Source organism: Paenibacillus sp. 2TAF8, assembly GCF_052114825.1.
Classification (GTDB): Bacteria; Bacillota; Bacilli; order Paenibacillales; family Paenibacillaceae; genus Paenibacillus.
In genome coordinates, this window is record NZ_JBFRFN010000002.1 from 115,343 (window position 1) to 230,685 (window position 115,343).

The following is a 115,343-nucleotide window of genomic DNA, read 5'->3' on the forward strand; positions in this document are numbered from 1 at the left end:
TCTGCTGCCCGTTCACCTCCAGCCTCGTCGTTGCTAACGAGATGTACAACCTCGGGATCTTCGGTAGATCCGTTGACCATGAGATATGGAATATTGAATTTTTTCACGTAATCGATTACGTTCTTCTGTAGCCTGCTCACCAGAATAAGTCCATCCACACGTTGCTCCAGCATATAGTCGGTAGAGCGTAACGACATTTCCCGATCTGTCTTCAAAAAGATCGAGTAACCCAGCGCTTCGGCGGCCATTAGAATCTCATCAATGATTCGCCCATATAGTGTGTGGGATACAATCGGTAGCTTGTCCCGAAATACGATGACACCGATGTTATACGTGCGTTTGGAAACCATGGCTCTTGCAACCGCGCTAGGTTTGTAACGGAGCTGATCGACAGCCTGAAGTACACGCTCTCGTACATCCGGACTTGCGTACCCGTTTCCGGAGATTACACGCGATGCTGTCGATTTGGACACACCCGCCAGCTCTGCGAGTTCACGCAGACTATAATTCAGCTTTTGGTTCAATATGTTTCTCCTCCGCCCGCGTCATCTCTTCTCGCACAGCCGTCAGTTTCAACGGATTACGCGTTGTAATAGAATCGACACCCCAGCCTGCTAGCGTACGCATATCCTCTACGTCCATGACCGTCCATACATAGATATCAAGCCCGTTCGACTGAACGATATCGATTAATGGTTCTTGCACGACCTGAAAGGGCAGGTTCAGTCCAAAGCAGCCGGCATCTTTGGCCTCTTCGCACATCTGAATAATGGCATCCGCATAGTTGAGACGTTTCAGGTGTTGAAGGTTCACATTCAGCAACCGGCGAAGTTCAGGTGCATACTTGCCAGCTTTCAAAGCAATGTCGTAGGCACAACCACTTAGAAATACGTGTTCTTTCATGTTCATCTGCTCAATCAGAGCAGACACGGGCTCTAATGCACGATCCGTTTTGATATCCAGGTTCATTACTTTGCCTGCCTTGCGAATTTGCACCAGCATCTCCTGAAGGGTCGGGAATGGCGTTAGACTCATCGCATTTAACTCATTCAACGAGAGCTTTTCCAGACTGCCTGGTCTTCCATCGCCGAGTTCGATCTCATCATCATGTGCCAGTACAGGAATTCCATCCCAGGTTATCCGAATGTCATCTTCATAAATATCTATCCCAAGTGCTAAGGAGGCTTGCAGGGATTCGAACGAGTGATCCGGATACCCCATACTGCCGGTATGCGCTGTAATCAGCGGAAAGCTACTCATAACGGCTTCCCTCCTTCCTCCCAATAGATCGCGTTGGTAAACGCAATTCGTACATAGGCGCCTTGCATCGTTCCCCAGCATTCGGCTCGAATCCATCTTCGAGGTGTTACGGCATCATCGGCGGACAATGACATCTCCAACTCATGAAGAGCCTCATTGTGTAGCATGGTGACTTCTGCTTGCCCTTCCTCACCCAGATTGGAGAACAGCACTAACCTTAAAGGCTGCTCCGGCAAAGACCATTTCCCGGCACGTACAGAGAAGTCCAAAGCAATATGCATCAGCAACTGCTGTTTAGTATTTTGCGTCTCAGGAAGCGGTGCCGGAATCATAGAACCCAGTGGGTACAAGGTTTCTCCAACGCTCAGTGTCAGTGTGAGTAACGGTCCCATCGTTACAGACGCTCTTCCTTCACGCAAGGAACCTATCAAACTCTCGATTCCAATCTCCCCCTCATCCTCAATGCCAAGATATGTGACAGAGATGGGGTCATTGGTCTTATCCTGTGAATGCCAGTCTCGTCCTGATGTGGCCGCGATGCGACATCCTTCATTCAGTTTTTGTGTCCACAGATCAAAAGCTCGATGGTTATTCGTCCGAATGGAAGGAAACGTACCTGACCACACTTCGATATAATCCACACTGGACCAGTCGGTAATCTCATATTCCCAGAAGCAACCTGTACAGGCAGGACTTCCGATGCGGAATGGATGTGCGATTCCAGCAATGCCGCCGTGTTGATGAACGGAAGCTATCCCTTTTTCAATCTGTTCCCGACTCACATCACGCCAATCTGCAAATTCATGAAGTCCAATGGTCACCATATGACCGTAGAAGGTTGTCCATTCCATACCGGGGATGATGTATAACTCATATTTTTGCTCTATCTCACCTTTGCCGATCAGACCAGACATCGTGTTATGGTCGGTCAAAGCGATTGCATCGAACCCGAGATCAACAGCACCTTTAACGAGTTCCTCCAAGGTTTGACTGCCGTCACTATGCAACGTATGAGTATGCAGTTCACAAGCAAGCCATCTCATAGGTTATCCTCCTCAGATGTCCAGATTTGCATCTGGTACGTGCACGTTTCTGTGACAATGCAATGCACGCTCAACATGATCGTCCAGGTTCCAGCGGGCAGTTCACCCGGCATCAGTCCGGGGGAAGCATCCATTTTACTTATGTAAAGTTCCTGGATAGGATCGTGGCGATGACATGCTCCTCTATATCGATTGGTATCATCCAGCGAGAGTGTAATCAGGTTTTTTAACGGAAGATGATGAGTTGCATTGGCAATGGCGTATTCCCGGTGTTCGGGTAAAATGTACAGATCGTAACTTTTCTTAAGCAACTCTAAGGATTTATCCTGATCCTCGAGGGTTTTGGGTCCATATTGTAAACGCATGTGGAGCTTCGCACATCCGGCTTCAACGATAAATGGCATGCATATATGTGTCTTTGAGTCATGGGGAGTGAGGCTTCCTTGCAGATCCAGCACCTTCATTAGAATCACACCGCCCTTCAGCGTGTTATAAAAAATGAAATGATTGTTCAAGTGTGGGACCGTTCCCACATCCAATACTTATGTTAAGGTGAAACCATCAGCCCTGTTTCAGGCACATGTTAATATTCTGTAAAGCACAAAAAGACCTATCTTCTATTAAAAGAAGTCAGGCCTTTTTCGTGTCAATCTCCCTCAATTGTTTTCGCATTGGCAGAGAAGATTTCTGTATTTTTCCAAATAATCATTTGTTTTCATAAGGGTTCAGTAACATATCCCTACGCGTGCATTTATAAACTGGCGGTCGCCAAGTTGACGATAGGTGAACTCAGCGGTATCGCCAACGGTAGTTTCTGTGCCGCCCTCGGGTAAAACGTCACGCTCTATCCGGTAGTTGCCTCGGACCTCTCCATCGGGCAAATACGTAGGGCATACAATCGTCCACTCCAGGGTGGAGCCTTTAAGCAGTGTGTACACTTGTTCATGTTCCTCAGCGGCCCTAGTTGACTTACGTCTGGATTCATTCGACTGATATCGAAGTTTCTCTGGCTCGGTTCTGCTTTGAAGAATACCGGCTGTTCCTACAGTAATGATTCGCGTTATACCCTCGTGAAGCATGGTATTGATGAGTAACGGCATGCTTTTGGACAGTGTGGTTGTTCCATCCGTGTTCAACGCGCTGATTACCCCATCAACGCCTTGCATGGCATGGAGAAGATCCTTAGGTTCCAGCACGTTACCTTCGATAATGGTCAAGCGATCGTGTTGCGTGTCTATTTTATCTGGAGTGCGAACCAAAGCCGTTACTTGGTGACCGTCCTGAAGCGCATATTTAACGATATGGCTTCCGACACGTCCAGTAGCTCCGAGCACTAAAATATGCATATTGTATGTAACCTCCTGATTTTATTTGAGTGTTCATTGTGGGTTATACCGGCATGTTACCCGTAAAACAATAGAATAACAAAAAAAGCGTTATACGGGTACTTTAAGTACGCCGCATAACGCGGTTGCTTCAATGTGTAGTGATCTTTTCGCCGAACTCTTTGATCTTCTCGGCAATCTCCTTGGGATGGGAGCGATACAAGTAATGTCCCGCTTCCAGTAAAACCATTTCTCCCTGTTCAATGTTCGCTATCTGTTTCTCATGTTCTGTAACCCATTCTTTCACGACAGGGTGATTTTTCTGTACAAAGAAAAGAACCGGCAAATCCGAAGGCCATGTAAGCTGTTTCGCCTCCTGGAAGTTGGAATACATGCTTACGGCCTCGTTTAATTGGGTGTTATTATACATATTTTTTCGTATTAAAATGTTCAATTGCTCTCTGGTATCGTCGTCATAAGAAAGTCCTTCATACGGGTCATCACTCAGCTTCAACTGCACACGGGCAAAACCAAGGTTACGGAACCATTTAATTGGTTCGATGTCGGATGCTTCAACCTTTTGCTCACTAAGAGAGGGAACACTGTGATCTAGTCCAATGAATGCTTCTACCTCATTCTCGTATCGGTTCACATATTCCAGACTGTAGAGACCTGAGATGGAATGCGCCATCAGCGTATAACGTTTGATACCTAAACTTTGCAAGGCACTATGGATCTCATAAGTGATATTAGCCAAACTACGTTCCTTGTCAGTAGGATCGCTTAATCCGTAACCAAAAGGTTCAACAACTACGACCTTATAATGAGGACTGAGTTCGGAGATAAGTGGCTTAAAATCAAGTGCAGGCGAAGCTGTTCCGAACCCAGGTAAAATGACTATCGTTTCTTTCCCTTCACCCTGCATGAAGACATTCATTCGTTTTCCGTCGACAGATACCTGTTGCCCGTAGTGCTCCATTCGCTTTTGTTCAGAATGACTGCTGACTTGGTTCACCGTGAACACGGTCGCGATGAAAAGCAGGATGACGATAAGTATAGAGACTATGACTTTTAGCAAAAGTTTAAGCACTCGCTTGACTTTGGAATCCTGGCTTGCTTTTGTTTTTTTTGAATCTGAATGACTTGGTTGAATCAACACTTTCAGCTCCTTTATGTCATGTTTCCTTCTGGGGTGGGTCTTGTTTTACTGCAAATCAAGTGTACTTAACTTCGATGTCCCTGGAATGAATGCAATATGAACGGAACATGAACGAACACTATAAACCTTACTTCAAACCTTCTTCAATTTTCCTTCTACCTTATTTTAAATGTAAAAAAACACCTCCAGTCATGATATTCCTTAACGTAAAGGACTACCTGTTGCTGAAGGTGTGCGGTCTTATAATCGTTAAACTGTCGTTCGTCTCAYGTGAGTTTTTAAAATAATTTCTCCAGATAGTTAACCAGTTTCTGACGAAATTCAGTTTCCGAGCAACCCAAAATCCCTTTAAAATTCTGCGGCTCACGGATCAATTGATTCAAAGCCTCTATACCGTACTTCTCTAGGACAAACTCGACAAATAGATACGAGAATTGGAATCCTTTCTTGGTTTCAAAATCCCATGTATCATCGTCTAATTGAGCAAAAGTGGGAATCGAATTCCTGCGAATGGCCTCTTTCGTCGAATTTTCAAGAAAATCGGTCGTCATCAGTTTGGCTTCGTATCCGCCGATTCCTTGTCTAATCCATTTGGGGGCCTGCGGATTAATCTCCTCAATCAGCCACATCGAGAACAAGTGAATCGTACCTTTAATAATAGACTCGTAGGTATGATCGGGTCCGGGATTAAGTGGTGATACGATCTTAAGAATATTTCCTTCATACGTACCCGTGAACCAGTTAGGCGCATCCTCTTCCCCCACAGCCCGATGAAACGTTGGCAGATCTGGATACATTTCAATGATGACTTTACGTTTGGGCTGGTAATTGTATTTGGTCGCAAGTCGTTCGACATTTCCGCTTAGCTCCGTGAAGAGATCGTGATTTGCTTTTTTCAGACGGTTATCCGAATGTTCCGAACTTCCTTTGTTTTCTATAGAAATCAATTGTTCAATCGACATGATGGCCATGTTCCCCCATTCTTTTAATTCATGCTTCAGCTTTCCAAGAGCGCGGTATAACCGGTTCTTCACTGCGCTCTCACGCATGCCAACCATACTCGCAATCTCGGGTAGCGTACAATCTGCGAAAAAACGTAACGCAATAATCTCCTGATTTTTCTCATCCAGCGTCTGTAGTGCCGCTCCAATGTCAATTCGAAAGTCAACATACTTTGTAAATTCAAGAGTGATGGATTGGGATTCTAATTGTGTAAAATCAAGCGGTGTTTCCTTCTGACGTGACAATCTGCGATATTCATTTTTTAACGTATTCTGGGCAATCTTGAAAATCCATGTGAACATATGCGCGTTCCCTCTAAAACGATGCATGTTCTCCGATGCTTTCATAAATACCTGTTGGGTAAGGTCGTCTGCAACCGCGGCATTTAATTTCAGCAAAAAGTAACTACGGATGCGGTCACGATATAATCCATAGATGTGTTCAAATCGGGTATTGTTGTTCTGTTCATCCGGATAAACAGGTGTGAATTCTGTGTCATGAGCTCCTGACATGGTGCGAACCTCCTCTTGATTTACAATGAATTAGACACCGCAGCACAACGAATAGCCACAACTAAGTTGAAAAAATATGTATACTTCCGATAATCCTCACGATCTTCTTTTGGTTCGTGCAGGTCAAAAAAGTGCAACACAGTTCAAATAAGTGCAAGATCCATACACACTTTCCATTCCAATCGCCCTCACTATCTTCCTCTAAAGTAAAAAATCGTACAGATTCTGGTCAATAACGTTTATATCCTCTCTTCTTATTCTCCATTACAATATCTTCAAGTACAACATTCCTAAATATGACTTGAACTTGAGGGGGAACGTGAATGAACCAGAAGATGAAGCTTCTAATCATGTCAGTGAGTATGTCTGCTCTGCTGATCACAGCTTGTAGTGACACGGGAAAAGGTAAAACACAGACCGACGCGGACGATGATGGCACAGGTGCAGTCACCATTCATACGGTCACATCGGAGTACAGTTCAGCGAAATATCCAAAGGGCGATGATATCACCAATAATGTCTGGACTCGTCGGTATAAAGAGAAGTTAAACATTAACGTCAAGACGGACTGGGTTAGTGATGAATATGAAACAAAACTCAATCTCGCGATTTCTTCCAATGAATTACCTGACGTTTTCCGGGTGAACCCTTCTCAGCTGCGCCAGTTGGTTGAAGCCGATATGGTCATGGATTTGACAGAAGCCTTTGAACAGCATGCCTCGGAACGTCTAAAAGGTTATATGAAAGCGGATGCAGACAGCTACGAATCAGGCAAAAAAGACGGTAAGCTCTACGGTATACCGCAGATGCACTGGGGGTTAATTGAACAGCCCGACTTTATCTGGATCCGGAACGACTGGAAAGAAGAACTTAAACTGCAAGATCCGAAATCCGTTGAAGATATCAAAAACATGGCACTCAAATTTATGGAAAAACACGGCGGATACGGCATCGCTGTGGATCAATCCTTGGACTACCTCAACCTGCTAGCTATTGCTTGGGACGCACATCCCGACATGTGGATTGAAGATAATTCGGGAAAACTTACCTATGGCTCCATTCAACCCGAGATGAAAAACGCGCTTGCCGCATGGGCGGAATGGTATAAATTAGGCATTATTGATCCCGAATTCGCGATTAAAGACTTCAACGCGATGAATGCCGACATCGTTGCCGGTAAAGTAGGCATTCAGCCTTACTATCAGTGGTGGGGGTATAATCCGGGCGTAGATACGATTGCCAATCTGGGCAAAGATGCGATTTTTTATCCATATCTCATTCCAACCGTGGACGGTAAGGAAGCAAAACAGTCCATCTTTTTTGCCAACAACAATTACATTGTTATGAAAAAGGATGCCGCCAATCCGCAAGCAGTGATCGAAATCTTGAATGATTATGCCTACATCGTAGATGAAGGTAATGGCAAGGAAAAACCGGAGACACTGTCTGCCTTGCTCGACAATGATATTGCCCACGTTGTTGGTGCGTTCCGTGTACTTAATCCGAATTCGGACTACGAACAGTTTGAGGCTGTGTCCAAAGCTCTTGAAACGAAGGATACAAGTGGACTAACGACTTCAGGAATGTGGCAGAAATACAACAATAGCGTGGAGTTCATCAAAAATGCCACACCGGGAGCAACTGGAGATTATTTGCAGCAGGGAGCTCCGAAAAATGCCTATGGTTTGGCCAAAAAAGTGCTCGATAGCAACAACTATATCAAAACCGCGCTATGGGGTGTTACGCCCGAAGCTCTCTCCAGTTACGGTACAACGCTGGATGACATTCTGACCGAAGGATTTACGAAAATCATTATGGGCAGTGAAAGCATCGATTATTTTGACGTGGTCGTACAGAACTGGCGAGCAGCTGGCGGAGACAATGCGATTGAAGCAGTCAACGAAGCCTACGGGAAATAAAGCATTTTCGGTGTGAAGCTGGAGGGGGTTGAGCCCATTCTCATCCCCTCTTTTTGATAATTGAACGGAGGAAAAACCATGCTGAAAAAATGGAAGCAGCAAAGTCCTTACCACCTCATGTTGATCCCCAGCGTTGTGCTGGTATTTATTTTTAGCTACATCCCGTTCTATGGACTAATTATTGCGTTTCAAAAATATAACCCCGGTCTCGGCTTTAATTCACCGTGGGTCGGATGGGACAATTTCACGCATGTATTTAATCAGCCTAACTTCGTGAGAACGATCTGGAACACCCTCTACATGTCCATATTCAAAATGATTGGCGGCATTGTCGTGCCGGTTGTTTTCGCACTGCTACTGAACGAAGTCCTGCACAACGGGATCAAACGCACGTTCCAGACCCTGGTATATATACCGAATTTCTTGTCATGGGTCATTATGGCTGGGATTATGCTGGATATTCTTAGTGCGGATGGCATCGTGAATACGTTTCTGAGTTTGTTCGGCGTCAAACCGATCTCTTTTCTCGGCACCCCTTCAATCTTCCCATGGACGATGATCGTGAGTGACATATGGAAGGGCTTCGGCTTTGGAACAGTCGTTTATCTGGCGGCTTTAACCAGCATTGATCCCGGACTGTATGAAGCCGCAGTGATCGATGGAGCGAAGCGTTGGAAACAAACGCTTTATATCACCCTACCGCTATTGATGCCAACGATTGTTTTGATGTCTGTGCTTTCCCTTGGCAATGTGCTGAATGCCGGATTCGACCAGATTTACAATCTCTACTCTCCTGTCGTTTATCAGACTGGTGATATCATCGATACCTATGTCTACCGTCTGGGGATACAGCAGGCCCAATATTCGATTGCAACCGCCGTTGGATTATTCAAATCCGTGATCTCCTGCATTCTAGTAGCTGTCTCTTACATTCTAGCTTACCGCGTGGCGGGTTACCGTATCTTCTAAGGAGGGCATATTCGCATGATCTATGATAAAAGTATAAGCAGACGTGTCTTTCTTATTATAAATTACACCATCCTGCTGACCATCTCGCTACTCTGTGTGCTACCATTTGTGAATTTGCTCGCTGTGTCCTTCAGCAGCAGTTCGGCGGTATCGGCTGGTAGTGTTACCTTCTGGCCTGTCGAGTTCACAACCAAAGCGTATGAGTTTGCTCTTTCTGGTGGCGCGTTCTATTCCTCTCTGTGGGTTGCCATTCAGCGAACGTTTCTAGGTACACTTGTGAATCTGGTGTTAATTGTGCTCACAGCCTACCCTCTATCCAAAACCAAACAGAAAGTGATGGGGCGCAACGTTTATATGGGATTTTTTATCGTTACGATGCTGTTTAGCGGCGGTTTGATCCCGACCTATCTCGTTGTAGTGAAAATGGGACTGATTGATTCCATCTGGTCTCTGATTCTACCAGGAGCGCTCCCCGTGTTCAGCATGATTATTCTGATGAACTTTATTCGTGGACTTCCTGAAGAGATCGAAGAATCGGCCATCATTGACGGCGCAGGCCCTCTGCAGGTGTTGATCCGCATCATGTTGCCACTTCTCAAACCTGCGCTCGCGACGGTTGGTTTGTTCAGTATTGTGGGTCACTGGAACTCCTGGTTTGACGGCATTATCTATATGAACAATCCTGCCAACTATCCGTTACAGAGCTATTTGCAGACGCTGCTTCAAAGCTTTGAGCAGATGATGCTAAAATCCGGATCGGATTACACCCAGCTCTTATCCATGATGAATGCCAGAACAGGGCGTGCAGCGCAGATGTTCCTCGGTGCGATACCGATTCTGCTGATCTACCCGTTCTTGCAGAAGTATTTTACTAAAGGACTGGTACTCGGCAGTGTTAAAGGCTAAAGTGACATGAGGAGGCTTCTCATGAGGCTGTTTAACACACATTCACTTGTTCTCTGGTAAACAGGGTATCGCTGGAAGCAGAATTGCAAACGTTGTTCCTTTGCCGACCTCGCTTTTCACCTGTATCCCATACGGCTCGCCAAAGTGAAGTTGAATACGCCGTTGTACATTATAGAGGCCTATCCCCCGGCCTCCATTTCCTGTTTCATGCTTTTCCTCCATCAAGCTTCTTACCATACTCTGATCCATTCCGGTCCCATTATCACAAACTTCAATGCAGATATTTTCCTCCTGAGGCCCGATTCGAATCGTGATCACCCCATCCTCTTCAATCTCGGCCAGACCGTGAAAGAAGGCGTTCTCGACGATGGGTTGCAGGATCATTTTAGGCATTGCATAATGTAGCAGATTCTCATCTATCTCATATTTCATCTGAATACTGCCGTAATATCGGACATTTTGGATGGTCACGTAATGTGCAATGTGATTTAATTCTTCACGAACCATGACGAGACTTCCATCAGACTTGGTGGCATATCGGAGCATAGAGATCAGCGCATCGGTCATATCTACAATTTTGTCGGCCTGTTGCATGGAAGCGATCCATTTTACTGAACCTAAAGTATTATACAGAAAGTGTGGGTTAATCTGATCATGCAAGGCCCGCATCTCGGCGGCGGCCTTCTCGATCTCTTCCTGTTGCATGCGTTCTACCATTCGTTTTAATTCATGGGACATTCGGTTGAATCGGGTGGATAAATGACCAATTTCATCACGGGAGCGGATATCCTGCACCTGCTCAAACTGCCCCTTTTCGACAAGACGTATATTGTTTAACAGCTTTTTGATGGGACGTGTAATGACGTGGGACAGGAAAATGGAGATCACCGCAGCGAAAAGTGACATGACGATCGCTAGCGTTACGAGGTTTTTACCCAGTATTCTACCATCGGCGGTCAGCTCTTCCAGCGGCATATAAACATAGGTAGTCCATTTCTGCTGACTAAGCGGACTCTTTACCACGACATTGGTTGCCTCGGATGGACGAACGTTATCCCGAAACAAGGTGCCGATTAACTGGTCGTTGACGTTATATACAATCTTTTCGTCTTCGTCAATGATCATGAATCTGGATCGAAGTCCTTCCTGCAAGTTGCGATTGACGATTTCGATAAATTTAATATCGATGCTAACGACCATCACGCCCAGTAATTTGCCGTTTGTTACATCATGAATTTTTCGTGCGTGGGACACGGCCAGTACTTTATTTTCGAGTTGCTTGTCAACCCGGGTTGTTAACGTGATCGTACGCTCGTCCTCATGCATAAACTTCTTGAACCACAGCTCATTTCTCACATTGAAGGCCTTGTCAATCGGTTGATGTGGACTTACAAACAGGTCTTGCCCCCCGTTCATATTGTAGAGATAAATGGAAAATACACGATCCTTCATCATGATGTAATTCATTAATATGTTATATGCCGCGATTTCGGTTTCTTCATTACTTACACGCAGAAAATCCTGGATCGGAAAACTGCCTTCATGGGTAGCAGATAAGCTGTCACTGAGTCCGTTGCTGGCGAGCAGGGTGATCTTTTCGATTTCTTTCAAAAACTCGTCGATGCGAATGTTCGTCTGTTTGGTCAAATCACTGAGTAGTGTATTGTAATTCTGTGATAATAACCGCTCGGAAGAATAGTACGAATTAATGGTCATCACGAACACAGGAAAAATAATGACGATCATGCAGATCACCATAATCTTGTATTTAATCTGAAAAGGCCGCTTATATTTCATCCATCACACCTCTATTTCCGAATGGCATGCACATGCTGCTGTTCCCGATATTCCTCTGGCGTAAGCCCTGTGTTCTTTTTGAAAATCTTACTGAAATACGTGTAGTTGTGATACCCGACTTTATCGGCAATCTCATATATTTTCAGTTCTTTGCTGAGCAGATAAGCCTTCGCATGATCAATCCGAACCCGGGTCAGATACGAGATGAAATTTTCCTGCTTTTCCTGCTTGAACAAACGACTTAAATAGGACGGATTCACGTTGATCTGACTGGCTACACTTTGCAGTGAAAGATCCTCTGCATAATAACTGTTGATGATGTCTATAGCGAGGTCTGTGTATTTGAGTTCGTGTGTGACCTGGGAGCTGGCGCTAAATGTCGTCGTGATATAAGTCAGCACATTCTGATGGATATCCTCCCAATGCTCCCCGTTCAGGACAATCTCATAGGGGGATTTGTCAGTTACTGAGAGCTTGCTGCGTGATGTGCTGTTCAGCAAATGGGCGTGCATCGTTTCGAGCAGCGTAATGTACTGTTTGCGGATACTGTTCTCGTCCGCCCTTACGGTCTTCAGGCGAATGTAGATTTCTTCAAGAAATTGTCGGACTTTCTCCTTGTTTTTGCTCATACAAATTTTCATGAAATGTTGTTCTTGCTGAGGAATCAGCAGATGTTCAACGTCTTCCCTGCCCGGGGATTTACGTACCTCCTCAACATACAGGATCTGGCTTTCACCAGTAAAAAAACGTTCTTTAAGCGCAAATTCTGCCTCCTGACAAGCCTTCCGCAACGACACAAAACCGAAACAAATCGAAGATACTCCTGCCGTAAGTGAAAGATTCATAAAATCCTTAAGAGAAGTGAGCACTTTACGAATAAGCTTGTTCAGGTCAGCATATGCATCCTGGTCAGATCGTACGTTAACCACTACCCAGTATTCAGACGAGCTTTCCACAAAAATCTCCTTTGCCCACCGGGATGGAATGACCTCTTCCATAATGTTGAGTATCGAGAAGCGGAGCAACTTTTCCCCTTTTTCAATATACTTGCATTTGACCTTCTCATAATGATTAACGATGAATTTGATGACGACCAGCTGGTCTGACTGGATACGAAAATGGAGTTCTTCTGCTTTGGTAAGCAATTCATTTCCATGGGTGAATCCGCTTACAATATCTTCGAAAAAACTATCCTTCAAATAACGAATACTCTTGGAATAATTGGAGGATACATAGGGGAAGGTGTTTAATTGATGCTGTTCACTTTGCAACTTCTCTCGTATATTCTTCAAAAGCTGGATGAGCGACTGCTCATTAACTTCGCTTTTAATCAAGTAATCGGTGGCACCAAACTTTAAAGCATTTTTCACATAATCTAATTCATCAAAATTGCTCAGAATGACGAATTTACTGCTTTTTAACGAGGGGGATAGCTGCTTAATTAACGCTAATCCATCCATTACGGGCATTCTGATGTCTGTAATGATCAAGTCTGGCATCTTTTCTAGTGCAAGCTCCAATGCTTCTTTTCCATTACTGGCCTCAGCCGTCACACAGAAGCCATAATCTTCCCAATTCAGCATGGAACGGATGCCAACCCGCATGAGCAGTTCATCCTCAACAATCATCAGTTTATACATGGAAGTCCTCCAAAGTTGATTATTTATACACGATCTACCCCTAAAGATTAGAGGCAGGTGTATTCTATCTTGTACTTTATTCGGACTGTATGCATGAAATCCCCTTAAAAGGTTAGAAAATGATCAAAAACAATCAAAATAAACTTCAAATTAGATAACAGATAAAAGACCGCCAAAGTTGGCGGTCTGCATGGTACGCATTATTGCTCTCTAGGAATGTCGAGATCACATGAATACATGCTGAGGAAGGTGTTTGCATTTCTACAACCATTAGGTCATAGCCGAGCTTCTGCCCTTTAATCGTTCGATATTAATATGGATATAGCACATTTGGATTCCATGTATACAACAAGGCTCTCTTGAACTTGCATTTCAATCTTAACCTGTTTACCTTCTTCCTCATCGTTAAACAGTACTAATGCCGTGCTTCCGTCCATGTTGCGAAAAGCTACTGTGCATATAGAAGCGTCGCTGGACACCGATTGGATTTGAACCGCTTTAGGTCGGATCAAAGCACTGAAATGAGCTAGCGCGTAATAATCCAGCGTGTAGACAAGCTCTCCCGTCTGCTGGTTAATCTGCACAATTCCACGGCACGTGCTCTGCCCAAAACCCGGCACCGTAGGGCCATTATGTTCATCCAGTGCCATATTCCATAAAACGAGTGACTTACTATAGTTTCGCAGTATCTGAATGCCTGTTCGAATCACATTGGAGAATGCTTGTTCAAACGGTGGAATCCATTCCCCTCCGGAACCTTCGGTGAAATGCACTTCTTTTCCCGCAAGAGCTTCGTATACTTTGGTTTGGGCTGAAGCATCTCCCCCGTACCAATGCCATGCCACTCCATCCACGGCTTCTCCCGCTTGTTCCAGAACAGTCAACGGATAATCCGGACGATCCCAGTTATGGTCATAACAGAGGATTTTGGTGTCAAGGTTGTTGCGTACAAACGCTGGCTTGAGATGATTGACAATAAAATCTGCTTGCGCCTCAGCAGGCATCAGCATACCCGGATAATGTCCAGGCTCATATAAAGCCTCATTCTGCGGGGTGATTGCATAGATTGGCAGACCATGAGCTGCATATGACTGAATATATTTTACAAAATACTCGGCATATGCCGAATACCACTCAAGCTTCAACTGGCCAGTGATCATGGAACCACTTGTTTTCATCCAGCCGGGCGCGCTCCACGGCGAAGCAAACAGTTTCAACTCGGAGTTCAGTGCAAGCGCCTGCTGCGTTAACGGAATGATATCCGCTTCATCATGTGCAATGCTAAATCCGGTTAATTCCGGGTCTGTATGTTGGTCAGGCAGATCGTTATAGCTGTATACCGTGCGGGCATAATCCGAAGCACCCATCGGGTTGCGGATCACCGACAAGCCGATTCCTTCTGTTGGATCAAAGAGGCGCGTCATCACTTCCGTCCGCTGTTCCTCTGTTATCTTTTGATTCATCAGATATGCCGCAGCGTCCGTAAACGACGCTCCAAACCCATCCATCTCCTGGTACGTTTGACGCTCATCCAGTTGTACGGTTACGGCCGACGAATCAGCGTTCATAGACTTGATCGGATTGTATTCCTCGGGGCTAACGAGACGAAACAGATCACTTTCCCCCGTTGTTTTGAATATTTTAAATGTTGTCATCGGAAGCCTCCTCATTATTGCATGCCTAATTTCTCTTTATTCTGCTTCATCTTCTCGCTACGGATCTTCACAATGTCAGCCCAGCGGTTTTCTTCCAGGAAAGATTGATATGCCGCGAGAGCATTATCAAACGAGGCATCATCCTTTGAACGCAACATGCTTACCAGTGTTGAGTTCCATTTGGTGTTAATGGCGGACAAAGCGCGAGCTTCCGGTGTTCCCAGGTTTGGATTAATATTTTCCAGAATAAAATGAGGTGTCAGCTTGCCTTTGCCCCACGCTTGCATTTGTTTAATGGCCTCGGGAAAGGCATCGGCACTCAGCGCCTTATGACGGTCATGACCGAAGAACATAAATTCACCCAGGCGATAATCCTTCTTGAATTGATCCGCATTATGCAATTGCATGTCTTTCACTGCCGGAAGTAATTCAACTGTACCGTCAGCTTTTTTCTTAAACGTCTCTCCTTCAACGCCATAGTTCATCAGGATCTGACCTTCTTCACTCAGCAAATAGGTGAAAATCTGCATCGCTTTGGCCGGGTCTTTGGCATCCTTGGAAATGAAATTAATCATCCAACCTGTAATACCGGATTGATTCAGTGTCGGTGCGTTGCCCTTGGTACTTTGAGGCCCATCAATAGCAATGTACTCTTTGCCTTCGTTATCACTCATATAAATCTGAAGATTTCCACCTTGCTGAGGTGTACCGTCGAGCAGCATCGCCGCATATTTACCGGATTTCACTTTTTCTTCAAAGGCTGTACCGTCATCCGCAAAACTGTCATCACTAATATTGCCGTCTCTGTACACGGCATTTAATGCTTTCAGCCAAGTCAGATAATCTTCATCCAGATTGCGGTCATAGAACTCTCCGTTTGCCGTCTCCAGGGGTACGCCGATAAAATCCTGTAACGCATCGCCAAGTGAACCGGTACCTCCGCCGATGGCGTTAAAGCCAAACGGAATGAGCGATGGGAACTTTTCTTTGATCTGTTTCATCACACTCTGGAATTGCTCCGGCGTTCCCATGACTGGACTGCCTAATGCTTCATATACATCCTTGCGGATGATAAATGCAGTCTTTGCTGGAATGTTACCGCTATCATAATCCGCTTGTGTGTTGGAATAATTCGGATAACCGTAGGTMTTGCCATCCGCTTGCTGGAACCACTTCATCGTGTCCGCAGCCGCGACCTTGTTGAAATACGGATCATATTTCTCGGCCAAATCATTAAGAGGTATGGCCCAGGTCGATGCTTTGCTCACGACTTGCGAATTGGAATCAAACACCGTCAGCAGGTCAGGCATATCTCCGCCAGCAAAAAAGGTGTTTAATTTGGTATCATCGCCTGTAATAAATTTGATGTTAATGTTCAAGTCTTCCTTAATCTTTTTGGTGACGATATCTTTACCAAAATCGGTATTCCACCAGTCTGCATTGACGTACCAGGTCAGATCAGTCACTTCTTCTTTTTTATCGAGCTGCCATGCTGGTTTCTCCGGATCAACCGTATAACGATTCTCAATGGATACCCAGTTTGCTTCACTCGATCCATCGGAACCTCCGCTGCATCCCGTAACCATTAACACTGCTGTCAGTAATGCTGCACAACCTTTAACTCCTCTTTTGCCCAGAACCCGGTGAATATTAAACATGTGTTTTCCCCCTCGTAGTCGAATATAAATCGTTGATGTGAATCTATCGTTTTATTCCTTAACAGCTCCAAGCATCATGCCTGAGATGAAATATCGTTGCAACAAAGGATAGATCAGCACAATTGGCAACGTGGTAATGACGATGGTGGCAAGTTGCACTCCTTTGGTTGTTGTTTCGATCACGACAGACCCGCCAACGTTCTGCATGGACTGTGTCTGGGATTGCACAATAATTTCATATAACATCATCTGTAACGGGTACAGTGATTGGTCTGTGATATACAGTTTGGTCGTCATAAAGTCGTTCCACTGGCCTACCCCATTAAATAAAGCGATGGTTGCCATTGCCGGCATGGATAGCGGAATAAAGATTTTGAGGAAGATATGCCAGTCTCCAGCCCCATCCATCTTGGCGGACTCTTCCAGTGAATCCGGTACATTACGGAAGAAATTCATCAGGATGACTACATCGAAGAAACTGAATAATGCCGGAATAATATACACCCAGAAGCTGTTCAGGAGACCTAGTGCCTTGATGAGCAAAAAGGTTGGAATCATGCCGCCGGAGAAAAACATTGTAATTACACCCATGGCTACATACAATTTACGTCCTCTTAGGTATTTCTTACTCAGCCCGTATCCGACCATGGCACAAAAGAATACATGTGTCACGACACCGATCATGGTTTTGGACACAGAGATGAAGAATGCCTGCCAGATGTTTGAATCATTAAACACCGCTCGGTAGTTTTCCAGCGAGAACTCGGGTGACCAGAAGATGAATCCTCCTTCCGCGAGTGCTTTGCCTGAACTAAAGGACGAGATGATGACATTCCAGAGCGGAACGATAATGACGATGGTACAGATCATTAAAAAAATGATATTGAGCGTATCAAAAATCCGGCTGTCCAGATCTTCTTTTGCCGCTTTTCCATTCATGAGGGAACCTCCTTCTACAGCACAGACTGGTTGTTATTAAGCTTGCTTGTAATTTTGTTTGCAGTGACGAGAAGTATTACAGAAATGATGGAAACACCCAAACCTACTGCGGTAGCATACGAGAAGTCACCTTGCGACATCCCCATGCGATAGACATAGGAATTAATGACTTCGGCCTTTTCGCGGTTCTGTGAGTTCATGAGCACCAGCGTTTGATCTAGATTCGAACCGAGTAGTCCGCTGACCGTCAGGATCAGATTCAGACTGATAATGGATTTCATGTTAGGCAAGGTGATATTCCATATCTGACGCATCCGGCTGGCTCCATCAATTTTGGCGGCCTCGTAATACGTGGGATCGATCTTGGACATGATGGCGAGATACAGAATGGTTCCCCAACCAGCTTCCTTCCAGATATCCGATAACGTGGCGATCCACCAGTACTTGCCAGCATCCAGCAATATGTTTTGCGGCTGTGATATGATGCCAAGACCAAGCAATAGTTCATTGAACAAGCCGGTTGTGGAGAACCAGGTGATGAGCATACCACCCAGCACGATCCATGAGAGAAAGTGAGGCAGATATGAAACCGTTTGCACGAACTTCTTGAATCGTCCGCTGTTCAGCTCGTAAATCATAATGGCCAGAATAATCGGAATGACAAACCCAATCCCTAGCTTCAAAAAGCTGATGCCCAGCGTATTCACAACGGCATCCCAGAAGTATTTGTCTGACATGATGATTCTGAAGTTATCCAGCCCCACCCATGGAGCACTGGACAGTGTGTCAATGACGGTGTAATTTTTGAACGCAATCGTTAATCCGTAGATCGGTATGTAACAGAAGACAATCATGAACAGGATGCCGGGCAGAACCATGGATTGGATCTCCCATTGTCTGGCAAAATCAATCCAAAACGCTTTGAATCGTTGTTTCAACGGCAATTTGCCGCCAGGTTTTAGAGGTTGCTGTTGCCTGCTTACTGTAGTGGTCGTCAGATGACTCATCTTTCGTTGCTCCCCTCTGTATGTTTCATGTAATACATTTCATTTGTTCCATCTTCATAAAAACGTTTTTATTTTCACTCCGGAAGCTCCCTCCCCTGTAATATTAAATAAAAGAAGTAACCGAGGAGTGCTTCAACCTTTGTTAGCGTGCATCTCTCCGGTTTATTCTTACATGACTTGAACCTCGTACCACAAGTTCCCCTGCAAGCTTTTGCGCTGTCCCTTGTTCCTGTTCTTTAATCATATTGACCAATTGGGTGATAGCCAGAATCCCCTGTCTTGCAATCTGATTCCGAACCGTTGTTAGCGGTGGAGAATAATACGGAGCGATATCGATGTCATCAAATCCGACCACGCTGATGTCACTCGGAACTTCATAACCATGGGATTTCAACGCTTGAATGCATCCGATTGCACTCAAGTCATTACCTGCCAGAAATGCATCTGGTAACTTGCCCGGGTGCTTATGAATGAAGGACTTGATAGCACTGTAAGTGGCCTCTTCTTCAAAATACCCTTGAATAATGTAATCCTCATCGACCGGAAGTTCGTACTCTCGAAGGGCTGCCAGATACCCCTCCCGACGCTGTACACTGTCAAACATCTCATCTACACCAGAGATATAGGCAATTTTTTTATGACCCAGCCCAATCAAATATTTGGTGGCTTCGTAGCTTGCCTCGTAGGAATCAAAAATAACACTTCCCATTCGCTCGCTTTGATACACACGATCCAGGAAAACGGCTTTAATCTTGTCTTTTTCCATCGACAGAATATCCTGTTCATCAATCCGAAGCTCTTCGTAGATGATTACGCCATCCACCCGCCTGCCCAGAATATTGCTCATAATAACATGTTTATCTCTTGTCACAAACACATTGAGACCATAACCAAGACGGTCACACTCACGCGACATGGCTTCGACTAACTTGTAAAAATACGGTCCCGACACACTTGTCGTGAAGAAACCAAGCATTTTTGTCTGACCTGACTTCAACAGTTTCCCATTCAGATTGGGAATGTAGTTTAAACGTTCCGCCACTTTGAGCACATGGGACTTCGTTTCCGGATTCAGTACATCCACACCATTTAAGGCATTCGAAACCGTAGAGATCGAGACACCGGCTTCCCGTGCAACATCTTTAATTGTGATTTTTCCCATAAATTCAGGTTCCTTTGCTATTAAAACGTTTTTATACATTCAAAATAGCATAAAACCGTTTTCATTACAACAGTTAACTTTTCAATTTTGTTTAAAAGTAAACCGCTGATCTTCATTGATCAGCGGTTTCATCTCTTGAATTATACTGCTCCGAAGGCGAATAAGTTTATGAATATGAGTAATTCACACGAACGACATTAGAATTCAAGTTCATTCTATTCAAATGAAATGGTATAAGTGTGCCCTTTTTGCGTTGGCAGGCTAACTTGATCGTCTTTTTCAGAGGTCGTTTGTACAACACGATCTCCTTGATATACTTTCAAGCCAGGCTCAGCCTGCAAATAACATGTGTTGCCCGTATGCGAGAGGACTTCTGCTTCGATCAGCTTGCCATTCTCCCAGCGAAGGCTAACTTCAAATCCGCCTCTTGCTCTTAACCCCTTAACCGAACCTGTTGACCAGCGTTCAGGCAAAGCTGGCAGGAAATCGAGATATCCCTGGTGCGATTGCAGCAGCATCTCGGCAATACCTGCGGTTGCCGCAAAGTTTCCATCAATCTGGAATGGTGGATGAGCATCAAACAAGTTTGCGTACACTCCGCCCTGCTCATGTTTGCTTGGCTCATAAGCTTTAACGAGTGTTAGCAAATTGGAGATGAGCTGTTCAGCACGGTTCCCCTCTCCAAAGCGAGCCCATAAACCGATTTTCCAGCCAAGACTCCAGCCTGTACCACCGTCCCCCCGAATTTCCAGTGAAGTGCGGGCAGCTTTCATCAAGTCAGGTGATTTTTTCTGTGTAATCAGTCGTCCCGGGAATACACCAACCAAGTGGGATACGTGGCGGTGCTGCGGATCTTCTTCCGTGAAATCCTCGCTCCATTCCTGAAGGCGACCTTGAGCATCAATCTGCAAAGGCAGGAGCTGTTCTTTCTTCGCTCGTAGGATTTCCACGAATTCCGCATCTGTTTGCAGCACTTCTGCTGCTTGAATGCAGTTATCAAACAGCTCGGCAATGAGTGAAATGTCCATTGTGGTTGCTTCACTAACAGCAGCATGCTCTCCGTTAACTACAAATTTCATCTCTGGCGACGTTGATGGTGATGTGATCAGATGTCCTTCTTTATTCTCAATGAGCCAGTCCAGACAGAACAAAGCGGCATCCTTCATCAACGGGTAACCTGTTTCCTGCAAAAACTCTTTATCTTCTGAGAAGGCATAATGCTCCCACAGATGCTGTGTCAGCCATACGCCGCCCATCATCCACAGCGCCCAGACCGGATCTCCGACGCCATAATCGCCAACAGGAGCTGTTTGTCCCCAGATGTCCGCATTGTGATGAGCTACCCAGCCTCGAGCGCCATAGTTTACTTCAGCCGTTTTCCGTCCGTTCTCCGCAAGTTTTCCAATATAATCAAGCAACGGCTCATGCAGTTCAGCCATGTTACACGTTTCCGCAGGCCAGTAGTTCATTTCCGCATTAATATTCAACGTATAATTACTACTCCAAGGTGCGCGTGTTTCCTGGTTCCAGATGCCCTGCAAGTTGGCCGGCATTGTGCCTGGTCTGGAGCTGGCGATCATCAAATAGCGGCCATAATTGAACAACAACTCGACTAACCCTGGATCACTGCTTCCGTATTTCTCGATGCGCTCATCTGTAGGCATGTCCTGTGGAGCAACACTTTCACCCAAGTGCAATTGCACACGATTAAACAGCGCTTGATGATCCTGTACATGACGTTGAAGTAGATCATTGTAAGTACGTGTCGTAATCTCCCCAATGACGTCCGCCGTTTTAACATCCGGAGCAGTCACAGTACCCTTGGTTTGACCTGTAGGAACATAACTCGTAGCCCCGGAAAAATAAATCACAGCTTCTGTTGCACCGGTGATCTGCAGTCCACTATTGCTTGAATGAAGTGAACCTCCGGTATGAGATACAGCGAGTCTTCCATGGAAAGACATTGCTCGTGTTGCTTCCGTATCTCCGTAACGGACAGGTACTTCAACATCATGATAGTTAGGTGATACATACTCAGGAGCCGTTCCGGACAGTTCAAATTGAGCATTCGCAGCAGAAGTTTCGTGTCGCAGTGGGCTGCTCAGACGAGTACGGAAGTTTAATGCGCCCTCTTTGCTAGAGGTTAAACGAATGACGATACCCTGATCGGGATGGGAAGCAAACACCTCTCGGTCATAACGCACACCTCCTATTTCATAGGAAACGCTTACAATACCTGTAGATAAATCAAGCTTACGTTGATAGGTTCTCCGTTCACACAGTTGCCCGTGCTCCATTACAAGCTCCAGGTCACCAAATGGCAGGTACGATTGTGTAAAAGGCCCCATCATTTTTTTGCTAAGTTGATCTGCTTCTACATACTGTTTACGGGCGATTAAATCCCTGATCTGAGGCAATACTTCGCGTGCCTCCGGGTTATTCCAATCCTGTGCGTAGCCTGACCATAACGTGTCTTCATTCAATGCAATGCGTTCTTTTTCGATACCGCCAAAGACCATTCCGCCCAACTTACCGTTACCGATAGGTAGTGCTTCAACCCAATAAGTGGCTGGAGTGCCAAACTGAATATTCATGCTGATCGTTACCTCCGAATACACTTGATTTTGGACAAACTCTAATTTTACTTGCTCAGGAATTATTATATCTTTCAATGCGAAGGGAAGATATATATTTAATAAAAATGATATTGAAAAGCTTAAACCAATGACAAATAACCCTTAATATCCCATTTGAGCTAGAAGATTTTCCGTGACGTCTCAACTTATTCCCTCAAGATCAATTGAACAAAAATGTAAACTGTGTGATAACCAAAAAACGGCACCAGGTTTGGCACCGCTCTTTAAACAAAGTGTGGGAGTTATAGGTACTTCTTTTTCTTTGCTTTATTTGATTTACTTTATTTTAATTGAACACTCTTCATATAAGCTTTGAATTCTTCAGCAATTTCTTTGTACTTTGTATGATGCAAATAGTGTGAGCCTTCCATCGGGATCATTTTACCCTGATCGGATTGTTTGATCTGCTCCTCATGCAGCGGTATCCAATTTGGATTCGCTGTATTATTGGACTGAACGAAGAGCAACATCGGCAAGTGGCGAGGATAGGTCAGTTTCTCTGCATTTTTGAAGTTAGAACCCAGATTTTTTAACTCATTCATTAAGGTCGAATTGCTCGACACCTGATTCGAGATCAGGTTCATCTGCTCTATGGTATGCTCATCATAGTCCATAGATTTGTAAGGATCTGCACTCATATTTTTGATGAAACGCATCATCCCTGATTTTTGAAGAAATTGCATCAATTTCAGAGGTAGCTTCGCATCCATGCCGGGCTGATTAGGCACACTGCTGTCTATACCGATAAAGGCCATCACTTCGTCGGGATAGTTTTTCACATAAGACACGCCGTATAGTCCTGTAATGGAATGTCCCATGAGAATATAACGCTTCAGACCAAGCTGCTCGACAGCGTCATGAATTTCACTGACGATATTTTCAGAGGTACGCTCTTTGTCTGTACGATCACTTAATCCATAGCCAAATGGTTCAATCGTTACCACTTTATAATCTGAAGTTAACTCATCAATTAAAAGTTTGAAGTCTAACACAGGGGATGGCGTTCCTTGCCCCGGCAGAAGCACAATGGTCTTTTCTCCGCTGCCCTGGATCGAGACGTTCATGTTTTTGCCATCCACTTGTACATACTGTCCATAGGATTCTATCTTTTTCTTTTCCATCCCATTGCTAATGACATTTATCACAAATAAAATGCCCATAAATAACACGAGAGCCGCGATGATTCCCCCGAATATTTTTAAGAATAACTTGCGTTTCTTGCCGCGTTTCTTCTCTGTTGGTTTAATCTCTACGATTTCTTCCACTCTCATCTTCTCCCGTCCTTAGTCTGTGTAACTGTCTTGGTGACTTATCAACAGTATAATCTGGCAAGATGTCGCCATCGTGACGCCAATGTGAACGGAATATGAACTGGCATATATAAGTTGAATTGGTTTACACAAGCACTCCGATGACAGAATAACCTAGAGAGTAGCGGTTATCCCCAGATTTTCTTGATTACCTTTTCGAAAGGGAAAAATCTGGGGATAAAGGCTAAGCTTATGCTTCCGATGTAGCTTTCTTTCAGAAAGCTTTTAGCTCCGCTTTCCAGGTTTTTTCTATCCTCTCCGTTTCTGTGTAAATAATCATTCATTTTATATTGTTTCATTAACAGTATATAAGAAAGAGAACTACTTATATACAAGCAGCTCTCTTTGCCATGTTTAATACTATTTCCTAGTGGTCGAGGAAGACAAGTTGAATGAAGAACAGAATTGCAAAAATATAAAAAATCGGATGAACATCTTTGCCTTTACCCCGAAGCAGCTTGAGCACAGGATAGAAAATAAAGCCGATTCCAATCCCTGTTGCAATACTGTGCGTCAGCGGCATCAGAATTATGATCAGGAATGCCGGGAATGCCTCTTCAAGATCACTCCAGTTCATTTTGCTAATCACACTGATCATGAAGAAACCTACAATAATCAGCGCCGGAGATGTGATCGCCGGGATGCTGGAAATAACACTTACGATTGGGCTGAAAAATAAGGTTACGGCGAGTAATAAACTTACCGTTACCGCAGTCAGTCCTGTTCTCCCCCCTGCCGCTACACCCGTACTGGACTCAATATAAGCCGATGTTGGACTTGTTCCGAGCATTGCACCCGTGGTGGTACCCACAGCATCAGCGAGTAATGCGCCACGGGAACGTGGGAATTTACCGTCTTTCAGTAATCCCGCTTGCTCTGCCACACCAAGCATGGTACCTGTAGTATCAAATAACGTAATTAGCAAAAACGTGAAAATAATCGTGTACAGTCCATTGGAGAAGACACCCGCCAAATCCATTTGGAACGCAGTTTCACCGAGTCCTGACGGCATCGCTACAATGGATGCAGGCATTTGGAACAGTCCCATGAACCACGCAATAATCGCGGTGATGACCATTCCGATAAACAGATAACCTTTCACATTGTAGGCCATCAACGTAACGGTGATGATCAGCCCGATAAGCGTCAGATACGTCATAGGTTGTGCCAAGTTGCCAAGTGTAATCAGATTGGATTCTGAATTCGCAATGATGCCTGCATTTTGCAAACCTACTGTTGTAATAAACAATCCAATTCCTGCGGTAATCGCGTGTTTGAGACTTGCCGGAATCGCATCCAGCAGCATGTAACGAAATGAGGTAAGCGATAAAATAATAAATAAAATACCCGCAATGAACACAGCGCCAAGTGCTGTCTGCCAAGTTACGCCATACCCCTGTACAACACTAAAAGCAAAAAACGCATTTAACCCCATGCCCGGAGCGATAACAATTGGATAATTGGACCACAGTCCCATAATCAATGTTGCCACAATACTCGCCAGAATCGTAGCAATAAATACGCCGTTAAAGCTCATTCCCGTACCACTGAGAATTCCGGGATTCACAATCACTATGTATACCATCGTGAAAAATGTAGTAATACCAGCAATAATTTCGGTTGAAACGGTGGTGCCTCTTTCTTTCAGTTTGAACCAGTTGTCCATCGTAAAGCCAGCCTCCAACTTTCATTTTGTCTTTGTAAAATCTCACAGCTAAAAACAAAAATCCTAATTACCTATAGGATTGGAAATCTCAAGCTCCTATATTCGTCATTAGGGTCTGAAAAGCTCCGAATGTAAAGATAAAGAAACGAATTTTGTTTTCAATCTGAGGTGCATTTCGAATTCTATTAAAAATAACACAAGATGTCAATGGAATTCGAGCTTTGTTCACAGTATTTACGAACTATAAGGGATGGAAATGCGAATTTATTCGTTTTTTGGTCCTTTGAATTGTTTTTGTAACATTTTTGGTTTGTACATTTATTTTACGTTCCTCATACAATTGTGATGGTTTTTATTTACAAATGAATGATAATCTTCTTAAGGATGAACAAATGAACAAAGCTTCATGCATTCATATTAAAGATAAAATGAGGAGGAACTATTTTGAAATTTTCCAAAAAAGCTTTGCCTGCATTAGCACTAACCCTGGCTGTATCAGCCTCCACTCTTCTTTCCCCTGGACAAGCAAGCATTGCTCAAGCCGCAGGAACAGAGAAAAAACCAATCAAAAATATCATTTTCCTTATCGGAGATGGCATGGGAACGTCTTATACATCCGCTTATCGTTACATGAAAGATAATCCTAAAACGAAGGTTATGGAAAAAACGGTGTTTGATCCTTATCTGGTAGGCGCTCAAATGACCTATCCCGATGATGACAAACAAAACGTTACGGACTCCGCATCTGCAGCAACCGCAATGTCGTCAGGTGTAAAAACGTATAATGCGGCAATCGCGGTGGACACGAATCAAAAGTCAGTTAAAACGGTATTGGAACAAGCCAAACAAATCGGTAAATCAACAGGTTTGGTTGCCACTTCGGAAATCACCCATGCTACTCCAGCGGCATTTGGAGCCCATGATATCAGCCGTAAAAATATGGATGCTATTGCAAACGACTACTACGACGAATTGATTAACGGAAAACATAAAGTAGATGTACTGCTTGGCGGCGGCAAAACCAACTTCATACGTAAAGATCGTGATCTCACGAAAGAATTTCAAAAAGCAGGTTATAGTTATGTAACGGACCGTTCATCTCTGCTCGCTAACAAAAACAAACAAGTTCTCGGGCTGTTTGCGGACGGCGGACTGGACAAGTTCATTGATCGCACAAGCGCAACGCCTTCACTGGCTGAGATGACAAATTCGGCTATCGATCGCCTTAAAACGAACAAAAAAGGATTTTTCCTTATGGTCGAAGGAAGTCAGATTGACTGGGCAGGACACGATAATGATATCGTAGGTGCGATGAGTGAGATGGAAGATTTCGCTAAAGCCTTCAAGGCAGCGATTGATTTTGCTAAAAAAGACGGACAAACCCTAGTTGTCGCTACGGCTGACCACTCCACAGGTGGGCTTACACTTGGTAAAGATGGAGAATACAATTTCTTCGTAGACCCAATTAAAGCTGCGCTTCGTACTCCTGATTTCATGGCTGCACAAATTGCCAAAGGAACTTCTGTGGACGAAACATTGAAAAAATATCTTAAACTTGAGCTGACAGCTGAAGAACTTCAATCCGTGAAAGACGCTGCTCAAGGTACGGATGTTACCAAAATTGATAACGCCATTGAAGCCATTATTGATAACCGCTCGTTCACAGGTTGGACAACAGGTGGTCACACAGGTGAAGATGTACCCGTGTATGCCTACGGCCCGGGAAGTCAGCGTTTCTCCGGCTTAATAGATAACACTGATAATGCCAAAGTGATTTTCGATATTTTAAAAAAGGGTAAGTAAACGATTTTCATCGCGTCCTGATATTTATTGTATAGTGTTATAGCGATTTTCTAAAATGCCCCCTCTCTTCTTTCGAAAGGAATGAAGTAAGGGGGTTATTGTATTCACATTAAGTTTATTCCCTGTTATATGAGTATAAGAGGTGGAGTGCAGTTATACCTTGGTAAATTGTTGCATTATGGCCGCCGCTGCAAGGGTATAGCCCCCAGCTTCTCTTAAAGATTTACCGATGAGATGTGCCTGCTCTCTATAGATGGAATTGTGAAGTACTTCCATAATCGCATCCTGTAATTGAATTGCGCTCAGGTGATGTTGATCTAATACCACCCCAGCTCCAAGTTCTTTTACGCGACCCGCAACAAAGGGCTGATCTGAGGTCATGGGAATCATGACAAGTGGAACATCGAAATACAATGCCTCGCTTACACTATTCATGCCTCCATGGGTAACAAAAACGTCTGCATGCTGCAATATTTCAATCTGAGCAACATAAGGCTTCACAATAAAGTTATCGGGAATCATTTCTTCAATGGATGTAATATCGGTGTATTTCCCCGAAGATAAAACAACATTTACAGCCTGATCTTTTAATGCATCAAAGCACAGTTTGTAAAACTCCAGGTTTTTATTCAGTATGGTTCCCATTGAAATGTATACCGTCTTGGTGTGACGTTCACGAAGAAGATGAAATGGGAATTCGGGAGCATCTTCCCGCGGAATAATCGATGAACCCGTGAACAGAAAACGATCATGCAACTCTTCTGCCCGCGGCTGAAAAAAACGGCTGGTGTAAACAATATTTAATTGAGCTTTATGTGCCATCATTTCCTCCACAGCAGGCAGGCTGACCTTATAAGTTGCTGCTATTTCTTGTGCTGTATTTATAATCGCTTCATATAGTTCCTGTGTATCGATATCCTCCCCGTTTTCTATGCTTGCTGGCTCAACGGAAGCAAAAGAAGCTATCGTACATACGGCTGGAATTCCTAATTTCTCAGCGAGAATTTGGCCTCCCCACCCCATCAGTGAATCGTAGATCAAATAGTCAAACGTCTCATGCTCTATCAAACGAAGCACCTCCGGAATCATTTTGGGAATGATACCGCAAGTAACCATGTGTATGAATTGATAGGGATGCCGATACGCCAATGGCTTGAGTGTAGGTTCATGTGAGAAAGCATCCTCCGCAAAAGGAAAGGTCATGACCTTAGCCCCCGTTTGCTCAATCCGAGAACGATATTCCTCTACACAGACATAAACTACATCTTCCCCAAGTTTGACTAGCTCTGTAATTAACCCAAGGGATGGGTTTACATGGCCTTCAGCCGGAGTAATGACAACTAATACACGCGCCATTGTGCGCACCTCCTGAATGTAATATGCCTCCGATCTGTATCTGGTCTGACCGGTTGTTTGTTTACATCGGAAGTGTGTCTATTTTTTGCCCAGCGGGCTGATTTGATTGAGAAGTAACAGCGGCAATCCGTAATGATGAGAAAAAGCTCAGTATAACCAATAGAAGTTGAAGCGTCAGTACCATCAGAATCCCTGTTGATATGCCCCATCCCATCGTTTTGGCTAAAGCAACCAATGAACCGCTTACACCAATGCTTACAGCCACATAAAAAGAATCGACAAACTGAAGGTTGGCAGACATCTTTCCCTCCTGTCCAAGCTCCGCATACTGTAAAGCAAGGACCGCGGTAGTCGGGTTAGCCAGACCCACACCAAAACCAATAATAATCTGTGAGAGGAGAATGAGCGCGATTCCGATATCCGTCAAAAATAAAGCTAGCATCACGAGCATAAGTCCGACGATCATTATGACAATTCCATACATCACTCTCTGCTTTCGCCCATCACCATGGTCTTTTACATCCAATCTGGCTTGTAACCATGCTGCTCCAGACCAGCTTAATGAGCCTGCTGCGACAAGTAGTCCGGCAGTTTCTGCCGATAACCCCTTCATCTCAGTCAAACCCAGAATAACAAAACTCTCGGTTGCAAAGTAACAAGCCACATACAATCCTCTTGTTACTAAAGTTGCCGGTAAACCGGATTTGATTAGAAATGTTCCTTTAGGCAGTAATCTGTGCATGAACGGTATCATGATTATGAATCCAGCGATCGATAGAACTATGCCCTGCCAGTTTGGAATCATACCAAGACCTGCCAATAACAATCCCGTACCAATAGCTAATAAAATGGCCTGACCTGTTCTCGAGTCAACTGCTCGTGCTTTTTCTATAATGTGCTGATTGCGCTGCAGATCACGAAACGAGCGATATGTAAGCAGAAGAGCAAGTGCGATCAAAGGGATAACGATCCAGAAAACAAACCGCCAAGACAGATAAGAAGCAAGAACTCCTGCAAAATAAGGCCCGATTAATGAAGGCAGAACAAACGCCATCGAAAAAGCTGCCAAAATCTGAGTTCGGAGCGTTTCCGGATAGTATAATGTTACACACACATAGACACATGTAATTAAAGCTCCAGCTCCAAATCCTTGAAAGGCTCTTCCTCCAATAAGCATATACATGTTAATGGATGTCGCAGCAATGATTGTCCCCACCACAAAAATAGCAAAAGATATAAGAATGGAAGTGAATACACCTCGCCTGTCCACTTGCTGGCCCATAACCAGTGTTCCTACAAGCTGACATAACAAAAACGCGCTGAAAATCCAACCATACAAATGAATTCCCTGCATGTCTTGAGCTATTTTGGCAGCAATGGTTGTTATCGCGAGCCCTTCGAATGCCGAAGTGGTTAATACTAACATGATGCCAATGGTCATGGCGCTGTAACGTCGATGAAAAATGCCAATTGGTTTCTCGTTTGTCACGGACACCTCCATAAATATTGAAATATTAGTAAAATGCACCTGCAGATGTATCTTTAATATAGGATAAGTAAGTCACTTTGTAAACAAAAATGTTTATTAAGTCGTCCTTCATCGTTGATCTCGCTGATATCTAAAGACCCCTTCAGTGGCTCAACATGTTCATATGCTGCTCTCAATCGCAAGAATTGTCTTCTCTGCATTGACTTCCGGCAAAGTGCTTATACTACGTACCGAATATATCTAAGGAGAGATTCAACATGGATCTGCAGAGCGGTAAGTTATATTGGCCAACCACGGTAACAATCCCTCCTTCCTACCCGAAGCTTGAAGAGGATATTGTTTGTGATGTTCTAATCATCGGTGCTGGCAGTTCGGGTGCACAGTGTGCTCATTTTTTAGCTGATGAAGGATTATCGGTCGTTGTTGTGGACAAGCGGAAGGTTGGAGAAGGCAGCACAAGTACCAATACGGCATTGATTCAATATGCCGGGGAAAAGAGTTTTGTATCTTTGAAGAATACGTTCGGTGAAGACGTAGCCGCCCGTCATCTTAAATTGTGCGAACAGTCGATTAATCATATCGAGCAGATCAGCGGCGAGCTTCCGATCACGCCTGATTTTATAAGGCGCGATAGCTTGTATTACGCGAGCTACCAGGAAGATATTCCGGCATTACAAGAAGAATATGCACTTCTCAAAAAGCACGGTTTTAATGTGGATTTTTGGGATGAGCAACATATATCCGGCGTATATCCCTTCTCTAAGTCAGCTGCGCTTTATTATCATGATGATGCGGAGATGAACCCGTTAAAATTTGTCTATGGACTGCTCGAGAAAGCAAAATCAGAAGGTGTTCGAATCTATGAAGAAACCGAGATTTCGGGTAGACGTTTTGAGAATGATTCGGCTGTTTTTTATACCCAAGAGCGCCACGAGATTCGTGCGAAACATGTGATTATTGCGGCTGGATATGAAGACAAAGACTTTAAAGTAGAGAAAAATGCCACACTGTCCAGCTCTTATGCTGTTATCACCAAGCCGGTTTCCGAATTAGATCAATGGTACAAGCGTACATTGATTTGGGAAACGGCACGTCCGTATGTTTATATGCGCACGACCCCGGACAACCGGATTATTATCGGTGGCATGGATAAGGATACGGCCTACGCCGAGACGAGGGATTCCAAAATTTTGGCTAGTAAGGATAAACTGATTCACGAGTTTAACAAGCTTTTCCCAAATATTCAGGTAGAACCGGATTATTATTTAGGTGCTTTTTACGGCGGAACACATGATGGCTTGCCGGTAATCGGACAATATGAGTCCTATCCGCATTGTTATGTCATTATGGCATACGGCGATAACGGAACCGTGTATAACGGAGTTCTCGCGAAGATTGTTACTGATCAGATTGTGAATGGCTCCAGTCCGGATATGGAGATTTATTTGCAGAACAGACCCGTTTCTGAAAAAGTTACTCACTAATTCGTTTCATGGACATGCAAATCTTTCGTTTATGCTAATATTATTGGCACACTGAGCTATTTCTTCACTTTGCCTTCGTGTTTACCATTACATGTTTACCATAAAGTAAAAAGCCGACTCCTTAAGTGGAATCGGCTTTTATGCATAACTTCTCAAACCCATATAAAGCCCTATACCATTACAAAGTAATAATGATTGGACCCTTTTTGGATAGAATGATCGTATGTTCAATTTGTGCTACATAACTGTTTTTGGTAGCAAACGTCCATCCATCCCCTTTTTGATACACTTCTTCTTCGGAAGTAGAAATAAAGGGTTCAAATGCAATAACCATACCTTCTTTTAACAACTCATCATCGGATGTGTCATTGTAGTTATAGATATGATCCGGTGCCTCGTGTATTGCACGACCAACCCCATGTCCTGTGAGGTTACGAATAACAGTTAATCCATTCTGACGGGCTGTCAGGAATACCGCTTTTCCAATGCCGCTCTTTTTAGATCCAGGATTCGCTTTTTTCAAACCTGCTTCAAAAGCGAGTTTGGCTACCTCGCAGATTTTCGTTAAAACTTCATCTCCCTGGCCAACCACAAACGAGATGCCTGTATCTGCGAAATATTCGTTTTTGGAGCCGGAAACATCAATGTTGACGATATCGCCTTCTTTGATTACCCGATCCCCTGGAATCCCATGAGCCACTTCCTCATTGACACTAATACATGTAAAACCAGGAAAGTCATATTCACTTTTGGGTGCGGAAATGGCCCCTTCTTTCTCGAACAGCTCCCCAGCCAAGTCATCCAGTTCTTTGGTCGTAACACCCGGAACCGTCCGTTCCACCAACGTATCGCGGATGGCAGCAACGATCCTGCCAATTTCTTTTAAACTATTAAAATCCTCTTCCGTTTTTGCAATCATATGCGAGTACCTCACGTTCCTTCTTCTTTGTAAACAGAAAGTTTCATCTTATTGCAACATAAATTGCTACAGTTTGCAACATTTTGCGTCGAAAATACTACCTGCTATACGACTACGCTACTTGTATAATGAGAAAAGCACTGTTGTCCTTAAGGAACGAAACAGTGCTTATCATTAACATATGTTATTCAAGATTATATGTTTTCCCCGTGACTTGCAATACATTCCTTGTACCAGTAAAACGAATCCTTCCGCACCCTTTTCAGAGAACCTTTTCCCTCATCGTCTTTGTCCACGTAGATCAAGCCATATCTCTTCTTCATCTCACCTGTTCCCGCACTGACTAGATCAATGCATCCCCATGGTGTGTACCCGATCACTTCGACCCCGTCTTCCAAAATTGCTTTTTTCATCTCGCTAACATGTTGTCTCAAGTAATCAATTCGATACGGATCATGTATTGATCCATCCGCTTCCAACACATCGATGGCACCCAGTCCATTCTCCACTATAAACAAGGGGATCTGATACTTATCGTACAGCCAGTTTAATGTAATCCGAAGACCTATCGGATCAATCTGCCATCCCCATTCGCTGGCTGGCAAGAGAGGGTTTTTATAACCGCTGATTTCATTGCCCTCGCTCTTGTCCTGATCGGTTGGATTAGCCATCACGACCGAACTGGAGTAATAACTGAATCCGATATAATCTACGGTTCCTTCTTTCRGGATCAATTCATCCTCTGTAGCAGATTGAATTTTCAATTGATGTTGCTCCAAGAAACGAAAATATGACCGCGGATATTTTCCTCTGACATGTACATCAAGAAAATAATAAGCTTGCTGGAGTTTCTTGACATGGGCGAGTACATCATTAGGGTCGCAAGTTGCTGCATAGGACGTTGGATGAAGAAACATGCCACCAATGATAAAGTCCGGGTTGATTTTTTTACCGAGTTTGACTGCCTTGGCACTAGCGACCAACATGTGATGTGCAGCTTGATACATCGTCTGTAGTTTGTTTTCTCCTTCAACCCATTGAATTCCTCCTGGCTTCCATGGCTTGCGTACAATCATATTGATTTCGTTAAACGTCATCCAGTACTTGACCTTTGTTTGAAATCTCATATAGATTGTTTCGCAATAGTTTAAATAGAAGTCAATCAGCTTTCGATTACGCCATCCTCCATATTCCGTTACCAGATGATAGGGCATTTCAAAATGGGATATGGTGACTATCGGCTCAATTCCATATGCCAGACAGGTGTCAAACAAGTCATCATAGAACTGCAGGCCTTCTTCGTTCGGCTGCGTCTCATCCCCGTTTGGAAATATTCTTGTCCAAGCAATACTGGTTCGAAAGCATTTAAAACCCATCTCATGAAACAATTGAATGTCTTCCTTGTATCTCGTATAAAAATCACTAGCCTCATGACTAGGGTAATATACATTTTCCTCTATACCTTCTGTAATTCTCCGCTCAACTCCATGCGCTGCTGCTGACATTACGTCAGCGACACTTATGCCTTTGCCGCGTTTGTTCCAGCCGCCTTCAACTTGATTGGCAGCGACAGCGCCTCCCCATAGGAAGTGTTCTGATAATTTGTCCATGATCTCATCACCTCTAAGCATGAATGCGTAGCAATGCCTCATTTTGGGCAATTCGATCTGTAGCGACCTGCTCTACACTCTGATATTCAAACGTATTTGAAATAATAATCGGTACCACGGTATCAAATCCTTCTGCACGAATAGCTTTATGGTCATATTCAATTAACAAATCCCCTTGTTTAATGATCTGATCCTGCTGCACATGAGAAATAAAATGTTTGCCTTTCAACTTGACCGTATTAATGCCCACGTGAACAAGCATCTCTACACCTTCGTTCGACATCAGTCCAATGGCATGTTTGGTCGGGAACAACGAGACAACCTTTCCGTCAAATGGCGCATATACTTTACCGTCGATGGACTCGACTGCAGCGCCACTGCCTAAAGCAAAGATAGGGTCGTCAATTTCTTTTATGTTTTTAATTGTGCCGTTAATAGGAGATCCAATGATTAACATTCCTGAAGGTCGAATTACGCTCTCATTTCCTGTATTTGCAGATGGGGATGCGGAAGATTCAGAAATCGCCCCTGTGGGACTAACTGTTGCAACATTGGCTGTTCCATGGCTAACATCGACCGTAGCTGGAGCTGGAATGTCCTCTTCAATTCCCCAAATTAAAACGGCAACCAAGGCAAGCGTTATACTTATTACAACGCCAATGATAATGTGAATGTAGCTATCAGCAATATAAGTTGGCAACGCAAGAATTCCCGGTAAGATTAGGGCTGTAGCTCCTCCGCCCCAGAAATTGATATAAGCTGCTCCAATGCCTCCAGCAAGCATTGCACAAATAAACGGCCGCTTGTATTTCAGATTGAACCCGAAAATAGCCGGTTCCGTAATTCCAAACATGGCTGTTATACCACTGGACAAAGCACTGGATTTGCTCGCTTTATGTTTCAGTAAGAGGAATACGCCAAGACATGCTCCGGCTTGAGCTAGATTTCCTGTCAGATTAGCAGGAGAGATCACCGAGTAACCGTATTCTGCGATAAGCTGACTGTTTATGGGTGTAATCGCGTAATGCATGCCAAATATGATCAAAAGTGGCCTGAATGTTCCGAACAAAAAGGCACCGATAACACCATTTACGGTATAGAGATACGTTACAATTTGAGCAACACCACTGCCGAAATAGGTTCCGATCGGCCCGAAAACAATTAATCCAAGAGGAACCATGATAAACAACACAATCATCGGTACAAACAAGATTTTAAACATATCGGGTATGCGCTTATTGACAAAGCGGTGTACGTAGCTCATGACCCAAACGGAAATAATAATCGGAATAATCGTTGACTTATAGTTCACGAGCAGCAACGGGAGCCCGAAAAAACTCAAGCTGGTGATACCGGTCTCTGCTGCTTTTGCAGCACCTTCCATGATCGTCGGATACATGTAAGCGCCCGCAAGAGCAACAGCTAAATACTCGTTCGTTTTAAACTTCTTGGCTGCACTGACTGCTAGAAAGAAGGGGGAAAAATAGAAAATAAGATCGCTAATTAGATTAAAGGTTTGGTATGCACCGCTTGTTGTTTCTAGAAGATTCGTTGTCGTCAGGATTGCAAGCACGGACTTGACCATACCGCATCCAATTAACACGGGAATGACTGGCCCGAATATACCTGCCACCGTTTCCACGACTCGGGATAGCACATTCTTTTTTTGCTGCACTGCTTTCACTTCGATGTCCTGATTATCCAAGTCAAGCTTTTCACTTACTGCGTCAAAAACGCTTTTCACTTTTGCACCAATAATGATCTGCAACTGACCGCTGTTAAACTGCGCTCGCAGGACACCTTCCAGTCGGTCAAGCGCTTTCAAGTTGACCTGAGACTCATCTTTTACGTTGAATCTCAGTCTAGTTGCACAATGCGTGGCATACGTAATATTATCCTGTCCAATGTTAGCGATAATTTCCTTAGCCAATTCCTCAGTTTTCATATGATTCCCCCACCCTCTTAGCTGTCTTTACTTGCCTCCGGCAAAGTTATATAACATCTTCTCACGCAAGCCTGATGTATCTTTGCCGAAAATCTCTGCAATTTTGTATGCAAACGGATAAGGTGTTGCAGGCCCTTGGCTTGTAACGAGGTTTTGGTCTGCTACGACAACCTCATCCTTGAAGATGCCGCCAATCAATTTCTCAGCGTACCCTACATAACCTGTTACCTGTTTGCCCTCAATGACCTTGGCATCAGACAGTACCACCGTACCGGAACACATTGCGCCAATGTATTTGTTGTTCTGATTGAAGTACTGCACCATGTCAATTACATCGGGATTTTCCTTCAGGTTTTGGCCACCTGGGCGGCCTCCCGGCAGAACGATCATGTCATACTGCTTTACTTCTTCGCCAAAAGGTTTGTCTGCTTCTACAAAGATGCCGTGCATGCCCTTAACCAGCTTATCGCCAAAATAAAACGTGTCACATGTCAGGCTGGCTCTTCTCAAAATATCCACAATCGTCAGCGTTTCGCCCTCTTCGTAACCTTCCGCCATCAATACTGCTACTTTATTCGTCATTTCAGTTCCCTCCTATTCAGCATCAAATGCATTGAAATAAACCATACGATTCTTTACAGCCATACTATCCCCGCCTAAGGCATCCACCAATGCATAAGCAAAGGCATAAGACGTTGCTGGGCCACGACTTGTAATCAGATTTCCATCTTGAACCACAATGTCTTCTTTAAAAGTGCCTGTCGTTTGAATCTTCTGATCATAGCCTACATATGCAGTAAATTTTTTATTTTCCAAGACACCTGCTTTAGCAAGTGCAAGTGGCGCCGCACACATAGCTGCTACATATTTGCCAGATTGGTTCATCTCCTGAAGTAGTTCAATCACACGTTCATCATCACGAAGATTGGCAGCTCCTGGCATGCCTCCGGGAAGTACGATCATATCGTAATTTGTAACATCGTTACTGAATAGAGCATCGGCTTTCACTACGATATCATGACTGCCGCGCACCATTTCCCCCGCTGTACTGATCATATGACATTCGATATGGGCTCTTCTTAAAATATCCACAATCGTCAGCGTTTCACTTTCTTCAAATCCTTCTGCTAAAAGAACTGCAACTTTACTCACGCACATAACCTCCTGTTTATTTTATTTAGAGTAAGCAATTGTTTATTGCTCACGCTTACAACGCTGTAGGTGCCGTGATACATTCATAATTTAGCATACATGTACGCAACCCTAAAGCACATTTAGATTGCTTGTATGTAACTATTAGTTGCAGTATGATAATCCTAAGCTTGTTGGTATAAATCATCCGTTGATTAAAGTCATAGAGAGAAAACATAGGAGGTCAGTATGCTGAATAACTATAAATATTTTTTGGTTCTATCCGAGGAATTAAACATTTCAAATGCAGCCAAGCGGCTCTATATCTCCCATCAGTCCCTAAGCAAATACCTGAAAAGCTTAGAAGAAAAACACGGGGTTACGTTTTTTGAACGAAAACCTAAAATTGCTCTGACACCTGCGGGGAAAATTATGCAAAACACGTTTCTCCAAATTGAATTGCTGGATCAAAATATGGAGAATCAACTCACCGATCTAAAAGAGGATAAGTCAGGCACCATTCATTTTGGCATTACCGAAGGACGTTATCCGATTATCGTACCAAAGCTGTTAAAAGAATTTCGTAATTTGCATCCCAAGGTTCAGCTTGAAATTCATCGTACAACTTCACCGCAAATGCAGGAGATGGTGTTAAACAATTCACTGGATCTGTTTCTGTCGGGTGTAGACAATATTGTGACGCAAAATGTAAAATATGAAACGATTCTGCATGAACAAATGTACATGGTGATTTCAGACAATCTGCTTAAGCAGTATTTCCCGGAGCAATATCCCGAATGTATTGAAACCTTTAATCAAGGTGCTGATCTGAGTCTGTTTCAACATGTTCCATTTGTACTGAACAAGAAAAACTTCAATTCTCGTATTTTACTCGATAAACATCTAGCTGAACGTAATATATCCTTGTATTGCATTAATGAATTAACTCAACCAGATATTCATCACCTTCTGTGCGCGGAAGATTATGCTGCCAGCTTTTCGTTAACGATGTACCTTTCAGGAATACAGGCGTTGAATGAGTCCGGACATACGAACTCTCCGCTTCATGTATTTCCGATCGCTGATTTTGCCCATCTCCACCCGCTCGCATTGATTTATCACAAAAACAAAATTTTCCCTTCATACGTTGAGGATTTTAAAAAAATAATTAAGCATTATTGCAGCCCTGCATAGCATCAAATCGAGTAAAGGATTAAGAGACATTGCCCTTCTAGCTTCCTTGTGCATACAAAGGTTGAGTGATTGCAGTTAACTTGTGCTGGAGTTCAACATCTTTCCAACTATATATTTCTGTTATGTAACTTCCCGTACATTCGCGGATGGAAGTCAAAATAACGAGGTGAATTGTTGTGAACACGATGATTGTTGAACTGGCCGATTATGTAACTCGCCTTCAATATGAGGATCTCTCCGAGAGGGCGATCGAGGTCGGTAAACAAGTGATACTGGACTCTTATGGTAATATGATATTTGGTCGATACTCCGAGGCAAGTGAACGTATCCTGAAATATGCAGCCCTTGCAGACTCGGTTATCAAAAATGAAGAATTGGTTTCATTAATTGGTGAGCAGAATGTTCGAACAAGCACAGATCATGCAGTTTTCATCCATACGATGATGGCACGCTGTGCAGATTTGGATGACGGGTATCGCCACGCAATGGGTCATCCCGGTTCTGTGCTTGTTCCGCTACTGCTAAGTGTAGCCCAGTTGCACCGAAATGATGGGAAACAGATGATTGCAGCTATTGTTGCAGCATATGACGTATATGCCAGGTTAGGTGAAGCGATTAATCCATTTATGTACCGAGAAAGAGGATTTGATGCTACCGGAGTATGTGGAGCTGTTGCAGCCGCGGCCTTGGTAAGTAAATTAACAAATGCAGATGCCAAGCAGACCAAAGATGCCATGGGGATTGCTTCCCTGTTCACGGGAGGTTTGATCGAATACCAGAACGATGGAACTTCGGGAAAAATTTTGTGCAGTGGCTGGGCGGCGTTGACCGGATTAAGAGCCGTAAGACTGGCATCCTGTGGTTTTACGGGGCCTGATGCAGCATTAGAAGGAAGATATGGTTTTTTTCAAGCCTTTAAAGGAACAAGCGGGCATTGTGATACAAGTAATGTATTGAATGGGCTGGGAACGGATTTTAAAGTAACGAGTATTTATTTTAAACGCCATGCCTGTCAGCGCGGCTTACACGCAACGCTGGACGCGATGCTGGAACTTCGTGAAGATTATCATTTAACGCCTTCCAAGATTAAGTCTGTTGATGTGAGGACATCTTCCTTTGTTTACCGTCTAACGAACCCTAAACCCAAGACAGCCATTGGAGCACAGGCCAGCACACAATTTACTTCAGCCGTGGCACTTAAATACGGTCGTATGGATTCAGAGCATCTAATATTCGATAGCTTCACTGATCCGGAAGTGCATGAACTGGTTGATAAAATTACAGTAACCTTAGATGATGAAGTACAGCAATATCTGACTGATCATCCAACCCACTTTTGCGCTGCTCATGTCACTATAACAACGTATGATGACAGTGTATACGAACGTTGGATGCCAGTGCCTTTAGGAGATATTGAGACGCCGTTTGGCTGGAACATGCTTGAACAGAAATTTAATCGATTTCTTGCAGACACCCCTTTTGAACCTACCCATGAAGAACGATTTAAGATGATTCAGCATATGGAGAACCTGACGGATGTGGATAAATTGCTTTCTTTGTAAGCGATTTGATTAACGAATAGCTGAATATGGTTTGAAGCTGAACAAAATGACACAAGAAAAAGGGGCTGTCCCTAAGTCATAATTATGGCTGGGACAGCCCCTGCTTCTATTCTAGTTATAGCCCATTATTAGAAATTAGGCTCTGGTACCAGAAGAAACTCTCTTTCCGTCTTCGCTCCAGCGTGCCGTTTCCGTCATTATCCTGGTCGACGTGGATCAGACCGTAGCGTTTTTCCATTTCGGAAGAGGAATAGCTGATCAGGTCGATGATTCCCCAAACGGTATACCCCATAATGTCAACACCGTCCAGCAAAGCCTCATGCATCTGTTCGATATGAGAACGCAGGTATTCGATGCGATAAGGATCGCTGATTGTACCGTCATCTTCAACGGTATCGTAAGCACCAATGCCATTTTCTACGATAAACAAAGGTACCTGATAACGGCTGTACAGATTGTTAAGCGCGAGTCTCAGACCAATCGCATCGATCTGCCATCCCCAATCACTGACAGGCAGGTAAGGGTTCTTCACGCCGCCCATCGTATTGCCGCTAACCGTTTCCAGGCCCTCGCTATCAGCACTTGCAACAAAGGAGTTATAGTAACTGAATGATATGAAGTCAGCCGTATACTCTTTTAGCAACTCACTATCGCCTTCAACTTTTTCAATGATAATATTCTGTTCTCTAAAATATCTCTCGATGTAACCAGGGTAAGCGCCACGCACCTGCACATCGGTAAAGAACAGATTAAATTGATTGTCCTTGTGTGCTGCCAGTACATCGAGCGGATTACATGTGTGAGGATAGTGCAACAGGCTTGTAAGCATACAACCGATTTGAGCATCTGGAATAATCTCATGGCACAGCTTTACCGCATAAGCACTCGCTATGAATTGGTGATGCAACGATTGGTATACCGCATGCTCAACATTCTCGAAACGATCCGGAACAATGCCTCCGTTCGTGAACGGATGACGCACAATGCCATCAATTTCATTGAAAGTAATCCAATATTTTACCTTATCTTTATAACGGTTGAATACTGTTGTACTGAAGCGTACAAATAAATCAACAACCTCTCTGGATGTCCATCCACCATAATGATCGACCAGATACATCGGCATCTCATAGTGAGACAAGGTAACCAGAGGTTCAATTCCATTTTTAATCATCTCATCAAAAAGGCGATCATAGAAAAGCAAACCTTCTTCGTTGGCATTCGTTTCATTGCCATTCGGGAAAATCCGCGTCCACGCAATGGACGTGCGTAATGTTTTGATGCCCATCTCACCCATTAAAGCAAGATCCTCTGGATAGCGATGATAAAAATCAATTCCTCTGCGTTTCGGATAATTCAATGTAGATTGATCCTGAAGAGCCATTTCCAGCTGCTCCGAGCTTACAGCATTTTGTTTTTTGTAGTCACCTACGTTTTTCTTATTCATAGCCGTGTCAGCGGTGGAAATCCCTTTTCCTGCTACGTTCCAGGCACCTTCTGCCTGATTCGCTGCAATGGCTCCCCCCCATAAGAATCCTTCGGGAAATGTTCGATTTATAGTCATATCATAATCCTCCTGTTAATGCGCTCTGTCCATCACACGGCTAATGTGAATGATGAGATACAATCTCTCTTCGTTGGACATAAATCGTTCAAATTTCGCGCCAATATAATTGTTGATCTTGGAAACACAATTGCTTTCCTCTGGATATTTACTCGAAATTCGTTCGAGCAATTCATCATCCTTGGATTCAAGCATTGTGTTCTCTAATAATCGCTGTACAAAAAACTGCAAATGAGTCAAGAAGCGTGAATAATTAATGCTCGATGTATCCAGCTCAATTCCATAATGAATGCGAATAATGTTAAGAATATCTTTAACGGTATTCGTCATCATCATGACCTGACTCATGTTCTGTTCTGTTTGCTGAGCGTTGACCAGATGGAAGGCGATGTTAGCTGCCTCCTCTTCCGGCAGATCCAGTCCAAGTTTATCTTTAATAAACTTCAATGCCTGCTTCCCAATGAGGAATTCTTGCGGGTAAAACTTCTGCACTTCCCATAACATTCGATTTTGTATCGTAATATTCGATTTGAATCGTTTGGCAGCCATATGGAGGTGGTCTGTTAACGAAAAATACAGATTTTCACTGAGATCACGCGATAATACTTGTTTCGCATAGGATATGATTTCGTCTGCCAAAATTAAATACTCTTCCGGCGTCTCTCTCATCAGTGCAGTCATATCCGAGGACATTCCTTCATTCTCAACGACATATACTTTTTCAATTTCATTTTCGTTAATCATGTCCCCGGGCCTGCTTCTGAACCCGATTCCTTTGCCCATGGCAATAACCTCTTTATTGTCATTACGCTTGGCCAAAACAATACTTGTATTGAGAACCTTAACTACTCTCATATCCATGCTCCTCTATGTTCAGGGTGAACTTCACCCCATATTCATTACAAAATGGTTATAAGTGGCGTCTCAGGTCCTATTTTTTCAGATTGCTCATATCCAAGGATTTCAAGATAATCACCACTATTGGTTACAATTACGGGTGTTGTTGTGTCAAAGCCTGCTTTTTCAATGGCTTCCATATCAAACTCAATTAGAAGTTGACCGTGTTTCACGATATCTCCCTCCTGAACAACAACATTGAAATGCTGTCCTTTTAATTTGACGGTATCAATGCCGATGTGAATCAGAAGTTCTATGCCTTCTACTGATTTTAAACCGATGGAGTGTTTGGTGCGAAATACGGTTTGCACAGTTCCATCAAATGGAGCCACAACTTGTCCCTTGGCAGGTTTAATTGCCATGCCTTTCCCCATCGCTTCCTGGGAGAAGGCTTCATCATTTACCGCCTTTAACGGAATTGCCTCTCCTTCAATCGGGGAGAAAACAACCAAACGAGATTGCAATTTCTTTTTCTTCGGAGCTGCTGGCGTTGTTACTTCCTGAGGAGATTTTGCTGATGAAGCTGGTGCATCAGACTCTGCTCCAGGATCATTAAAGCCGATGAAATATACGGCAATTGGTGTAACAATAATCGAAATAGCTGCTGTAATCAGCGCGTAGGTAAAGTTATTTTCCGCCCCGATAAACATCGGTAAAGAAGCAAGACCCGGTCCTACTGCTGCATAAGCTTTCAAGTTGACAATACCAGCAAAGAGTCCCGCTGACCCTGCACCAATCATACAAGCTACCAAAGTGCGTTTCAGACGTAAATGTACCCCGTACAATGCCGGTTCAGTAATGCCGAACAATCCAGATATACCTGCTGGCAATGCAACCTGCTTCAATTTCTTGTCTTTTGCCAAGAACCAGACTGCCAGTGCACCAGCGCCTTGTGCCATGTTAGAAGAAAGCATCGCACTATGGATCAATGTTTCATAGCCGGGTGAAACCATGGCTGCGAAAATAACGGGATAAAACACTTTGTGCATTCCGAACATCACGATAAATGGAAGGAATACGGCCAAAATTACAACGGTTAGCCAACCAATTTTACCTTGAATCCAGAATAAACCGTCTGACAAACCTACACCCAGATAGTTACCGATTGGCCCCAGAATTGTGAGAGCCAGTGGTGCCATGACAAGAAGGACAATTAGAGGTTTAAGGAAGATCTTTACTGGTCCAGGAGAGACCTTATCTGCAAATTTCTCAACATATGACATGAGCCATACGGTCAGAATGATAGGTAAAACACTGGACGCATAACTGATATTAGGTACAGGAATACCCGCAATTTGTACAGGTACTTCTCCTCCAAGTAATGCAATCATTTTGGGATGCAGTAAAACCCCCGCCAGTGTGGCTGCAATATATGGATTTGTTTTGAATTTCTGTGCACTTGAGTATGCCAACAATACAGGCAGGAAATAAAACGCTGCATCAGCGATATTAAGCAATAATGCGTAAATCTGACTATCTTTAGATAGTATACCAAGCGATGTACACAACAGAAGCAAAGCTTTAAACATCCCTGCTGCTGCGATTGCTGGAATGATCGGCTGGAAAATGCCCGTAATCAATCCGGCAAAACTTTCAAACAAACCTTTGAAACTTAGATCTCTTTTCTTGTTTTGTTCCGGATTTTCTTCTGTGTTTATTGTGACCATTTGTTTAAGTTCATTATATACATAGCTTACATCATTACCAATGATAACCTGATATTGACCACCGCTGTATACGGCTCCCATGACGCCATCCATCGCTTTAATTTCTTCGGTTTTTGCTTGATTCGGATCTTTCAGATTCATTCTTAAGCGGGTGGAGCAATGGAGAAAATCATTGATATTTTCTTGTCCGCCTACTTTGTCAAGGATCTCCTTAGCGGTTTCTTTGTAATTCATAAAAACACCTCGCCCCTAAAATTGTGCATAAAAAAAGGCCTAAATAGGGCGGGTATATTAAATATACAAACCACCCAATTTAAGCCTTGCCTGCCGAACAGTAACACGCCAAATTGAATCATATATGATGTTGTTTAAAGCAAATATAAACGTTTACATGGCTAATGTAGCATGGATTTCGACAAAAAGCAACACTTTCTACGCAAAGAACCTTTTTATATTTTATGCATTACCTTAGGATTTAATGGGCATCTTAACCAGATGATATATGTCCGCGACGGGGGTTATAAACAATGCAGCACATTAATGATTGGTTGAAACAGATCGCACATAATTACATCTTGGTGGTCATCGCTGCAATGCTATTTTTTGCGGTCAAAGCTGTTATTGGCTGGTATACGTACAGGCACTATGATCAAAAATTAAATGCAATTACGGATAAACTGAACCGTCTCCTTGAACAGAAAAAGCCGGATTAAATGGTGAAATGTCAGATATAAACGATTTATAGAACTGAGACTGGAATCAAAAATTTCAGTTAAGTTTGGAGGGAAAATGATATGTTGGTTAACTGGGTTTTTGGTATGCTCATCCCCCTGCTGCTGGGTGCATGGATTTTACGGCGCCACTATAGATTATTCGTTTTCTATTACCCTCTTGGTGTTGCGATATCTGCTTGCATTAACAGTATTGGATTTAATTATTTCTGGAATATCATGCCGCATACTCGCAATGRGGCCTTTGCTGCCCTTCCGATGGATCTAGGTATATATCCCGTTACAGGCTGTATTATGATGTATCTGATTCTGGTGAAAAACGCCAAACCTTGGCCAAGTATCGTTGTTTCAGCACTTTTGTTAACATTGATCGAGTGGATTGCCAAGATGATGGGATATGTTGTTTATTTTAACGGATGGAATATCTTCTGGACGTACTGGTCCTACTTCCTGCCTTTTGTGCTTGCTTATGGCTACAGTAAACTTTTGAAAATGACATTTCCAGACCCAATAGCTAAGCGTACCAATCGTTAAAATGTCAAGGTTTTGGCATATCATGAAGCATATCAAACAACAGCGGGTTAACGTTGCTAGGCGTATGTGCATATCTTAACTCATCATTGTTAATGGAGGGATTGGCATGTACACCACGTATCCTTATTTTTATCGAAAACCCTTTACTCCCGTATGGGAAACATCAACAGCTGAAGCGCTCGGACTCATTCAATCGGCTGTTCAGGGTGAACGAAACGATGAACTGTTCTATGATGCTCTTATTCGTATGGCGCCGGATACTTACCAAGCAACGATTATTACAAGAATTCGCGATGATGAGCGCGGACACAATCAGATGTTCAGAGAAATGTATAAAGATCTCACCGGTCATGAGATCACAGGTGTAAGCAGTGAAGCACCCGAAAACGTCACATCGTACCTGGGTGGTTTGCAAAAAGCATTTCAAGGAGAACTATCTGCTGTGGAGAAGTACAGAAAAATATGGTTTGGTCTTCCGTACGGCATTTACAAAGACACGGTGTGGGGGATTATTTTGGATGAGCAAAAACATGCAGACAAGTACAATAATTTGATTATGTATAATATGCCAAAATGATTGCTGGATGAGGTCATTGGCGTTGACGCTGGCATGTTAAAATGTGAAAGAAGCTTAGTTAGGTAACAACACCAAAAAAACCAGTAAACATTATCGTTTACTGGTTTTTTTGCGTATTCTTGCCCTTTTTACATTTCGAACAATATTACATGTATTCGTTGAGCGTTTCCCGCTCCGGCTCAGGCTCGACGTGAACGTGTACCGTATACACATCATGCTCTTCCAGCAGTTCATTCTCTACATCTGTACAGATATCATGTGCTTGTTGCAGATCCAAATCACCTCGAACCGTGATCACCACGTCCACTACAGCATTGCTGCCATAATTACGTGCTCGTACATCCTTCACCGTCTCAACACCATCAATTCCGGCAATCGTATCACGATATTCCTCAATCAATTCAACATCAAATCCATCCGTAAGATGGTGTGTAGCTTCTCTGAAAATATCCCATGCCGTCTTGCAGATCAGCAAGCCGACGATAATCGCCGTTACCGGGTCAAGCCAAGGCAGGCCAAATTGTGAGCCTACAATCCCGATGACTGCACCGATACTTACCCAAGCATCCGAAATATTGTCCCGTGCGGCAGCCATAACAGCCTGACTTTTAATTCGTGCAGCCAGTCTCTTGTTGTAACGATAAACCAGGTACATAATCACCGCACAGAAAACTCCGGTATACGCCGCAAGAAGATCGGGGGATTCATGTTTGCCTTGAAAAACAGAACCGAATGCCTCGAACAAGACTTGAAGTCCGACAGCCATCATAATGAACGAAGCAACCAGAGACGCCACCGTTTCTGCTCTCCAATGCCCATATGTATGATCTTTGTCTGCTGGTCGCTGTGCAAGCTTCAAGCCAATCAACACCGCAATAGATGCCACGATGTCGGTTGCATTATTCAGTCCGTCTGCCTTGAGCGCTTCGGAACCCGCCGTAGTCCCAATAATCAGCTTCAGTGCAGTCAAACATATATAAGCGACGATACTGATGATCGCTCCACGTTCCCCGAGTTTTAAGTTATCGTATCTTACTTGATCCACATTCCGTTCCTCCCGCAATCTTCAACTCTCTTAACACTTGTATGATGGTATCATTGAACATTTGTGTGGGTCTAGAGAAACGTTTTGAGTGTAAGCAAACATAGTCTGAGTGCCGCAAGAGTTTAATGGGAATCCAAAAAAGTTGCGTAAGGAAAACTTGTATTTTGTATGTTCTCAAGCTTTTTTCTAATATATTATTGCCTTTAAATATGGAAAATAGTAGAATTCACTAAAGGAACATTCGTTCCCTACTAGACGCTAGAAGGAGATGCATCAGGTGTTTAAAAAGTTAGAGTGCGTGTGTATTCATACGAAAGATATTGAGAAATCACTTTTGTTCTACACCAAAATGGGGTTAACAGAAAATTGGAAAATAGAACGTACCTTGGAGAGCGGTTCTACCTGGACAGTAATAGGTTTGAAATTCCCCCAAAAGGACAGTTCTGAACTTGTATTAAGCAATCACCCTGAACTCAACTTTACAGAAGTTGAAATTCTTGTTGATGATGTGAGACAAGCACATGATGAACTAAGCAAAAACGAGGAAATCCAATGGATTAGAACTCCCTCTGCAACGGAGTCTGGACATATTGCTGTAATGAAAGCCCCTGATAAAAATGTGTTTGTATTAGTTGGAAAGTAATCTGGAAATATAGAGGTGTGTTCATTTCACTATGGTTCGTCTATTCTGACGAACGTAATCAACTCATAACGACATAAAAACCTGCCCAACTCTTGGGCAGGTCCGAAAAGTAAAACGTATGAAACGTTTCTACGAATCAAGAAGTGAATCGATTACACTTTTAGTCCAGCAGGCTGAAGATATGAATACTCTCGACCTGGGCATCCTTAATATGGAACGACATGACATCTACATAGTTCGATGGCTCGTAACGGAAGTCGTCTTCCTCGTCAGGTGCCCCATCCCCTACCAACTTCCCTTCAGGATACGCTTTTTTAAGTGTGTCCAGGCTATCCCCTGCTTTAATGTTTCGAACTGTCGTGTATTTGGAATCGGTAATTTCGATTTCAAAGATCGAGTCTTGTTTTCCTTCAGGAACACTGATGGTTTTAATCTCCATACCAGGATACGTATATACTTTTTCCGTAAATCCGATTAAATTATCCATATTGGTTCCATCGCCAGCAGTATACGTATGGGATTTGAAATTGTCTGGTTTGCCCAGCATCTGTTCCATCTGCTCTTCATTCGCTGTATCCGAAATCGCAATAGTGTGCTCATTATAGACAAAAGCTAGCTCCTTCAGCACAACATTGCCTTCCTTCTTCACTGAGCCTTCCTTCACTACTTCAGAGCTCTGTCCTTCAGCACCTTCGGAATCCGTTTTTTTGGAATCTGACGTTTCTTCACCTTTACTTTGTCCGTTCGACGTATTTTGTTCAGCCGAGTTCTGTCCGGTTGTTGGTGACTTCGCATCAGTGGACTGACAGCCCGCCAGAGCCATCGTTAGTAAAACACTTATCAAGATAAAGCTCGCAGATTTCTTAGTTAATTTCATCATAATCCCTCCATAAATGTGTGATTTGTTCTTATGAAGTTATTATAAAAAAAGCATTTGTTAGTCTCATAACAGAAATGTATCAGTCTTGTAACGGTACTTATTTGGGCTTCCATATAGGAGCGAGCTTAAGCACGAGGTAACACAATCGTAACTGTCGTGCCGTGTCCTAACTCACTTTCCACGTCTATATATCCGTTAAACCGCTCAACGATTTCTTTGCAAATGGACAGTCCGAGACCAGAGCCATTCGCTGTACTTGCATTTTTCGCCCGGTAAAAACGTTCCTGCACTCGCTCCAGCTCATCACCTGCGATGCCAATGCCTTGGTCACTTATCTTTACAACTACCTCGCTTGACGTATGTTCCATCTCCACGTCAATTTGCGAATGACTGCCTGAATATTTGATAGCGTTATCCATAAGGTTGGCGATTGCATGGGACATCAGCATCGGATTTACACTCGCGTAGACTTTGGTCGTACCTTCATCTGATGGGTTTTCCTCCGCTTGTTTAACCTTGATCACAATCTCTTTGTCCTTCGTCTTGGCTTCCATATTCGTGGCGACTTGCTGGATCAGTGCGTTCATTTCCGTCTTTTCGACCTCCAGCTCGCTTGAACCCGTCTTGTCGAATCTCGATAGCAACAACAGTTCATTGATCAAACGGGTTAGCCGATCCGATTCCTGCAATAGATGTGCATAGATTTTTTGTAGCTCTTCGTTCTCATTTTCCCCTTCATACAGGTATTGAGAGAAACCCCGAATCGCTGCCAGTGGTGTTTTTAACTCGTGAGATACGTTCGAGACAAATTGTTTTTGATACTGAATGTAATCGTGAAGCTGCCTTCCCATGGAATCGAGTCCATCCGCGAGCATACCCAGTTCATCCTTGCGATTCAGATGAACTCGCTTAAATTCCTGTCTGGAGAAACTTTGTGCGGCACCAAGCAGCGTCTTGATCGGTTTGGTTGTATTACGTGCAATCCACAAACTGGCTAACGTAATCAACACAATGAATCCACCCGCACCCGCAAATAAGACATAACGGATTTGATCCATGATCGCATAAAAGTACGAGATGTCCTCTACGAACTCATACACATAAGCATTTTCATAAAATTGATTCTGAATGGGGGTCGCAAAATAAAGCAGATGATCATCCGTTACAGTGTAGGCATAGCTTCCGCTCAGAGCTTTTTCAATATTTTTCTCGAAAATATGTGGTTTGCCATCATTAATAATGATGCCATCTACAGCCAAGCCCAATAGCCGCTTGGAGCTATCATAGATACGCACTTCCTTGCCTGAAGCTTTCAGCTTCTCCAGTGCAAGTCTGACGATTTCTTTCGTCTGCGGCTCCCCTGATGATGATCGATGTTGTGCCAGCACTTCACGGAAGGACAACTCAGACAGATCCGCCTTCTCCATCATCTGTTTTTCAATAGTAATGAAGCTGTAGTAATCAATGGCTTTATTGACGGCAAAAATGATGATGCCAAAGGAGAACACAGAGAAAAATAAATAATTCAGCAGTAACCGGGTCGCGTACTTCAGGCCTCGCCACCTCCAAGCTGATAACCAAATCCATAGATCGTTCGGACATATTTCGGTTCGTCCGCGTTGTCCTCCAGTTTCTTCCGTAATCGCATGATGGTCATATCCACACTGCGACTGTCCCCCATAAAATCATATCCCCATCCGATTTGCAGCAACTCGTCTCGAGTATAGATTTTGTCAGGTCTTTTAAGTAAAGTTTCCAGAATTTTGAATTCTTTGGCCGTTAAAGAGACGGGAACATCGTTTTTCAGCACTCTGCGGCTTTCCATGTCAAAAGTTAGCTCTTCATGAATGATACGTGTCGATGGTACTTCCACCCCTTCACTTGTCTCATACTTGCTCTCGTTTCTTCTCAAAACTACCTTGATGCGAGCAAGTAATTCGCGGTTGTCAAAGGGTTTGGTCATATAATCTTCTGCGCCAAGCTCAAGCCCCAGAACCTTGTCGATAATCTCATTTTTGGCAGAGAGCATAATTGCAGGAACGGCACGTTTCCCAGTAATCTCCTTACACAAGTCATATCCGGAGCAATCTGGCAACATCAAATCAAGTACCACCAGGTCGGGTTGAAAAGAATCCAGCAATTGCAGTCCGGTTTGGCCATTTTCTGCGGTTTTCACATCATAGTTTTCTCGCCGTAGTACTAGCTCAATTAAATCTCGAATTGCAGCTTCATCATCAATGACAAGTATTTTCTTCAATGTCTGTACACCCCTTCTATCCGCGTTCCCCAACTTGAATCCTTAGTTACCCCCATCTTAGCACAGACGCTTTAGAACCCTCCAGCAATAGGAAGATGAGGTATAATCCCGAGAGCCCCACATACCTTTTAATAACCCCGAAGAAAGGAGAACAATCCATGGAACTGCTCTGGGTACTCATCGTTGGTGGACTTATTGGCTGGTTAAGTGGCAACCTGATTGGGCGGGATGTGCCGGGTGGTGTACTTGGAAACATTGTTGCGGGTTTTATCGGTTCCTGGCTAGGAACGGAATTGCTTGGGCCAAGGGGACCGGTGATTGGCGGATTTCATATCATTCCGGCGATCGTTGGCTCGATCATTGCCTTGCTCATCTTTTTTGCTCTGGCACGCGGCGGAGCCTTCCGTAGACGTTAACGAAGAGTAGCGGAAATCGATCCCGTTGTTCAATAGAAAATCATAAAAAGACCGACAGCATTCATCTTTTGGAGATGAAAACTTCGGTCTTTTTTTATTTTTGTCATGGATTCATTGATTTCATCCATTCTTCCAGTGCCTGAACAATCTGCTTAAGTTGCTCCTGTTCTGTGATCTTAGGTTCGTTGTCTCCCTTCTGCATTCCGTAGGAGCCAAATTGACCATGGTTGCCGCCTTCAATGCTAACAAATGTTGTGTCATTCGGAAGATTGGATTTGGCTTTTTCCCACGATTCCCAGTTCAGAACACCATCATTGCTTCCCGTGATTTGCAGTGCGGACAAGTTCGTTCCGTCCAGTCTCCCTCCATCATCTGCATAGGAAGCTAGGTAAAAGACACCTTTGATCTGATTGGTATGGCCTGCAGCATATCTTGAAGCAAATACACCGCCTAGTGAGTGTCCACCAATAACAAAGCTTTCACCCGCATGTTCCGCGAGAAACGAATCCGCCCGGTTTCCCCCGAACATCGCCAAGTTCAGCGGCATCTTCGTAATATATACACGATGTTCTTGCTCCGCTAATGCTCGTGCCATAGGCGCGTAACTTGCCGGCTCAACCAGACCTCCGGGATAAAACACAACATTCGGCTGCGTGATATCCTGCCCTTTAGGTTCAAATTGATAACCGTTCTTCACTTCACTAACAACGACCCGATCATCACTTTTCATTGCCGCTTCCGCTTGTTCCGACGGGCTGTATGTCACAGATGCCAGGTAGGCAAACAAGCCTGCTACCAGTGCAATAATAACTACGATAGTCCATATCGCCATTTTCTTCCATCTGATTTTACGTGCTGTTGTCTTTGCCATAACTTCGTTGCCCACCTTTAAACGTATCATTTTTAATTACAAAATTAATTATATTTACTGGTAAGTAAAATTACAAGCCTCTTTGCTTATATTTATGATTTGACATAAAATATTGTGGAAGGAGTGTGTACGAATCTATGCCAGAGCAGGTACCTAAACGTTTGCGTGGAAGACCCAAGCAGACGGACAATGACATTTCCATGCAGCAAACCATTATCTATACGGCATCTACCCTATTTAAAGAATTTGGCTACGAGATGGTTACCCTTCAGCAGATTGGCAAGAAATGCGGCGTATCCAAACCAACCATATATTATCATTTCGCGGGCAAAGCGGATCTATTCGTGGCAGCCATGACAACGATGTTGCAGAACGTTAGAAAAATTACGGCGCATATGCTGGATGAGGCGGAACATCTGCAGGAAGGATTAATCCAATTAGCCGAAGCGCGTCTGGCGAATCCTCATGGCGAGATCGAAATGATGATGCGTGAAGCGGAGTCTTTACTCGAGCAAGAACAGATTCATGCGATACGTGAAGCGGAGCATCAGATTCATGAAGTGTTAGCCGCTCATTTTAAAAAAGCGATGGATCAGAATATTTTTCGTGAAGAAGACCCGCTTTTCTTGGCTGAGGCTTTTTCGACTCTGATGTTAATGGGTAACCGTGAGCATGAGCGGCAGAAAAATGAGTCTCATCGCGTCCTGGCGGAGAAAATTGTACTTGTTTTTCTTAAAGGAGTAACGACATCTTAGTCCATTAATTGATTAATTGATTAATTGATTGATTTGATCTGATGATCAATTCTATAATTCTCCCCTGTGTATTCATGCTTTGTTCATGCCAAAAAAACTCGGTTGTTCGTTCTAAAGCGAACAACCGAGCTTTTTGACGAGGTTAATTTTCCCCGCGTAAACCATCTGTAATCTGAATTCGTTCAAGACGTCTGAGCGGCCAGTATGAGGCTAAGAGTGTGGCAGCGATAGCACCCAAGCTGCTAATGAGAATACTGCTCCAAGGCATAACCCATTCGATCTGCACAGCATTCCTCATTAGATAAGACACACCATAGCTCAAGGCTGTACTGAGAAGACTTCCGTACACAGCGGCAAATACACCATAGAACACACCCTCAAGCAAAACCATCTTACGAATTTCCTTTTGCGTCATACCAATCGCTTTTAATACGGCGAACTCCTTCGTCCGCAGAATAAGATTCGTACTTACCGTATTCAAAATATTCAGAAACGCAATGGCTGCAATAACTCCTATAAAGCCGTACAGAAATATATTTAGCGTCAGCGCATCGTTACGGGCTTGTTTCATCTCCTCTACCCGATCGCGATAGTTATACCCTGCATCCTGCTGAACAAGGCTTTTGAAATAACCCACAATTGCTCCGTTATCTGTCTCAGGATTGGCTTGAATGAATATTCTGTCATAAGCATTATCGCCCGTGATGTTTTCAATCACCTTCGGTGTCGTTATCATTTGAATAACAGCACTTTCGGTGTATTTACCAGAGAGAGGAGCTTGATCTGCGGTTCCGACAACAGTAACGGTTTTGTATGACTGCTTGTCACCCATTGACCGGACCTTAATTTTATCCCCAACCTTGAAACGGGTTTGATCAATGATCATGTTAGTCCCTTTGTCGGTGATCATTCTGATTTTCTGGATAACAATGACACCATTTTCATCGTTCATTTGGCTTGCATCAATGCTTCCGGAGGTGAGTTTGGGACGAAGCTCCTGAAGTCCGTTTATACCGTAAGACGTCAGAAAATTGTTATCCGTCCGATATCCGTTTTCCTGTTCAACAGTGTACATTTCTTTCTGCTGCTTGTAGTAATCCGGATTCAACTTTTCTTTCGGAATGATCGCTTGGAGCTGATGATTGTAAAATGAATAGGCCTGTTTAACCCCGTCAAGTGTAGCCAGCTTGTTATATACCGAATTAGGGATACGTTTATTCATACCCTGATAATCCAAGGAGTAAGAGTAATTGATGCCTGATTCAGAAGTTGTTCCTAAAACGTTCACCAAGCCGCCAAACACAATATACATAACAATGCTGATAATCATTGAAAAAGCAGTAATGCGAAATCTCTTTCGGTTCCGCCGAATATTTCGGCTGGCAAAGCGCCCTTCAAACCCTAGCCATTTGCTGCCCGCAAATGATAAGCGCTTGAAATCCCCCTGCTCTACCACCGTGCTTCCTGAAGTTTTCAGAGCTTCAAGTGGTGAGACGCTTGACGCCAGCTTGGCTGGACCCAGTGCCGACAAATAGACAACAATCAGTCCTAAACCTGCTGCCGCAAGTAAAATAGGCACTGAAATAATCATGTGCATGTCGTTCAAGAAACCTAATGTCAGCAAACTGATGTTATAGAATAGAACTTTCATCAAAATGGTTCCTGTAAATAAACCGATCGGAATGGCAATCAGACTAAGCACAGTCGCTTCCTTGAATACAATTTTGCGGATCTGAGCGGGTGTCGCACCTATGCAGCGCAGCATGCCAAACTGAGAAATGCGTTCAAGCACTGATATATGAAACGTATTGTAAATTACTGCGCTTGTGCATCCCATGATAATTAGAACAATAGCTGCAAATGCATACATTGAACTTTGGTTAACGTCGGCATAGGTGCTTTTGCCAAACAGTTTGAGCAATTCATTGTTATATTCTATGCGTACATCCTTTATCACCGTTTCCCGGTTCAGCTCCTGAGCGGAACCTTGATCCACACTCCCTAAACCCAATGAAGACAGAATGGCCTCGCTCTTCTCCTTTATATTGTCCATCGATTTCATGGTCGCATAGATAAAAAAAGTCTGAGACGGATCGATTTGTTGATGATCATCATACGTAATCCCTGAATAGATGAAAGTGGATGACCACGTTACATTTTTGGCCGTTTTCATCACCCCGACAACGGTATATTGCTGTTTCACGCGCGGTTTGAATTTCTCATCCAGATTCCACCCATAATCACCGATGGCTTTCGCACTTTTTACCTTTCCTGTAGAAGCTTCGATCCGATCTCCAAGGTTCAGCGTGATCTTGTCACCAACCGCTGGTTTCGAAGTGAAATTATTCAGACTCCAGGATGACAGGATGATTTCATTAGGCTTTTCTGGCAAACGTCCACTCTCCAATTGAACTTGAAGCTTGGACATGGCTTGCGAATCGTATCCTTTCACATTCAAATAACGATAAGGCGCAGCAAACGGGTTTTCGTTTTTCTCCTTTTCGCTAGTGGGACTTATGATTGCATAACCGATACGATGAATGACTCCCGCACTGCCTATGGCGGCCTGATTCACGATGCGAGGTACGTCTTTGCCTGAAACTCCATTGAAGGACACCTCATAATCCCCGTAATCTTGAATCGTCTGACGTACCAGTTTGTCCTGATAACTCATCGCAAGTGTGCCAACAGCCGTAAGTAGCGTTACGGACAGAATGATGCCAACAATGGTGAGAATGGATCTTTTTTTCTGTCCAAGCAAATATTTCTCCGTGAGCTCCGTATACTTACGCATCGTGTTGACCCTCAAGTTGCTGATCGAAAAGAACTCCGTCTTTAATGTTCACAATACGATCCGCTCTCCGGGCTACATCGGAATCATGTGTAATCATAATCAAGGTTTGATTGTATTTTCGAACAGAATAGGTGAGCAAATCTACAATTTCCTTGCTGTTTTTGCTATCCAGATTGCCTGTCGGTTCGTCAGCCAGAATGATCGAAGGTTTGTTAATCAACGCTCGTCCAATGGCTGTGCGCTGCTGCTGTCCACCCGACAACTGGTTAGGCAGATGATGCTTTCTGTCCTTTAGCCCGAGTACGCTCATTAGTTCGTCTGCATAGTCTTCATCGGCTTGACGATGGTCGAGCAGCATAGGCAGTTTAATATTTTCCTCTGCGCTCAGAACCGGAATCAGGTTATAGGCCTGGAAAATGAATCCGATCTTGCGTCTTCTGAAGATTGCTAAATCCGTCTCATTCAGAGAATATAGATCTATCCCATCAATATGGACTTGTCCACTAGTTGGACGATCCACGCCTCCAAGCAGATGTAATAACGAACTTTTTCCTGAACCGCTGGCACCAACAATAGCAACAAATTCACCCTGTTGAACTGTTAAGTTAATATCTTTTAGGGCGTCGACTTTGGCGTCATTACTTCCATATGTTTTACATAATTCATTCGTTTTTAAAATTTCCAAAGCATGTGCCTCCTTCAAAAGCTTGAAAAATTGATGTATTCTTATTGTTATTATAAGCTCGAAAGCTTACGTCAAAGTGAAGAGGAAGCTTACGTTATTGTAAGCTTCCTCTTAATACATCGTTTTCATGAAAGTAATTCGGAATTCCGTTCCTTCTCCAGGCTCGCTGGATACCGAGATTGTTCCACCCAAACCTTCAATAATGGACTTGGTCAAAGACAGACCTACTCCGGTACTGTGAGGTTTAGCATTACTTCTTCCCAGGTAGAATCGGGTAAATACATGGGGGATCTGCTCTGGCCGAATTCCTTCTCCTTCATCCCGGATGATAATCGAGTGAAACAAGCCCTCGTCCTCCATCGTAATGTACACTTTGCCTGATACGGGAGAGTGCTCCAGTGCATTTTTTGTTAGATTAATAATCGCCTCGGTTAACCATTCTTCATCTGCATGCAGCAACATGCCCTCGCCGCCTTGAACGATAATAGTCTGTTTCTTCTGCTCCGCCAAAGGCTGCAAGGTCTGCACAGTGGATTCAATAATGTCTTTGGGTCTTACGTTTTGCAGTTGAAAAACGATAGCTCCCGCTTCCACTCTTGCCAGCTTCAACAAGCTGATAATCAGCCATTCCATGCGTTCAATCTGCTGCCTGCTTCGTTCGAGAAAAGTGGTTCGGATCTCTTCTTTCATATGTGGGTCATGCAACATATTTTCATTAAACACGAGCAGGGATGCGAGCGGTGTTTTGAGTTGATGTGATATATCGGTCAGCAGATGGCTTAGAAATGTTTTCTCCTGCTTCAGCTGATCTACACTATGACTTAGTCTACCTGCCATCAGGTTGAAGCTATGCCCAAGCGCACTGAAGTCTCCTTCTGCACTCTCAGGCAGTGAGGTATTGAATTGACCTTCCACCACCTGCTCCGCTGCATGTGTAACACGGCGAATCCTGGAAAATAGCTTGCGGTACTCCCAAAATATAAGCATCAAAACCGGAATACCGCACAGAAAAAAGATCAACGCCGTATTCCCGGGCAATGCTGTTCCCGATAGGGCAGGCTGATTCTGAATGCCCATTTGCTCTGTATACCCGTATTGAGACAAGATTTGTTTACCTAACGTAATATCCTGTTGGTCTGAACCTTGAGTAATATGTTGAATGAGCTGATCTTCGAGCTGTGGCTGCTTACTTAACACTTGTCCGACAAAGGCCGCATGCTGGTTCACAACCGTTTCGTTGATGCTTTGGATCTGCAGATTCATCGCAACGTAAATGATTGCAGTCAAACCTAATTGAACAAGGATGAATTTGATGAACACAGATTTCCACTCCGGATTACGAATGACTTCAACCATCAGCGGTATGCTCCTGTCGTTTCAGCGTTCCATTTGTACCCAACCCCACGAATCGTAACAATATACTGAGGAATGGCTGGCGTTTCCTCCACCTTTTCCCTCAATCTGCGTATATGTACCGACAATGTATTATCATCAATGAATTCACCAGAGACATCCCATAACTTCTCAAGGATCGATGTTCTGCTGCATATTTGTTTGGGATGGGACATTAACATGAGAAGTAGTCGGAACTCCAGCGTTGTCAGCGGAACTTCCTTTTTGTTTTTGAAAACAACACCTTCCAGCACTCGAACTTCAAACTCTTCGGATTTCCATACGTTCGAATGTTGTTCAGGGCGGGAATGACGCCGTAAAACAGCCTTGATTCTGGAAAGCAGCTCCTTGGTACGAATCGGCTTGGTCATATAATCGTCAGCACCCAGATCAAGTCCCGCGACCACATTCATCTCCTCATCCAGCGCGGTGAGAAAAATGATCGGCACCTGTGAGTCCACACGAATTTCCTTGCATAATTCATATCCCGTTCCGTCAGGCAAATTAATATCGAGCAAAATAAGTTCTATTTCGTTTTGCTCAAGAACATCGCGAGCTTCCTTCAAGGTTCCCGCATGAGTGATCTCATACCCTTCATTGGTTAACGTATATTCTATTCCAAACACAAAATTTTCATCATCTTCAACAAGCAAAATGCGATTCATTGCTGCACCCCTATTCTAGCGTTACCTCTTAAACCCAAGTGTATGTGCTTCATCATTCTACTAAAGGTATCATTTGAAATACAAGCGGGGGTTCGTTTGCCGTTTGTTGTATGAAGATATTCTGTGCTGGCGGGAAAAGCAAAAAAAGACAACCGTTATATCGGTTGCCTGTGATGAAAAATGATAAAACGGTCATGTTGTACTATAAGTGCAGGATTTCTTTTGTCTTCTATCCCGAGAACTATTTAATTCACCAACTTCTCCGGGTTTTTCACTTTAATGGAAACGACCTCACCGCAGTTCAGACAAATCGTATACACACGTTCAGAACCAAGTGACATCTTTTTATCCAAAGGCCGCAAATTAATAAAGTCCGTTGCCTCCACAAAGGATGTACCTCCGCAATCGTTACAAGTTCTAGATGTTGTTGTCATATCAAATATTCCCCTTTCTACTTATGTAATTTCAATCCATCATTTCAATCATTACGATGCATTCTTACCCTTTCTTACATACACTAATTACCATTGGGCTTGAAGGTTGAAACGGCGTTTGATCCCAGTTCGCATATTGACTCTCCACGGTAAAACCTTGCTTTTCCAGCAACTGCTGCAGTGTCTGCACATCTGTGAATCGGCAAGCAATGCGTGACTTCGTTTGACGATGCCCCCAGTCCCGAATGGTTGTCCAGTGCATAATCTGTTTCTCGGCATCATACGTCTGGTTACCAGATACATTGACGGTCACGCCATCCAAATCGATGAATGTGCCCCAGTGCTCTTCTTCCTCATCCGATAAATCATTACCGTCCGGATYTCGCATCTCAAATGCAAATATGCCACCGGTCTCCAAATGATTATACGCCGTTTGCAGCAATGCCTGCTGATCCTCATCGCTCAGAAAAGCCTGAAATGCATTTCCCGTCAGAAAAATCATGGAGAAGCGCTGATCGGACTCAAACGTACGCGCATCTGCTTCGATAAAATCAACCGGCAGATCCTTCGCTTTGACCCTCGCATACGCGAGCATATGCTCTACGATATCTACACCGCTAATTTGAACTCCTCTTTCGGCTAAATAAAGTGTGGCTAATCCTGTTCCACAAGCAAGCTCCAGCACATGTCCCGGATTTTTCTTGGCAAGTTGAAGGAAAAACTCGTATTTATCCGTCTCGCAGCCGAATTCCAGATCATAGTTCATTGGATCTCGGTACTCTTCCTGATTGTTGTGATCAATCAATATGTCTCACCCTTTTCCATCAAAAATGTATTTACAACAGGAATTATAACACACTATAATGGTTTACATTGAGTAAAGGTTAACGATATGTAAACCACTTGAAAATGTGTAAATGATGGAGAAGGAGAAATTTTAACGTATGAGTTCGATGACACAATCCACCCGCTTTCCGATGTTCATTCTGATGTTAAATCTGTTTATTGCTTTGCTCGGACAAGGGATGCTGATTCCGATTTTACCGGAGTATCTTAAGCTGTTCCATGCAGGAGGCACCGTTGCCGGATTTTTGGTTGCAGCTTTTGGCGCAGCCCAATTTCTATTTTCGCCGCTGGGGGGACAATGGGCTGACCTTTTTGGACGTAAAAAGCTGATTATGGCAGGCATGTTTCTGGTTGTCGTTTCAGATCTTATTTTTGCGGTATCGACATCTCTGCCTCTTCTATATATCGCTCGTTTCATCGGGGGAATCAGTCTAGGTCTGATGGTTCCAGCCAATCTGGCTTATGTTGCTGATATTACAACTCCGGAGACCCGTGCCAAGGGGATGGGTTATTTCGGTGCATCGATGAATCTAGGTATGGTACTTGGGCCGGGTCTGGGCGGTTTTATTGCCGAGTTGGGTGTACGTATGCCGTATTTCGTCGCTTCCGGTTTGGGTCTGGTTGCCGCACTGCTTACCCTTCTTTTGCCCGAGACTCTTCCTCCTGAAAAAAGAACGATCTCGACGGAGAAGAAAAAAGGGGGCACCATGGGCGAGCAAATCTGGAGTTCGTTCAAGGTTCCTTATTTTGGATACTTGTTGATTATTCTTGTGATGACCTTTGGTCTGATGAGTTATGAGACGGTCTTCTCCTTGTTTGCGGAAACCAAATATGGCTTCACTGCTTCAACCATCTCCATTATTATCACCATGGGAGCCATTATCGGCATTGTGATCCAGATCTGGTTACTGGACTTTTTTGTGAAACGTTTGGGCGAAATCAAACTCATCCGTCTGTCCTTAATCATGACCCCGATTGCTCTTCTGCTCATGTTAATTAAGGTGAATTTGGTATTCCTGTTATTTGCATCGGCGCTTTATTTTGCATTTAATGCATTCCTTCGACCAACCGTCAGCTCCCTGATATCCAAAAGTGCCGGGGATCGTCAAGGTTATGCATCAGGCCTAAATACGACTTATTCGAGCTTAGGTACCGTCTTTGGGCCACTTGTTGCAGGTCTGCTGTTTGACAAAAACGTGAACTTCCCGTATATTTTTGGTGCCTTAATGCTACTGGCTGCATTATCACTCACGATGAGCGCACAACGTTCAAAGAAAGGAAACCGATATGCAAGCGAATGAGAATTGGCATCAGCAGTTAAAAAATCAGAATCGGGATGAACTGATCGAAGCGGGTAAACAACTTTTTCTAGAACACGGTCTACTGCAAGTGAAAATCAAAGACATTTGTGCTGAAGCGAATCTAAGCCGTGTGACCTTCTATAAACATTTTCAATCGATCGATGAGCTGTTGCTTACCATTCAGATGCAGTTGGTTGAATCCATGACACAGCATGTTGGACAGGCTGCAAGCACAAATCGTAGTGGCCGTGAACAGCTTGCAACGATGCTGAACGCATGGGTTTCTTTTGCCAAGGAGAATCCTGATCATATTCGTTTTATTCAATTATTTGATATCAATTATGAGGTAGTTCATTTTCAGCCAGAACTGAAGGATACCTATGAACGGTTTATCCAAAACGGTAAAGAGAACCACTTCCTGCTTCAAGCCTTGGTCTCAGGAGTTGCCGACGGTAGCATCCGTAATGCTACCCCTCCGCTTAAGCTGGCGCAGTTCATATTTACGGTGATGATGGGTATGCTGCAGAAGATGTTTACACACCGCTCATATGAACTTCATCAACTGGATGATCAGATGACAAAGCAGTTGGTTGATATGCTGCTGCATTATGCAGGCAATGAGGACAAAGGATAGTTGGATTTCGTTGAGCAAGATTAGACAGATCGAGCAACGATTCCTGAGCTAAATTTTGCAAAATAAAAGAAGCCTATCTTCTCATGTTTACATTTTGTACTCATGTGGAAGAAACGGCTTTTTTATTTGTGTTATTTGTGTTATGAGTTCGTAATTACATCAAGCATCAAGCTTTAGAACTGTGACACATTCAAAAGATGTTCAAAAGTTTGGATATTGGTTGCAAACTCTGGTACGTTCCGTGCTTCTTCTGCGGCTTCAACCAGCTTAACCACCATATCGTTATACGGTGTTGCAATCCCCGTACCTTTTGCCTTGCTCGAAACTACGCCGTTAATGTAGTGGATTTCCGTTTTACGTTGTTTTTCCAAATCCTGCAGCATGCTTGCTTTAAGCAATCTGGAAGGTTCCATCACCTGGCGCAGCGTTTGAATACGTGCAGGAATTTCCTTTTCGCTCTGTAGTTCCAGTGAGGCCATATCAAATCCGTTCATGGTGACAAAAGAAACACCATTCGCATGTCCGACTTTGATCGTTTCGTCAATAATATGAACAGCACTTCGAATGCCCGCTTCATGATCCAGAATATCTCCATACGTACCATTCAGTGCGGCGGACAATCCGCTAAAGGCGTTGTTAATTAAAAGTTTTGACCATTTGGTTCCTACCAGGTTATCCGAGATATGTGTACCGCCAACCAGATCCAGCACTTCTTTTACACGCTGAATTCGCTCGGTTGTTTCTCCGTTCAATTCCCCAATCTGGAATGCGTACTGTTTGAATTGAGGATACGCCGTGGTCAGGCTGGATACGCCAGGTTCCATGAACGTAGCGCCAAACTCAACCGAACCAGCGATGACCCGTTCAGCTCCAACGATCGATGCCACGTTGTCTTCAGGAATCCCGTTTTGCAGAGAACATACAACACTGTCTTCATGCAGATATGGCAGCAATTCTTTCAATACAGACTCGTTGTACAATTGTTTCGTTAACAACAGCACAAGATCATATTGCCCTGACTTTTGTTCGGGGGTGATGGCTTTTACGTTGGCCTGAAACTCGGTCGTTCCGGTTACTTTTGCTCCTGTCTGATTAAGTGCGTCGACATGTTCCTGATATGCATCAATTAACTCCACGTCCATTCCGCCATCTGCCAGATAAGCACCAACAATAGTTCCTAGTGAACCTGCACCTACAATTGCAATTCTCATATGTGTTGCCTCCTTATTTTTCTTCCAGATAGTTATATACAGGCTGTGCTGCATTCAAAGTTAAGTTCGTCAGGATGTGGGAAGCGGACACCACTTCAAGCACTGGTAAATCAGCCAAAGGCGCAAGTGCGTGCTCGAACAGCTGCAGCCGAGCCGGGCCTGTCCAGGCTTCCTTTACCTCGATATCGGTAATTTGCGTACGGATCAGATCACAGATGCGAAGATTACCTGTATAATCCGTGGCGATTTTGATCATAAAGTTGGGACGGCAGATTTCTTTTTTGGCAAGCTCTTTGTCCATCTCCACATGTTTGAAACCCATCGTTGCTGTGGCTACGCGCAGTGATCCATAGTCCAGCGTGCCCACGAGGGTATCGGAGTCTGTGTACAGCTTGGGAGCACCGAGCTTTTTCGGATAGGCAGTTAACTCTCGTCCGCTCGCAATGGCCGGGAAGTTGTCCACGTACATCGAATGCACATAATCCCCTTCTTCGCCATTGAACTGCACGGGAATGACCTGTCCAGCTTCCGTATATGCGCCAAGTCCGGAAACATCCGGCATCCACATCACTTCGAATTTCACCAAGGGTTCGGTAATTTGCAATGGCTCAGGAACAGCTGCCCGCAGAGCCCGCTCATCCGTTCGGTAGATAATGTTCAGATACTCCCGATTCACGAATTTATAAGGTGGCATTGGATATGCCGGGGCTGTTAAAGGCGTGTTCAGATTTTTGGCGATATTGTTCACATCAATTTTCATGAAAAAGACACCTGCCTTTACATCAAGTTATTGGTTGATTATGTTATTGACTTGTTTTGTTTGCTATAAATAAAGTCTACATCTTTCTTTAAATTTAATATAATACATAATAAGTAATGTATATATTTATTCAAATAAATAAGAGGTGCATATAAATGGAACTTCTCCAGCTGAAATATTTTCAAACCGTTGCCTATACGGAACATATCTCCAAAGCCGCTACTAAGTTAAATATCGCTCAACCTTCGTTAAGTCTCACCATCAAACGACTGGAGGACGAAATGGGTACCCCCCTCTTTCACCGAAAAGGCAGAAATATTGAATTGAACGCGGCGGGAGAAATTTTGCTGAAGCATGTTAACCGGATTTTTATTGAACTGGAAAATGCGCGGCTTGAAATCAAAGAAAAAGAGGATGAGCTTTCTTCGCTGATCCGTATTGCGATCTCGAATTCGAGGTTTCTATCGGGGCTAATTAGTGAATATATCGAAGTGTGTCCAAGCGCTCAGCTCCATCAAGGGATTGCAAGTCGAAGTGACATTGTGACACAGCTGAAAAAAGGAGATATTGATCTGGGCATCACGGGTCATCCCATTCTGGACGAGGAGATTGAAAGCGTGGTGCTGGTTGATGAGCATATTGTGCTTGTCCTGCCTTCCACACACGCTTATGGAGCGGAAAAGGAAATTTCATTACATGCGGTTGCCAACGAACCTTTTCTGTCTCTCGCCAATAATGATGAATACCGCCGATTTACCACGATGTTATGTGAAAAGGCTGGTTTTGTTCCACATCTGGCTTTTGAGGTTGATTCACATACATTGGTCGAGATTATTAGGCTGGATCGAGGTGTGGCTCTGTTGCCGATCTCCGTCTGCCGTAATCTTGGACTGCACTATGTCTCGATTGCTGATGTAGCCGCGGTCTATCCAATCAGCTTGTCATGGCTAAAACATCGCAAGCTCTCGCCATCCCTCGCGCAATTCCGTGACTTTATTACCTCGTATTATGTATCCAATCGTTCGATGTTCAAGTTTGAATAAAGAAGCTACTTGAACATGAAGTAATAACCAGCTTCTACCGCTTCATATTAAAACAAAAAAGCCGCTACGTTAGCGGCTTACGAATTTCAATATAACAATTCATGGTCTGATCTGCCCGATCCTCTTCTCTCTACTCTAATTATAACGTTTTTTAAAATTTGATAACAGACTGTTTTTTCACCAGCGCCTGCACTATACTGCTAAATACAAATCTAAAAAGTTGAGGTGTGTCCATATGGATGACAATAAAATAGTCTTAGATCCGGGTCCCTTTTTTCACGGTACCAAAGCAGAACTAAAGATTGGCGATTTATTGGAGCCCCAATTTTTATCTAATTATCAAGATAAAAAGTCGAATCACATCTACTTCACCGGAACCTTAAATGCTGCCAAATGGGGCGCTGAACTTGCTAGATCGAGTGCAAAAGAAAGAATTTACGTCGTAGAACCATTAGGAGATTTTGAGAATGACCCTAACGTAACGGATAAAAGATTCCCTGGAAACCCGACTCGATCCTATCGATCCAAATCCCCCCTAAAGATCGTCGCTGAATTAGGTTCATGGGACCGACACACGGATGAAGAAATTGATCATATGACTTCATCTCTGAAAAAGTTAAGTGATGAAGGTAAAAATGTGATCTATGATTGATTTTTAAGGTACCAAATCGAATTGAAATGCCATGCTAAACGAAGTTCATTAGATCGTATGAGCTTGTTGTTGTCCTTCTAGACTTATCTGGATACCGATTTGATCATCAGAATACAGATCCCTCCAAAGATAGACAGTACAAATGACATCATAAAGATCGATGAGAACCCGATCTGTGAGATTAAAAACGCTGCGATTACTGGCGCGATGGCCTGTGTTAACGTATTACCTAGATTGTAAATACCCAGAAATAAACCAACACGGTTTTTGTCAGGTATAACGTTGAGGTTCAACAAGTTATCCAAGGAGTTCCATATGCCCATCCCTAAACCAGCCAAAAAGGCATAGATGATAATTCCTGTGTCGTTTTGCAAAAAGTATAAACTCAGTGCACCAACACCCAAAGATATGGTAGACAGCCCAACAGGATACTTCAAAACATTAAACTTGTCCGATAGCGGCCCTGCAACAAATCCCATCAGGATACCGAAAACCAGCATGATGATATTGATTAACTGAATGGACTGTTGTGTGGAAGAGCTATCTTTCTGAAGAAAGTCTGTCATGATAAACAGAAGATATCCTGTAATGGCAAAGTTTCCGATCCCTTGGGATAACTTACCGATGAGAGCCAAGTAATAGTCTCGGCCAACAGACCAGTTTGGAAAAACAGCCATCGCCTCTTTCAGTGACAATTTCTGGCGAGTCGATGAATCATCTCTATCAGTTGTTTCATGCAGATTGGATGGCTCACGGGCAATTAACGCTGCAATAAGTGTACCCACAAATGTGATGATACCAAATATGATAAAGCCCAATCTGAATTGACCCAAAAAGAAAGCGGCCAGGATGGTGAATCCGTTATTGCCCAAAGCCATGCCAAGGCCACCGTATGCTGATGAAGCGGAGCCTCTTCCCCCTTCTGGAGCTAAATCAATCCAGGCAACCATCGGTGCTACAATGAAGTTTAATGCCACTTGGCCAATCATCCAGCTAAGGAGTAAAATCGGCACGTTTGGACTCATGGAGGCAAAGATCATAGCTAACATAAATACAAATGATCCAGCAACGAGCCAAGGGGTTCTCTTTCCAAAACGCGATCTGGTACGATCTGATAAATAACCGGCTGCCATGTTGGATACAGCGGCTACAATCATGCCGACCGCTGAGAAAAGGGCTAAAATATTAATTTTATTCGCCGCATCCAGATGCTGGATCAGAGCCGGCAAAAATAAACTAGACATCGCAATGTATGGTCCCAGCCAAGTGGCTGGTCCAATGATTAAACCTGGAATCAAACGTTTTAGCGGAATTGTGCGGGTATTCATGTTCTACTTCCTCTCTAGTAGCTATTCATTGTGAACGGAATAATATTTAAAATCTGCAAATGAATCATGCTGGTGGGCATCCACAGAACCGATAAAATTAAATAATCCTGTAAAACCACCAATTTCACCTGGCTCACCATTAACGCCTTCATCCGACAAATACGATACATCGATTTTCTTCAGCAGTGCTTGCCACTCCATCTGCTCTTCAAAACGATATGAAATGTCTGCAAAACCTTCATTGTAAACCAGTTTAAGTTCTGCCTGTTGTTCAGTCACAAGCACCTGATGATGGACATACTCCATACGCTCCCCAAGCTTCGCCTGAAGTACCGTGAGAATCATTCCTTCAGCCCTTTCGGAATAGGTCAGATGCACGTATAACCAGTTGTTTGAATCGTAATAGAGTCCCATGCCAGCCGTTTCGGAATAGTGATCTGCATGAAACTGCACATGCGTCTTCAACTCATACTTGAAAGATGTAGCTCGTGTCGCCATAATGGCAGGATTGACTTGTGAAAATAAAGAATTTTGCCCGTATATCCGCAAATGACCTGGACGTTCCGTTGTATTCACCCATTCCTCTTGCTGCTCTCGATAAGGTGTCATAAAATGCAGCCCTGGTTTCACCTGGTCAAAATCGTCGAACACATCATGGGACACGGAACCTGTACTCGTTAAACCTTCCATACCTTCGGTTTCCATCTTCGCCACATTGGAGCCATCTTTCATCTGCAGCCATCCATCCTCTGTCCACTGCATCTTCTGAATGGATGTCTCTCGTCCTAGCGGATTAAGAAGTTTATCCCCCAATGGACGCGACATTAAATGTGCGATATACCACTCGCCGGTATGCGTTTCCACTAACGAGCCATGACCTGCCTTTTGCATGATAGAGTTCGGATTATACATCTCAAAATGTCCTGCATCCGGATCACCGAGTGAAAATAAATGCTGCGGTGAAGAAGTAATGATCGGCTCTCCAGATGGATGCGGCTTGTATGGACCAAAGACATGCTTTGAGCGTCCAATCTCGACACCATGCGCATAACCTGTTCCACCAGCTGCCAGAAGCAAGTAATAGTATCCATTACGCTTGTAAAGTTGAGGTGCTTCTGCACATCCTCGTGTCGTGAAACCTTGCGTTACGCGTTGCCATGTACCGATGATTTTTCCTCTATCCATATCCAGCTCGGCAATGACAATATGCCCCGGAGCCTGATACCCCGTGCGAGTCTCCCATTCCAGAATGGCAACATAATGTTTACCGTCATCATCGTGATAAAGAGCAGGATCAAATCCAATGGAAGTGAGATAAATCGGTTCTGACCAAGGACCTGTAATATCTTCTGCCCACATCATATAAGAGTCAGCATTAAATTCCCGCCCAGCCATATTGACCATATGGGAGAAGGTTAACCAATATTTTTGAGAGGCAGCATCGTAAGATAGATGTGGAGCCCAGATACCAGCTGGTGTATTGGTTCCTCGCAAATTGATCTCACCTTTGTTCAAAGCCGATCCGATCTGCTCCCAATTAGCCAGATCACGGGACTGAAATAGTTGAATTCCAGGGTTCCAATGAAAAGAAGAAGTTGCGATATAATACATTTCACCGACACGAATAATGGACGGATCAGGAGCCATGCCCGGTATGACTGGATTGATAATACGGTTCATATTCATTCTCCTTTCAGATGTAAAATTGCGATTATGTTTTCAGAACTTGCTCTAACTGGAGCGATTTCAAATAAGCGCTTTCTTTTTCCTGACATGTGAGTTTACCCATTTCTGCTTGAGATCTCAAAATTTATGTTCATTGATCACGATCACGGGTTTGGCTATAATAACAGAGGTATTAGTTCAATAAAGATCAATCCCTGTCAGGAAAGCGGTTTCTCATCACTTGATACATATTATAAGCTCAATAAATCGATCAATTCGATTGTGTCAGTACAGATTAATTTACCCTTATCAAAGGTGGATTCAATTAAATGGAAATGAATAATCAGGATTATATGGTGGGTGACAGAACGGACCTTCTTCCACGGATTGATTGGAATATACGTTTTTTCGGTGCTCACAAACAGACGGTTCGTTCTGGATGGTCGACGACAAAAGAATTTCACCATGCCTTTGAAATTTTAATTGTTCTGGATGGAATGCAGGAAACAAAACTGGAGAGTGAGTCTTTTGAGGTACAATGTGAGGATATTCTTCTCATCCCTCCTGGCTTTGAACACACAAACACGAACATTTCAGCTGCGTCAATGACCTATTTCTGTGCACATTTCGATGTGGACGAACCTGCGTTGCGTATGAAAATCATGAAAAATTGTGACTGGGTGTATACTCCTTCCAATCCGTCTTATAGCCGGTTAAGAGCTTGTGTTCAGCAATGGATTGATCTTTTTGACGATCCGGATATAACGGTATCCAAAGCTAAACTGAGAGCACAAATCGTTCTGTTTGAATTGTTGGAGATCTTAATTGACTTACAACCTGTGAACATAGAAACGCATGCGAATCAGTCGATGACTACGGCCAAACATGCCCGGGAAATTGCCGAGGCTATCAAAAGTCATTTCAGACACCAGGTGCGCGAAAAGAACGGTGAAGCAGACGAGGATGATACAGTTCATATTCAACCAATCATCGCGTCGTTAGGAATCAGTCCCAACTATGGATTGGAGATATTCCAAAAAATCTACCATATGTCTCCACGAAAGTATCTGTCCGATCTGAAGCTGCAAGAAGCCAAGATGCTGCTGCAACAGCCTGAGATATCCTTGACCGAGATAGCTCTTCGTTTGGGGTACAAAAACCTGTCCCATTTCAGCAGGCAGTTTAAAAAGTGGACGCAGCTCAGCCCCACGGAATTCCGTAAATTAAAAGCGAAAGCGTAACCATGAAAACAGCTGCGGAATTAAATCGCTGTTTTCATGATTACGCTTCATATGCAGATAACAAAAAAGGAGCGGCCTGTTTTGGGCCCTCCTTCTTTTGCTTTGAAATGACAACATCTAAATGAATTCATATCTATCCGTTTAATAGGTTAAGGGTATAAATTCCGGATTCCGTATGTTTAAAGAATATCACCATTAGACTCAATGACTTGTTTGTACCAGTAGAAAGAGTCTTTGCGTGTTCTATCCAGCGAACCATGACCCGCGTTGTCTTGATCAACATAGATAAAGCCATAACGTTTCCCCATCTCCGACGTAGAGCAGCTGATGATATCAATCGGTCCCCAACTTGTGAAGCCCATCAGTTCTACACCGTCAGCTACCGCCTCTTTCATCTGCTCGATGTGGCTTCGCAGGTAATCAATACGATAAGGATCATGTACAGATCCGTCCTCTTCGAGCTTGTCCGTAGCGCCGAGCCCGTTCTCTACGATAAAGAGAGGCATACGATAACGATCATACAACCGGTTCAGCGCGATTCGAAGACCGATTGGATCGATTGGCCATCCCCATTCAGTGGCTTTCAGATGCGGGTTTTTGATCTGACTTACCAGCATACCCGAGTTGCTGTTGTCGTTTGGATCGTATTTTCCGATATACGTCATATAATAACTGAATGCAATAAAGTCGACCGTGTTGTCGCGGATAATCGCATCATCTTCAGGTTCTTTCACCAGTTCAATGCCTTGCTCTTTAAAATATCTTTGCATGTAGGACGGGTACTCGCCACGCGCCTGTACTTCCGGATAAAACAGGTTCATCTGATCTTCCTTCATGGTTTGCAGAGCATCTTCCGGTTTGCTGGATGCGGCGTATGTCTCAAGACGGCAGATCATACAGCCTATTTGGGCATTAGGCATTTTCTCTTTACCACTTTTTACAGCCAGCGCACTTGCTACAAACTGATGGTGTGTTGCTTGATAGGCTACCTGTTCCGGTGTGCCTTTGATTTTATCTTCCAAAATGCCTCCACCCGTGTACAAGCTGGTCAGCATCATATTCATCTCATTAAACGTGATCCAGTATTTCACTTTATCTTTGTAACGGTCAAACAATGTGTTGGCAAATTTCAAATACAGATCAATCATCTCACGGCTTTCCCAGCCATTGTATTTGCGGGTTAACTCAATCGGCATTTCATAGTGAGAGATCGTAACTAGTGGCTCAATGCCATATTTCAGCAGTTCGTCGAACACTTTATCATAGAAAGCAAGCCCTGCTTCGTTCGGAACGCTTTCTTCTCCTGTTGGGAAGATTCGCGGCCAAGCAATGGAAAGGCGGAATACTTTGAAGCCCATCTCCGCAAACAAAGCGATATCTTCTTTGTAGCGGTGGTAGAAATCTACTCCATTACGTTTCGGGAAATACACATCCGTGTTACCACTCAAATATTGTTCCAGTTCTACGGAGTTTACGTCAAAGGTGAAATCTTTACCATTTCGCTCTTCATGGGGAACATAAGGTGCCATGTCAGATGTGGAAAGTCCTTTGCCGTCTGCGTCAAATGCGCCTTCCAGCTGATTGGCTGCGGTAGCTCCGCCCCATAGGAATCCCTTGGGGAATGTGTGTTTTGTTGTTTGTGTCATGATGGTTTCTCTCCTTTTTTTGTGTAAATATAACGTTAAATTTTAAAACTCGGTTAAAATAGAAAACATTCATTCGTTTTAATAAGCTTTAACGAACGGTGAGCAGCAGCAATTCATTCATTGGAATCACCCCCTTCACCTGAACAGGGACTACATCAAGATAATCTGGCGTGTTGGCGACAATGACCGGTGTGATCAGATCTATACCTGCAGCTTGAATGCTCTCGATATCAAACTCCAACAGTAAATCTCCCTTGTTCACTCGTTGTCCGATAACAATCTTCTCTTCAAAAAATTTGCCTTTCAGGGACACCGTGTTAAGTCCAACATGAATGAGAATTTCGATTCCGCTGGAGGAAGTCAGCATAATGGCATGTTTGCTTTTGGCAATCATTGTGACCGTTCCGTCAAAAGGTGCAGTTACACGCCCCTCTTTTGGATAAATAGCAATGCCTTTTCCCGTCATTTCTTCTGCAAACGTAGGATCAGGTAATTCTTTGAGTAAGACCAGATCACCAGTGAGCGGACTGAATATTTCCCCTTTCTTTTCCTCAATCGAATGAACGATTACAGGAGGCGGTGTAGGTTCTGGATTAGACCCATCTGTTGTTCCTGAAGGTTTTGCTGATTCCGATGCTGTTGTTGGAGGTATTGTTGTCTTTGCTTCTGTTAACTCAGCCGCGCTTCCCTGCTCGGAGGAACTTGGCACAGCAGCTTGCTGCGTAATCGGTTCATCCCATTTAAGCAATAAGGTCACTGTAAAGGAAACGACAAAGCTGATGCCTACACCGATGAGCGCATACCAGAAGTTAGCCATACCACCATTTGGCCCAATATATAAAGGGAGTGACAACAGGCCCGGCACAGCAAAACCGAAACATTTTAACCCTACTGCTGTAATAAATCCACCGCCAGCTGCTCCTCCGATGATGGAAGCATAGAACGGCTTTTTGAGCTTCAACGTTACACCGTAGATTGCAGGTTCTGTGATGCCCAGAAAAGCAGATATACCGCTGGATAAAGCAATGGATTTCATTGATTTGTTTTTGGTTTTGAGGAATACTGCCATTACGGCGCCAGCTTGACTCATATTAGCTACAAGGTTAAGCGGCAGTAACAGCACGTCGTAACCGAGCTTGCTCAAATTCTGTAATGTTCCCGGGAAAAACGCATAATGCATACCCGTCATAACGATCACGGGCATAAGGCCGCCCAGCACGATTCCTGTTAATGGGCCCGAGTGAGCAAAGAGCCAGGATGTACCGATCTCCAGATAGATGCCGATGTAATTACCAAGCGGCCCGATGGCGATTAACAGAATCGGAACCGTAATAACCAGCACGATCATTGATGTGAAAATCACTTTAACCGGACCAGGAATGAAACGATCCACCCAGCGATGTACATAACTCAGTAGCCACACTCCGAGGATAATCGGAATGACAGATTGGGTGTAATTCACGATCGACACGGGCAGTGACAGAAAGCGAATCGGTTCCAGATGATTTTCCAAATATGCATTCAAAATGGTCGGGTATAATAGTGTGCCTGCAAGGGTCAAAGCGATATATTCATTGACTTTAAACTTGCGTGCAGACGATACCGCAAGCAGAAAAGGCAAGAAATAAAAAGCCGCATTGGCGATGGATGCCAAAATCTGATATTCACCACTCGTCTCCTGAATTGCTCCCAAAGTCACAAGTAATGCGAGAATCCCCTTAAGCATCCCGGTGCCTACAATTGCTGGCAGAATCGGGGTGAAAATACCCGAGATTGTGTCCAGTACTGCATTAATGCCTCTTGAACGTGGCGGTTCTGCTTCTGTCTGCGCTGCACCACCTTGTTTCAACTGATCCTCCAACTCTTCGTAGACGGCAGCAACTTTGTTGCCAATCACAACCTGGAACTGATCGTTTTGGAATTGTGCCCCAAGGACACCATCCAGTGTACGAATCTGTTCAAGTTGCACCTTCTTTTCTTCACGCACATTAAAACGTAATCGAGTGATACAATGCCAGGCTTGTGTAATATTTGCCTGCCCTCCTGTTAAACGGATGATTTCTTTGGACAACTCCCGGTGGTTCATGGTGCTTCCTCCTTTTTTGGCGAAAAAAAAACCAAATGTAAACCCGCTCCGCTTCAATAGCGGAATCGGAAACATTTGGTGGTGCCTGATCGAATCAGTAACACTCCATATTCAATTAACATGGTGATGGTATATCCTCTAAAAGCTGTTTGAGGTCAACCCGTGTCGGTACGGGATGTTACTCTTTCGATGTGGATCATAAGGTACACCATCTCATCGGGAGTAATTACAAATCCGCGTTGCTGTTCCATCGTCTCCTTGATTTTCAGTGCACATTGGAAGCTGTCTGGATAACGTTCCGACAATACATCATATAAAAACTGCTGATTCTTGAATGAGAGCACTTCCCGGTTCATTTGCCGAACGATGAAGTATCTCAGATGAGTGATAAACCTGGAAAAATCAGCAGACTCCTGATTCAGCGCTCTTCCAAAATGATCGGTCATGATCCCAAGAATGTCATTGATCATCTGTGTAATCTTGATCGTCTGATTCATGCTACCCGAATCAAATTGTGAATTCACAAAATGAAGAGCAATCGAGCTGGCTTCACCTGTAGGCAATGCGACCAGAAAAGCTTCATTGATCTTGTATACCGCCAACTCACCAGCACGGTATTCTGCAGGATACAGATGGCGAATATCCCAGTGCAGCGGATTTTGCATGTCCACACCTTTTTTGAAACGATCCAGAGCAAAATGAATATGATCGGCAAGCGTTAATAGGATAGAATCATTCAGCTTTTTCCCGATGATCTCCCTACCTTCTTCTATAATCTGATCCGTGATATCGATGACTTGCAGAGGGATATCGCTAAGAAATTGCTCGACTCGCTGATATTTATCGTTCGAACCGATCCGGAACGTTTTCTGAATCTGGCTTTGCTCGATCGGCTGTCCCTTTACTTTTTTGAAGCCTACACCCGTTCCAATGACAATGACTTCACAGCCTTCGGCATCCTCTGCTAGGGCGATATTGTTGTTTAACGACTTCTTGAACCTCATGATGTTTTCACCCCCATATATGCAAAAAGCACCACCATGGCCAGGTACACAAGAAAAATAAACTTGTGAGATCCAGACTGTGGTGGTGCCTGATCGAATCAGTGACACTCCTTATTTAGCTGTATTCTATAACAGCCATGTAATCGTTGTCAATACCATAACGCTGGAATGATGATATGTTTCGTTTAAGTCAGTTGCTGCACTGTCTTATATAAATTGACAACAAAAGCCACTTTTTATACATTCGGAGTTTTGTTTTCCTTGGCCTCATCATAATAGTATCGAATTAAAATGTCTTGATCGTAGTTGCCAAAACCTTTTCCAAACAGCGTAAGCCCCCCTCGGTCTGCTGCACCTTCTTCCGGCTTCAATCCAAACGTCCAATAAGTAGCTGTTTGCAGTTTCAGGTCCGAGATGGAAACGTCAGAGATACGCTGACCATCGATAAACGTACCTTCATCGTTGATGCGAAGCACCTTCAGCACGCCATACTGATTAACATCTAACTTCCACCACAATGGCGTATGTTTACCTTTCCGATCTCCGAAGTCACCTGGGCTTGTCCATGTACCGAGATCATTGCCGTTAAGCGTAAAACGGATATCGGATGGCCAGTTTTCATTGACCTTGGGCGCTTCCGAACTAAGTTCGAGTGAGATCTCAATCTCCCGAAGATACTGATCATTATGCAGATAATTGGGAATCTTATATTCGAGAAAACCTCGTGCCATCCAAAGAATTGCCGCGTTAACGCGATCGGGGTCCATGAAACAGGCAGGTGTGTCGTATTGTCCGATCATCTGAGTTGTCGTTGCGAGCCCGCAGGTCGGCCATGCTTCATAATCTGTATAATGCCCAACCGGGATGGATACTTCATGATAAGAAGCGTCAGCTGGCTCGGGTGGCGACAGTTGAATGGTCATGAACTCCTGTACGATAAAACAATATTTATAGGTCCCGCCATTCTCCCGTTTCATTCGGCTGCCTACAATGCCTGCCTTTTGCAATTTGCTGACATGGGTGCTCACAATGGCTTTGCTCAAATAAAGCTCATGAGCGAGAGCGTTAATATGCATTTCTCTGTTTTGAAGCAACAGCCGCACAATATTTAAACGGGCTTCACTGGCTAACGCTTCGTAGACAAGCAGCGAAGATGCATCTGTTCCAAGCATCATAGAATCCACTTCCTTTTGTATAGTCTGCTTATATATTGGGTATCTCATTTGTGATCCAGCTTTTGTTCTGTGGGTTAATTCAATCTTGTGTATATAGATATAGATTTAGAATTCGTTATTTAGCGAACTGTGAAAAATGAACTTGCTCTGTATATTCGCATTATGATACATATTAGATAACAAATCAATGTGTTGATTTTGGTTATATACGAATTCAATATTGATTAGCGACAACATACGACATGACAAACGATGATATGGTATCACAAATTCATTCACATGCACTATAAATTAATCTTATGGAGGTTTTCACTATGCTTAAATCCAAAATGCTGATCGATAAGGATTTTCAGATTGCTGAAGTAGACCCGCGTGTTTACGGTTCATTTATTGAACATCTGGGACGTGCCGTGTATGGCGGTATCTATGATCCAGGTCATCCAACCGCAGATGCACAAGGCTTCCGTCAAGATGCGATTGAAGCGATTAGAGCGCTGAATGTGCCCATCGTTCGTTATCCGGGCGGCAATTTCGTATCCGGTTACAACTGGGAAGATGGCGTGGGTCCAGTAGCTGACCGTAAACGTAGACTTGAGTTGGCATGGTGGACGATTGAAACGAATGCGGTAGGTACGAACGAATTTGCAGATTGGGCCAAGCTGGCAGGTACGGATGTGATGATGGCTGTTAACTTGGGAACCCGTGGTATCGATGCAGCCCGAAATCTGGTTGAATACTGCAACCACCCATCCGGCACATACTGGAGTGACCTGCGTATCTCTCACGGTTACAAAGACCCGCACAAATTCAAAACATGGTGCCTGGGTAATGAAATGGACGGTCCTTGGCAGATTGGTGCGATGACTGCGTATGAATATGGACGAATTGCCAATGAAACAGCTAAAGCGATGAAATGGGTTGATCCGGAGATCGAACTCGTTGCATGCGGCAGCTCTAGCCGTGACATGAAGACATTTGCAGATTGGGAAGCAACCGTGCTCGATCTTACCTATGAAAATGTAGACTACTTGTCTCTACATCAGTATTACAATAACAACAAAGACAACACGTATGACTTCCTAGCAACCTCACTGGATCTGGATCAATTTATTGATAGTGTGGCTTCGATCTGTGATTTTGTACAAGCGAAGAAACGTAGCAAAAAGAAATTGATGCTCTCCTTGGACGAATGGAATGTCTGGAAATCCATTGGTACAAGCCGTATGGAAGAACGCTGGCAGATTGCTCCTCCAGAGTTCGAAGATGTGTACACGCATGAAGATGCGCTGGCAGTAGGCTGTTACCTGATCACCATTCTTAAACATGCTGACCGTGTAAAAATGGCTTGCCTTGCGCAGTTGATTAACACGATCGCACCAATCATGACGGAAAATAACGGCGCTATCTGGTTACAAACGACGTATTTCCCGTTCCTGCACGCTTCCAACTTCGGACGTGGTACAGTTCTGCGGTCCATCACATCTTCACCGAAATATGATTCCAAAGACTTCACGGATGTACCTTATCTGGAATCAATTAGTGTGCATGATGAAGAAAATGGCACAATTACAATCTTTGCGGTGAACAGACACCTTGACGAGTCAATGGAACTGAATGTTGATCTTCGTTCCTTTGGGGAAACAACATTTGTGGAACACATTGTGCTGGAGAGCAATGATCTGAAAGCAAGCAACACCAAAGAAAACCCACGTAACGTATTGCCTCACAATGGCGGACACACAACCGTGGATCAAGGTAAAGTACAAGCTGTACTGAACAAAGCGTCATGGAACGTGATCCGTTTGAAAACAAAACAAGCGTAATCGCGCAAGATCAAAAAGCCCAGAGCATACCTGCTTCTGGGCTTTAACATTAGTATTAGCTTTTGAGGAAGCAGCACTTGTAGCATTAGAGGGTGAACGTTTCGTCCACTATATTTCCCCTTCTTTATGTGGAACTAACTAACCCCAATACAGCACTAACCAACTAGGCTGTGTCCCAAAACGCTAGAGGAATTCAATTTAGGAATCCAATTGTGATTGATTTTGTTCCAAGCCAGGAAGGTTCACCGTAGGCGTGCCGGAGTACGTCAGGTGAAAGTGACACAGTGGGGACAAAAAGGCGATAAAAGAAGCACTTCAGTGGGTTTAAGACACACACATTATGTAGCTTAGGTATGTAGGCTAAATTCTAACGATCTCAGCGGAGCTTATTTGGCTCCTTTAAGGTCATTTTTTATTCTAACGATCACAGGAGACGCTATTTTGGACAATTTGGGTGTTTTTAAGACAAAATCACGTCTTTTCAACAAAATAAGGTCTCTCAGGATCGTTAGAAGGTTAAAAGCTCAATATCTACCCAAATAAGCTTCCTGGTGATCGTTAGCGCTTTTTACTGAAAAACTCCCCTTGGCATGAAGTACGGAGAGCAGCTTGCTTTGACTTAAAGGAATCTATCCTACATGTTACCTTACATTCGACTTTTAAAGTTAATCTAACAGGCTTTGAGAATCATTTCTTCACCCTAAAGAAATCGAACTTGATTACATAATCAAATAGAGACGTTATTGCAATCGCTCCAAGCGGTAACAATAAATATACCCAGCGGGGATTATTGAGAGCTTCACCTGGCGGGGAATCAGTCAAAAAAATAAATAAAACAATGCAATATATTATAGCCACTACAATACCTGTTATGTTTCTATTTTTCATTGCTGTTTCCACCCCTTGATCATAAAAATGATTACATATTGTATTTCACCTTAAAATATCATAACACATAATTGGAATAATTTTTCTCTAATACTTAATAATGCTCCCTCCACCCGAAAAGTCTGAATTTACTGAAGCTAGTCCCCCCATTGAGTTTTTATCATATTCCGAAAAAAACTTAAATGATAAAAAAGCCGCTATAATAGCGACTTAGGAGTGCTTACCAGGCGCTTACTTAACTTTTCTCCTGCTCACACATCAACATGTTCTTGGCACTATACTTGTTTACTTTTTTACTCTTTTTACTCTTGTTACCCCCGTTGGGTTTCCGCTTCAGCCTCATCCTCATTTGCTTGAGCTTGGCTTGCGGGTGACATCAAACCTTGCACAGCACCCATAAACGGCTGGATTTGTTTAATCATGCCGTAGCCCATTTTCACGACAGGCACAAATCGCTGAATCATGCCGAACAAACGCATACCGCCTCCAAGCATACCTCCAAACGACCCTGCCCCGCCAAAGCCACCTAACAAGGAGCCCATCATCGRCATAAGGGATGACACCTGTGCTTGACGCGACGATCTACGGGAAGTTATTCGAGAATGTGCGGATGACTTGCGGGAATGATTGATTATTTTTCGGCTCGGGGAGGATGCTCTTTTATTTACTTTGGTTGATTTAGATTTCATTTTACGAGAATTACTCCGTGCAGCACCTGTTGTTTTTCCTGTGGTTGTTGAAGTTTGCGATAATTTCCCGCCTACGCTCAGTTCTACGCCCTCGTTACTCACGTCAGAGATGTACCCGATGTACGTCTCACCATTATGAAGAGTCACGCAAACCGGACGATCCTTGAATCGTTTTGCCTTGACGTGTATTTCATTGGTCTTAGCCATGGAATTCACCTCACTCGAATTGATCTACTTCAGTCTACGCGTTGGGTGGACGACTTGCCTGTGCGAATAGCACATCCGCGTGCCGAAAGTATGAAGATGCGGATGCTGTCAACACGGTTCGTACCACATTTCTCACTGAAACCAGCCTAAATCATAAACTGCATTAACCGTCAGCAAAAAACCAACGATACCTATAATCCAGGCAGTAGCATTCTGTGCATTGTTCACCAGCCACCTATCCATTTTAGCTAAAGGTTGTTTTAAAACAGGGTAAGCGAGCAATCTCCCTACCAGTAAAATGAGCGAAGGTAATATCATAACGAAGCAATATCCCAGTAACAGAATCCCCGACATAGGCCAGGCGGGTCCTTCACTAACTAACACGCCTATGGCTGCTAGATAGGGCAGCATTGTTCCAAGTTCCAGTACGACCGCGGTCAGTGCAAGTCCAATAAGTATAGTAATCGAACTTCTGCTGGAAACCGTTTCTCCCGTAACACGCGCCCTCCATTTTAAAATATAACCTTCCCCACTCGCTGCACGTTCCGCAGCACGAGCACGAGATTTCTTGGTATCCATGAGCTGGCTAATGATCATTAACAATATGCCTATCAACAATTGTCCTAACAGGAATGGTTTAGATGCCATTAGAGGTGCGTAGTTGTTCAGAAATGCATCCGTTCCAAACATAATAATGAGGCCAATTGCAAAGTAACAACCGGACACTGTGAATAAATAGATCAAAAACCGATCTACTCGAACACGCCCGGGTGTCATCAGTAACCAGACAGGAATCAAGAGAGTGCCCAAACTCGTTGAATCTATTAGTGCCAGCAGGACAAGGGTAGATAGTATTGCTGTTAACGTCATTATGTGCCTCACTCTCTGTTATGATTTTAACCACTTGCTGGAACAAAATGTAGAACATAGAACAGGACCTCCACCTACGAGTGAATTTATCCTGGCCCCAGCTGGAACTTCTTCTCACAGACAGCCTTCGCATCGCTTCCTCGGGACTTATGAGAAGCAACTAATTCCCCATCATACCAAATGGAACAGCTTACCCAGCTTGCACTGTCATCTGCTTTTACCCTAACATGAGTTGAGAGCAGAGGGATAAATGTATCTTTTGGAATAATAAATTTATCTTTGTATGGAACTTCAATCGTATCCCAATATACACTCTCCGGATTTTTCCGAGCATTGATCTCTACTTCCAGATCAGATGCCGAATTAACATCACTTTCAACAAGCACCTCAACGACGATTCCATCCGAGTCATTCGCTGTATTTTGTTTTGACTCCTCACGATCCAGTTCATTCACAGGATCTTCTGCTCTCATTCCACAAGCTGAGAATATGATGAGCAGACCGGAGAGCAGTAACAGAAGCCACATATTTTTACTTTGTGTCCTGTTTTGTTTAATCTCCTCCATTAGCAATGTCCTCTCTTTGTTTTAGAAAAAAGCGGATCATCTCATCAACGTAGGACATGAATTCTTCATCCATGCCCATGACTACAGGCTCAGACGCATCTCTTGGATTGATAAGCTCCCAATACTTATCGAGTAGTTTTTCATCATGATCAAACAGCTCTAACGCTGTTTTATACAATTGCCTCGCAACGAGTTGAACCTCTGCGGAATAGGGAGATGAAGGCATCAGGGATCGTACACGTTGAAAAATAGTTAAAAGTTCCTCCATTCGCGGATCGTTACTCCCAAGAATAGGCAGATGATTAAGTATATCCATTTCTCTAGATGTTAACTGTAAATCATCGCTGAATTCGGGACGAATCATCCCTTCAGAGAGCGGCCGATCTTCCATTTGGGAAATAATCTTCAATAAACTTTCGAGATCGCTCATTTCTCCAAATTTCAGCGTATGGAGGGTTGATCTGAGATAATATTGCTTCCGGCTTAATTCTTCTTTTTTCTGTTCAATCAGCTCTATTTGTTCGTTTAAAGAGGCCGCCCAGTTTTCATGTTCTCCCTTATTTCTTTGGTTCTGAAATAGTTCTTTAATTTGTGCTAATGTATAGCCGATGGACTTCAACAAAAGAATTTTTTGCAGGCGAAGGATAGCACTTTCATCATAGTATCGATACCCATTTTCCGTAATAAGTGTTGGTTGTAACAGTTCGATCTGTTCATAATAATGAAGTGTTCTTTTGCTGATATTTGTTTTTTTCGCTAATTCTCCGATTAGGATCATGCTTACCTCCCCTTTCCTGAAAACATTATAAACAATAACGTATACGTTAGGGTAAAGTCCTAAAATTTCGACGGATAACTATTGCCTAATAAAACGACAAAAAGACGATGCTGACATTGTCCTCGCTGTCTGTCAATTGGACACATCTGTCTTCCGTAGCTTACTCGGTACAAGAACTTGTACCGATAAAACAAAAAAGCCGCTATAATAGCGACTTCAACGGGTACATGTTCTTTTCCTCCAACAGTTTCTCCTCCCCCATTGACGACGACTTGCTGGAGATGCTCTGGGTAATTGCTTGTCCCTTTAAAACCTGTCAAAGGCTTATTTAACCGATGCTGCCTTCCATCTGGAATTTGATCAATCTGTTCATCTCTACCGCGTATTCCATCGGTAATTCTTTTGTGAACGGCTCTATAAAGCCCATGATAATCATTTGAGTTGCTTCGGCTTCGGTCAATCCGCGGCTCATCAAGTAAAAGAGTTGATCCTCGGATACTTTATTAAGTCTAGCAATGCCGTCCTTGACATCTATCAATTCTGCATCTCCACCATCACGTTGTAAGAAAGGGCGAAGTTTATATAGAACCTCCGATACCTCGTTAAACAATCTTTCTTTATCTTTCAATTCATTCCTCTCTGTTGTCCGTGGTTCTATCTCATCAGCTATATCCTGATCAAATTAGTGACCTCTATAGGAATATGTTCTTGTCCGTCGATATAGTCGAAAAAAGTAAATAGGCCGTTTTTGCTCTTGCTGTACAAAGCATTTATCAGGAAAACTCTCCATCCTAGAGAAGTTCAACATGAAGCTCATCCTCTGGTAACTCAGTATTCTCTTTCGGCTGACTTGCACCATATCCCAATTCTAGAACCGCAGCAATGCGCTCGTTACTCAGTACACCAAACATTTCAGTACGGCTCGGGTCGTACATCCAGTCATGCAAGGTACAGCGTACACCTAGACCCTGCTCATGAGCCAGAAAACGGAAATTTTGAATTAGGCAACAGACAGCTGCAAAGTCTTCTTCCCGCTTATGTTGATCCGCCTCTTCCTTCATTAAAACCAGAAGGTACGCAGGGGCCTGCTCCTGCAATCCCTGCATGATGTCCCCATACCGGTTATCAGCAAATATAAATCGCCACGGCTCTCGCAGCTCATCATTTGGCGCCCATACGGCATGATTGAGCAATTCAAGAATTAGCTCCTGTGATACCGGTCGATCCAAAAACTCACTTGGAGTGTGCATGTCTCCTTCCAGATCTGACAATTTCATTTTTACATCCTCCTCTTAGGTAGACTGTCCTCGCAAGACGGTCCACTTCTGCTCGGCTGGCGTTCTTTTCCGACTTTTTGGCGCTTTATCGTAATATCCTATATGAAGAATGCCAACAAATCTTTCATCCTCATGCAGGCCAATTCCTTTGAAAAAACCTTCATGTAGCATCATGGACTCGGTATCCCATAACATTCCTAACCCATGTTCCCAACCTATCAGTTGGAAGCTCTGCATCATTCCGCAGGCGGCCGCATAATTGCGGTCATTAGTCAGCCGATCCGGTCCTACTGTCGACATAACAATGACGTGCGCAGGAATATCGGTAAATCTCTTTTTGAAAATATCCAGAAGTTTCCCAGGAATCAGTTTAACGAACCTGCTTTGTGACATCTGCTCAAGCATGCAATCCACCAACCGTTTGCGCGCTTCTGGAGTTCCGGCATAGACCACACGCCACGAGCCAGTCTCAGCAAAAGGTTGAAGCCGACTAGCCTTGCGCAGTAATTTAACAACTAACTCCTGGTCCACCGGCGTAGAGTTATATTTACGAATGCTCCTGCGCGCCCTGATCAATTCCGCCAGACTCAAATGCTTCACTCTCCTTCGTTCGATCTGGATTCAATATTTATACTGCTGTCTTGAAGAAATTGATGGATTACTTTTAGCTCTGTCTCTGAATATTTGTCGAGAGTACGATAGAAGCGTTCAGTCTCTTGTACATGCAGACGTTCATGCAGTTCGAAGATCTTTTTGCCTTGCGGTGACAACCGGAAATAACTCTCCTTCTTGTTGTCATTCATTTTTGTGCGTTTGACGAATCCTTCCTCCAGCAGTTTGTTGCCAATTTTGGTGATGCTTGCTTTGGACAAATTCATCGCCTCGGCAATACCCGTGTTATTAATAGGTTCATGTTTGCCTATGCAATCAATCATATGAACCGCGGTCAAATGCTGAGGAATTTTCTCGATGCTTTCTCGCTGGGCAACACTTAGAAAATGCTCGATTTCTGTATCCTTGTGGTTCTCATATACATGTAAAAAACGGATAAACTGGTCATAAAGCAACTGTTTTGTTTGATCTTTTGAAGTCATCCTTTGATCTCTCCTTATTTACTTGTAAACAAAAATATCGTATTAATAGTGTGGCTTTTTAAAATTATTAATTAAATTTTGTTTACTTGTGAACAATATAACATGAATGATAACGATTATCAACTAAATTCTCTGACATTACACACACTTTACAATCCTGAACAGAGAGTTGCCTTAAATGAAATATCTTTTAACCTGCCCGCTAGTTAAACAAAATCAGCCGATCACGTCGATATGATCCTCCGTTCTTGTAGCCAAATCGACTTTTCTCCAAAGCACGGGATTCACATTTATCTGCATGATACAGCTAAATCTGTCGTTTTCTATTTCAGCAATCGGTATAAGTCCTTGGCTCGGAACAAGGACTTGTACCGATAAAATAAAAAAGCCGCTATAATAGCGACTTCAATGGGAACATGTTCTTGTCCCTCGACACTGTGATGTGAATTTTCTCTCTCCTTGAAAGCAGTTTCTATCATTGTGCCTGCTGTTCTTTAGTGTAATATCTTTCGTATTCTTTCGTCATCGCGTATCGATTAACTCCTCTACTAGCTTGTACGGCTTGCGAAGCCAACTCTTCGGCTTTCTTGTAATGATTCAGCTTACGCTCAATTTCGGCTAGAAGGGCCAATCTCATCCACTGTCTTTTAATGGAACTTAGATGCTCTCTGGCCCGTTCAGTCTCTTCTTCTTCGATCAGGACAAACGTTTCATAGTATGTACGATAATCCGATTTACGCATCTCACGTATCGCTGTTCTCACGGTATACAGATCCTTGCGGTAAGCGCCGTATGCTGCCTGATAGTTGGCTTTTGTCGACTTGCTAGCTGATGTATTGCTCATCAGCTTCTCTATCGTGAGCTCAACTTCTTCATCCAATCTGTTAGCTGTCGCATAATTCATATAAATGTATGGCGTACTTTGTTTTTTTCGTAAAAAAAGCTTCCAACCGCTCCATGCGCGTTTCCCAGGCCATCGGATAAAAAATAAAAACGCTAAACATAATGAGTGCAGCGACTAGCACGCTACCTAATACTAGGAAAATCGATTGGTCATTTAATAACATGACAAACACATAAATAAATACAGCAACATAAGAAGCAATTCCCCACTTACTCACTCCGGGCTCTCATTCCTTCCAAACAGAGTTCCCTTAAAAAGGGATGATGAATTTATATTATACCAGAAGTAAATTCACTTTCTAGGACAAAATCTTTAATTTGGATCTATACGATTTGACATGAGAACTAATTATAGATATAGTGTGAATCAGTTCACACTATATCTAAAGGAGTAATCTATGCCTAAAAATTCGTTCTTTCGTTTAGAGAAAGCTAGGCGTGAGGAAATATCTGATAGCGCTATGCATCTTTTTGTTGATCATCCATACGAGGATATATCGATGAAGATGGTTTTTAATCGTTTGTCTATGCATCCCGGAACATTTTATCGATATTTTGAAGACAAAGATGATCTTTATTGTCTCTTAATACGTAATGTGACCCAGAAAAGAGCTGCGTATTTTAATAACAATAATGAGGATTTCCTAAACCAGTTTTTCCTTACCAGCTTATTTGGAAACGTTACTGGCATGGTTACCGAGCCACTGAATGAGTTGGAAATCAAACTCACTGAAACATTTTTAAATATTCCAGAGAGCGTTTTACTTAAAGTGTATCTGAATGTGCTAAAGGGCCAATCATTTCCCTTGATCAAAGACATTTTACGCCGAATGAGGGTTGACGGTTATCTCCGACCTGATCTTGACGACGACTTGATTTCTTTTATGTTTGAGTCCATGCAGTTTAATTTAGTCATGTTTTTCAGAGAATTCGATATTAAGGATTCCGAGCTTCAGCTCAAGATTAGCAAGTACTTTACTGACTTTATGGGTCATGGACTGCTTGAAGATCATAAATATGCTGCAGTGGTTAGCGATTTCAAGAAAGCCAAGGAGTAGATATGAATTAGGGGGGAACAAGAAGATGAAAACGTATGACTCATTTCCAGAACCTATTGGCGGATATACGGTCGGTCGAACCCAGATGGACTTTGAGTATACAGCATCAGATGACTCAATAAGAGAACTGACGGCCTTTGTATACTATCCTTCCGACAGCTGCGAAGGTAAGTCGACTTCCACATACATGTTTCCCGAAGTTTACAAAATGTTTACTGAGCAGCCTCTTTTCACTGCATATCTTGAAGGGAAGGAATTTTTCTCTATAGATATCAAGACCCAGTGTTATGACAGCCTTGCTCTCTCCGGGAAACAAAAGCGCTATCCGGTTTTGTTCTATGTTTGTGGCGGTGGCGGTTCCCCAGAATGGGGTACCGTGATCTGCACAGACCTAGCAAGCATAGGATATGTTGTGGTAAGCATCGGTCATCCAAATAGCACGATGTATAAGCGAAAAGATGGGCGCCTGTTTAATGTATCTAAGGATTTTTCGGATGTCATTATGGCGTTTTCTGAAGATCCGGAGATGCTGGCGTTAGCTGGTAAAATGGAGATGAGGCCTGACGATGAAACGGCCATTGAGATGTGCCGTAATGTGCTTGCACTTCCGATCCTTGCCAAGTTAACAGCGTATAGTGAATTACAGGCAGAGGATATAAGATATGTGGCCGATTATCTTTGCGATCTGGACACTGGAGAGTTGAATTCCATCTTTAAGGACCGATTGTTGCTAGACATTGGCATGGGCATCGTCGGACATTCTTATGGAGGGCTTACGACGGCGATGGTTTGCCGGGACGACAACCGGTTCGCCTGTGGGATTGGCCTAGATAGTGGTGCATTCGGCCTTCTTGACAGCGACCTTGAAAAACCCTTCTTGCTCCTGTTTTGTGAACCAAACTATAACATGAATGCGATAATTGGTGCTAACAACAGCATGGAAACCTATTACTTCTCTGTTGACCGTGTTGCGCATTTAGATTACTGCGACATCGTGTTTACCCATGTTAATAAGGAACTTAGGGGCGAACGGGATGCCATGGAGATGCGAAATCTCGTTTCAGATTATACGAAGAACTTTTTTGATCAGTACATACTTCAGAAGGCAGCCAATTTGGAAAGTCTGGCATACGATGGCGTGGAATTGATCAAGAAGACCATATAAATTACACTGATTTATTTCAAATAAGGGGAATTCAGCCCAAAAAGAGCTTGTATCTAAGGCATACATGCTCTTTTCTGTTTATATTTTATTACATAACATAAGCTTTAATAATGGGATTTGGATTTAAAATCGCGCACCTACTTTCGTCAAAAACGCTTCAATCGCATCCATATACCCTTCCGTTGTTATGTTTCTTGGGGTAAATAGAAAACGCAGCCCCATCTTCCATTCTGAACCGGCAATTGATGTGGGTAACATAGAATGCTCGGTATTTTGAAACGTTTTGACATCAAGCAAATAAGAGGGATGGATCTCTTTACGATAGGTACGCTCCGTATCTTGAATATCCACATTAACGTCATCTTCTCCAAGCAGCAGCAACACCGGACTTTTGAAATGACGCAGACTTTCGGTAGCATCCGAACTATAGTTTTTGCTGACAAAGCTCCAGCGTTCGCGAGACATTGGTTCTTCGCCTTTTCGAATAAACTTGATATATTCCTCATAAGACCCATAAACTTTTAAAATATCTTTAATCTGATTATCGTGTTTCACCTGAGCTTCAATCTCCTGTTGCGTATGCCCGTCCTTTGCCATCTGACTCCGCGTATTATATTCCCCTTGCTTCAGCCAATTGATGGCTGGTGAGACCAGAATGCTGAATGCAAGCTGTTCCTTGCCTGCGAGCTTGGGAATGACCCAGCCTGCCTGACTTGCTCCCCATACACCAATCCGGGAAGCGTCAATCATCGGTTGTTGTTTAGCCCAAGCGATCGCCTGTTGTGCTTCAACGACACGATCATCAATACTCTGGTCCAGCCAGTTCCCCTCTGAACCTCCGATGCCACGTTTGTCCAGTGACAAGGATGCATATCCGAGTGAGGCAAGGCGTTCCCAGAGTGGTTTGTAACCTTCATTATGCGTTGCATCGATGGTGCCATCTCCGTGGATAAAGAGCACCAGGCCAAGCTTCTCTTCGCCTGTATCCTTTTTAGGCAGTGTGAAGATGCCTGTTAATTTCCCTTGTGGAGTATGAATCTCCACGGATTCTGAGGCCATGTTATAGTCCTGCTGTGCAACGATATATGCACCTGTACCCGCAAATAATACAATGATGACAAGAAGTGAAATCCAGATGTTCTTATGTTTAAGCTTGCTCTCTTTCATCTTAATTGTCTCCTTTGCGGGTCATGTAGTGCCATTGATGTTCACCAAGCAGCATGGCACTTAACAGACTGTTCGTGCTGCTTTGTTTGCGAAAATGATACCGTTCATACATCTGCATCGCTTTCTGGTTCTGACGAGCTACATGCAGACTGAGATAAGATAACGGTGCCGTTTGAAGCATGTATCGCTGTGCCGCTGCGAGTAACAGTCTGCCTACACCTTTACCTTGATGATGTGGGTGTACAACAATATCTTCGATATAACACTCTCCTGCTTCAGGCTCATGTTTGAGCAGATGTATGCCTGCCATGATATGAAGCAACTTCCAGCACCCGATGTGACTGCGCATGCTCCACCAATTGAGATGGGGATTATTAGACTTTCGGATAATCTCGCTCCCCTTCCATTTTAAAGCCATGGTGCCTACGAGCAAATCATTCTCTAGCGCTGCGAACCGCAGACTACCTGTCTGATGCGGACTGTAAAGTAACAAATGTTCAAAAACAAAAGCCATGTCCGTTGTAGACACAGAAAATAACTTCTGGAATTTGTGTCCGAATCCATATGCCATTAGTTGTGCTGCAGCCGAATACAGCTCAGAAGTTATAGGTTGAATTCGGACGGGATTCGTTTGATTAAGTCTGGTGTTCATGAGATTCGTCTCGCTGAGATGTGTGTTAAAAAAATGGCTCATTACTTTTCCGCCTCCGCGTTCGAAACATACGAGAGAAGCTCATAATGGAGCAGTTCTGGTGTGAATAGGGATAAGTATGATTTTTCCACCATGATCAACGGTCCTGAGCATAAGTACCTCATTTCTTCAGCATAAGCATAGAACTCCTGAATGCTTGTCGAGATTCGTTCTTCATTTTGTACAAAAAGTGTACATGAAAGGTATGAACCGGCACGCAATGTCAGAGTACTCTCCCCTCTCTCCTCTTGCGTATATAAGCCGACAATGCCTGAATCGTTGTACACATAATGAATATCTGCTTCGAACAGATTGGAGATGTTGCTTCGATGCTCGACTAACTTTTGAGCAGTCAGACTTTCTGCATCCTGCATCTCAAACCATAGAGACAATGGAACTTCGTCACGATGAATGATCGTATATGCACCTCCCTCCGTCTGGGCAGATTTTTGGGAAAAGGACTCTTTTTCCTCAAGCAACTTCTCAATAAAATGTTTGGTGTCCTGTAGCCTTCGGATCTCCGCCTCTGTATCTGTCAGCGCCTGACGAAAAATCGGAGTGATCTGCTCGGCAGTCAGATGGGACAGGCATTCTTGAATCACTTGCACAGACAAACCCATCTTACGTAGCAATAAAATATGAGCTAGACGGTACACTTCATCCATGCCATACATTCGGTATTGATTTTCACCGGTATATGCCGGGGTCAGCACCCCTTTTTCTTCAAAATATCGAATCTGATGTACGGATACTTGCATGAGCTTGGCTAGCTCGCTAATCGTAATTTCATCCTTCATACCATTCATCATGATCTCCACCTCTGTTGTTCTATCTGTTAACAGCATAAACCCTAGGTCAGACCTAAGGTCAAGACTAGTTTTCATTTCATTCTATATGAACCAATATGTATGTCCGAAAACATCACAAAGAAGAGCAAACCAGTTGGCGGTTCACCCCTCACATATGTATTTTGCAAAAATTCAAAAAAGTGCAGTGTGCGTTTTCTTATCTTTTGAACTTGATATTTCCTTTGTGATGCGCGCTAATCAACATAGGAATGGCGATCAGCAGACTGACGATGATAGGTACAATAGATGCCTCCAGTCCGAAGCTTCCCCCTGTCAACCAAGGCGATCCGGATAGCTGTACCTCAAAAAAGCCTTGTGTCGTTATGCCCGAAACCGGTATGCCCAGCATACCCTCCAGTGCATTCCACGCAAAATGGAGTCCCATGGCAAACCACAGATTACGCCGCCAGAGAAACCCTGCACCCAGCAAAATGCCTGCCTCAATGACAATAGCAATTGAACTCCAGAGCGTTGCTCCCGGATTAGGCAGATGAGCCAAACCGAAAAAAAGTGAAGTTACAGCCAAAGCGAACCAACTTCCAAGCCGCTTCTCCACCGCTTGCAGGAATAAGCCGCGAAAGATCAATTCCTCCACAATGGCCGCACCAATCGCCATAGCCAAAATAGAACCAACCGCGTTTGTCGCTGACCATGTGAAGCTGTATCCACCAAGCATCATGATGATCCCGACAGAAACACCAATTAAGATGAGACCAACCGCTGCGCCTAATATCAACTCATTTCCTGCTCGCTGAAGTTGTAATTCCTGCACTCTACGCCCTGCCATGAATTTCATGACAAGCCAGTAGATCGCAATAGAAACGATACCTCCTGCAAGTGCCATTATTATCGACAGGATGCCTTGTGAATTAACAAATAGCTTTTGGGTCATGAAGCCGGGTAGACCCAGAAGAATAACACCTGTTAACATCCATACGAGCGGAAACCGTATTATTTTTTTCATCTCAATCGAACCTCCTCACATGATTGGACTAGGGCGTGTATGAAATACTCTGAAGAAAGTAAATTTTACTGAATTTTCATTCCAAGCCAGAAATTTTTCTTCAGGCTTGCCGTGGCACGTCAATGGAAAGTGACGCAGCAGGGAGCGAAAAGGCGGTAAAAGCTGTACTTCATTAGGTTTCTAGACACGTCCAAGTTACCTATAGTATATATGTATGACTTTCAAGCAGCGGTTAACCATGGAGTGCCAAATTCACATTGATTTTGGAGCATTATAAACTTCTGAGCCTTTTTAAAACATGTAGAGCTCAACGAAAAAAGCCGCTATAAGCGGCTTTGCATCACAGAGCTAGGCTCCTTGTTCTCCAATCATTTGCAATTCAATTTGTTTCATCTCATAAAAATAATCCTTACGCTCCATCAACTCCTTGAACGAACCCGTTTCGACAATCTGCCCTTGATCCATGACAATAATCTGATCCATATGTTCAAGACCGGTCAGCCGGTGACAGATCAACAGCACAGTATCACCTGATGCCTGTGCTAACAGATGCTGTAATACGCGTGCTYCTGTGACATAATCCAGCGAAGAGGTCGGTTCGTCGAGCAACCATAACCTTCCCTTACGCAACATGGCGCGGGCTAACGCCAGCCGCTGCTTCTCGCCATCGGACAGATTTTCTCCTTTTTCGTACACGAAATCGTTTAAGGACAGATTAAACAATTGAACTTGATGTAATATTTCCAACAACTGTTCATCTGAGTGCTGTTCTCCGCTAAGCAACAGGTTGTCCCTAATCGTTCCCCGAAAAAAGTGGCTTTGTTGTAAGACGACATGAGTATGCTGCCAGATGCCTGTTTCATTCAGTTCATTTATCGAGACATCATTGAATTGCACATTGCCAGAAGTCGGAGTTCGTAACTTTAGAATTATATCCAGAACGGTTGATTTTCCCGATCCGCTTGGGCCGACGATTGCCGTTTTGGAGCCAGATGCAAAATGAAGGGTTATGTCATTCAATGCAGGTCTCCATTCCCCATCATATTGAAAAGAAACATTGCTCAAACGGATGGAAACTGCTTCACCATTTACATCGAGAGTCAACAGGTCTTGTAGTCCTTGCGCCTGCTCATCACGCCCATTGCTTGACTGCACAGGTACAGTCTCAGCTAATCGTTTTGCTGCATGTTCGCTGTCTTGTTTATAAGAAGGTAACACAGCCATTGCTGCCGATTCTTCGAACATCGTTTGTGTCGCCAGGATAAGCATAGCGAGGAATACACCAGCAAAGACGCCGTCTGCTATAAGAAGAGCGCTCAGTGCAAGCACACCCCATGTGACCAAATAGGTGACAAAAATATGCATGGATTGTCCGCGAAGTAATTGTGTAGCTGCACTCTCCTGCTTGGCTGCAAGTTCAACCGAATCCTGCCGAAGCTGTTGCTCGCGCTGTGGCAATTGTCCATAGACTTTCAGTTCACGAAAACCATACAACACTTCGGTTACATCCGTAGACAGCCTCGCCCGTTGCTGCCGTACATGTTCATTGATTTTACGCTGACTTATTAAGACGAGGTTTGGAACAATAAACGCTGTAAACAGCATGCCAATAACGAGTAAACAGGCAATCCAGAATGAAAAGACGGCTGTAAACAGAACCGTGCTCAGAAACACCATCACAACCATGATCGGCGGATAAGCCACACGCAGAAAATAATGTTGCAAACTTTCCACATCACCCACAATCCTCGCAAGCAGATCACCACTGCGGTTTTTGTTTAAAATTCCCGGTGTAACCGGAACAAGCTTGGCAAAAAACGAAGTTCGTAAACGGCTGAGGATGGAGAACGTCGCCCGGTGGGAAGCCAGTCGCTCTCCATAGCGGCTGGCCGCACGCAGGAATCCAAGTAGCTTGACCATCGATGTGAGTACAATCAACGTGTACAGCGGCGGGGCAAATACCGTTTGCGAGATCAGATACCCGCTGGCGGAAAAAAGAGCTACACCTGCTGTACCCGCAATGAATCCACATAAAATGGACAGCAATATGTCTTTGCGTTCCTGCATCATGGCCTTGGACAGTACCGTTAATTCTTTCATGCGATCCCTCCGGTTCTCTGAATTTGTACCATCTCGGCATATGCAGGCACACGCTCCAGCAGCTCCTGGTGAGTTCCCGAATCTGAAAGTACACCACCCGACATAAACCAAATCTGATCAGCTTGCTGAATCGTATATAATCGGTGAGCTACTGTAATCATCGTTGCCTGTTGCGACAGGGCTGTTATCGAACGCTGCAGAATCTGTTCCGTGCGCAGGTCGAGCCCAACGGTCGGTTCATCAAACAAAATCATCGAAGGCCGTTTCAGAAAAGCGCGAGCGAGCGCTAATCTTTGCTTTTCCCCGCCAGATAGGCCCCGTCCACCTTCTCCAACAGGAGTGTCCAACCCTTGTTCCAACTCAGCCATAAGTTCAGCAAGTCCTGCGCGTTCAGCGGCATTTTCAATGTCGGCACGGGATACATCGATACCAGCACCAAGCGCTATATTTTCAGCCAATGTGCCTGCAAATATATAAGGATGCTGTGTAATATAGCTGACCTGTTTGAACCACTCTGCCTCGTGCACCTGCGAAAGCGGCCTTCCGTTAACACAAACCTCTCCCGATGTGGGTTGTAATAACCCCGAGATCAGATTAAGCAACGTTGTTTTTCCCGAGCCACTTTGACCAACAATGGCGAGCTTTTCTCCTGGTTTTATCGATACATATCCCGTTTTAAGTGCAAATGAGCCAGGGGCGTAGTGAAAACGTACATTTTTCAGTTCAATGAATGACGGTGTTACGAACTCAGATGACGACGGACCCGTAGGAAAATGTGGATGTGACAGCTGCTCCACCCCTTCTTCGGACGAGGAATGGGTATTCGATTGATCGCTCTCTTCAAGCATCTCCTCAACCTTTTGAATGGCACCCATACTGGTGCGTCCGCTGTGAAAGGCGGTTCCTGTATTTTTTAACAAGCTGTAGAATTCCGGAACAAGCAGCAGCAATAGAAAAGCGGTATGAAAGGTCATTGATTTGAACACAAGCAGCTGAATAGCAAGCTCTAGCGCGACGATACCGATACTTAGCATCACGATGGCTTCCAGCATGAAGGTATTTGTAAATGCGATCTTCAAGATACTCATCGTTGTATCCCGATAACTGAGACTGCTTCGTTCAATCTCCTGTTGCTGACGGTTAGCCTGTCCGAATATTTTCAACGTAACCAGCCCTTGAAGCGAGTCCAGAAACGTGCCTGAAAACTCGGCCAGCTGTGCGTATTTTTCTTCGGATTTATTTTTCGTCTGCAAGCCGACCAGAATCATGAACAGCGGGATAAAAGGTGCAGTACACAATAGGATCCAGCCTGTGTTGGCATGTAGCGTGAAGGCAACAACCAGAATCACAATCGGAATGATCGATGCTTCCATCATTCTTGGCATGTACTGACTGAAGTAGCTATCCGCTTCATCAACGGCGTCCAGTGCAATACTCACCTTTCCTCCTGTCTGTCCTTGCAGAGACGAGAACATGGAGGCTTGAGTTAGATTCTGCAACACCTTGGAACGCATCTCTGTTTTGGCACGCGCAGCCATATGCAAACCAACTTTCCCGTTTGCATAAGTGAACAGCGTGCGTAGAGCCATAACAGTTAGCAATGTACCAAGAAGCAGCATGATCGATGAAAACGACGCCTTTTCCACAAAAATACGTTGCACAGCTTCGGCCATAAACACAGCCTGACATATAATCGCTGCACCAAGGGCAAGTGAAAAGGCCATAAGGAGAAGTCTGCTTTTCCGAAGTAAAGACATCTGCTGTTGAATCAGAATCGATTTTCGTCGACCTGACTGTTTTCCATGCTGTTTCGTTCGCTCTTTCCTTTGCCTTTTCACAGAATGACCCTCCTTTTTATTTCTTGCCTTTGACATAATCCGCATCAAACAGGAACAATTTGAACACCAGAATCAGAGATGGGATCAGTAGGCATAGTCCCCCGATGAAGACCACAACAAGCGCGAAACCCATAGCTGGTGAGGTGGCACTGCTCTGAATCGTGATATACGGATCAAGAATGTACGGATACTGACCGATGCCATAAGCAAAAAAGGCACAGAAAAATTGCAGCATGATACAAATAAATGCAAGTCCGTAACGACGTTCGTTATGCAGCAACCACATGGCTACCATGAAGAAAGCTACGGATAAGGCGAGCAGCCACCAGAGATCCATCATATTTTGAAAATGACGCTGATTGTGCTGACCCAGATAGATAAATGCAGTTAACGCTAAAATAATCGTGGGCGTACTCCAGAATAAAGAATATTTTCGCATGAGTTTCAAGGCACCCTTATCTTCTGCCCGTGACGCATAGAAGGTCAGGAAGGTTCCGCTAATAAACAATACAGATACAATGGCCAATCCAACGATACTCCAGGATAACGGATTGGTGAACAAAGCCCAGTAATCCAGCGAAACGGTCTCCCCCTGCTTCAAAATGAAGCCACCCTCGGACAACGTTAGGGCTACCGATAGCGATGCCGGAATTAACAACCCCGTAGCTCCATATAAAAACAGGTATACAATATTGTTCTTGGAACCGTAATTCTCAAAAGCATAGAACGAGCCGCGAATGGCAAGCAGAATAACAGCAATGCTTCCAGGGACAATCAATGCTGCGCCATAATAAGAAGCCGTATCCGGGAAAAATCCGACGATGCCAATATAGAAAAAGACAAAAAATACATTCGTAATCTCCCAGACTGGGGATAGATAACGAGAGATCAAACGGTTAATCAAATGATCCTGTTTCGTCAGACGTGCATAAAAAGCAAAAAATCCAGCACCGAAATCAATGGAAGCAACGATCAGATATCCATACAGAAATAGCCAGAGCACCGAAATACCAATCAACTCATAACTCATTGGGCACTTCCTCCATTCTCTGTATTCGCCGCAGTCTTATCTTGTTTCGATTGTAACCATTTCTCCATTTCAAGCTCGGCAGGATTGTTATTGAACAATCGCTTCAACACGAGAGCACAGATCACACCAAGTACAATATACAGGAGTAAAAAGACAAAAAATAAAATTCGTACACTCGGCGATGAGGTCGCGGCTTCTTCCACCCGCATGTACCCTCGAATAATCCACGGCTGCCGCCCGACTTCAGCATAGAACCAACCCATCTCTACAGCGAGAAAAGCAAGCGGTGCACTGAGTGCAACAAGACGAAGCAACCATTTGTTCAGCGGATTACGTTTCTTCCATAACACAAACAGAAAATATAGTCCGGAGATAGCGAGCAGAGCAAATCCGATGCCAGCCATCAGATCGAATAGATAATGCACCAGCAATGGCGGTTGTTCATCGAGTGGAAATTCGTTCAGCCCGGTTACCTCGGCATTGAAGTCTCCGAAGGCCAGAAAACTGAGTAGCTTGGGCAGATGTAGCGCCCCTATAATCTCATGCTCCGCATTCAGCCACCCGAGCAGAATCAAATCTGCGCCGCTCTCTGTTTCGAAATGCCATTCTGCGGCTGCCAGCTTCTCCGGTTGGTGTTCAGCGAGAAATTTGGCAGATACATCTCCAGCAAGGGAATTGAGTAAACTGAATACCAAAACAACGGCCATCATCAGGTTTAAGCCTTTTTTGTGGTACGCAGATGCTCCTCTTCTCAACATCRCCAGAGCCGCGATCCCGGCTAGTAAAGCCGCTCCTGTCAAATACGCAGAGCTTAATACATGGAACACTTTGGAGAACGTTGCTGTATTCAGCATCGCTTGCACAGGGTTAACGGCCATGAATTGACCTGCCTCCATGACAAAACCTTCGGGCTGGTTCATGAACCCGTTCACGGTTGTAATAAAAACCGCGGACATCCCTGCTCCCAGAACAACGGGAATCGTCAGCAGCCAGTGGATATACGGGTTCTTGAATCGATCCCATGTGTAGAGATAAATGCCGAGGAAGATCGCTTCGAAAAAGAAGGCGAACACTTCCATAAATAACGGCAATGCAATCACGTTACCAGCCAGCTTCATAAAATTCGGCCATACCAGGGCTAGCTGCAGAGATATCGCTGTACCTGTAACCACCCCTACGGCCACCGAAATGACGAATCCTCTTGACCACCTCTTCGCCATAAGTATGTAATGCGGATCTTTCTTCCGAATGCCGATGAATTCTGCTATCGCAATCATTAGGGGGATCCCCACACCGATGGTTGCAAAAATAACGTGAAACGAAAGCGTTAAACCGGTTACGAGTCTACTCCATAAAACTGTATCGATTGCCATTGTATACTGCCTCCTCTCAAACACTATTCATTTAATTATGAGAAAAAAATCACAAACGAGATGACAAAGATAGGTTGCCACACGCCTAGTGTATTTAGTCCTGCAAACGTAAGATGATATTTCAAGGTTGGATTCCTAATATCCTCTAATCACACAGCGTCTTAATCCTTGGCTTAGATCTATTAATCAAAATTATTATATCCTCAATTTTAAGCGATTCAATCGCTGACACGGCTTTGTTTACAAACGTTCAAGAAAGGATCAACTCTTTCTGACAACTTCGTGAAATTAAGCACAACCACCCTTTGGGGCTATTGCTTTATTAGAGTCGGACGTGGTAATGAGCCCTCAAAGGTTTTATTTATGAACATGGGGAATGGACGGATCATCTGGTATATTCTAAAAACCTGTTCTAAAGAGTCCTTCCATTAAAGGATGTGTATCCCAAAAAAAAGCAGCTGCCTCCTAGGGCAACTGCTTTTTTACTTCTATATCAGAAACAGACCAAGTGAAATATAAAAATACGTCTTCCTTCACCATGTAAATTCAGATCAGGGTATGCACTACTTTTATTATCAACTCATCAACACATGTATTAATGTGACTTTTCCGAAATACAACCCTCGGTGAAATTGCAATAACACATGGATAAATGTACTAATTCTACTGTTATCTTTTTCCTGAGTCAGTTACACCCGCTGTATAGCCATTTCATTTAAGATATGTCTTACCTGGTAGGTTCCCTCTTCTAATTCGGATTGAATGAATGACTCTACGTCATCCTTTTCCACATCATACAACACTTCAATTTCTTTGGAGAACAGAAGGTTTCCTTCCTTAATTTTGTGAGACAACGCAGCGATCTTCTTCGGCTTCGGCGCTTCACCCAGAATCTGTTGCAGTGCTTGAACGTAGGTTTCCAGAGGGCGAGCCCCAACCACTTTGATGCCTTGCTGCTCCTCGTTCACAATAATAATGGATGGGAAACCTCTTACGCCTAGCCGGGCAGTCATCTCGAAGTCTTCTTCCAACAAGTCTTGTGCAGATTGCTGAGTAGCACTGTCCACGATTTCTTTTCCATTCAGCCCTAGCCCATTCACAAGTTCAATCAGTACGTCATCTTCTCCAACATTTCGATTCATCGCAAATACAGCTTCTCGCGCAACCCTCAGAAAGGCATGTTCTTTGCCCGGATGCATACGCTCGATGACTTTAAATACGCGAGACGGCGGATAGGAAGACTGGATTGGGTTCTCAAGCCAGAGGGAACCGTCAATCGGCATCCGTGAGTGCTCGCCCACTTCTCTCCAATGGCCTGCCACATCTGCAGGTTTCTGAATGCCGTTTGCCCCATCTGAGAACCCTTCCCAGCTTGCTAACAGACCACCCATTTTGGTTTCCACATTAAAATAATGACCGTACTCTTCTATAAATCGATTTAACACAGGTTCCAGTGCCCAGCAATGTGAGCAGATGGGATCTGTTGCATAATAAAGTGTTATTTTTTTCTCTTCATGCTTTAGATTAATCACTTGCATTTCTTCATCATCAGTTACACCACATACTCCCGTTTCCAAATCACACATCATGGATTCATTACTCATCATTATCCCGCCTTTTTGATCTTATCTAATCGATTAACTTTGTGTTAGTATAATTATAATATCTACAATCTGAAGAACAAGTACGATTCTTTTTCTGACTAAGTATCAAAAAGTATACTAATGGGGGTTTTCGCATGAAATATGATTTTAATTTTGATCAGCTCTGTCCGGCTACCTATGCTTTTCAGGTCATTGGTGGCAAGTGGAATCTGCCGATCCTGGCGATTTTAAGTGAACAAGATAACATTCGTTATAACGAGTTAAAAAGAAGGCTGCCCGGCATCACACCAACGATGTTAACAAATTGTTTGAAAGACTTGATTCAATATGGAATCGTTCATCGGGAGCAATATAACGAAATACCGCCAAGAGTCGAATATTCACTTACACCATCCGGTAAAGAACTGGTACCTTTAATTGAATCCATGGTGGCATGGGGTCAGAAAAATATGCAGCAAGGGTTAGATTCACTTCAAAACTGATAAATGCCTTGTGGCATCATACGTAGTTAGCGGAAGTCCGGTTGTCCATCTTTGTACCAAATCCGGATTGGCAATGAAGGGTCGACCAAAAGCGGCCAGATCAATTACACCGTCATTGATTGCCTCCTCCGCCCTCTCCAGACTAAGATCCCCTACTCCGATAATCATATGCTCCCATTGCATCCTAACCGCCTGATGGAAGTTAAACTCACCTGACCAGTTAGCTGCATAACTTTCGGTTGAGGGATGCAATATGGTGATGCCCGTTTCACGAAAAAGCTGCAGATAAGCTTGGATTGTCTCCGCCTTGGAATTCCATACATATGACGCATCATCATCTTTTTTTTCGGAAAAGCGGATGATGATACGCTCAGGGCTTATCTCTTTTTTTACCGCCATAATGATCTCTTTCAAAAAGCGAAGTCTCCCCAGAAGATCGCCCCCATACTTGTCATCTCGTTTGTTCGTCCGCTCATTAATAAACTGGTCAATCAGATAACCGTGTGCCGCGTGAAGTTCAATCCCGTCAAATCCTGCCAAAACCGCACGACGAGCAGCCATCTGGAAATGATAAACGACATCCTCTATCTCTTGAGCGGTCATGGATTGGGGCATTTCGTAGGGCTTGCGAAGTTTATGCACCTTTCCCTCCGCTTGTATAGGGGAGGGCGCCTGTGGCATCCTGCCGATTAGATCGGAATGTGACAAGCGGCCCACATGCCATAACTGTGCGATAATCGTGCCACCGTGCTGATGAACAGCCTCCGTTACTTTTTTCCATGAAGCAGTCTGTGCATCTGTATATAATCCAGGTACCCCATATGTTCCTTTACCTGAGAGCATGGGGGTAATGCCCTCGGTAATAATCATACCTACGCCATCCTTGGCTCGTTGTTCGTAATATGCAGCAATTTCTTCTGTTACCGTTCCATCTTCATCTCTGGCAAAGCCCCTGGTCAACGGAGCCATGACGATTCGATTGCGAAGGTTCCAGTGATTGATCGTTACAGGTTTGAAAATGTTTAAAAGTGGGTGTGACATGTCTTTTCCTTCTTTCTTTTTGGAATTAAGGATATTGTAGAACGGATAAGACATATCGTAAAATGATTATAATATATAGAAGTATCACTCCGAGTGATATCTCACATTAAAGGGATATCCGGCAACGAATACTCGCTTAATTATCTTTATTTTGTATTTAGGAGGCCGTCATGGAATTATCCGATATTGACATCATGCTCGCCGTTGGACGCACAGGCAAAATCTCACAAGCAGCCAAGGAACTGAACTATGCCCAGTCCAATGTCACGACACGTATCAAAAAACTGGAGGAAGAATATCAGGTTCAGTTGTTTGACCGTTCTTCCAAAGGCGTGAATCCTACGGAAAAAGGAAAGCAGTTCCTTGCTTATGCTGCACGAATTCACAGCCTGCTGTATGATCTGGAGCAGGAGATGACAGACCCGAAAGAACCATTCGGCACATTGAGGATCGGAATTGTCGAAACGGCAGCATCGCGGCGTTTCATCGAGATTTTGAACGAGTATCAGATAAGGTATCCAAACGTGTCTATCTCTCTGGTGAATGCTACCTCCCCCAAGGTATTACGTCATAAAATTGAGTCCTCAGAGCTTGATGGTGCTTTTATCAGTGGGGCATGTGTCAAGGAAGGATTGAAGGTCGAATACGAAATGCAGGACACGGTGCATATCATCTCCAAACAAACGGAGACCCCACTCGAATCATTTTGTCAACTTTCATGGGTCGTGTTTCCACAGGGATGTCCATATCGTGAGATTACAGAGAAGTTTCTGGCGGAAGAAGGCCTTTCTGCCAAAAAGTTAATTGAGGTCAGTACAATGGAAAATCTGCTCAGCTGTGTAGAATCCGGGATTGCGGTTACGATCATGCCCTGCAGCGTTGTCCACAACAAACCTGAGGCATATTCAGTGCATAATCTGTCCGATGTACTCACGCCTACCACCACCACCTTTGTCCGGGGTGAAAACCGATATGTCAGCAGCGCGCTGCAGCAGTTCATCAGCCTGTTAAATGATAAGGGTATGACTTTCTGAATTTCTATTTTTGACATTTCATGAATTAAAAAAGAGCAGCCGACTGGCTGCCCTCATGCCTAGAGATGTACCACTTCATAATCCCTTGACTTACTTAAGGCTGTTCCAGAATTGCTGGAATGCCTCCTGGTCCACTTTGAAAAATACCGGAGCATGGCCGTAACGTACCATGCCTTCCTCTCCAAACAGCACAAGCTGAACCTTTGTTTTATCATCCAGAGTCAAATAGAGCATTTTACGATCTTCTTTGCCATAGAGACGTTCTTGCAGTTCAGGACTTGCTGCAACCGGAGCTGCTAAAGACAATTTCTCAATAAAGCTGTTCAGTGAGTCGTCTACCGAAAGCTGCTGGAGCTGCTGCAATCCGTTATTCCAGCTATCAAAGCCTTCCCATTGTGCCGCAGTTACATGATCCTTCATGTTAAGCTTGCCAAGAAGATCAGATAGGCCGCTGACCGATATACCATTGGTTTTATCAAAGAATTGCGCATAGACTTGACCGTCTATTTCTGTATACGACATCACCCGAAAATCAGAATCGTATCCTTTCACGGTATAGATATCAACTTTACCAATCGTCGAGGCCAGCTCTTTGTAATCATCTTGACCACTTAGCTCATGAATGCCACCAGTGGTTTTGCCCAGTTTCTCACCTCGTAAAGCCAAGGCATCTGCACCTTCCACTGTTGTCGCAGATTCGGTATAGACGTTACCATGATAAACGACCAATCCAATCATGTCTGCTTTAATATTCTGGTTATCCCCACTCGGCAGCTCAATCTTTGGAATCTCAACGGGAACAATGTTTGGATTCTCAGTCTTGATCACGGTCTGACCTTCGGTAACCGAGCCCTTGGCAACCCCTCCGGTATTTAACGCCACCTCTTTTGCAGGTGTAGTTGTTCCACCCCATTGCTGCCAGACGGTTGGTGCTGCCAGTCCAATGCTTGCTGCGATTACAACACTCGCTGCGATGTACAGCGATTTACGAGGACGTTTTGAGGAGTGACGCTGGGCATTCACGTTTCGTTCGATTCTTTTTTTCATCTGGTCATCTGGCTTCATCTGATCCACCGCTTTCTTATATTGTTGTTTGAATTGCTCTTCATTCATGATTGTTCCTCCCCCTCAAGCTCCAGTTTTAACAGTTGTCTCCCCCGCTGTAATCTCATCTTCACTGCTGATTCACTAATCTCTAAAATCTTGCTAATGTCCCGGACTGCATAATCTTCGTAATAATAGAGATGAACTACCGATCTATATTTCACGGGCAGAGACAACACCATTTCAATCAAAGCCTGATCCTCTGGATTGTCCATGATGATGGGTTCCACAGTTTCCAGCTTCACTTCCCGTTTACGCCAGCCTTTACGGAGCAGGGATTTGCAATGATTCGTAATCACCCGGATCAACCATGCTTTCTGATGTTCTGCATCGTTAAATGCAGGCGCTTTTTCCATGAATTTAATGAATGTATCCTGAGTGGCTTCTTCCGCGTCTTCCCGTCTGTCAAGGTGAATCATTGCAATCCGGAACAGTGTATCCGCGTATGTATCATAGATGTTCGTGACTTCATCACTTGGTTGGGATATGGTTTGCTGCATGGTTGTTGTGCCCTCCTTTATACCCTTAACACTCTTACGGACGACATTTGGTCACATTTTGTTTTCACTTTTTTTCTAGCTCGCAAAAACGCAGAAAAGGCTATTTCGCCGACGACACACCACGTAAGGTGTATCTCATTGAAATAGCCTGAACTTTATTATTTATTACGTTAGCTGTAGAATGCTGCACTCTAAGCTATTGAAAGTGAATTAGCTTATTTCCAAATAATCGAGATATGCATCCCAGGTACCATCGTCTGCTGTTACGATCAACTCAATCACCTGGTTTCCGGTGCCATGACTGATATTATTCAGCGTATACACTGCCGGGCTGCTGCCTCCAAAATAAAACGTGCCTTTCGTCTGCCCGCCAATCTTTAGATCCACTCTGGCCATATTGGCGTTATTCGACGCACCTCGCAGGGAGAATGAATGGGTTCCGCTTGAAAAGTTATGAGTTGTTCTTACAGCATCGTTATTGGCATAGAGAACAACACCGTTGAACGGAGAGCTAATATTGCCAGTATACTGACCGCTTTTAGTCATATTTTCGGCTTCAATTCTCACCGTCGTTGCGGGTGGATTGTTGGTCGCCCCATCCGGTGCAACAGCTCGTCCGGTGGATGGAGAGATCATGCCGGCACACAGGCCACGGTTTTTCAGATTCTGAGCAATCTGAGGAATTGCCTGAAGTGTCGTCTGATACTGATCATGCATCAAAATAACGTCTCCACTTGCCATACGATTTACAGCAGCTACAATCTGTGAAGCACTCGCCCCATTCCAATCCTGCGAATCGACGTTCCACAATACTTCTCTCAAACCGTTCTGGCTAATGACCGATTTCACCGTTGCGTTGGTAGCACCATAGGGAGGTCTGAAGAGTGAAGGCGATGAACCTGTAATCGAACGAATGGTCTGCTGTGTACGTGTAATCTCAGATGCCATCTGAGAAGTATTTAGCTTCGTCATATCCGCATGCGTATAGGAATGGTTGKCAATCCACATGCCGGCGGATACCTGCGCACGAACTAAAGCCTGATTGTTTTGTGAGTTTTGTCCGGTATTAAACATCGTGGCGCGAAGACCCGACTGCTTCAATGCATTAAGAATATTATTGGTATTGTTGGAAGGGCCATCATCAAAAGTCAGACCTACATAACCGTTAGGACAACGGGCATCGGCTGCAGTGGCAGAAGGAAGTGGCGGTATAGCAAATAATGTACCCAAAAGGGCAACAGACATGGCAGCTTTAATGAGTTTGGATTTAAACATGAATACACCTCCAGTAAGATAGTTAACGTAATTATTATTTTGGATTAATCATAAATTACTTGTTTCTGTAGTCACCTATGCCTCCTTTCTTTTACTCATAACCCCTCTAATAAAAGCGCTTACATAAGTGAATAAATAAAAATGCTATCTCTCAGTACGAGTAGCGCTCGTTCGGGTTGAGTCTAGTATATACGATGATTTAGTAGAAGTAAATTCAATTTATTACAATATATCCTATTTATTTTTTTCCAAAATCTATCTTATTCTCTCCATCAGCTTACTCAAGCTTTATATCCAAAAAAAGAAAACTCCTTGATGCAGAGTCAACATCTACGTAGATGTTTAGCCCTGTATTAAGGAGACGTACTTTGTTTCAATACGGATGAGTCATATCATGAATTAAACGTTGTTATTATTGTCAGCCACAATGAATATGAAGTACCGCCCTACTACTATTTATTAAAGGTAACCTTCTCAGAACTGCCATCCATAATGATGGATGTATCACGCGGTTTCGTTTCCGCGATTTTGCGGCCTTCCCTGAAGGAATACAGAACTGCAGCCTGTTTACGAACTGCTTCGTATTCATTCTCGGCTTCAAGCACGATGAAGTTCGCAGGTTTGCCTTCCTCAACACCGTAACGATCCTCAATGTGCAGTGTTTTCGCACTATTTTTCGTAATCAGGTCGATCGAATTCACAATCTGGTCGTATCCAAGCAGCTGGGAGGCATGAATGCCCATATGCAGCACTTGCATCATATTCCCCGTACCGAGCGGATACCATGGATCGAAGATATCATCATGCCCGAAGCAAACGTTCAAGCCCGCTTCCTGCAGCTCCTTCACCCGTGTCAGCCCTCTTCTCTTCGGATACGTATCGAAGCGACCTTGCAGGTGAATATTCACCAGCGGATTGGACACAAAGTTCAGATTCGCCATCTTTAGCAGACGGAACAACTTGTAAGTGTACGCATCGTTGTACGATCCCATCGCAGTTGTGTGACTTGCGGTCGTGCGTGAGCCCAGCCCGCGTTCATACGCTTCCTTGGCAACAACTTCGATGAAACGGGATTGCTCATCATCAATCTCATCACAGTGAATATCGATGAGACGATCATATTGTTCAGCCAGATCAAAAGCCACTTTCATGGAATCCACGCCATACTCACGCGTAAACTCAAAGTGTGGGATGCCGCCTACAACGTCTACGCCCATTTTGAGTGATTCTTCGAGCAACTCGGCGCCGTTTGGATAAGAGTGAATGCCTTCCTGCGGGAAAGCAACCAGTTGAATATCGATATAAGGTGCAAGTTCTTCCTTCACTTCAAGCATCGCTTTAACGGCGATCAGGCTTGGATCTGTCACGTCCACATGTGTTCTCACATGCTGAATACCTTGTGCCATCTGCCATTTCAAAGCTGTTTTGGAACGTGTTTTGACGTCCTCATGGGTCAGAAATGCTTTTCGCTCCGACCAGCGCTGGATACCTTCGAACAACGTACCGCTCAGATTCCACTCCGGCTCTCCTGCTGTCAGGGTTGTGTCCAGATGAATGTGTGGTTCAATGAATGGTGGCAGCACCAGTGCTCCGCCCACATCCAGTGTCTCTTCATTTGTATCCGTAGCTGACTGTTGCTTTTGTGTGATCTGCTCAAATTTCCCGTCTCTAACGACGATATTCCAGAGGCCTTCTTTATCCCGCAATTTTGCGTTCTGTATAATCATGTGTTTTCCCCTTTTCTTTGGATGATGTCATGGACACGATGGCCATGAGAGATACGTACGCCACGGCTGTACCTATCAGCGCGTTAAGCGGTGTAACACCGGGAGCCAGCTGTGCAAATGCTACGCCGATGGCCCATGCAGCCATGGCTACCCAGTTTACTTTTTTGAAATTCATGTCGGCAAATGGTGCATACGATCTGCGTTTCACGATGAAATAGTCCGCAATGATGATTGCTCCGATCGAAGGAATCGCAGCGCCTAGTACGTTCAGGAACCCCACGAAGTTGTTGTACATCCACATTGCGAACATCGTTCCGATGATTCCGTTGATGATAACAAAAAACTTTTTCGAAATTTTCGTAATGTTGGCAAAACCCAGACCCGAAGCATATAACGCATTGTCATTCGTTGTCCAGATGTTGAGACCCAGCACGATGATCGCAGGGATCAGTAATCCTTGCAGGAACATCACTTCTGATATGTCAGCCAGATTATAAGCCATCGCACCGACAGCCCCGAACAGGAACATAAGCGAGTTACCGAGGAAAAATGCAATCACCGTCGCCGTAACCGCCTGCCGGGACGTCCGGGAAAACCGGGCAAAGTCTGGTGTCAGCGTCCCGCCGCTTATAAAAGAGCCGATACAGATGGTCAGAGCCGCAGCAGCGGTAAGGGTTTGTGTTGGCGTGTAATCAAGCAGTCCTTGCAGACCGCCTAGTGAGCCCGCTCCCTCAAACATGGAGTATCCTCCGAGAATCGCTATAGCCGGTACAGCAATATAACCAAGAATAACAAGAGATTTCATACCGAAGATCGCTGAAGCTGTCATTGCCAGTCCAAAGATCAGGATCAACAGATACACATTCCAGTCCATCGCCTTGGCAACCGGAATGGCAAACATCGCAACGCCGACACCAAACCATCCAACCTGTGTGAAGCCTAGCAGGAACGAAGGCAGATAAGAGCCTTTTTCACCAAACGAATATTTCGCCAGCAAATGGGTGGACAACCCTGTCTTGGCAGCGATATGTGCCAGTGCTCCAGTGTAAATGCCAAGCACCAGATTTCCGGCCAGTACAATCGCCATGAACTCCATAAATGTCAGGCTGACACCAAGTGYCCCCCCCGCCAGCATGCTCGCTGAGAAAAAAGTAAAGCCGAGCATAACGGATAACGTCTTCCAAAAATGATTACGCTGTGATTTTGGCACCTCTTGCCATGAAAACTCTTGATCTTGTTTGCTCATCAGAATACCCCCAGATTAAAGTGTTCTGATACCATAAAAAAAGCAGAAAAAGAGGCTACTCATCACGCTTTACGCTGACAAGTAGCCTCTTTATGCATCATAACCCGCGCGAAGACACAGAACATCCCTGTGCAGGAAATGCTCTGATTTTCGCGTGATTACAAAATCCGCTGCCCTTGCCAGCCTCTCTGGACTGAATTAAAGGTACCAGTATTCGATTACGTTTATTATTTTGGAAAAATGTAAAACTGTCAATGTAATAATTATCCAAAAAAATTAATAATCTAATCGCAAAGAGACGTTAGATAACGCCCCATTCCAGACTGAGACTGGATTGCACGTCTTCCTTTGCTAAATCAGTATATGCTGCTGTTTATAAAAAAGAAAAAAATAATACAGCAGGAACCATCCGCATAAATGTAGAATATTGTCATAAGTAACTATAAACAGAGGTGTAAAATGAAAAAAATTGTAAGTGTACTTTTGTTCAGCTTATTATTTCTGCTCGCCCTGCCCAATGTGGGACAGGCTGCCACAGCCACCACACAAACTAAAATTATATTAGATGGTCAGGAGCTTGTATTGCCGTCAGATGTCGAAGTTGTCAATATGAACAAAAATGTGATGATTCCCATTCGTGTTGTTGCTGAGAATTTGAAATTTAACGTGAAATGGGATCAGAAGAGTCAGAATGTGAGCATTGAACAAAACGCAAAGGTGCTCTCTCTGAACGTTGGTAAGAAAGAAGCCAGGGTTCAGAATGAAAAAGTGACACTAAACACGGCGCCGCAATTAATCAAAAATACGGTCGTTGTTCCCCTTCGTTTTGTCAGTGAAGAAATGGGACTTTCCGTAAGCTGGAATAACAAAGAAAAAATTGTTGGTCTGAAAAGCACTGAACTTCCTCCTGTTGCTGAGCCCTCATCTGCTCCCACTGTTCCTGACGTAGGGAATAACGTCGTATGGAGCAAAGTGAATGATATCAGCTTTGCTAATCAGCAGCTTGTTGTATCTGTTGATACAGAAGTTACACCACAGATCACCAGGTTAACGAATCCGGATCGCATCGTGGTGGATCTGCCGAATACCACCTTTGGAGATATGGATTCAACCTTGCTGCAAGGTACAATGGGTAAGCTTGATGTCAACGGTATAGCTAATGTGACAGATGTTCGCTACTCCCTTTTCAAAAAAGATCCGGCTCAAGTCAGAGTTGTTATCGAGTTGAATAATTTGAACGATGTTCAAGCCAATTCTCAATATGTCAGCGGTAAACTGATTGTCGATTTGGCTCTGACCGCCACAATTGGCATTCCAGTCAACCCTATTGGCAATGACAGTGGTAAACATGTTGTTGTTATTGATGCCGGGCACGGTGGTAAAGATCCGGGTACAATCGGCATCTCCAATACACAAGAGAAGAATTTCACCCTGCCACTCGCTCTCAAAGTTCAGGCTCTGCTGCTTCAGGAGTCGGATATTGAAGTAGTGATGACACGTGAGACGGATGTTTACCCTACACGTCCAGAACGTGTGAAATTGGCGAACACGTTAAATGCAGATGTGTTTGTATCGATCCATGGAAACAGTGTGGAGGCTTCACCTCTGACCACAGGTACCGAAACGTTCTACTACAAACGAAACAGCAGTAAAGCACTGGCTGATATCGTACACAGGCATCTGATTCAAGCATTAGGTTTTAAGGATCGCGGAGTTAAGAACGGCAATCTGGAAGTATTACGAAATACAACGATGCCTGCGGTGTTACTTGAAATCGGATTCCTGAGCAATCTCGCTGAAGAACAAGCAATGCTCTCTGAAAGTGTACAGAACACAGCGGCTCAGGCTATCGTTGATGGAATCAAGGAATTTTTGCAGCAATCCTGATGAACAAGGAAGTAACGGGAAATGAATGTGAATATAAGGATGTGCTTATGATGAGAAAAAAATTAAACTACGTGAGCCTGCTCTACCTCACAGCCATAATGCTCATACTTGCTGGTTGTGGTAATAAACCTGCCACTGACCCCGGAAATGCGGAGCCCGCACCCAATCCGACTCAATCTAACGGCTCTACACCCTCCGCACCAGACGCAGTGAGTAAAGAGACACAGGAGATTGAAGTTGGTTATGTAGATGCTGAACTTACGCAAGTTAAAACAAAGAAAGCCACCATTGAGTTTTCGAACAGCAATGAGAAATATACACAGGCGTTTGACATGATGCAACGTTCGGATGACCCTGAATATATTTCATTATGGAGTAACATTGGACTGGAATCACTTGATTTTCAGGAAAGCGATGGAAAAATCACATTAAATATTCACATTCCGGATGAGGCGAGACTCGGTTCCGGCGGGGAACTTCTTTTCTTGGATGTGTTGCAACAAACCCTGTTCCAGTTCGAAGAGATCCAAAGTATTCAACTACTGGTGGATGGGAAAGAAACCGATAGCCTAATGGGACATGTGGAGTTGGAACACCCAATCGTTCGTGGTAAGGAATAATTGTTTTATTCAGTAATACTTGGTGTCTGGTAGCATGAAGGTATAAAAAAGAGAACATGAATGACGGTTACACTTGTCACGTTCTAAAAAAATACGAAAAGAGAAAACCATGCTATCTAATTTGAATTAGTTAGCATGGTTTTTCTACGTAGCCCACAAATTGAAAATCTAAGAACGTCCTGGATCAATCGGAAGCTTACCTTTTGCCTCAAGTTGACCCAGAAGTACCTTGATAACAGCGAGTGTATTGGGCTCTTGTTTCCCATACACAGCAAGCGCTGAGCGTACGTTTTGCAAATGAAGCATCTCGTACGGATTACCAAGGGACAGCAACGTATAGCGCACTTGCTCTTGATTCAACTCGTTGATTAATAGCTGCAGCTCATCCCAACGGAACTGACTTGCTACATTGCGGAATTGATATGAAGCTAGAAGAACATAATCTGTCTTGTTTTTGTTTAATGTTTGCAGCACGCTTTTCATATTGTTCGAATTCAAGACAACCGTCTTCGTTTCGATTGAAACGTTACCTGCGGCTTGTTTGAGCTGCCGTGCCAGCTGCATAGCTTGATCTGCATCAGATGCTAGAATGGCGACGCGATCACCAGCACGAATGTTCTCCGCTCTTCCATCTTCAGCCCCGGCTAGGACAGTAACTGCTCGCTCCGCGATGCTACGTTCCACCTGAAGGTGCGCATCAGATCCAATGATGCTTTTCAACTTACTTAACTTTTGTGTCAGGGATGGACCAGACTCAAACAGATTATACTTGGACTTTACCATCAAAATACGTTTTACCGACTCATGCACGCGCTCCTTGGAAAGTGTCCCATGATTAACGGCACGAATTAATGCTTGATGTGCAGCAGACACATCTTGTGGCATCAGTATGATGTCTACACCCGCCGCAGCGGCATGTTCTACAGCCTCTGTCTCACCAAAATGCTCACTAATGCCCTTCATTGTAAAAGCATCGGAAATAATCAAACCTTGATAGTGCAACTCCTCCCGGAGCAAGCCTGTTAACACCTTACGAGATAATGTGGCTGGAAGCGGAACCCGTGTACCGTCCTTGCGAGAGACGACTTGCTCGTTATCAATGGCCGGGAAAGCAATGTGTGCCGTCATTATCATATCTACACCTGCCTCTATTGCTGCCTTGAACGGTTTTAACTCCACCGCATCAAGTTGATTACGTGCATGTGTGAGTACAGGCAGTCCCAGATGAGAATCAACGGATGTATCCCCATGCCCTGGAAAATGTTTCACTCCTGCAATAACACCCGATTGGCGTAGTCCCTTGATCATGGCTAGACCGAGCTGCGTCACCAGTTCCGCATTCGAGCTGAATGATCGCATGCCGATAATCGGATTATCCGGATTGCTGTTTACGTCGAGTACAGGCGCAAAATTAACCTGGATACCGAGCGCTTGTAATTCTTCTCCAGTCAGTTGTCCCGCTGCTTCTGCCAGAGCCAAATCACCTGTTGCACCAAGCGCCATCTGTCCCGGAAGATTGGTACCGCCAGGAATGCGGCGGATCACGCCTCCCTCCTGATCGATGCCAAGAAACAACGGGATGTCGCCAGCCTGGGTTTGGATCTGATGTGTGAATGTGGCAAGCTGCTGTGCATCTACAATATTTTTGTCAAAAAGAATAAGCCCGCCAACATTCTGATCTTGGATGTTCCCTTTCAGTCCGTCGTTTACGGTTGTTGTCGCCTTACCATTCCATTGCCTGATATCGGGCATAATCATCTGCCCCACTTGCTCGCTTAGGGTCATATAAGAGATGAGCTTATCCCAATCCTGGGCCTGGATCGCCGCTTCACGTTCAAATCGAATGACACGCGCCATGAACACGGCATATTCCGCCCGACTCACCTTCCGATCGGGTTGATACATGCCATCTGCATAACCTCCGACTAATCCGTTCGAACTCATAATCTGAATCGGCGCAGCAGCCCAGTGTTTCACCGTATCTGTCCACCGGAAGGATTGAGCCCCTTGTTCAAGCGGGTATGCACGTGTCAAAAAAGCAGCAGTTTCGGCCCGACTGATCGGTACATTGGGCTGAAATGAGCCATCTGGAAACCCGCCAGCCAGCCCATGCTGCTCAGCGATGGCGATCTCACGGTAAAAAGGATGGCTTGTTGGCACATCCGTATATTTCAACTTTTCCACGGGTTGTTCAAGCTGCTCGGGATAAAGCTCACGTACTAAGAAAGTAATGGCCTGTCCTCGTGTTACAGATGTCTGGGGCTGGAATTTGCCGTTGCCATAACCTGCTACTGTACCTCTTTTTGCCATATACTGAATGCCATCTTTGGCCCATTGCGAATACTGGAGGTCAACAAATGTGGTTTCCGCATTTGCACTGCCCGCCCAGATCAGCATGGAACCGAAAGCTGCGGCCATGATAGTTTTGTAGCTTAAACGCACTGCATTTCACTCCTGTTCTATTAACTTTATGATGGATTAGACGCGGATTCTCCTGCTTTTGTTTCTCTCATATCTCCTCGCAATTCTTTCAAGTAGAGAGCGCTGAACACGCATGATATAATTGAATTCATATTACTATTCGTAAAGAAAACGTAAAATGTGGTTTTCGGATGAATAAGAGTTTGGAGAAGTCTGATGTTAGTGATGAATATTGTGATTGTTATGTTTCTTCTGGGTCTTCTGCTCGGGTTTGTTGGTGCAGGTGGTTCCGGTTTTATTATCTCGATCCTGACGGTTGCATTCGGATATCCAATTCATGTTGCGCTTGGCACGGCACTTGCAGCCATGTTTTTCTCCTCGATATCCGGTTCAATCAGTCATTACCGTGAGGGAAATGCTGTGCTCAAAACCGGTGTGATCGTGGGTCTCGCTGGAGCATCGGGAGCATGGATCAGCTCAGGATGGTCTTCCTATATCCCGGAAGATCGGCTAGGTATGCTAACTTCCTTGATGTTATTTGCTTCAGGGTTCGCTTTGTGGCTTCGATTAATTCTGGTTTCGCGTCATCGGGATAGCTCCGATAAGCAGACGTTTATGCTGGGAGAAGGTGTTCGTTACTGGGTATATTCGATACTTATCGGTGTCATTACCGGCATGTTATCCGGACTGTTCGGCATTGGCTCCACACCTTTCATCCAATTAGGACTTATGCTGTTGTTGAATATGCCTATGCGATATGCAGCTGGAACCACCATGCTGGTGATTATCCCTATTGCATTAGCTGGCGGAGCCGGATATATGAAAATTGGTTATCTGGACTTGCAGTTACTGCTGCTTGTTGTGATAGGTACGATGTCCGGTTCATACGTTGGAGCGAAGTTCACCAAACGAGTGCCTGCTTTCTGGCTGAAAGTGAGTATGGTTTTAACACCGATGATTGGTGCCACCATATTGTGGCTGTAACGTTCTTTAAGCTTGTACTGTAAGTTCAAGTTCACCATATCATAGTGAATAGCCGAAGAAGGTCTCATTATTAAAGGCTGTACCCTGTCATCTTGATGATGTGGGTGCAGCCTTTATAATGAAACTATTTTTAGAAAAAATCAGATAACTATTAGGATATTAAACGTTTACCAATGATTATACGCGCTGAAGATGAGTATCTTTGAACTCTKTTTCATACTTCAAGCCAAAACCAAACATTCGATCCATGCCGATGTGAGCGATCCAGATGAAGCTGATCAGCATCAGAACGTCCATTTTCAATACATATCCGACCGCCAATAAAACCATCGGTACTATGTATGTATGCCCCACATTATAGAGTAGTGCACCCAGCTTGTTGTTTGCGGCATAACCGATCATGAATACATCCGGGAAGAAAAGCAACAGCAGGAAGAGCCACCAGGAGTAATCATGATAAAAATAAATCGTTGTCGCTGCTGCAAGCACCAGCAAGCCTTCTAATCGAATCCATAACCTAGTCATTGTGGTCGATCTCCTTTGAATATGAAGTATTTTGATTTTGATGTATTCAATTGGCAGATTTGATACCCTTCAGCATCCACCCGATGCCTAGAGATACCTGTTCATGAGAGAGCGGATCTGCTGATAGCAGTACAGGGGATTGTAACGTTAATCCGTCAAACACTGCTTGAATCAAGGCGGTGAAGATTTCCTTTTCGGATTCGTCCAGCGGCAGCTCCATGCGATCAATTATTAATCGAATACCTGATTTCATCTCCTGGTACAGTTTCATTAACTCCAGGGCCAGCTTCTCGTTGTTCACACTCTCCGTCCACAAACTGATTAACAGTGTGAACCACTCTTGATTCGTGCTCCGAAACGCAACGACATGCCTTAAAGCTTGCTGGAGCAACTCTGCTGGAGGTGCTGTCATATCCAGTTGTTGAAGTGCTTCCTGCATGCCCCGGTTAATCATCCATTCCCGCACTACTTCCACCAGAAGCGTTTCTTTAGTATTAAAATGGTATCCAATCAGCCCTTGAGCGACGCCGGCTTTAGCTGCAATTTCTTTCATAGTAGCTTTCGTATAACCCACCTGACCGAACAACGTAAACGCCGCTTGCAAAATCGCATCTCTACGTTCGTCTTGGTTCCCTGCTTGTTGTTTAGACATATGATCTCCACTCCAATACTGTTTGGTTGAACAGTCAATTTATGTCCTTATAATAGTACTGTTTGTTCGAACAGTCAACACCAGATTAAAAGAGAGTTACTTTAGGCGTTGTTTCCGGTTCATAATAATGTAATAATATAAAGTACTAAATGTCTTATTTTAGGAGGTTCCTTGTGTTACAAAGTGTTGGCATAACTGGTTTAATTATTCTATTGGCTCTCTTCATATTTATCATTTGGCTGGTACGAAGAATCATAAGCAAAATATAGAGTTAACACGATATGCTGATTTACAATCATAAACATGTGAAATTAATATAAGAGCGCTGTCACATGGACAACGCTCTTATAAATCAATGAAACAATTATCATTACGTGTGAATTATCGTGCTGCATGTTATGATTTCACCTTGAAAATTTTAATGTCTACGCCATCCACTGCTGGATACCCCTCACCAATAAGCGCATCTACGTTCAGAGTTGATAAAGCCTTACTGTTGGTTATGATCCTAGGTGAGGTGCGAAACAGCATGTCATCTTTCACTTCCCCGATATATCCGTTATTTTCGATGTAAATCTCACAAGCTTGCCCCCTATAATCATGTCCCTGTAACATATACCTGGCTGACAGGCTGTGACGTCCTCCCTCTTTTCCAATAATTTGTGTATCCACGCCTCCCTCACGAACGGAGCCTTCGAAACTGGTTCCTGTGACATTTCCTGTAAATGTAATCATCACTACCGAGTCTCCATCCGCGTTTTTTAGTTCGATTGAATTTTCAATCTTAACGTGTACGGTAAACAACTCTTCCATCTCTAGCTTCGTCATCAATCATAGTCATCCTCTCTGTCTATTATTTCGTGATTTTACCCATTTATTGATCCTTACTTCACTTCGTCAGCTACATAAGGACTCCTGCTAGCGAGTATGAACGACTCTATAAAGCATAACAAAAAAAGCTGCCATAATAGCAACTTTAAGAGGTCAAGCAAGTATTTTACAGGGAATGGAAACCTACCCTTATTAACTAGGATTACATCACCAGACTTTATCATACTCAGGCTGAAAGAAGGCGTAACCTCTCTTTCCGTTTTTCTTGATTCTGTACATGGCCATATCCGCAAGTTTTAGTAGTTCAGTCGGATCTTGACCGTCTTTTGGAAACAGACTGATGCCAATGCTGGCAGACAGATGGACTTCAATGGAATTAACATAAATCGGATCTTCAAACGCAGCAGCCAAGTTCCTGGCAACGATCTCTGCATCATCGTCTTCCTTAAGCTGGTTCAAGATAATGCTGAATTCGTCACCTCCCAGTCTTGCTACGCAATCCGTACTACGAATGTTGCCCTTCAATCGCTGGGACACTTCCATTAAGACCTGATCACCTATATCATGACCATAGGTATCATTAATCTGTTTGAACCCGTCCGTATCGATATACATTACCGCAAA

The 115,343-nt window shown here is 43.9% G+C and carries 101 protein-coding genes and 2 pseudogenes (2 of these 103 running past the window's edge); 26 read left to right on the forward strand and 77 right to left on the reverse strand.

Annotation, left to right across the window (positions count from 1 at the left end):
- The 7 genes from AB4Z30_RS02645 to AB4Z30_RS02675 all read right to left on the reverse strand — a co-directional run.
- Positions 1–524, reverse strand: the 5' portion of a protein-coding gene (locus tag AB4Z30_RS02645; protein ID WP_441923040.1) for a LacI family DNA-binding transcriptional regulator. 514 nt of this gene lie to the left of the window's left edge; the window shows 524 of its 1,038 coding nt (coding positions 1–524); it begins with the start codon at positions 522–524; its stop codon lies off the left edge, out of view.
- Positions 502–1,260, reverse strand: a complete 759-nt coding sequence (locus AB4Z30_RS02650) for a glycerophosphodiester phosphodiesterase (RefSeq protein ID WP_441923042.1) — start codon at positions 1,258–1,260, stop codon at positions 502–504. Before AB4Z30_RS02650 ends, AB4Z30_RS02645 begins: the two co-directional genes overlap by 23 nt.
- Positions 1,257–2,303 carry a CehA/McbA family metallohydrolase gene (locus AB4Z30_RS02655; RefSeq protein WP_441923044.1) on the reverse strand — a complete coding sequence of 349 codons (1,047 nt, stop codon included), beginning with the start codon at positions 2,301–2,303 and terminating at the stop codon, positions 1,257–1,259. The genes AB4Z30_RS02650 and AB4Z30_RS02655 overlap by 4 nt, the downstream gene beginning before the upstream one ends.
- A complete protein-coding gene (locus tag AB4Z30_RS02660; RefSeq protein ID WP_441923046.1) occupies positions 2,300–2,818 on the reverse strand; it encodes a hypothetical protein in 519 nt (172 codons plus the stop codon). Before AB4Z30_RS02660 ends, AB4Z30_RS02655 begins: the two co-directional genes overlap by 4 nt.
- A gap of 210 nt (positions 2,819–3,028) precedes the next feature.
- Positions 3,029–3,649, reverse strand: coding sequence for an NAD(P)-dependent oxidoreductase (locus AB4Z30_RS02665; RefSeq protein ID WP_441923048.1), 621 nt, complete (start codon positions 3,647–3,649; stop codon positions 3,029–3,031).
- 130 nt (positions 3,650–3,779) lie between these two features.
- Positions 3,780–4,787 carry an alpha/beta fold hydrolase gene (locus tag AB4Z30_RS02670; RefSeq protein ID WP_441923050.1) on the reverse strand — a complete coding sequence of 336 codons (1,008 nt, stop codon included), beginning with the start codon at positions 4,785–4,787 and terminating at the stop codon, positions 3,780–3,782.
- Between the two features lie 278 nt (positions 4,788–5,065).
- Complete coding sequence (locus AB4Z30_RS02675; RefSeq protein WP_441923052.1) at positions 5,066–6,301, reverse strand: RNA polymerase sigma factor; 1,236 nt, start codon at positions 6,299–6,301, stop codon at positions 5,066–5,068.
- A gap of 323 nt (positions 6,302–6,624) precedes the next feature.
- Here AB4Z30_RS02675 and AB4Z30_RS02680 point away from each other — a divergent pair, with 323 nt between their 5' ends.
- The 3 genes from AB4Z30_RS02680 (at position 6,625) to AB4Z30_RS02690 (ending at position 10,095) form a co-directional block, all read left to right on the forward strand.
- The gene (locus AB4Z30_RS02680) at positions 6,625–8,220 is read left to right on the forward strand and encodes a hypothetical protein (RefSeq protein WP_441923054.1); all 1,596 of its coding nucleotides are present in this window, start codon (positions 6,625–6,627) and stop codon (positions 8,218–8,220) included.
- 78 nt (positions 8,221–8,298) lie between these two features.
- The gene (locus AB4Z30_RS02685) at positions 8,299–9,189 is read left to right on the forward strand and encodes an ABC transporter permease (protein WP_123066600.1); all 891 of its coding nucleotides are present in this window, start codon (positions 8,299–8,301) and stop codon (positions 9,187–9,189) included.
- Between the two features lie 15 nt (positions 9,190–9,204).
- A complete protein-coding gene (locus tag AB4Z30_RS02690) occupies positions 9,205–10,095 on the forward strand; it encodes a carbohydrate ABC transporter permease (protein WP_441923057.1) in 891 nt (296 codons plus the stop codon).
- Between the two features lie 42 nt (positions 10,096–10,137).
- On the opposite strand, the gene AB4Z30_RS02695 is transcribed toward AB4Z30_RS02690, so the two are convergent.
- From AB4Z30_RS02695 to AB4Z30_RS02740, 10 genes are all read right to left on the reverse strand, one after another.
- Positions 10,138–11,892: a cache domain-containing sensor histidine kinase gene (locus AB4Z30_RS02695; protein ID WP_441923059.1), complete on the reverse strand. Its 1,755-nt coding sequence runs from the start codon at positions 11,890–11,892 to the stop codon at positions 10,138–10,140.
- Positions 11,893–11,903: 11 nt separating this feature from the next.
- Positions 11,904–13,532, reverse strand: coding sequence for a response regulator (locus tag AB4Z30_RS02700; protein ID WP_441923061.1), 1,629 nt, complete (start codon positions 13,530–13,532; stop codon positions 11,904–11,906).
- Between the two features lie 296 nt (positions 13,533–13,828).
- The gene (locus AB4Z30_RS02705; RefSeq protein ID WP_441923063.1) at positions 13,829–15,187 is read right to left on the reverse strand and encodes a glycoside hydrolase family 30 protein; all 1,359 of its coding nucleotides are present in this window, start codon (positions 15,185–15,187) and stop codon (positions 13,829–13,831) included.
- 14 nt (positions 15,188–15,201) lie between these two features.
- A complete protein-coding gene (locus tag AB4Z30_RS02710) occupies positions 15,202–16,845 on the reverse strand; it encodes a sugar ABC transporter substrate-binding protein (protein ID WP_441923065.1) in 1,644 nt (547 codons plus the stop codon).
- Between the two features lie 51 nt (positions 16,846–16,896).
- The gene (locus tag AB4Z30_RS02715) at positions 16,897–17,784 is read right to left on the reverse strand and encodes a carbohydrate ABC transporter permease (protein ID WP_308721788.1); all 888 of its coding nucleotides are present in this window, start codon (positions 17,782–17,784) and stop codon (positions 16,897–16,899) included.
- 14 nt (positions 17,785–17,798) lie between these two features.
- Positions 17,799–18,791 carry an ABC transporter permease gene (locus tag AB4Z30_RS02720; protein WP_441923067.1) on the reverse strand — a complete coding sequence of 331 codons (993 nt, stop codon included), beginning with the start codon at positions 18,789–18,791 and terminating at the stop codon, positions 17,799–17,801.
- A gap of 142 nt (positions 18,792–18,933) precedes the next feature.
- Positions 18,934–19,953: a LacI family DNA-binding transcriptional regulator gene (locus AB4Z30_RS02725; RefSeq protein WP_441923069.1), complete on the reverse strand. Its 1,020-nt coding sequence runs from the start codon at positions 19,951–19,953 to the stop codon at positions 18,934–18,936.
- A 215-nt stretch (positions 19,954–20,168) separates the two neighbouring features.
- Positions 20,169–22,547 (reverse strand): glycoside hydrolase family 95 protein, encoded by a 2,379-nt coding sequence (locus tag AB4Z30_RS02730; protein ID WP_441923071.1) that lies wholly within the window; start codon positions 22,545–22,547, stop codon positions 20,169–20,171.
- 323 nt (positions 22,548–22,870) lie between these two features.
- On the reverse strand, positions 22,871–23,860 hold the full coding sequence (locus AB4Z30_RS02735; RefSeq protein WP_441923073.1) for an alpha/beta fold hydrolase: 990 nt from the start codon (positions 23,858–23,860) through the stop codon (positions 22,871–22,873).
- A 406-nt stretch (positions 23,861–24,266) separates the two neighbouring features.
- Positions 24,267–25,565, reverse strand: a complete 1,299-nt coding sequence (locus AB4Z30_RS02740) for an NCS2 family permease (RefSeq protein WP_441923075.1) — start codon at positions 25,563–25,565, stop codon at positions 24,267–24,269.
- 441 nt (positions 25,566–26,006) lie between these two features.
- On the opposite strand from AB4Z30_RS02740, the gene AB4Z30_RS02745 reads away from it, so the two are divergent.
- Positions 26,007–27,368 carry an alkaline phosphatase gene (locus tag AB4Z30_RS02745; protein ID WP_441924163.1) on the forward strand — a complete coding sequence of 454 codons (1,362 nt, stop codon included), beginning with the start codon at positions 26,007–26,009 and terminating at the stop codon, positions 27,366–27,368.
- Positions 27,369–27,521: 153 nt separating this feature from the next.
- Here AB4Z30_RS02745 and AB4Z30_RS02750 read toward each other — a convergent pair whose 3' ends face one another.
- Complete coding sequence (locus AB4Z30_RS02750; protein ID WP_441923077.1) at positions 27,522–28,724, reverse strand: macrolide family glycosyltransferase; 1,203 nt, start codon at positions 28,722–28,724, stop codon at positions 27,522–27,524.
- Between the two features lie 61 nt (positions 28,725–28,785).
- Complete coding sequence (locus tag AB4Z30_RS02755) at positions 28,786–30,150, reverse strand: MFS transporter (RefSeq protein WP_441924165.1); 1,365 nt, start codon at positions 30,148–30,150, stop codon at positions 28,786–28,788.
- 320 nt (positions 30,151–30,470) lie between these two features.
- Between AB4Z30_RS02755 and AB4Z30_RS02760 the strand changes: the two genes are divergently transcribed.
- Positions 30,471–31,697 carry an NAD(P)/FAD-dependent oxidoreductase gene (locus AB4Z30_RS02760; protein ID WP_441923079.1) on the forward strand — a complete coding sequence of 409 codons (1,227 nt, stop codon included), beginning with the start codon at positions 30,471–30,473 and terminating at the stop codon, positions 31,695–31,697.
- A 178-nt stretch (positions 31,698–31,875) separates the two neighbouring features.
- Here the strand turns inward: AB4Z30_RS02760 and map are convergent, their stop codons facing one another.
- From map to AB4Z30_RS02785, 5 genes are all read right to left on the reverse strand, one after another.
- Positions 31,876–32,616, reverse strand: coding sequence for a type I methionyl aminopeptidase (map, locus tag AB4Z30_RS02765; protein ID WP_441923081.1), 741 nt, complete (start codon positions 32,614–32,616; stop codon positions 31,876–31,878).
- A gap of 194 nt (positions 32,617–32,810) precedes the next feature.
- Positions 32,811–34,226 carry a 6-phospho-beta-glucosidase gene (locus AB4Z30_RS02770; RefSeq protein WP_441923083.1) on the reverse strand — a complete coding sequence of 472 codons (1,416 nt, stop codon included), beginning with the start codon at positions 34,224–34,226 and terminating at the stop codon, positions 32,811–32,813.
- Positions 34,227–34,239: 13 nt separating this feature from the next.
- Positions 34,240–36,171 (reverse strand): glucose PTS transporter subunit IIA, encoded by a 1,932-nt coding sequence (locus tag AB4Z30_RS02775; RefSeq protein WP_441923085.1) that lies wholly within the window; start codon positions 36,169–36,171, stop codon positions 34,240–34,242.
- Positions 36,172–36,198: 27 nt separating this feature from the next.
- Positions 36,199–36,753 (reverse strand): DJ-1 family glyoxalase III, encoded by a 555-nt coding sequence (locus AB4Z30_RS02780; RefSeq protein ID WP_441923087.1) that lies wholly within the window; start codon positions 36,751–36,753, stop codon positions 36,199–36,201.
- A gap of 12 nt (positions 36,754–36,765) precedes the next feature.
- On the reverse strand, positions 36,766–37,323 hold the full coding sequence (locus AB4Z30_RS02785) for a DJ-1 family glyoxalase III (RefSeq protein ID WP_441923089.1): 558 nt from the start codon (positions 37,321–37,323) through the stop codon (positions 36,766–36,768).
- A 228-nt stretch (positions 37,324–37,551) separates the two neighbouring features.
- Between AB4Z30_RS02785 and AB4Z30_RS02790 the strand changes: the two genes are divergently transcribed.
- Positions 37,552–38,496 carry a LysR family transcriptional regulator gene (locus AB4Z30_RS02790; protein WP_441923091.1) on the forward strand — a complete coding sequence of 315 codons (945 nt, stop codon included), beginning with the start codon at positions 37,552–37,554 and terminating at the stop codon, positions 38,494–38,496.
- 185 nt (positions 38,497–38,681) lie between these two features.
- The gene (locus AB4Z30_RS02795) at positions 38,682–40,058 is read left to right on the forward strand and encodes an MmgE/PrpD family protein (protein ID WP_441924167.1); all 1,377 of its coding nucleotides are present in this window, start codon (positions 38,682–38,684) and stop codon (positions 40,056–40,058) included.
- Between the two features lie 115 nt (positions 40,059–40,173).
- Here AB4Z30_RS02795 and AB4Z30_RS02800 read toward each other — a convergent pair whose 3' ends face one another.
- The 3 genes from AB4Z30_RS02800 to AB4Z30_RS02810 are packed head-to-tail and all read right to left on the reverse strand — an operon-like array spanning position 40,174 to position 44,420.
- A complete protein-coding gene (locus AB4Z30_RS02800; protein ID WP_441923093.1) occupies positions 40,174–41,622 on the reverse strand; it encodes a glycoside hydrolase family 1 protein in 1,449 nt (482 codons plus the stop codon).
- Between the two features lie 15 nt (positions 41,623–41,637).
- Positions 41,638–42,477: a BglG family transcription antiterminator LicT gene (licT, locus tag AB4Z30_RS02805; RefSeq protein ID WP_441923095.1), complete on the reverse strand. Its 840-nt coding sequence runs from the start codon at positions 42,475–42,477 to the stop codon at positions 41,638–41,640.
- A 44-nt stretch (positions 42,478–42,521) separates the two neighbouring features.
- Entirely contained in the window at positions 42,522–44,420 is a 1,899-nt protein-coding gene (locus tag AB4Z30_RS02810; protein ID WP_441923097.1) for a beta-glucoside-specific PTS transporter subunit IIABC, read from the reverse strand.
- A 293-nt stretch (positions 44,421–44,713) separates the two neighbouring features.
- On the opposite strand from AB4Z30_RS02810, the gene AB4Z30_RS02815 reads away from it, so the two are divergent.
- From AB4Z30_RS02815 to AB4Z30_RS02825, 3 genes are all read left to right on the forward strand, one after another.
- Positions 44,714–44,899 carry a hypothetical protein gene (locus tag AB4Z30_RS02815; RefSeq protein ID WP_441923099.1) on the forward strand — a complete coding sequence of 62 codons (186 nt, stop codon included), beginning with the start codon at positions 44,714–44,716 and terminating at the stop codon, positions 44,897–44,899.
- Positions 44,900–44,980: 81 nt separating this feature from the next.
- Positions 44,981–45,451: a hypothetical protein gene (locus AB4Z30_RS02820; RefSeq protein ID WP_441923101.1), complete on the forward strand. Its 471-nt coding sequence runs from the start codon at positions 44,981–44,983 to the stop codon at positions 45,449–45,451.
- A gap of 106 nt (positions 45,452–45,557) precedes the next feature.
- A complete protein-coding gene (locus AB4Z30_RS02825) occupies positions 45,558–46,028 on the forward strand; it encodes a ferritin family protein (protein WP_441923103.1) in 471 nt (156 codons plus the stop codon).
- Positions 46,029–46,173: 145 nt separating this feature from the next.
- On the opposite strand, the gene AB4Z30_RS02830 is transcribed toward AB4Z30_RS02825, so the two are convergent.
- Entirely contained in the window at positions 46,174–47,073 is a 900-nt protein-coding gene (locus AB4Z30_RS02830) for a cation diffusion facilitator family transporter (RefSeq protein ID WP_441923105.1), read from the reverse strand.
- A gap of 277 nt (positions 47,074–47,350) precedes the next feature.
- Between AB4Z30_RS02830 and AB4Z30_RS02835 the strand changes: the two genes are divergently transcribed.
- Complete coding sequence (locus AB4Z30_RS02835) at positions 47,351–47,716, forward strand: VOC family protein (RefSeq protein WP_441923107.1); 366 nt, start codon at positions 47,351–47,353, stop codon at positions 47,714–47,716.
- Between the two features lie 160 nt (positions 47,717–47,876).
- Here AB4Z30_RS02835 and AB4Z30_RS02840 read toward each other — a convergent pair whose 3' ends face one another.
- The 3 genes from AB4Z30_RS02840 to AB4Z30_RS02850 form a co-directional block, all read right to left on the reverse strand.
- Positions 47,877–48,596 carry a hypothetical protein gene (locus AB4Z30_RS02840; protein WP_441923109.1) on the reverse strand — a complete coding sequence of 240 codons (720 nt, stop codon included), beginning with the start codon at positions 48,594–48,596 and terminating at the stop codon, positions 47,877–47,879.
- A gap of 125 nt (positions 48,597–48,721) precedes the next feature.
- A complete protein-coding gene (locus AB4Z30_RS02845) occupies positions 48,722–50,104 on the reverse strand; it encodes a sensor histidine kinase (RefSeq protein WP_441923111.1) in 1,383 nt (460 codons plus the stop codon).
- A gap of 41 nt (positions 50,105–50,145) precedes the next feature.
- Positions 50,146–50,853, reverse strand: a complete 708-nt coding sequence (locus AB4Z30_RS02850; RefSeq protein WP_441923113.1) for a response regulator transcription factor — start codon at positions 50,851–50,853, stop codon at positions 50,146–50,148.
- Positions 50,854–51,011: 158 nt separating this feature from the next.
- On the opposite strand from AB4Z30_RS02850, the gene AB4Z30_RS02855 reads away from it, so the two are divergent.
- Positions 51,012–51,269: a GlsB/YeaQ/YmgE family stress response membrane protein gene (locus AB4Z30_RS02855; protein WP_441923115.1), complete on the forward strand. Its 258-nt coding sequence runs from the start codon at positions 51,012–51,014 to the stop codon at positions 51,267–51,269.
- A 103-nt stretch (positions 51,270–51,372) separates the two neighbouring features.
- On the opposite strand, the gene AB4Z30_RS02860 is transcribed toward AB4Z30_RS02855, so the two are convergent.
- The gene (locus AB4Z30_RS02860) at positions 51,373–52,140 is read right to left on the reverse strand and encodes an alpha/beta hydrolase (RefSeq protein WP_441923117.1); all 768 of its coding nucleotides are present in this window, start codon (positions 52,138–52,140) and stop codon (positions 51,373–51,375) included.
- A 137-nt stretch (positions 52,141–52,277) separates the two neighbouring features.
- Here AB4Z30_RS02860 and AB4Z30_RS02865 point away from each other — a divergent pair, with 137 nt between their 5' ends.
- A complete protein-coding gene (locus tag AB4Z30_RS02865; protein WP_441923119.1) occupies positions 52,278–52,895 on the forward strand; it encodes a TetR/AcrR family transcriptional regulator in 618 nt (205 codons plus the stop codon).
- Positions 52,896–53,037: 142 nt separating this feature from the next.
- On the opposite strand, the gene AB4Z30_RS02870 is transcribed toward AB4Z30_RS02865, so the two are convergent.
- From AB4Z30_RS02870 to AB4Z30_RS02895, 6 genes are all read right to left on the reverse strand, one after another.
- Entirely contained in the window at positions 53,038–55,689 is a 2,652-nt protein-coding gene (locus tag AB4Z30_RS02870; RefSeq protein WP_441923121.1) for an ABC transporter permease, read from the reverse strand.
- A complete protein-coding gene (locus tag AB4Z30_RS02875) occupies positions 55,682–56,374 on the reverse strand; it encodes an ABC transporter ATP-binding protein (protein WP_441923123.1) in 693 nt (230 codons plus the stop codon). The genes AB4Z30_RS02870 and AB4Z30_RS02875 overlap by 8 nt, the downstream gene beginning before the upstream one ends.
- A 111-nt stretch (positions 56,375–56,485) precedes the next feature.
- On the reverse strand, positions 56,486–57,730 hold the full coding sequence (locus AB4Z30_RS02880; protein WP_441923125.1) for an ATP-binding protein: 1,245 nt from the start codon (positions 57,728–57,730) through the stop codon (positions 56,486–56,488).
- Positions 57,730–58,431 carry a response regulator transcription factor gene (locus AB4Z30_RS02885; RefSeq protein WP_441923127.1) on the reverse strand — a complete coding sequence of 234 codons (702 nt, stop codon included), beginning with the start codon at positions 58,429–58,431 and terminating at the stop codon, positions 57,730–57,732. The genes AB4Z30_RS02880 and AB4Z30_RS02885 overlap by 1 nt, the downstream gene beginning before the upstream one ends.
- Before the next feature lie 245 nt (positions 58,432–58,676).
- Complete coding sequence (locus AB4Z30_RS02890; protein WP_154985372.1) at positions 58,677–58,865, reverse strand: hypothetical protein; 189 nt, start codon at positions 58,863–58,865, stop codon at positions 58,677–58,679.
- Between the two features lie 64 nt (positions 58,866–58,929).
- Complete coding sequence (locus AB4Z30_RS02895) at positions 58,930–59,670, reverse strand: class I SAM-dependent methyltransferase (RefSeq protein WP_441923130.1); 741 nt, start codon at positions 59,668–59,670, stop codon at positions 58,930–58,932.
- Between the two features lie 139 nt (positions 59,671–59,809).
- Between AB4Z30_RS02895 and AB4Z30_RS02900 the strand changes: the two genes are divergently transcribed.
- Together AB4Z30_RS02900 and AB4Z30_RS02905 are read left to right on the forward strand one after the other, a co-directional pair.
- Positions 59,810–61,012 carry an MFS transporter gene (locus AB4Z30_RS02900; protein ID WP_441923132.1) on the forward strand — a complete coding sequence of 401 codons (1,203 nt, stop codon included), beginning with the start codon at positions 59,810–59,812 and terminating at the stop codon, positions 61,010–61,012.
- On the forward strand, positions 60,999–61,646 hold the full coding sequence (locus AB4Z30_RS02905) for a TetR/AcrR family transcriptional regulator (RefSeq protein WP_441923134.1): 648 nt from the start codon (positions 60,999–61,001) through the stop codon (positions 61,644–61,646). Before AB4Z30_RS02900 ends, AB4Z30_RS02905 begins: the two co-directional genes overlap by 14 nt.
- A gap of 173 nt (positions 61,647–61,819) precedes the next feature.
- Here AB4Z30_RS02905 and AB4Z30_RS02910 read toward each other — a convergent pair whose 3' ends face one another.
- Both AB4Z30_RS02910 and AB4Z30_RS02915 read right to left on the reverse strand, forming a co-directional pair.
- Positions 61,820–62,857 carry a ketopantoate reductase family protein gene (locus AB4Z30_RS02910; RefSeq protein ID WP_441923136.1) on the reverse strand — a complete coding sequence of 346 codons (1,038 nt, stop codon included), beginning with the start codon at positions 62,855–62,857 and terminating at the stop codon, positions 61,820–61,822.
- 13 nt (positions 62,858–62,870) lie between these two features.
- The gene (locus AB4Z30_RS02915) at positions 62,871–63,617 is read right to left on the reverse strand and encodes an acetoacetate decarboxylase (RefSeq protein WP_441923138.1); all 747 of its coding nucleotides are present in this window, start codon (positions 63,615–63,617) and stop codon (positions 62,871–62,873) included.
- 155 nt (positions 63,618–63,772) lie between these two features.
- Between AB4Z30_RS02915 and AB4Z30_RS02920 the strand changes: the two genes are divergently transcribed.
- Positions 63,773–64,660: a LysR family transcriptional regulator gene (locus AB4Z30_RS02920; RefSeq protein ID WP_441923140.1), complete on the forward strand. Its 888-nt coding sequence runs from the start codon at positions 63,773–63,775 to the stop codon at positions 64,658–64,660.
- Positions 64,661–64,895: 235 nt separating this feature from the next.
- Positions 64,896–65,312 carry an NAD(+)--rifampin ADP-ribosyltransferase gene (arr, locus tag AB4Z30_RS02925; RefSeq protein WP_441923142.1) on the forward strand — a complete coding sequence of 139 codons (417 nt, stop codon included), beginning with the start codon at positions 64,896–64,898 and terminating at the stop codon, positions 65,310–65,312.
- Positions 65,313–65,395: 83 nt separating this feature from the next.
- Here arr and AB4Z30_RS02930 read toward each other — a convergent pair whose 3' ends face one another.
- Positions 65,396–66,640 (reverse strand): MFS transporter, encoded by a 1,245-nt coding sequence (locus tag AB4Z30_RS02930; protein WP_441923145.1) that lies wholly within the window; start codon positions 66,638–66,640, stop codon positions 65,396–65,398.
- Positions 66,641–66,661: 21 nt separating this feature from the next.
- Positions 66,662–68,320, reverse strand: a complete 1,659-nt coding sequence (locus AB4Z30_RS02935) for a family 43 glycosylhydrolase (RefSeq protein WP_441923147.1) — start codon at positions 68,318–68,320, stop codon at positions 66,662–66,664.
- 314 nt (positions 68,321–68,634) lie between these two features.
- Here AB4Z30_RS02935 and AB4Z30_RS02940 point away from each other — a divergent pair, with 314 nt between their 5' ends.
- Positions 68,635–69,546 (forward strand): AraC family transcriptional regulator, encoded by a 912-nt coding sequence (locus AB4Z30_RS02940; protein WP_441923149.1) that lies wholly within the window; start codon positions 68,635–68,637, stop codon positions 69,544–69,546.
- A 179-nt stretch (positions 69,547–69,725) separates the two neighbouring features.
- Here AB4Z30_RS02940 and AB4Z30_RS02945 read toward each other — a convergent pair whose 3' ends face one another.
- From AB4Z30_RS02945 to AB4Z30_RS02960, 4 genes are all read right to left on the reverse strand, one after another.
- Positions 69,726–71,192, reverse strand: a complete 1,467-nt coding sequence (locus AB4Z30_RS02945) for a glycoside hydrolase family 1 protein (RefSeq protein WP_441923151.1) — start codon at positions 71,190–71,192, stop codon at positions 69,726–69,728.
- 88 nt (positions 71,193–71,280) lie between these two features.
- Positions 71,281–73,278, reverse strand: coding sequence for a beta-glucoside-specific PTS transporter subunit IIABC (locus AB4Z30_RS02950; RefSeq protein WP_441923153.1), 1,998 nt, complete (start codon positions 73,276–73,278; stop codon positions 71,281–71,283).
- Positions 73,279–73,433: 155 nt separating this feature from the next.
- Positions 73,434–74,282, reverse strand: coding sequence for a BglG family transcription antiterminator LicT (gene licT / locus AB4Z30_RS02955; RefSeq protein ID WP_441923155.1), 849 nt, complete (start codon positions 74,280–74,282; stop codon positions 73,434–73,436).
- A 236-nt stretch (positions 74,283–74,518) separates the two neighbouring features.
- Positions 74,519–75,457 (reverse strand): ArsR/SmtB family transcription factor, encoded by a 939-nt coding sequence (locus AB4Z30_RS02960; protein ID WP_441923157.1) that lies wholly within the window; start codon positions 75,455–75,457, stop codon positions 74,519–74,521.
- A 314-nt stretch (positions 75,458–75,771) separates the two neighbouring features.
- On the opposite strand from AB4Z30_RS02960, the gene arfA reads away from it, so the two are divergent.
- Complete coding sequence (gene arfA / locus AB4Z30_RS02965; RefSeq protein ID WP_441923159.1) at positions 75,772–77,280, forward strand: arabinosylfuranosidase ArfA; 1,509 nt, start codon at positions 75,772–75,774, stop codon at positions 77,278–77,280.
- Positions 77,281–78,479: 1,199 nt separating this feature from the next.
- Here arfA and AB4Z30_RS02970 read toward each other — a convergent pair.
- From AB4Z30_RS02970 to AB4Z30_RS03020, 11 genes and pseudogenes are all read right to left on the reverse strand, one after another.
- A complete protein-coding gene (locus AB4Z30_RS02970; protein ID WP_441923161.1) occupies positions 78,480–79,064 on the reverse strand; it encodes a hypothetical protein in 585 nt (194 codons plus the stop codon).
- Positions 79,065–79,196: 132 nt separating this feature from the next.
- A complete protein-coding gene (locus AB4Z30_RS02975; protein WP_441923163.1) occupies positions 79,197–79,934 on the reverse strand; it encodes a GAP family protein in 738 nt (245 codons plus the stop codon).
- Between the two features lie 86 nt (positions 79,935–80,020).
- On the reverse strand, positions 80,021–80,500 hold the full coding sequence (locus AB4Z30_RS02980; protein ID WP_441923165.1) for a hypothetical protein: 480 nt from the start codon (positions 80,498–80,500) through the stop codon (positions 80,021–80,023).
- The gene (locus AB4Z30_RS02985) at positions 80,487–81,278 is read right to left on the reverse strand and encodes a MerR family transcriptional regulator (protein WP_441923167.1); all 792 of its coding nucleotides are present in this window, start codon (positions 81,276–81,278) and stop codon (positions 80,487–80,489) included. The genes AB4Z30_RS02980 and AB4Z30_RS02985 overlap by 14 nt, the downstream gene beginning before the upstream one ends.
- 328 nt (positions 81,279–81,606) lie before the next feature.
- Positions 81,607–81,792 (reverse strand): annotated as a pseudogene (locus AB4Z30_RS02990) (SufD family Fe-S cluster assembly protein); the annotation flags it as partial.
- Positions 81,775–81,906: pseudogene (locus tag AB4Z30_RS02995) on the reverse strand (NifU family protein); the annotation flags it as partial. The pseudogenes AB4Z30_RS02990 and AB4Z30_RS02995, both read right to left, overlap by 18 nt.
- A gap of 163 nt (positions 81,907–82,069) precedes the next feature.
- Positions 82,070–82,555, reverse strand: coding sequence for a hypothetical protein (locus AB4Z30_RS03000; RefSeq protein ID WP_441923169.1), 486 nt, complete (start codon positions 82,553–82,555; stop codon positions 82,070–82,072).
- Positions 82,556–82,570: 15 nt separating this feature from the next.
- Complete coding sequence (locus AB4Z30_RS03005; protein WP_441923171.1) at positions 82,571–83,146, reverse strand: nitroreductase family protein; 576 nt, start codon at positions 83,144–83,146, stop codon at positions 82,571–82,573.
- A 5-nt stretch (positions 83,147–83,151) separates the two neighbouring features.
- On the reverse strand, positions 83,152–83,649 hold the full coding sequence (locus tag AB4Z30_RS03010; protein WP_426332780.1) for a MarR family transcriptional regulator: 498 nt from the start codon (positions 83,647–83,649) through the stop codon (positions 83,152–83,154).
- Positions 83,650–84,124: 475 nt separating this feature from the next.
- A complete protein-coding gene (locus AB4Z30_RS03015; protein WP_441923173.1) occupies positions 84,125–84,493 on the reverse strand; it encodes a hypothetical protein in 369 nt (122 codons plus the stop codon).
- A gap of 40 nt (positions 84,494–84,533) precedes the next feature.
- On the reverse strand, positions 84,534–84,770 hold the full coding sequence (locus AB4Z30_RS03020) for a hypothetical protein (protein ID WP_441923175.1): 237 nt from the start codon (positions 84,768–84,770) through the stop codon (positions 84,534–84,536).
- A 180-nt stretch (positions 84,771–84,950) separates the two neighbouring features.
- On the opposite strand from AB4Z30_RS03020, the gene AB4Z30_RS03025 reads away from it, so the two are divergent.
- Positions 84,951–85,610 (forward strand): TetR/AcrR family transcriptional regulator, encoded by a 660-nt coding sequence (locus AB4Z30_RS03025; RefSeq protein WP_441923177.1) that lies wholly within the window; start codon positions 84,951–84,953, stop codon positions 85,608–85,610.
- Between the two features lie 25 nt (positions 85,611–85,635).
- The gene (locus tag AB4Z30_RS03030; RefSeq protein WP_441923179.1) at positions 85,636–86,775 is read left to right on the forward strand and encodes an alpha/beta hydrolase; all 1,140 of its coding nucleotides are present in this window, start codon (positions 85,636–85,638) and stop codon (positions 86,773–86,775) included.
- Positions 86,776–86,898: 123 nt separating this feature from the next.
- Here the strand turns inward: AB4Z30_RS03030 and AB4Z30_RS03035 are convergent, their stop codons facing one another.
- The 9 genes from AB4Z30_RS03035 to AB4Z30_RS03075 all read right to left on the reverse strand — a co-directional run bounded on the left by AB4Z30_RS03035 (position 86,899) and on the right by AB4Z30_RS03075 (position 98,390).
- Positions 86,899–87,942, reverse strand: coding sequence for an alpha/beta hydrolase family protein (locus tag AB4Z30_RS03035; RefSeq protein ID WP_441923181.1), 1,044 nt, complete (start codon positions 87,940–87,942; stop codon positions 86,899–86,901).
- Between the two features lies 1 nt (position 87,943).
- On the reverse strand, positions 87,944–88,636 hold the full coding sequence (locus tag AB4Z30_RS03040; protein WP_441923183.1) for a GNAT family N-acetyltransferase: 693 nt from the start codon (positions 88,634–88,636) through the stop codon (positions 87,944–87,946).
- On the reverse strand, positions 88,636–89,442 hold the full coding sequence (locus AB4Z30_RS03045) for a helix-turn-helix domain-containing protein (protein WP_441923185.1): 807 nt from the start codon (positions 89,440–89,442) through the stop codon (positions 88,636–88,638). The genes AB4Z30_RS03040 and AB4Z30_RS03045 overlap by 1 nt, the downstream gene beginning before the upstream one ends.
- A 196-nt stretch (positions 89,443–89,638) precedes the next feature.
- Entirely contained in the window at positions 89,639–90,445 is an 807-nt protein-coding gene (locus tag AB4Z30_RS03050) for a CPBP family intramembrane glutamic endopeptidase (protein WP_441923187.1), read from the reverse strand.
- 348 nt (positions 90,446–90,793) lie between these two features.
- Complete coding sequence (gene cydC / locus AB4Z30_RS03055) at positions 90,794–92,545, reverse strand: thiol reductant ABC exporter subunit CydC (RefSeq protein ID WP_441923189.1); 1,752 nt, start codon at positions 92,543–92,545, stop codon at positions 90,794–90,796.
- The gene (cydD, locus tag AB4Z30_RS03060; protein WP_441924169.1) at positions 92,542–94,302 is read right to left on the reverse strand and encodes a thiol reductant ABC exporter subunit CydD; all 1,761 of its coding nucleotides are present in this window, start codon (positions 94,300–94,302) and stop codon (positions 92,542–92,544) included. Before cydD ends, cydC begins: the two co-directional genes overlap by 4 nt.
- 97 nt (positions 94,303–94,399) lie before the next feature.
- Positions 94,400–95,413: a cytochrome d ubiquinol oxidase subunit II gene (locus AB4Z30_RS03065; protein ID WP_441923191.1), complete on the reverse strand. Its 1,014-nt coding sequence runs from the start codon at positions 95,411–95,413 to the stop codon at positions 94,400–94,402.
- Entirely contained in the window at positions 95,410–96,786 is a 1,377-nt protein-coding gene (locus AB4Z30_RS03070; RefSeq protein WP_441923193.1) for a cytochrome ubiquinol oxidase subunit I, read from the reverse strand. Before AB4Z30_RS03070 ends, AB4Z30_RS03065 begins: the two co-directional genes overlap by 4 nt.
- A gap of 689 nt (positions 96,787–97,475) precedes the next feature.
- Positions 97,476–98,390: a DsbA family oxidoreductase gene (locus AB4Z30_RS03075; RefSeq protein WP_441924171.1), complete on the reverse strand. Its 915-nt coding sequence runs from the start codon at positions 98,388–98,390 to the stop codon at positions 97,476–97,478.
- Positions 98,391–98,524: 134 nt separating this feature from the next.
- Between AB4Z30_RS03075 and AB4Z30_RS03080 the strand changes: the two genes are divergently transcribed.
- A complete protein-coding gene (locus AB4Z30_RS03080) occupies positions 98,525–98,872 on the forward strand; it encodes a winged helix-turn-helix transcriptional regulator (RefSeq protein WP_441923195.1) in 348 nt (115 codons plus the stop codon).
- Here the strand turns inward: AB4Z30_RS03080 and AB4Z30_RS03085 are convergent.
- Complete coding sequence (locus AB4Z30_RS03085) at positions 98,858–99,913, reverse strand: oxidoreductase (protein WP_441923197.1); 1,056 nt, start codon at positions 99,911–99,913, stop codon at positions 98,858–98,860. The two genes, AB4Z30_RS03080 and AB4Z30_RS03085, sit on opposite strands and share 15 nt — an antisense overlap.
- Before the next feature lie 170 nt (positions 99,914–100,083).
- On the opposite strand from AB4Z30_RS03085, the gene AB4Z30_RS03090 reads away from it, so the two are divergent.
- Complete coding sequence (locus AB4Z30_RS03090) at positions 100,084–100,947, forward strand: LysR family transcriptional regulator (protein ID WP_441923199.1); 864 nt, start codon at positions 100,084–100,086, stop codon at positions 100,945–100,947.
- 90 nt (positions 100,948–101,037) lie between these two features.
- On the opposite strand, the gene AB4Z30_RS03095 is transcribed toward AB4Z30_RS03090, so the two are convergent.
- From AB4Z30_RS03095 to codB, 5 genes are all read right to left on the reverse strand, one after another.
- Positions 101,038–102,060 (reverse strand): hypothetical protein, encoded by a 1,023-nt coding sequence (locus AB4Z30_RS03095; RefSeq protein WP_441923201.1) that lies wholly within the window; start codon positions 102,058–102,060, stop codon positions 101,038–101,040.
- Positions 102,057–102,551, reverse strand: a complete 495-nt coding sequence (locus AB4Z30_RS03100) for an RNA polymerase sigma factor (RefSeq protein ID WP_441923203.1) — start codon at positions 102,549–102,551, stop codon at positions 102,057–102,059. The genes AB4Z30_RS03095 and AB4Z30_RS03100 overlap by 4 nt, the downstream gene beginning before the upstream one ends.
- 210 nt (positions 102,552–102,761) lie before the next feature.
- A complete protein-coding gene (locus AB4Z30_RS03105; RefSeq protein ID WP_441923205.1) occupies positions 102,762–103,826 on the reverse strand; it encodes a polysaccharide deacetylase family protein in 1,065 nt (354 codons plus the stop codon).
- Between the two features lie 452 nt (positions 103,827–104,278).
- Positions 104,279–105,553: a cytosine deaminase gene (locus AB4Z30_RS03110; RefSeq protein ID WP_441923207.1), complete on the reverse strand. Its 1,275-nt coding sequence runs from the start codon at positions 105,551–105,553 to the stop codon at positions 104,279–104,281.
- The gene (codB, locus tag AB4Z30_RS03115) at positions 105,522–106,799 is read right to left on the reverse strand and encodes a cytosine permease (RefSeq protein ID WP_441923209.1); all 1,278 of its coding nucleotides are present in this window, start codon (positions 106,797–106,799) and stop codon (positions 105,522–105,524) included. Before codB ends, AB4Z30_RS03110 begins: the two co-directional genes overlap by 32 nt.
- 459 nt (positions 106,800–107,258) lie before the next feature.
- Between codB and AB4Z30_RS03120 the strand changes: the two genes are divergently transcribed.
- Both AB4Z30_RS03120 and AB4Z30_RS03125 read left to right on the forward strand, forming a co-directional pair.
- Entirely contained in the window at positions 107,259–108,686 is a 1,428-nt protein-coding gene (locus tag AB4Z30_RS03120) for an N-acetylmuramoyl-L-alanine amidase (protein ID WP_441923211.1), read from the forward strand.
- A gap of 47 nt (positions 108,687–108,733) precedes the next feature.
- On the forward strand, positions 108,734–109,306 hold the full coding sequence (locus AB4Z30_RS03125) for a GerMN domain-containing protein (protein WP_441923213.1): 573 nt from the start codon (positions 108,734–108,736) through the stop codon (positions 109,304–109,306).
- Between the two features lie 168 nt (positions 109,307–109,474).
- Here AB4Z30_RS03125 and AB4Z30_RS03130 read toward each other — a convergent pair whose 3' ends face one another.
- Positions 109,475–111,748: a glycoside hydrolase family 3 N-terminal domain-containing protein gene (locus AB4Z30_RS03130; protein ID WP_441923215.1), complete on the reverse strand. Its 2,274-nt coding sequence runs from the start codon at positions 111,746–111,748 to the stop codon at positions 109,475–109,477.
- Between the two features lie 195 nt (positions 111,749–111,943).
- Between AB4Z30_RS03130 and AB4Z30_RS03135 the strand changes: the two genes are divergently transcribed.
- On the forward strand, positions 111,944–112,711 hold the full coding sequence (locus AB4Z30_RS03135) for a sulfite exporter TauE/SafE family protein (protein WP_441923217.1): 768 nt from the start codon (positions 111,944–111,946) through the stop codon (positions 112,709–112,711).
- 177 nt (positions 112,712–112,888) lie between these two features.
- Here AB4Z30_RS03135 and AB4Z30_RS03140 read toward each other — a convergent pair whose 3' ends face one another.
- The 4 genes from AB4Z30_RS03140 to AB4Z30_RS03155 form a co-directional block, all read right to left on the reverse strand.
- Positions 112,889–113,236: a DUF4260 domain-containing protein gene (locus AB4Z30_RS03140; RefSeq protein ID WP_441923219.1), complete on the reverse strand. Its 348-nt coding sequence runs from the start codon at positions 113,234–113,236 to the stop codon at positions 112,889–112,891.
- Between the two features lie 46 nt (positions 113,237–113,282).
- Complete coding sequence (locus AB4Z30_RS03145; protein ID WP_441923221.1) at positions 113,283–113,888, reverse strand: TetR/AcrR family transcriptional regulator; 606 nt, start codon at positions 113,886–113,888, stop codon at positions 113,283–113,285.
- 396 nt (positions 113,889–114,284) lie between these two features.
- Complete coding sequence (locus AB4Z30_RS03150; RefSeq protein WP_441924173.1) at positions 114,285–114,716, reverse strand: DUF3237 family protein; 432 nt, start codon at positions 114,714–114,716, stop codon at positions 114,285–114,287.
- Positions 114,717–114,926: 210 nt separating this feature from the next.
- On the reverse strand, positions 114,927–115,343 hold the final stretch of the coding sequence (locus AB4Z30_RS03155) for a diguanylate cyclase domain-containing protein (RefSeq protein ID WP_441923223.1). The gene runs 558 nt beyond the window's last position; 417 of the gene's 975 nt are visible here — the last part of the coding sequence; its start codon lies off the right edge, out of view — the gene reads right to left on this strand; it ends in the stop codon at positions 114,927–114,929.

Coding starts and splice junctions, on each gene's coding strand:
- AB4Z30_RS02960 (WP_441923157.1), bottom strand. CDS start 75,457: ATGATGCTTGGAACAGATGCATCTTCGCTGCTTGTCTACGAAGCGTTA.
- AB4Z30_RS02675 (WP_441923052.1), bottom strand. CDS start 6,301: ATGTCAGGAGCTCATGACACAGAATTCACACCTGTTTATCCGGATGAA.
- AB4Z30_RS02930 (WP_441923145.1), bottom strand. CDS start 66,640: ATGAATACCCGCACAATTCCGCTAAAACGTTTGATTCCAGGTTTAATC.
- AB4Z30_RS02900 (WP_441923132.1), top strand. CDS start 59,810: ATGAGTTCGATGACACAATCCACCCGCTTTCCGATGTTCATTCTGATG.
- licT (WP_441923095.1), bottom strand. CDS start 42,477: ATGAGAGTAGTTAAGGTTCTCAATACAAGTATTGTTTTGGCCAAGCGT.
- AB4Z30_RS02915 (WP_441923138.1), bottom strand. CDS start 63,617: ATGAAAATTGATGTGAACAATATCGCCAAAAATCTGAACACGCCTTTA.
- AB4Z30_RS03015 (WP_441923173.1), bottom strand. CDS start 84,493: ATGAGCAATACATCAGCTAGCAAGTCGACAAAAGCCAACTATCAGGCA.
- AB4Z30_RS03090 (WP_441923199.1), top strand. CDS start 100,084: ATGGAATTATCCGATATTGACATCATGCTCGCCGTTGGACGCACAGGC.
- AB4Z30_RS02735 (WP_441923073.1), bottom strand. CDS start 23,860: ATGAGAGTGGAAGAAATCGTAGAGATTAAACCAACAGAGAAGAAACGC.
- AB4Z30_RS02700 (WP_441923061.1), bottom strand. CDS start 13,532: ATGTATAAACTGATGATTGTTGAGGATGAACTGCTCATGCGGGTTGGC.
- AB4Z30_RS02715 (WP_308721788.1), bottom strand. CDS start 17,784: ATGAATGGAAAAGCGGCAAAAGAAGATCTGGACAGCCGGATTTTTGAT.
- AB4Z30_RS02935 (WP_441923147.1), bottom strand. CDS start 68,320: ATGAACCGTATTATCAATCCAGTCATACCGGGCATGGCTCCTGATCCG.
- AB4Z30_RS02665 (WP_441923048.1), bottom strand. CDS start 3,649: ATGCATATTTTAGTGCTCGGAGCTACTGGACGTGTCGGAAGCCATATC.
- AB4Z30_RS02920 (WP_441923140.1), top strand. CDS start 63,773: ATGGAACTTCTCCAGCTGAAATATTTTCAAACCGTTGCCTATACGGAA.
- AB4Z30_RS02815 (WP_441923099.1), top strand. CDS start 44,714: ATGCAGCACATTAATGATTGGTTGAAACAGATCGCACATAATTACATC.
- AB4Z30_RS02760 (WP_441923079.1), top strand. CDS start 30,471: ATGGATCTGCAGAGCGGTAAGTTATATTGGCCAACCACGGTAACAATC.
- AB4Z30_RS03000 (WP_441923169.1), bottom strand. CDS start 82,555: ATGAAATTGTCAGATCTGGAAGGAGACATGCACACTCCAAGTGAGTTT.
- AB4Z30_RS02795 (WP_441924167.1), top strand. CDS start 38,682: ATGATTGTTGAACTGGCCGATTATGTAACTCGCCTTCAATATGAGGAT.
- AB4Z30_RS02680 (WP_441923054.1), top strand. CDS start 6,625: ATGAACCAGAAGATGAAGCTTCTAATCATGTCAGTGAGTATGTCTGCT.
- AB4Z30_RS02865 (WP_441923119.1), top strand. CDS start 52,278: ATGCCAGAGCAGGTACCTAAACGTTTGCGTGGAAGACCCAAGCAGACG.
- AB4Z30_RS03065 (WP_441923191.1), bottom strand. CDS start 95,413: ATGAGTTATGAGTTGATTGGTATTTCGGTGCTCTGGCTATTTCTGTAT.
- AB4Z30_RS03075 (WP_441924171.1), bottom strand. CDS start 98,390: ATGAGTAATGAATCCATGATGTGTGATTTGGAAACGGGAGTATGTGGT.
- AB4Z30_RS02840 (WP_441923109.1), bottom strand. CDS start 48,596: ATGATGAAATTAACTAAGAAATCTGCGAGCTTTATCTTGATAAGTGTT.
- AB4Z30_RS03050 (WP_441923187.1), bottom strand. CDS start 90,445: ATGAAAAAAATAATACGGTTTCCGCTCGTATGGATGTTAACAGGTGTT.
- AB4Z30_RS02720 (WP_441923067.1), bottom strand. CDS start 18,791: ATGAGTCATCTGACGACCACTACAGTAAGCAGGCAACAGCAACCTCTA.
- AB4Z30_RS02945 (WP_441923151.1), bottom strand. CDS start 71,192: ATGACACAAACAACAAAACACACATTCCCCAAGGGATTCCTATGGGGC.
- cydD (WP_441924169.1), bottom strand. CDS start 94,302: ATGTCTTTACTTCGGAAAAGCAGACTTCTCCTTATGGCCTTTTCACTT.
- AB4Z30_RS03040 (WP_441923183.1), bottom strand. CDS start 88,636: ATGAGCCATTTTTTTAACACACATCTCAGCGAGACGAATCTCATGAAC.
- AB4Z30_RS03110 (WP_441923207.1), bottom strand. CDS start 105,553: ATGATTATACAGAACGCAAAATTGCGGGATAAAGAAGGCCTCTGGAAT.
- AB4Z30_RS02890 (WP_154985372.1), bottom strand. CDS start 58,865: ATGACAACAACATCTAGAACTTGTAACGATTGCGGAGGTACATCCTTT.
- AB4Z30_RS02705 (WP_441923063.1), bottom strand. CDS start 15,187: ATGACAACATTTAAAATATTCAAAACAACGGGGGAAAGTGATCTGTTT.
- AB4Z30_RS03125 (WP_441923213.1), top strand. CDS start 108,734: ATGATGAGAAAAAAATTAAACTACGTGAGCCTGCTCTACCTCACAGCC.
- AB4Z30_RS02685 (WP_123066600.1), top strand. CDS start 8,299: ATGCTGAAAAAATGGAAGCAGCAAAGTCCTTACCACCTCATGTTGATC.
- AB4Z30_RS02755 (WP_441924165.1), bottom strand. CDS start 30,150: ATGTTAGTATTAACCACTTCGGCATTCGAAGGGCTCGCGATAACAACC.
- arr (WP_441923142.1), top strand. CDS start 64,896: ATGGATGACAATAAAATAGTCTTAGATCCGGGTCCCTTTTTTCACGGT.
- AB4Z30_RS02940 (WP_441923149.1), top strand. CDS start 68,635: ATGGAAATGAATAATCAGGATTATATGGTGGGTGACAGAACGGACCTT.
- AB4Z30_RS02910 (WP_441923136.1), bottom strand. CDS start 62,857: ATGAGAATTGCAATTGTAGGTGCAGGTTCACTAGGAACTATTGTTGGT.
- AB4Z30_RS02860 (WP_441923117.1), bottom strand. CDS start 52,140: ATGGCAAAGACAACAGCACGTAAAATCAGATGGAAGAAAATGGCGATA.
- AB4Z30_RS03135 (WP_441923217.1), top strand. CDS start 111,944: ATGTTAGTGATGAATATTGTGATTGTTATGTTTCTTCTGGGTCTTCTG.
- AB4Z30_RS03010 (WP_426332780.1), bottom strand. CDS start 83,649: ATGACTTCAAAAGATCAAACAAAACAGTTGCTTTATGACCAGTTTATC.
- AB4Z30_RS02790 (WP_441923091.1), top strand. CDS start 37,552: ATGCTGAATAACTATAAATATTTTTTGGTTCTATCCGAGGAATTAAAC.
- AB4Z30_RS02750 (WP_441923077.1), bottom strand. CDS start 28,724: ATGGCGCGTGTATTAGTTGTCATTACTCCGGCTGAAGGCCATGTAAAC.
- AB4Z30_RS02975 (WP_441923163.1), bottom strand. CDS start 79,934: ATGACGTTAACAGCAATACTATCTACCCTTGTCCTGCTGGCACTAATA.
- AB4Z30_RS03100 (WP_441923203.1), bottom strand. CDS start 102,551: ATGCAGCAAACCATATCCCAACCAAGTGATGAAGTCACGAACATCTAT.
- AB4Z30_RS02810 (WP_441923097.1), bottom strand. CDS start 44,420: ATGAATTACAAAGAAACCGCTAAGGAGATCCTTGACAAAGTAGGCGGA.
- AB4Z30_RS03045 (WP_441923185.1), bottom strand. CDS start 89,442: ATGATGAATGGTATGAAGGATGAAATTACGATTAGCGAGCTAGCCAAG.
- AB4Z30_RS03080 (WP_441923195.1), top strand. CDS start 98,525: ATGAAATATGATTTTAATTTTGATCAGCTCTGTCCGGCTACCTATGCT.
- AB4Z30_RS03150 (WP_441924173.1), bottom strand. CDS start 114,716: ATGACGAAGCTAGAGATGGAAGAGTTGTTTACCGTACACGTTAAGATT.
- AB4Z30_RS03085 (WP_441923197.1), bottom strand. CDS start 99,913: ATGTCACACCCACTTTTAAACATTTTCAAACCTGTAACGATCAATCAC.
- arfA (WP_441923159.1), top strand. CDS start 75,772: ATGCTTAAATCCAAAATGCTGATCGATAAGGATTTTCAGATTGCTGAA.
- AB4Z30_RS03145 (WP_441923221.1), bottom strand. CDS start 113,888: ATGTCTAAACAACAAGCAGGGAACCAAGACGAACGTAGAGATGCGATT.
- AB4Z30_RS02980 (WP_441923165.1), bottom strand. CDS start 80,500: ATGGAGGAGATTAAACAAAACAGGACACAAAGTAAAAATATGTGGCTT.
- AB4Z30_RS03030 (WP_441923179.1), top strand. CDS start 85,636: ATGAAAACGTATGACTCATTTCCAGAACCTATTGGCGGATATACGGTC.
- map (WP_441923081.1), bottom strand. CDS start 32,616: ATGATTGCAAAAACGGAAGAGGATTTTAATAGTTTAAAAGAAATTGGC.
- AB4Z30_RS03025 (WP_441923177.1), top strand. CDS start 84,951: ATGCCTAAAAATTCGTTCTTTCGTTTAGAGAAAGCTAGGCGTGAGGAA.
- AB4Z30_RS02725 (WP_441923069.1), bottom strand. CDS start 19,953: ATGGGAAAAATCACAATTAAAGATGTTGCACGGGAAGCCGGTGTCTCG.
- AB4Z30_RS02730 (WP_441923071.1), bottom strand. CDS start 22,547: ATGAATATTCAGTTTGGCACTCCAGCCACTTATTGGGTTGAAGCACTA.
- AB4Z30_RS02740 (WP_441923075.1), bottom strand. CDS start 25,565: ATGGACAACTGGTTCAAACTGAAAGAAAGAGGCACCACCGTTTCAACC.
- AB4Z30_RS02780 (WP_441923087.1), bottom strand. CDS start 36,753: ATGACGAATAAAGTAGCAGTATTGATGGCGGAAGGTTACGAAGAGGGC.
- AB4Z30_RS02825 (WP_441923103.1), top strand. CDS start 45,558: ATGTACACCACGTATCCTTATTTTTATCGAAAACCCTTTACTCCCGTA.
- AB4Z30_RS02655 (WP_441923044.1), bottom strand. CDS start 2,303: ATGAGATGGCTTGCTTGTGAACTGCATACTCATACGTTGCATAGTGAC.
- AB4Z30_RS02650 (WP_441923042.1), bottom strand. CDS start 1,260: ATGAGTAGCTTTCCGCTGATTACAGCGCATACCGGCAGTATGGGGTAT.
- AB4Z30_RS02855 (WP_441923115.1), top strand. CDS start 51,012: ATGGAACTGCTCTGGGTACTCATCGTTGGTGGACTTATTGGCTGGTTA.
- licT (WP_441923155.1), bottom strand. CDS start 74,282: ATGAGGTTCAAGAAGTCGTTAAACAACAATATCGCCCTAGCAGAGGAT.
- AB4Z30_RS02800 (WP_441923093.1), bottom strand. CDS start 41,622: ATGACTATAAATCGAACATTTCCCGAAGGATTCTTATGGGGGGGAGCC.
- AB4Z30_RS02870 (WP_441923121.1), bottom strand. CDS start 55,689: ATGCGTAAGTATACGGAGCTCACGGAGAAATATTTGCTTGGACAGAAA.
- AB4Z30_RS02690 (WP_441923057.1), top strand. CDS start 9,205: ATGATCTATGATAAAAGTATAAGCAGACGTGTCTTTCTTATTATAAAT.
- AB4Z30_RS02885 (WP_441923127.1), bottom strand. CDS start 58,431: ATGAATCGCATTTTGCTTGTTGAAGATGATGAAAATTTTGTGTTTGGA.
- AB4Z30_RS03120 (WP_441923211.1), top strand. CDS start 107,259: ATGAAAAAAATTGTAAGTGTACTTTTGTTCAGCTTATTATTTCTGCTC.
- AB4Z30_RS02880 (WP_441923125.1), bottom strand. CDS start 57,730: ATGGTTGAAGTCATTCGTAATCCGGAGTGGAAATCTGTGTTCATCAAA.
- AB4Z30_RS02695 (WP_441923059.1), bottom strand. CDS start 11,892: ATGAAATATAAGCGGCCTTTTCAGATTAAATACAAGATTATGGTGATC.
- AB4Z30_RS02905 (WP_441923134.1), top strand. CDS start 60,999: ATGCAAGCGAATGAGAATTGGCATCAGCAGTTAAAAAATCAGAATCGG.
- AB4Z30_RS03095 (WP_441923201.1), bottom strand. CDS start 102,060: ATGAATGAAGAGCAATTCAAACAACAATATAAGAAAGCGGTGGATCAG.
- AB4Z30_RS02950 (WP_441923153.1), bottom strand. CDS start 73,278: ATGAACCACCGGGAGTTGTCCAAAGAAATCATCCGTTTAACAGGAGGG.
- AB4Z30_RS02985 (WP_441923167.1), bottom strand. CDS start 81,278: ATGATCCTAATCGGAGAATTAGCGAAAAAAACAAATATCAGCAAAAGA.
- AB4Z30_RS03035 (WP_441923181.1), bottom strand. CDS start 87,942: ATGAAAGAGAGCAAGCTTAAACATAAGAACATCTGGATTTCACTTCTT.
- AB4Z30_RS02775 (WP_441923085.1), bottom strand. CDS start 36,171: ATGAAAACTGAGGAATTGGCTAAGGAAATTATCGCTAACATTGGACAG.